A 112401-nucleotide genomic window follows, 5' to 3' on the forward strand; every position below is an offset into this window, starting at 1 on the left:
GCCAAGGTAATCAAGGCGGAAGTGCCCCTCGCCGAGATGTTTGGGTACGCCACGACCTTGCGCTCCCTGTCGCAGGGGCGGGCAACGTACACCATGCAGTTTGAGAAATACATGGAAGTTCCGGGCCACGTGGCCGAAGCCATCATCAAGAAAAGTCAGCGCTAGTCGTTAGGAGAGTGGAGAATGTCCAAAGGAAAGTTTGAGCGGACGAAGCCGCATGTGAATGTGGGGACGATTGGTCATGTGGACCATGGGAAGACCACGTTGACGGCGGCGCTGACGAAGGTGTTGTCGGCGAAGTTTGGTGGTGAGGCGCGGGCCTATGACCAGATTGATAATGCGCCGGAGGAGCGGGCGCGTGGGATTACCATTGCGACCTCGCACGTGGAGTACGAGACGGAGAACCGGCACTACGCGCACGTGGATTGTCCTGGGCATGCGGACTATGTGAAGAACATGATCACGGGTGCGGCGCAGATGGACGGTGCGATTCTGGTGGTTTCTGCGGCGGACGGGCCGATGCCGCAGACGCGGGAGCACATTTTGCTGGCGCGTCAGGTGGGTGTGCCGTACATCGTGGTCTTTATGAACAAGGCCGACATGGTGGACGATGCCGAGCTCCTGGAGTTGGTGGAGATGGAGGTGCGGGAGCTCCTGTCCAAGTACGATTTCCCTGGGGACGACATTCCGGTGGTGATCGGCTCGGCCCTGAAGGCTTTGGAAGGGGATCAGAGCGACATTGGTGAGCCGGCCATATTCAAGCTGGCGGCGGCGATGGACAGTTACATTCCCATGCCGGAGCGGCCTATCGACAAGACCTTTTTGATGCCCATCGAGGACGTGTTCAGTATTTCTGGGCGTGGTACGGTGGTGACCGGGCGTATTGAGCGCGGCATCGTCAAGGTGGGCGATGAGATTGAGATCGTGGGGCTGCGGCCGACGAGCAAGACCACGGTGACGGGTGTGGAGATGTTCCGCAAGATTCTGGACCAGGGTCAGGCGGGCGACAACGTCGGGGTGTTGTTGCGGGGTACCAAGAAGGACGAGGTGGAGCGTGGGCAGGTGCTGGCCAAGCCGGGCAGTATCAAGCCGCACACCCGTTTTGAGGCGGAGGTGTATGTGCTGTCCAAGGAAGAGGGTGGTCGGCACACGCCGTTTTTCAATGGGTATCGGCCGCAGTTTTACTTTCGGACGACGGACGTGACGGGGGCGGTGGAGTTGCCCGAGGGTGTGGAGATGGTGATGCCTGGGGACAACATCCAGTTCAAGGTGACCCTGATTGCGCCCATTGCCATGGAAGAGGGGCTGCGCTTTGCGGTGCGTGAGGGCGGTCGAACCGTCGGCGCCGGCGTCGTGTCCAAGGTGGTGGAGTGATGGCGGGATCCAAGATTCGTATTCGCCTCAAGTCCTACGACTACCGCATGCTGGATATTTCGGCGGCGGAGATCGTCGAGACCGCTCGCCGCACGGGTGCGCGGGTGTGCGGTCCCATTCCCTTGCCCACCAAGATCGAGCGCTTCACGGTGCTGCGCTCTCCGCACGTCGACAAGAATGCCCGGGATCAGTTCGAGCAGCGCACGCACAAACGTCTGCTGGACATTCTGGACCCCAACGACAAGACGGTGGATGCTCTGATCAAGCTGGATCTGGCCGCCGGCGTCGATGTCGAAATCAAGTTGTGAGGGAATGATCATGGCCATCGGCTTGGTTGGACGCAAAATAGGGATGACCCGAATTCGGAGCGAAGACGGGCGGGTGGTGCCGGTGACGGTGATCCAGGTGGATACGAATACCATCACCCAGATCAAGACCCAGGAGAGGGACGGCTATACGGCCGTTCAAGTGAGTACCGGTGAACGTCGCCCGCAGCGGGTGACCTCGGCTCTGGCTGGTCACTACCGGCGGGCTGGCGCCCAGCCCGGGCGTGTCCTGCGCGAGTTCCGGGATCCGGGTCTCGAGGATCCCCAGCTTGGTCAGGAAATTGGGCTCGACATCTTCAATACCGGGCAGCGGGTGGACGTTACGGGTATCAGCAAGGGTAAAGGCTTCGCCGGTGCGATCAAGCGGCATAATTTTCGCAGTAACCGGGCGAGCCATGGTAACTCGCTGTCTCACCGCGCCCCAGGTTCCATCGGCTGCCGGCAGACGCCAGGCCGGGTATTCAAGGGCAAGAAGATGGCGGGTCAACTGGGTAATGAGCAGGTGACCACGCTCAATCTGGAATTGGTGCGTATCGATGCAGAGCGTCGCCTCCTCATGGTCAAGGGTGCCGTACCCGGAGCCAACCAGGGTGACGTCATCGTCCGGCCGGCCGTACGGGCTTAGGAGCAGGCAATGCAGGTCAATGGTATGGTGGTGAGCAGCGGCAAGGCGCAGCCGGTTGAACTGGCGGATGCGGTATTTGCCGTCCCCTATAACGAAGCGCTGCTGCATCAGGTGGTCGTGGCACAGCTTGCCGGGCTGCGCAGTGGCACTGCGGCTCAGAAAAACCGTTCGGCAGTCCGGGGTGGCGGGCGTAAACCCTGGAAGCAAAAGGGCAGCGGTCGCGCGCGTGCCGGTAGCATCCGCAGCCCGCTGTGGCGGGGTGGCGGGCGCGCCTTTCCGGGTGTGACCCAGAATTACGCGCAGAAGGTCAACAAGAAGATGTGGGCGGGGGCCATGCGCACGGCCCTGGCGGAACTGCTGCGACAGGGACGCTTGCAGATCGTCGTGGTCGAGGATTTCGCCGAGCCCCGTGCGCGCTTGGCGCGCGACTGGCTGCAGAAGGTCGGCGGTAGCGATCTTTTGCTGGTCATGGACGAGGTCCCGGAAAATCTTTTTCTGGCCTTGCGCAATTTTCCGCAGGTGGGTATCGCCGGTTGGCAAGACATCGGGCCAGCGGACCTGCTGCGTTACGGTCGAGTTCTGATGGACGCCCAGGCGGCGGCAAAGTTCGGTGAGGTGTACGGATGAATCCCGATCGGAAGTACCTGGTGTTGTTGGCACCCATTATCAGTGAGAAAAGCACCATGGTGCAGCAGAAGGCAAATCAGTACGTCTTTCGTGTTGCCCGTGACGCCAAGAAGCTGGAAATCAAGGCGGCGGTAGAGGCGATGTTTCGGGTGGATGTGGCGTCCGTACAGACCTGCAATTACGCCGGGAAGGAAAAGCGCATGGGCCGTCATGTCGGCCGTCGCTCTGCCTGGAAGAAAGCCTACGTGCGCTTGGCGGATGGCGCCAGCATCGACTTTGGCATTGCCTGAGGACTCTAGACATCATGGCTCTCGTAAAGACTAAACCGACCTCTGCAGGACGACGCTTCGTCATTCGGGTGGTTCATCCGGACCTGCACAAGGGTGCTCCCCATGCGCCCTTGGTGGAGCCCCAGAGCAAGAGCGGTGGACGCAACCATTACGGTCGGGTCACCCGGCGGCATCAGGGCGGCGGTCATCGGCAGCATTACCGGCTAGTGGATTTTCGGCGCGACAAGTTGGAAATCCCGGCGCGCGTCGAGCGTCTCGAGTACGACCCCAACCGCACAGCCCACATTGCCTTACTCTGCTATGCCGACGGTGAGCGTCGTTATATCCTCGCTCCCAAGGGGCTGAAAGCCGGCGATACGGTGGTGTCTGGTAGCGATACCCCTATCAAACCAGGGAACTGCATGCCGTTGCGCAATATCCCCATCGGTTCCATGGTGCACAATGTAGAGATGCGGCCGGGCAAGGGTGGGCAGATTGCGCGCTCGGCGGGTGCGGGTGTGCAGCTCATGGCGCGTGAGGGCGATTACGCGCAGATACGCCTGCGCTCTGGCGAAGTGCGGCGGATTCACGTATCGTGCCGCGCTACCATTGGCGAGGTGGGCAACGACGAGCACGCCTCGCGCCAGCTCGGAAAGGCCGGCGCAAAGCGCTGGCGTGGCGTTCGTCCCACGGTGCGCGGTGTTGCCATGAACCCCGTCGATCATCCCCATGGCGGTGGCGAGGGACGCACGTCCGGAGGACGTCATCCGGTGTCTCCCTGGGGTCAGCCGACCAAGGGATATCGGACTCGGAAAAACAAGCGGACGAGCACTATGATCGTTCGTCGTCGTAGCAAGTAATAGAGGATTCGCCGTGCCACGTTCCGTCAAGAAAGGACCATTCATCGACCTGCACCTGGATCGCAAAGTTCAGGAGGCACAGGCCAACAACAGCCGTCGTCCCATCAAGACCTGGTCGCGGCGCTCCACCATAACCCCGGATTTCATCGGTTTGACCATCAGCGTGCACAACGGTCGTCAGCATATCCCGGTGGTGGTGAACGAGAATATGGTGGGTCACAAGTTGGGAGAGTTTGCCCTGACCCGGACCTTCAAGGGTCACAGTGCCGACAAGAAAGCCAAGCGTTAAGGGGATAAGCAGATGAGATCCAGCGCTGTACTCAAAGGATTGCAGATGTCGCCGCAGAAGGCGCGCCTGGTGGCCGACCTCGTGCGTGGTCAACCAGTGGCCAAGGCCCTGGAAATCCTGCAGTTCACGAATAAAAAGGCGGCCCTGCCCATTCGCAAGTGTCTCGAGTCAGCGGTGGCGAACGCAGAGAACAACGAAGGGGCGGACGTGGATGCCCTGGTTGTGGAGAGCATTCAGATCGACGGTGGTACGGTACTGAAGCGCTTCGCGGCCCGCGCCAAAGGTAGGGGGTCGCGGATTCTCAAGCGTACCAGCCACATCACCATCGTTGTCGCTGAACACTAAGCGGGGAATTCATGGGACAGAAAACGAATCCGATCGGACTGCGTCTGGGAATCATTAAGAATTGGAATTCCCGCTGGTACAGCAAGGGCGATTTCAAGGACAAGCTCGTGGAGGACATCCGGGTGCGGGAGTTCATCCGCAAACGACTGGGCGGTGCGGCCATTTCCCAGATCGTCATCGAGCGTCCGGCGCGCAGCGCACGCATCACCCTGCACACGGCGCGTCCTGGTGTAGTGATCGGGAAAAAGGGCGAGGATATCGAGAAGCTGCGCCTGGATGTGCAGCGGCAGATGGGTGTCCCCGTCCACATCAACGTCGAGGAGATCCGCAAGCCCGAATTGGATGCGCAACTGGTGGCGGAAAGTGTCGCTCAGCAGTTGGAACGGCGCATCATGTTCCGGCGGGCGATGAAGCGAGCTGTTACCAACGCCATGCGCTTTGGGGCCAAGGGCATGCGTATCAACTGCGCCGGGCGTCTGGGTGGTGCCGAAATCGCCCGAACGGAATGGTATCGCGAGGGACGGGTACCCCTGCATACCCTGCGCGCGGACATCGATTACGGTTTTGCCGAGGCAAAAACCACGTACGGCATCATTGGTGTCAAGGTGTGGATCTTCAAAGGCGAGATCCTGGAGTGGAGTACCGCCCAGGGCGGTAGCTCACAGCAGAAGTGACGGGAGCAACCAGACATGCTGCAACCAAATCGCACAAAGTTCAGAAAACAGCACAAGGGCCGCAACCGCGGCATCGCTACCCGTGGCAACAAGGTCAGTTTTGGGGAGTACGGATTGAAGGCCGTTACCCGCGGTCGGATTACGGCGCGGCAGCTGGAGGCTGCGCGCCGGGCCATCAGTCGCCACGTGAAGCGTGGTGGCCGCATCTGGATTCGTATTTTTCCCGATAAGCCCATCAGTAAAAAACCAGCCGAAGTGCGTATGGGTAAGGGCAAGGGTAATCCGGAGTATTGGGTCGCCCTGATTCAGCCCGGCAAGGTGCTGTATGAGATGGAAGGGGTGAGCGAAGAGGTCGCTCGGGAGGCCTTCTCCCTGGGCGCGGCCAAACTTCCGGTACAGACCGTGTTTGTCAGTCGTCGGGTGATGGGATGAAGCAATCGGAATTGCAGGGAATGAGTCTTGCGGAATGCCGCCAGCGACTGGATCAACTGCTGGAAGAACAGTTCAAGCTGCGTATGCAGCACGGCACCGGGCAATTGGGGAATACGGCGCGGCTGCGGGGTGTGCGCAGGGACATTGCGCGGGTACGGACCGTGATGACGGCTATGGCGAGGAGTGAGGGATGAGCGAAGAGAAAAAGCCACGTAGCCTGGTCGGGAAGGTCGTGAGCAATCGCATGGACAAGACCATCGTGGTCACGGTGGAGCGGCGTGTCCAGCACCCGCTGTATAAAAAGTACATCCGGCGCAGCAAGAAGTTCCACGCCCATGACGCGGAGAATACCTGTCGTATCGGGGATACGGTGCGGATCGAAGAGTGCCGGCCCCTGTCCAAGACCAAGACCTGGCGCCTGGTGACGGTCATCAGCGAGGCCATCGAGGAAGGGGTACAGTCATGATCCAGATGCAGAGTCGACTTTCCGTTGCCGACAACAGCGGTGCGAAAGAGGTGATGTGTATCAAGGTCCTTGGGGGATCCCATCGGCGCTACGCGGACATCGGTGACGTCATCAAGGTCAGCGTCAAGGACGCAGCGCCGCGTGGCAAGGTCAAGAAGGGGGACGTCTACAACGCCCTCATCGTGCGCACGCGCAAGGGCGTACGCCGCGAGGACGGTTCCGTGATCCGCTTCGATAGCAACTCGGCCGTCCTGCTCAACAATCAGATGCAGCCCATCGGCACCCGCATCTTCGGCCCGGTAACCCGTGAACTTCGTGGCGCCAATTTCATGAAGATCATCTCCCTTGCGCCGGAAGTGTTGTGAGGAATCAACGATGAGCAAACTACGCAAGAATGATGAGGTCATCGTCCTCGCCGGCAAGGACAAGGGTAAACGGGGCAAGATTTTGCGCGTGCTCCCAGGTGAGTCCCGGGTGGTGGTGGAAAAGGTCAACATGATCAAGCGCCATACCCGTCCCGATCGGATGGGCAAGGCTGGTGGTATCGTCGAAAAGGAAGCACCCATACACATCTCCAACGTTGCGGTGGTGAACCCGGCCACCGGCAAAGCCGATCGCATCGGCCAGCGGTTTCTGGAGGATGGTCGCAAGGTACGTTTTTTCAAGAGTAACGGCGAAGTAGTGCCGAGTCATTGATGGGAGCCGTCGATAACATGGAAGCGCGCTTGTACCAGGTTTACAAGACCACTATCGTTCCACGATTGATGCAGGAGTTCGGCTTCAAGAGCGTGATGGAGGTCCCGCGCCTGCAAAAGATCACCCTCAACATGGGAGTGGGTGAAGCGGTGGGCGATAAAAAGGTGCTCGAGGCAGCCCTTGGCGACATGACCAAGATTGCCGGGCAGAAGCCCATTGTTACCAAGGCGCGCAAGTCGGTAGCAGCTTTCAAGATTCGCGATGGCTACCCCATTGGCTGCATGGTGACCTTGCGCGGAGCGCGTATGTATGAGTTTCTCGACCGTCTGGTGACGGTGGCCATTCCGCGGATTCGGGACTTTCGAGGTTTGTCGCCGCGCTCTTTCGACGGACGCGGAAACTACAGCATGGGCGTGAAGGAGCAGATCATTTTTCCGGAAATCGAATACGACAAGATCGACCGGTTGCGGGGCCTGGATGTCGTCTTCACGACGACGGCCAAGAACGACGCCGAGGGCCTCGGGCTCTTGAAGGCCTTCAACATGCCGTTCCGGTCCTGAGGGAGTCCAACAGCCATGGCAAAAAAATCACTGATCGCAAAGGCCGAACGCACGCCAAAGTTTCGGGTGCGCGCCTATCACCGTTGCAAGTTGTGCGGTCGCTCGCGCGGTTATTATCGTAAGTTTGGGCTTTGTCGACTTTGCCTGCGTAAGCACGCGTCCAGCGGCGCCATCCCCGGCGTCGTCAAGAGCAGTTGGTGAGGGTGGATTATGAGCATGACAGATCCTATTGCAGACATGTTGACCCGCATCCGCAACGCGCAGCAGGTGGGCAAGGCGTACGTTCAGGTACCGGCATCGAAGCTGAAACGGGCCATAGCGCGCGTTCTGCTGGAAGAAGGCTATATTGCGGGGATCGAGGACGATGAGGTGGGTGGACACCCCAGCCTCCGCTTGACGCTCAAGTACTATGCGGGCGAGGGTGTGATCGCCGAGATTCGGCGGGTCAGCCGTCCTGGCGTGCGCATCTACCGGGGTGCTCAGGACCTACCGCGGGTTCGGGATGGTCTCGGGATAGCCATTGTATCGACATCGCAGGGCATCATGACCGATCGGGCGGCACGCGCTGCTGGAATCGGTGGTGAAGTCCTCTGTGTCGTCTCGTAAGCGGGGGGATCATGTCGCGTATAGCTAAGTATCCGGTACAGCTGCCCAAGGGTGTCGAGGTCAACGTCGGCGCGACGGAAGTCTCGGTCAAAGGTCCCAAAGGTCAGCTGTCTATGCCGATGGTCTCTGGGCTTTCCCTTGCGGTAGACAACGGCACGGCTACCGTATCCTGGGAACCGGGTCAGAGTCATCACGCCGGCACCCTGCGGGCCCTGTTGCACAATATGGTCGTCGGTGTATCCCAGGGATTCGAGCGGAAACTCGAGATCATCGGCGTCGGCTATCGTGCTCAGGCCAAAGGGAGGACCCTCAGCCTCAGCCTCGGTTTCTCCCATCCGGTGGAGTACCCGGTGCCCGAAGAGATAAGCATCGAGACGCCATCCCAGACGGAAATCGTGATCCGCGGTGTGGATAAGCAAAAGGTAGGGCAAGTAGCCGCCGATATCCGCGGGTATCGTCCTCCCGAGCCTTATAAGGGTAAGGGTGTACGTTACGCCGGCGAGAATGTCCGGCGCAAAGAAGCCAAGAAGAAGTAGGAGCCTGAGATGAAAGACAAGAATATCGCACGCTTGCGGCGAGCGCGGAAAACCCGGATCCGCATAGCGGGTCAGGGAAAGCCGAGGTTGTGTGTGTTCCGCTCGGGTCGACACATCTACGCGCAGATCATCGATGACGCCAAAGGTCAAGTGCTGACGCAAGCTTCCAGTCTTGAGAAGGAAGCGCGGAGCGCGCACGGGCTCGGTAACGATGTCGCAGCAGCCGCGGCCATTGGTGAGCGAGTAGCGCAGAAGGCGCTGGCGATCGGGATCAAGGAAGTGGCCTTCGACCGGAGTGGTTACCGTTACCACGGTCGTGTGAAGGCGCTGGCGGAGGCCGCGCGTGAAGGCGGTCTGTCTTTCTGATGGAGAATTTCTAGATGGCACGAGAAAACCGCGACAATCAGCAGTCAGCCGATGGGATGCAGGAAAAACTCATCCACATCAACCGGGTATCGAAAGTCGTCAAGGGTGGTCGGCAGTTTGGTTTCGCGGCGTTGATGGTAGTCGGGGACGGCGACGGTAAGGTTGGCTTCGGGCGCGGCAAAGCTAAGGAGGTTCCTGCCGGCATCCAGAAAGCGACGGAACAGGCGCGGAGGTTTCTCACGCAGATTCCGTTGATGCGCGGGGGCACCATCCCGCATCCCGTCGAGGGACGCCACGGTGCGGCGCGGGTCATCCTGCGACCGGCACCCGAAGGCAGCGGCGTGATTGCTGGTGGTGCCATGCGGGCGGTCTGCGAGGCGGCGGGACTGCGCAATGTGGTGGCGAAGTCTTTGGGTTCCAACAATCCCATCAATGTCGTGCGCGCTACCTTCAATGCCTTCGGTAAGCTGTCGAGTCCTCAGGCGGTAGCCATGAAACGGGGCAAATCGCTCAAGGATATCCGGGATGGAGGTCACGATGACTGATCGTGTGCGGGTCACTTTGGTTCGAAGTCTGATTGGGGTAACCGAGAAACACCGGGCAACGGTGCGCGGTATCGGGTTGCGCCACACCTGGCATAGTGTGGAGCGGGATTTGACCCCCGAGCTGCAGGGTATGTTGGCCAAGGTTCCCTATCTCTTGCGCTGGGAGGTGATTCGGTGAAACTCAATACCATAGGTCCGGCGGACGGCGCCAAACAGGAACGTCGCAGGGTTGGTCGAGGCATTGGTAGCGGCTTCGGTAAAACCGCTGGGCGGGGACACAAGGGCCAGCACGCGCGCTCCGGCGGCTACCATAAGGTCGGCTTCGAGGGCGGACAGATGCCCTTGCAGCGTCGTATCCCGAAGCGAGGTTTCCGCAGTGCGCTGGCACCACGGGTCGCCGAAGTGCAGCTTGGTCTGCTAGAAAGCGCCGCCATTGCCGGCGTCGTGGATCTCGAAGCGTTGCGGCTGCGGCGCTTGGTACGCGGCAAGCCCGCTGCCGTGAAGGTCATCCTCGGTGGTGAACTGACGCAGGCCATCACCGTGAAGGGACTGCGCGTGAGCGCCGGAGCGCGGGCGGTCATTGAGCAGGCTGGCGGTACGGTGGAAGCCTGATGTCCGGGCTGCGTGCCATCGGCAACGCCGCTCAGGGTGCCGGGAAGATTACCGAGCTTCGCAACCGCATCCTTTTTCTTCTTGGGGCGCTGTTGGTGTTCCGAATCGGCGCCCACATTCCCGTCCCGGGGATCGATCCCGCCGCCATGGCGGCCTTTTTCAATCAGCAGCGGGGCACCATCCTCGGCATGTTCAACATGTTCTCGGGGGGTGCGTTATCGCGCCTGACGGTGTTCGCCCTGGGTATCATGCCCTACATCAGTGCTTCCATCATCTTTCAGCTGGCGGGTTCCGTCGTCCCCAAGATCGAGGAACTAAAGAAAGAGGGCGAAGCGGGGCGGCGCAAGATCATGGAATACACCCGTTACGCCACGGTGGTGCTATCGCTACTGCAAGGCCTGGGCATTGCCGTCGCCATCGAGAAGATGCACGCCGGTAACCTTCCGGTGGTCATCGACCCCGGTATCGGGTTCCTTTTTACCACCACCATATCCTTGGCCGCCGGAACGGTCTTTCTGATGTGGATCGGTGAGCAAATCACGGAGCGCGGTATTGGTAACGGCATATCCATGATCATTTTTGCGGGGATTGTGGCTGGTTTGCCGGAAGCCATTGGCACGACGTTCGAGCTCATGCGTACGGGGCAATATCAGCCCCTGTTCGTCCTGATGCTGTTCATTCTGGCCTTGGCTGTGCTTGCCTTTGTCGTCTTCATGGAGAGCGCCCAACGACGGATTCCCATTCAATACGCCAAACGCCAGGTCGGCAGGAAGATTTACGGCGGCCAGAGCACGCACATGCCCCTGAAGGTGAATATGTCCGGTGTCATTCCGCCCATCTTCGCATCCAGCATCATTCTGCTGCCGGCGACCCTGTCGGGCTGGTTTGCCAACGTTCCGGGTATGGAGTGGTTGGCCCGTTTTGGGCAAGCGCTCAGTCCGGGCAGTACGCTGTACGTCGTGGTGTTTACGGTGGCCATAGTCTTCTTTGCGTTTTTCTACACGGCTATGGTTTTCAATCCTCGGGAAACGGCCGATAACCTGAAGAAATCCGGCGCTTTTGTGCCGGGGATTCGCCCAGGGGAGCAAACTGCCAAGTACATGGATCGCGTCCTCAGCCGGTTGACGTTATGGGGGGCCATCTATTTGACCCTGGTTTGTCTGTTGCCGGAATTTCTCATCGTCCACTACAACGTTCCTTTCTACTTCGGCGGCACCAGCCTGCTGATCGTCGTGGTGGTCATGATGGATCTCATGGCCCAGATCCAGAGCCACTTGCTCACCCACCAATACGAAGGGCTGCTGCGCAAGAATCCGGCGGGTCCGCGTTGATGAAGGGTCAGGGACATATCATTTTTCTGGGTGCACCTGGCGTTGGCAAAGGGACCCAGGCCAAGCTTCTGTCGAACCGGCTGGGCTTGCCACATGTCTCCACCGGTGATATGCTCCGCGCCTCTGTTCTTGCAGGTACCGCAATGGGCCGTCGGGCCAAGGCGGTCATGGACAGTGGCGCCTTGGTGGGTGACGAGATCATCTTGGGTATCGTGCGCGAGCGCCTCGCCGAGCCCGATGCCGCCCGCGGGGTCTTGTTCGATGGTTTTCCAAGAACATTGGCTCAAGCGAAGGCCTTGGACGAGATGGTGGCAGGCGCTACCGTGGTAATACGGGCTATTGTCCACCTGGTGCTTGCGGATGAAGACATTGTGGAGCGTCTCTCGGGAAGACGCGTGTGTGCGCAGTGCGGAGCTATATACCACGTGCGATTTCAGCCACCGACGCGTGCGGGTATCTGTGATCGTTGCGGGGGCGAGCTGCTACAGCGAGACGACGATAAGCCCGAGGTGATTCGTCATCGTCTGGAGGTGTACCGCCGGGATACCGAGCCCCTCATTGCCTATTATGCGGGTCGTCCGGGATACCGGGAAATTTCCGCGGTGGGAGACAGCGAGGCGGTGTCGATGCGTATACTGGAGGAGTTAGGCGAAGCTCATGGCTAAGGAAGATACCCTGGAGATGCAGGGAGAGGTCATCGAGAACCTGCCCAGCGCGACCTTCAAGGTCCGGCTAGAGAATGGCTTTATCGTGAACGCACACATATCGGGCAAGATGCGGATGCACTACATTCGTATCCTGCCGGGAGACAAGGTTACGGTGGAGATGACGCCCTACGATCTCAGCAAGGGCCGAATCATTTATCGCGCCAAGTGATGGCGCTCTGTAGGGGGTTGTGATGAAGGTCCGCGCATCGGTCAAAAAGTTGTGTCGCAATTGCAAGATCATCCGCCGCAACGGCGTGGTGCGCGTGATCTGCGTCGAACCGCGGCACAAGCAGCGTCAGGGTTGATGAGTCTGGAGTCAGGTAGAGCTGTAGAGCCTTTGGAGGAGTAGCGGATGGCCCGCATTGCTGGTGTCAACATTCCCAATAACAAGCAGATAGAGACCGCGTTGACCTATATCTACGGTATCGGTCCGTCGCGATCCAAGCAGATTTTGGCGGCAGCCGAAGTTCCCTTCGACATTCGTGTGAAAGACATCAGCGAAGCCGAGCTCGAGCGCATCCGCACGGAGGTAGGCAAGTTTCTGGTGGAGGGCGATCTGCGCCGGGAAGTCACCATGAATATCAAACGGCTGATGGATCTCGGCTGCTACCGCGGAATCCGGCATCGCCGCGGGCTTCCGGTTCATGGACAACGGACGAAGACCAATGCGCGTACGCGCAAGGGTCCGGCCAAGGCCATCACTCGCTGATTCTGAAAGGTTATCCTCATGGCAAAGACGCAAAGCAGCAATCTTCGGGTGCGCAAGAAGATCAAAAAAAACGTAGTTGATGGCGTTGCACATATCTACGCGTCCTTCAACAACACCATCATTACCATCAGTGATCGGCAGGGGAACGCCCTCGCCTGGGCGAGCTCCGGCGGCTCCGGTTTTCGCGGATCGCGCAAGAGTACTCCCTTTGCTGCGCAGGTTGCAGCGGAAAATGCCGGACGCAAGGCGCAGGAGTATGGCGTCAAGAATCTCGATGTGGAGGTGCGCGGACCTGGCCCCGGTCGCGAGAGTACGGTGCGAGCCCTCCACTCCGTGGGTTTTCGCATTACCAGTATCCGCGACGTGACACCCATCCCTCACAACGGTTGCCGTCCGCCTAAAAAACGGCGCGTTTAATTTCTGCTGGAGGTAGTCTGTGGCTAAATATACGGGACCCAGTTGCCGGCTCTGCCGACGTGAGGGAGGAAAACTCTTTCTCAAGGGTGAGAAGTGCTTTTCCGATAAGTGTCCGGTCAGTATCAAGGCATATGCGCCTGGGCAGCACGGTCAACGCCGCGGGCGGGTGAGCGAGTACGGCACCCAGTTGCGGGAAAAGCAGAAGATTCGGCGAATCTACGGCGTTCTGGAGGGGCAGTTCCGGCGCTACTTCGAGCGCGCCAGTCAGACCCGCGGCGTCACCGGTGAACTGCTGTTGCGCTTTCTGGAGCTGCGGCTGGACAACGTCGCCTATCGGCTGGGGTATGGATCGTCCCGAGCCGAGGCGCGTCAGGTCGTGCGCCATGGCCACATTACGGTGAACGGTCGTCGTGTCGACATCCCGTCCTACCAGGTCCGCGCCGGCGATGTGGTGGCGGTGGCCGAATCGGCGCGGCAACACGCGCGGATTCTGGCAGCCGTCGAGGCGGCGGCGGCTCGCGGTTTTCCGGAGTGGTTGAGTGTCGATAGTGCCAATCTTCAGGCAACGGTCAAGGCCGTCCCCGTGCGTGAGGATATGGCTCCGGATTTGAATGAACAGGTGGTGGTGGAGCTGTACTCCAAGTAACCCCTGTACTGAGGACTGAATATGTCGGAAATATCGGATCTGTTGCGTCCAGAGCATTACGATCTCGAAGTGCTTTCGCCTCGGCGTGCGCGGATATCCCTGGGGCCGTTGGAGCGTGGTTTTGGGCATACTCTGGGTAACGCGCTGCGGCGTGTGCTGCTGTCCTCGTTGAAGGGGGCGGCGGTGACGGAGGTGGAGATCGAAGGGGTTCTTCACGAGTATTCCAGCATCGAAGGTGTGCAGGAAGACGTGGTGGATATCCTGCTGAACCTCAAACAACTTGCGGTGCGTGCCCAGGGACGCAATGAGGTCATGGTCACCTTGCGCAAGCGCGGTCCGGGCCTTGTGACGGGCGCGGACATCATTGCCGAGCACGGCATCGAGGTGGCGAATCCGGAGCAAGTCATTGCCACCTTGACCCGCGACGTGGAGCTGGTCATGCATCTGCGCTTCGATACGGGCAGGGGCTACGAACCGGCGGCGACGCGGCGGCAGAGCCACGAGAAGCGGATTGGCGTGCTGGCGCTGGATGCGAGTTACAGTCCGGTACATCGCGTTAGTTTTCAGGTGGAAAGCGCCCGTGTCGAACAGCGCACCGACCTCGACCGCCTGGTGCTGGATGTGGAGACCAACGGGGTAGTGGAACCGCTGTGGGCCGTTCAGGAAGCAGCCCGTATCCTGCGGCAGCAGCTGGCGGTTTTTGGCGGCGCAGAGGCAGCAACGGAGCGGGAAGCCCATGCGGCGCCAGTACACGAAGACCTATTGCCGCTGCTGGCGCGTCCGGTGGACGACTTGGAATTGACGGTGCGCTCGGCCAATTGTCTGAAGGCTGAAGATATTTTCTACATCGGCGACCTGGTTCAGAAGACCGAACAGGAACTGCTCAAGGCACCCAACCTTGGACGCAAGTCCCTGACGGAAATCAAGGAAGTCTTGGACAAGAACGGTTTGACCCTGGGGATGCGCATCGAGAACTGGCCACCAGAAAATCTACCCGCCGTGCCGGGGCGTCCGGTGGTGGATGTCGGTCGTGGCGGCTAGTGCGTTGGTCCTTTTCGGCTTAGGGTGGGAGACAGAGTATCATGCGGCACGGTAACAGTGGTAAGAAACTCAATAGAAACAGCAGCCATCGTAAGGCGATGTTTGCGAATATGATGGTATCGCTCTTTCAGCATGAGCGCATCGTGACGACCTTGCCCAAGGCCAAGGAACTGCGGCGCTTCGCCGAACCCATGATCACCTTGGCGAAGGAGGCGACGGTGGCGCGTCGACGTCTTGCCTTCGCCCGACTCCGGGATCGCGCGGCGGTGGTCAAACTCTTCGATGAGTTGGGTCCACATTACCGTAGTCGACCCGGCGGCTACCTGCGGATCGTCAAAAACGGATTCCGTGCCGGCGATAATGCGCCCATGGCCATCGTCGAGTTGGTGGATCGGGAAGGTCGCGCTCCGGGCGAATCGGCGGCCTGAGGCGGGCGAGCCCCGTCGGGAGCTTAGCGGCGCACCCACGCACGGATCCAGGCGGGACGTAATCGCTCGATCCGTGGTGTGGCACGGAAAAGCAAAAGGCCTTCGGGCCTTTTTTCTTGTGGGTCGATGGAGTTCAGCGGGCCAAGGCCTGACCCAAGTGCCGCGCAAGATAGCGGCCCGTGTGTGAGTGGGCATTACCGGCGATGGCTTCGGGGGTGCCTACGGCGACGATGCGTCCGCCGCCGTTTCCGCCCTCCGGGCCAAGATCCACGATCCAGTCGGCGGTCTTGATGACGTCCAGGTTGTGCTCGATGACGACCACGGTATTGCCGGCGTCCACAAGTTTCTGGAGCACCTCTAGGAGCTGCGCGATATCGTGAAAGTGCAGGCCGGTGGTGGGTTCGTCCAAAAGATAGAGCGTGCGACCGGTGTCGCGACGCGACAATTCCTTGGCCAGTTTGACACGCTGCGCTTCACCCCCCGATAAGGTCGTGGCGGACTGCCCCAGACGCAGGTAACCGAGGCCCACATCCAGGAGTGTCTGCAGCTTGCGTGCAACCGCCGGGACGGGATCGAAAAAGCCGCGGGCCTCCTCGATGGTCATCTGCAGGACATCGTGAATACTTTTGCCTTTGTACTGGACGTCCAGGGTCTCGCGTTTATAGCGTTTGCCACCACAGACATCGCAGTCGACATAGATATCGGGGAGGAAATGCATCTCGACGCGGAGGACACCGTCTCCCTCGCAGGCTTCGCAGCGGCCACCCTGGACATTGAAGCTGAAGCGACCAGGACCATAACCGCGGGCGCGGGCTTCGGCGGTGGCGGCGAAGAGCTCCCGTATGGGCGTGAACAAGCCGGTGTAGGTGGCGGGGTTGCTGCGCGGGGTGCGGCCGATGGGGCTCTGATCGATGGCGATGATCTTGTCCAGGTGTTCCAGGCCTTCGAGGGCGTCGTAGGGAGCCGGTGTGGCGCTGCTGCCCATGAGGCTGCGGGCGCAGGCCGGGTAGAGGGTATCGTTGATGAGCGTGGATTTGCCCGAGCCGCTCACGCCGGTGATGCAGGTCAAAAGGCCCAGCGGTAGCTCCAGCTGTACATCCTGCAGGTTGTTACCGCGCGCTCCCTTCAGCCGCAGCCACTGTTCCGGGCGTGCCTGGCGGCGGCGCGTGGGTACGGCAATGCACAGTTCTCCAGAAAGGTAACGACCCGTGAGGGACTGAGGATTCTGGCGGATGGCTTCCGGGTGTCCCTGGGCCACCACCTCGCCACCGTGCAGGCCGGCCGCAGGTCCCATGTCCACTACGTAATCGGCCGCGCGGATGGCGTCCTCATCGTGCTCCACGACGATCACGGTATTGCCGAGGTCGCGTAGGTGCTTGAGGGTGCCCAGGAGGCGGTCGTTGTCGCGCTGGTGTAGGCCGATGGAGGGCTCATCCAAGACGTACATGACGCCCACGAGTCCAGCGCCGATCTGCGATGCCAGGCGGATACGCTGGGCTTCGCCACCTGAGAGGGTTTCCGCTGAGCGGTCGAGGCTTAGATAATTGAGGCCGACATCCACCAGAAAGCGAAGACGGCTGGTGATCTCCTTGAGAATACGCTCGGCGATGACGGCGTCCTTTCCTTCTAGGCCAAGGGTGTCGAAATAGGAATAGGCTTCGGCGATGGACAGAGCCGAGGCTTCGTGGATGGCCAGCTGCCCCACGCGCACCATTCGGGCCTCCTCGCGCAGGCGACTGCCGTGACAGACGGGACAGCGTAGTCGGCCCATGTAGCGCAGTATTTCCTCACGGATGAGGCTGGACTGGGTTTCCCGCAGGCGCCGCTCGAGGCTTGGGATGATTCCCTCAAAGCGTTGTGGCGTGGTCTTGCGCCCTTGGCGCAGGGGAATGGGTGCGTGGCTCCCGTGCAGGAGGATGTCTTGTACGGCCTGCGGCAGCTCCTGCCAGGGCGTGTACAGGGAAAAATCCAGGTGCTCGGCCAAGGCCATGAGCATGGGCGTATGCTGCTCCGGATGACGGCGGCTCCAGGGGACGATGGCGCCATCGGCAAGGCTCAGAGCCGGGTTGGGAATCAGTAGCTTCGGGTCAAAGAAGGTGATTTCTCCGAGCCCATCGCAACGTGGGCAGGCACCGGCGGGATTGTTGAAGGAGAACAGGCGCGGTTCCAGCGGCGGAAAGGAGCGGCCGCACTGGGTACAGGCGTGCTGGGCCGAGAAGAGGCGCTCTTCTTCCAGATCCGGACCCATCAGGACGACGATGGCCTGATCGTCCGCAAGGCGCAGCGCCGTCTCCAGGGATTCCGCGAGACGGGTGGCTGAATCCTCACGCAGGACGAGTCGGTCGATGACCGCCTCGATGCGATGCTTGCGCTTGGGGTCCAGGTTGGGAATGGCATCCAGCTCCAGCAGTTCGCCATCCACCCGCGCGCGGATCAGGCCGCGTGCCCGTAGTCCGGAGATGAGTTCCTCGTGGCTGCCTTTGCGATCCCGCAGGACCGGTGCCAGGATCATGAGGCGCTGGCCCTCGGGCAGGGCGATGAGGCTGTCCACCATTTGGGCGATGCTCTGGCTTTGGATGGGGGCTCCGCAGCACCACGGGGTGCCCACCCGGGCGTAGAGTAGACGCAGGTAATCGTGGATTTCCGTGACGGTACCGACGGTGGAGCGCGGGTTGTGCGAGGTGGCTTTCTGCTCGATGGCAATGGCGGGGGACAGGCCCTCGATGGCGTCCACATCGGGCTTGCCCATGAGCGACAGGAATTGCCGCGCATAGGCCGACAGACTCTCCACGTAGCGTCGCTGTCCCTCGGCGTAGAGGGTGTCGAAGGCCAGGGACGATTTCCCGGAGCCCGACAGGCCCGTGATGACGACCAGGCGATCACGCGGTAGAGTGAGGCTGATATTCTTGAGGTTGTGCGTGCGGGCGCCGCGGATGTGGATGTGGTCCATATTCGTCTCGGCTTTGGCCTCGGAGAGAATGGGTTAGTATAGGGTTTTTCGGGGCATTCGTCCCGGGCACAAGGAGGAGTATATGGCGGGAGTGAATCGGGTCATCTTGTTGGGGCACCTGGGCCGTGATCCGGAGATGCGCTATCAGCCCAGTGGTGGCGCCATTGCCACCCTGAATTTGGCGACATCCGAGACCTATAAGGATCGCGAGGGCAATCGACAAGAGCGCACCGAGTGGCATCGCGTGGTGTTCTTTGGTCGGCCGGCGGAGATTGCCGGCGAGTATCTGCGCAAAGGAAGCATGGCCTATGTCGAGGGGCGCTTGCAGACCCGCAAGTGGACGGACAAGGAGGGCCAGGAGCGCTACACCACCGAGGTGGTGGGCGACCGCCTGCAATTGGTCGGCGGGCGTGGCGGCGGCGGGGCCAACCTGGACGAGGATGGCCCCCGTAGCAGCGCCGGTGCCGGTTCTGGCCGTAGCAATCGCGAGATGCCGCCTGTTCCGCAGGAAGACTTTGACGACGACATTCCTTTCTAGAATATACCTATAAAATTGTTGTAAATAAAGTCCCATCAGGCCATGTGCTTGCTGGGATTTTTTATTGTTTACAGGTTTCTTGGCTTGCGTCTACAATCTTTGCTATCTCATACCTAAGAAAGAGTAAACAATGACTTCGGGCTACCGCGTTAAGACTGTTGTGCTTGCCTCAGGCGAGCGCCTTCCAGTCATTCTTGACCGGGAGGGGTTGCCGATGTTTGCCCCCACCGTCTTCGCGTTGACTGAGGTGAGGGGGAAAAACCTGGCGGCCAGTACCATAGGCATCGTCCTTCGTAGTGTGATGGTGTTTCACCTGTTCCTTGATGGACGCGGCATCGCCTTTGATCAACGTCTTACCAGCGGTGAATTGCTTTCGCTTGGCGAGGTAGAAGATCTTGCTCGCCTCTGTCGGCTACCCCTCACCGAGTTGGCCGCGCTGTCCAACTTGAGAGAAAACAAGCCGTTGAATGTGGCGTCTTTGGAGAAGGTGCGGATGAGGGATCAGAAGACCTCGACCGCCGAAGTTGACCCGGATGTTGCCGCTAGCCGGCTGCGCTACATCCGGATGTACCTTCAGTGGCTTGCCACCGAGCACCTGAGCAGGCATGGCTTGGCACCGTCAGTGGCATCCCGCCTGAGCGAAACAGTCAGGCTCGTGGCCGAAGCGATTGATTCGCGCATCCCTCATGGGTCGGGTCGTAACGCGCTTGGTCAAAGGGAGGGGGAGTCCGATGAAGTCGTGGCGGAGCTACTGCGCGTTATTGATCCGCACTCTCCTGACAATCCGTGGCGAGATCAGCACACGCGCCATCGAAATGCCCTGCTCATCCACTGGCTCCTGTATCTCGGTATTCGCATCGGCGAGGCACTGGGTGTGCGTGTCAGCGACATCGTGGCCTATCGCAAGGAAGTCACAATTCACCGACGTGCCGACGACCCCGATGACCCACGGCGATACCAGCCGCAAACCAAAACCAGGGCTCGGATACTCCCCATGAGCGGGACGCTGCTGGCGGAGACGCAAGCCTACATCCTGAACCACCGCAGCGCATTGCCGTATGCTAAGAAACACAGCTACCTGTTCGTCGCCAGTCGTACAGGCCACCCCATGACCCTCGCTACAGTGGGGAAGATGTTCAAGGAGCTGCGGGAACGCTGCCCGTCGTTGCCAAAAGGACTCACTGGTCACGTATTGCGCCACACATGGAACGATGCGTTCTCAAAAAAGATGGATGAGGCAGGTGTTACACCTGAAAACGAGCGTCAGGCTCGGAGCTACCTGATGGGCTGGTCGCCCACGTCGAATACGGCCGCTGTCTATACCCGCCGTTATGTTCGCAATAAGGCAAAAGAGGTTTCTCTTGGTCTGCAAGACCAACTCGCGAACAAGGGGAAGAAAGATGAATAAGCCGACGCAGGCAGTCGCGCGTTGGGGCTCTGCTTCCAAATTACCTGAACTCGCGCGGACACGTTCTGGCGTCCAATTTGACCCACGTGCGGATAGGTGGGCATACCGTGACGACACAACGACCGTAAATCTAGAGTTTTCCAAATGGCCAGTGACGGATACGTTCATTGTGTCAGCCAAGCTTACTCTGCTTTGGTATGCAGAGCATCTGTCCCCGGCGCACCTAAGACGGTGATGAAAAAGTCGATGGTATAATGGGCAAAATGGCGCAGCGGGAGTTGGGAAGATGCGTGGAGCCAAGGTAGAGACCCAAGGGTTGTTCAGCTACGTTTCCCCGGAGCAACGGGTGCCCCAGGATCATCCGCTGAGAGCGATCCGGGCTATCGTGGATCGCTCCCTGGCGGAGATGGATAGCCACTTCAGCACGATGTACTCGACCTACGGTCGCCCCTCCATTCCCCCGGAGTTTCTCCTGCGGGCACTACTGCTGCAGGTGTTTTACAGCATCCGCTCGGAACGGCAGCTAATGGAGCAACTCAACTACAACCTGCTGTTCCGTTGGTTTGTCGGTTTGGGAATGGACGACGAGGTCTGGGTGCCCACGGTCTTCACCAAGAATCGGGATCGATTGCTGGATCACGGGACGGTGCGGGAATTCTTCCGCTCCGTACTGGAACAGGCCCGCGGCCAGAATCTGCTTTCCGAAGAGCATTTCTCCGTCGATGGCACCCTGCTGGAAGCTTGGGCTTCGCAGAAGTCCTTCCAGCCGAAAGATCCTGAGGACCGTAAGGGCGATGGCTCCGATTTCCGCGGCCAGTCGCGCAGTAACGAGACGCACGCATCGGTGACCGACCCCGATGCCCGGCTCTACAAAAAGGCGCCCGGCGAAGCTTCCCGCTTGGCCTATCTTGGGCATGTGCTCATGGACAATCGCCACGGACTCATTGCCGCCGAGCAGGTCACCACCGCCGACGGTACGGCGGAAGTCGAAGCAGCCGTCCAACTCGTGGACGATCTGGGCGGGAATCAGCGCATCACCCTCGGTGCCGACAAGGGCTATGACCGCCACGGCTTCGTCCAGAATCTCCGGGATCGGAATGTGACCCCGCATGTAGCGCGCAAGCGCAAAGGCTCGGCCATCGACGGGCGCACCACCCGCCACGCCGGTTACGCGATGAGCATCCACGTCCGGCGCCGGATCGAGTCCATCTTCGGTTGGATGAAGACGGTGGGAGGGATGCGGAAAACCCGATTCCGTGGCTTGGAACGGGTCGGTCTGCACTTTTCCTTGGTCACTGTCGCCTACAACCTGGTCCGCATGGCGCGACTGGGAGTGGCTTGATGGGATTCGTGCGTCCGGAATCCGTTCAAGGGCTACCCAAATCTGAGAAAAACAACAAAACAGCTGCGCCCGCGCCTGTTTCCCGGGGTCTTTTGACCGAATATCCCGATCAAAAGAGATTTTTCAATATTTTTTCAGCGACCTTCTAAGCAATATGTACGAAAGACTGGGGCATTACCTTAGAGTCGTATGCGATGACCGAAGCCATCCACTGGGGGAAATTGCTAGTGCCGACCTGATCAATTACCGGTCCACACTGACCAGCACAACGTCTTGGTACCTCGGTAGCCTCTCTGGATTGTTAAAGAAATGGCACAGCCTCGGGTACTCGGGGGTGACTACTGATGCGGTAGCTCTACTGAAGCAATTGCGCAATCAGGGCAATAGAAAAGGTGAGGCGGTGCTGACACATGACCCAATCGAAGGCCCATTCACTGACATCGAGTTGGAATCCCTTCAGTCTTCGCTTGATAAAGCTTATGTAGCTGGCGAGGTCGAAATAGAGGGATATTTGCTTGCATACCTGTTCATGCTGCTCGGGCAGCGTCCTGTCCAGTACGCTGCATTGAAGGTCCGTGACGTTGGCGTAACTTATGCAAAAGATGGCACGGCCGTGTACACGATACGTGTCCCGCGCGCCAAGCAGCGCAACCAACTCTCGCGTACTGAGTTCAAGGACCGCGTATTAATCCCTCAATTTGGCGAGTTGTTGGTTCGTTACTCCAATGAGGTTCAGGCAAGGTTTCACGGGCTCTTGCCCGACCCCGTGGATGTGCCGCTATTTCCTGCAAGACGTCGTCGAGGAGGTGAACCAGATGGATTTGAATACCACCGAACAACACAAACGATAGCTGACTTGCTAGAAAGAACCCTTCGTCGGCTGGATGTGATGTCTGAGCGGACGGGACAACGGTTGCACATTACCGCCACGCGCTTTCGCCGCACCATGGCTACAAGGGCTGCTATGGAGGGCCATGGTGAGCTGATCATTGCCGAATTGTTGGACCACACCGACACCCAGAACGTCGGTGTATACATCGAAGCACGGCCCGAGATCATAGAGAGGATCGACCGTGCGATAGCCATGCATCTAGCGCCGATGGCGCAGGCATTCGCTGGTGTCATTATTGATGATGAATCTCAAGCGATACGCGCAGGAGATCCATCTAGCAGGGTGTGTGACCCAAGATTCGATCCATCGATGAAACCCATGGGAAGCTGCGGCAAACATAGCTTTTGTGGATTCTTGGCGCCCATTGCCTGCTACACCTGCGTAAACTTCCAGCCGTGGCTGGATGGACCTCACGAGGCAGTTCTAGATTACTTGATCGGCGAGCGTGAGCGGCTTGCGCAAACCGATCTACGCATTGCGTCAGTAAATGACCGCACTATTCTGGCTGTCGCGGAAGTGGTGAGGTTGTGCGAGGCTCGTCGCGGGGAAGCTGTCGATGACTGAGATCGTCCTTTTCACGCCCAAGGCCGAACTCGATGCTGCTGCGAATCTAAGAGGTTTTGTTGATATATGCCGTAGCAAGCTTACCGTTTTCGGGGCGGATCTCCCATTCCAAAACGACGTCTGGGATGTTACGGAGGCGGTAGTGACAAAGGGTAAGGGGAGCAAGCGAGAACGCATCACGTTCTCCAATGCTGCCACTGTCGATGAAAAAGCTCCGGAGATGATGCGCGAGCCATTCCTGTCCTTTGCGAAGGCATACCTTCGCTACATGCACGGGATGCGACCGACCAAGTCGATTCACAACAGGGTGGCAGCATTACGGGCCATCGAGGCTGCGTTGTTAGAGAACAATGCGCACCCTGATCCGGTGCAGATCGATTCGCGCGTCCTTAACCGTGCGGCGCAGATCGTCTCCGATAGGTTTGGCGACGGCGCCGCATACCGGGTGGGTGGGCAGATCGAGATGATTGGCACGTTTTTGGCGGAGAACCGACTCACCTCTGTCCCTGTGCGCTGGCACAATCCGATCAAACGTCCCAGTAGTGCCGTGCGCGTCGGCAAGGAGTTCGACGAACGACGCGCTGAAAAGATGCCGTCCTCGGCGGCGCTCGATGCTTTGCCTCGGATTTTTCGGATTGCTACCGAGCCTGCTGACGTAATCACCGCTTCGGTTGCGGCGATCCTTCTCGCCTCACCGGCTCGTATCAGTGAAGTCCTAACTCTTCCTGAAGCCTGCGAGGTTCGCGAACCCAGAAAGGGCAAAGAGGACGCATACGGCTTGCGCTGGTGGCCAGCCAAGGGCGCTGAGCCGATGGTCAAGTGGTTGGTGCCTTCCATGGCATCCGTTGTGGAGGACGCGCTTCAGAAAATTAGGGTTGCCACCGATGAGGCTCGGCGTATCGCCAAGTGGTATGAGAAGAACGCTGGCCAGATCTATCTTTCTCCTGATGTTTCTCATCTGGGAGGTCGGGAGTGGTTGTCAATGGCGGAAGTCGCTGAGGTCCTGGGATTTACTGACAGAGGCGCTGCGAGCGCGTGGTGTAGAGCGAAGGCAATCAAGATAGTGAGGCTAGATGGGAAGCATCTGTTCGCACGTGAGCTATGCTCGAATCTGGTGTACGGGAGGTCTACAACTAGCTTGAGGAGGGTGGCGCACTGTTGCTAGAAAAGGGTTTCTGGATCCGATTCGCAACGAATGAGGAGTGCGCCATGCAAGAGAGTACTGGTTTCGACGGAGGAATGGGAGAGTTGGGCCTGAACATCGAGGGCTTATTGCGGCGGTCCGCGCGCCAGCTGATCCAACAGGCCATCGAGGGCGAGGTGCAGGTGCTGCTGGAGGAGTATGCCGCGGTACGCATGGTCGATGGTCGCCGGGCCGTCGTGCGGAATGGATATCTGCCGGAGCGGGAGATCCTGACAGCGGTCGGCCCCGTGCCTGTACAGGTCCCCAAGGTGCGAGACCGCTCCGGTTCGGGCGTGGTCTTCCGTTCTTCCCTGGTACCGCCCTACGTGCGCAAGTCGCGGACCGTGGCCGCAGCGCTCCCCTGGTTGTACCTGCACGGGGTATCGTCGGGACGGATGCACGAGGCGCTGTCTGTTCTCCTGGGCGAGGAGGCCAAGGGGCTTTCTCCGGCCGTGCTGGGACGCTTGAAAGTCGAATGGGCGCAAGAGCATGCCCAATGGCAGCGCCGGTCTCTACAGGGAAAACGCTACGCCTATTGGTGGGCCGACGGGGTCTATACCCAGCTGCGGGCGGAGGACGATCCCCGGATGTGTCTCTTGGTCATTATTGGCGTGACGGCCGAGGGCAAGAAGGAGGTCGTGGCGGTCACCGACGGTTTACGGGAGTCCAAAGCCTCCTGGCTAGAGATCCTGCGGGACTTGCGCGACCGCGGGCTGCAGGAGGCGCCACTACTGGCCATAGGAGATGGGGCGATGGGTTTCTGGGCCGCCCTGGACGAGATTTACCCACAAACCCGTCATCAGCGCTGTTGGGTGCACAAGACGGCCAACATCCTCAACGAGCTACCGAAGCGCCTTCAGGGGAAAGCCAAGGCCGCCCTGCAGGCGATCTGGATGGCCGACACCCGTGAAGCTGCGGAGAAAGCCTGGCAAGCCTTCGTGCGGGACTACCAGGCCAAATATCCCAGAGCGGTCGCAAAGCTCGAGAAGGACCGGGACGTGCTGCTGACCTTCTTCGACTTCCCGGCAGAGCACTGGCGGCATATCCGCAGCAGCAACGCCATCGAATCGACCTTCGCCACCGTACGGCAACGCAGCAGCCGCACTAAAAACTGTGTCTCTCGAGCCACTTTCCTTGGCCTGAGCTACAAGCTCATCCAGCAGGCAGAGAGACACTGGCGCGGGATTCAGCATCCGGAAAGACTGCGCGAGCTCTTTGCCGGGGTGACATTTGTCGATGGGATGCCTGCCAACGAAACCCGGCTGGATCCTCAACAGGACGCCGCCTGAATCGTGTTAGCAAATGCTCATACACCAATCTTGACCATAGCTCTTCGCACGTTTCGCCGACGTGGAGGCCGGAGTGATCGCAATGCTGCCAGACGGATTCCCGATCTTCGACAAAGCAACCGGCTTGAAGTACAGCGAAGCGCTTCTCGTTGTGCGACGAAACGAGCTCGGGGGGCAGCGCGGTACGTACCGGTGCATGATCGAGGCAGTCAGTACCGGCCAGATCAATGCGGGTTTGGGTAGCCGCATTGAGTATGGTCACGAATCGATATTTACCCGGTTCGGCTTTACCGAACCGGATGGCAGTCATATCGCGGTCACAAGCCATCAGTTCCGGCATTACCTGAACACGATAGCGCAGGCCGGCGGGTTGAGCCAATTAGATATAGCAAAGTGGTCAGGTCGTCGTGATATCAAGCAGAACGAAGCATATGACCACGTCACCCCAGGCCAGATGCTTCAGAAAATCCGAGATGCAGTTGGTGGTGATCAGATGTTTGGGCCACTGGCAGAGCTTCCAAAAAAGGTGCTGATCCGCCGGGATGAGTTCGCTAGGTTAGTTGTGCCGACTGCGCATACCACGGACCTTGGCTACTGTGTGCATGACTATAGTGCGTCACCCTGTCAGTTGCACATGGATTGCATACATTGCCAGGACTTGCTTTGTGTGAAGGGAGATGCAGGGAGAGAGGCCTTGCTGAGACTGCGCCTCGATGAGGCCAAGGGATTGATGGACAAGGCGCAAGCTGCGAAAGCTGAGGGTTACTTAGGCAGTGATAGGTGGATCGATCACCATCGCTCCACCGTAGATCGATTGACTCAGCTGTGCTCGATTATGGATGACCCGGCGGTGCCGAACGGTGCGGTCATTCAGTTGGCGACTCCCAAAATGCCGTCACGATTGGATCAGGTATCCAAGATAGGTGAGTTCCAACCGGAAAATGAGCAGACCCGTCTTCTCGCTGATGTCAAAGCCTTGTTGGGGGAATAATCTTGAACACACGGAGAAAGAAACCCGTGGTCCGCAGGGGTAAGAACCTGACCGACGATGCAATTGAGCAGATCGTCAGGCTCCTGGATGGCTGGGAAGGCAAATTGACCTGGGAGGCGTTGATCGACGCTATCGTGACCAGGCTGCATTGCAGGTACACAAGGCAGGCCCTGCATAAGCATGAACGCATTCGCACAGCCTATGCGCTGCGGAAGAAGTCGCTCGGTAGGCAGAAGGACACGGCCGTATCGAGAGGATCAGGACCACTTGCGGATGCAATGGCGCGTATCGCTCGTCTCGAAGCGGAAAACCAACGCCTGGAAGCTGAGAACCAGAGGTTGCTCGAGCAGTTTGTCGTATGGGCTTACAACGCGCATACACGTGGGTTGAATAAGGAATTTCTGAGTCAGCCACTGCCACGGGTAAATAGGGGCCAGACGGAGACGTCAAAGTTGGCGAAGACAACGACGGGAAAGCGGTAACTAGTTATTGTCAGTATATGGTTTTAGCTATCCGGCGAAGTCGGCTCATCTGGTGACCTACTCACGGGCTAGCTTTGAATGATGCGTAACAATCCAGAATTGAAGGCGGGGAGATATATCATAATCGAGTAACGCGGAGCCCCATTTTCCTGATCGCACTTTTGCTAATTATCTTGACGTGCTGCAGGATTTAAAGTAATTTGCCTACGTTGGTAGACAATGTGTTCCCCCTCAAGAGTGAAGATCATAAAATGGACCGGTCGCGATATACCGATTCTCAGCTTGCGGCGATTGATCACCTTTCCGGTACCTGCACTGATCGCCTGTGCCGGCTCGGGCAAGACTGAGGTTGTGGCGCAGCGCGTGGTCAGCTTGTTGCGATCCATCACAGAGGGGGGAGCAGGCTGCGCCCCCGGCAATATCGTCGCCTTCACCTTCACCGACAAGGCCGCTGCAGAGCTGAAAGAGCGCATCCACGCCCGCTGCCACGGGGCCTTCGGGAATGTTACCGGCTTGGCGGAAATGTACGTCGGCACGATTCACGGCTACTGTCTCGAGCTCCTGAAATCCGAGGTGCCAGCGTACATGAAGTACGAAGTGCTGAACGAGGTGCAGCAGACACTGTTCATCGACCGTCACTCGAGATCATCCGGGCTGACCAGCAGCACCACGCTCAATGGCGTTACGCTCAAGCGCTACACGGATACGCGCCACTATGTATCGGCTCTCTCCATCCTGCGCGAAGACAGGGTGATCGATCCGTCGCCGCTCGTAGGCAACTCTGTTGTCGCCGGACTTGCGAGCTATGAGCGGCTCTTGCACCAGAAAGGCTATCTCGACTACTCCGGCATTCTGAAGGAAGCCGTCAAGGAACTGCAGGGTAATACCGGACTGCGGCAGCGATTGGGCGAGCGCATCAAGCACATCATCGTGGACGAATATCAGGACGTGAACCCGATCCAGGAATCTGTCGTGCGCGAACTGGCATCGCTGGGGGCCGACATTTGCGTGGTCGGTGATGACGATCAAACGATCTACCAGTGGCGTGGCAGCGATGTGCGCAACATCTTGGATTTCGAGCGCCGCTACGAGAACGTGACCCAGGTCAGACTGGAAGACAACTTCCGTTCTAGCGAAGGCGTGGTGGTCGTCGCGCGTGACTTTATTCGGCAGCTCCTGCGGCGCCTGCCGAAGGAGATGAAGCCGACGGCGGCACAGGAGTTTGAGGCGGGCGACATCGTCGCGCTCGGATTCGACTCACCGGAGGATGAGGCACAGTACATCGCAGACACCTGCAAGACGCTACGGGGTTTGGCGATCCATGAGGGTGACGAGAAACGCGGGATCTCGTGGTCGGACATGGCGATCCTGTTGCGCTCTGTGCGGCGCGACGGCGGCGCCATCACGGCGGCGCTGGATGCAGCCGGCGTGCCCTACGTCATTACCGGTATGGACAACCTCTTTGTCCAGCCGGAGGTCGAGGCAGCGCGGCAGTTGTTCTACTTCCTTAACGGGGAAATTGACGAAGCCACGTTGCGAACGTCTTGGCAGGTAGCTGATCTCGGGATAGCCAAGAAGGCGCTCGATCAGGCAATTCAGGCTGCCGCACAGGCCAGGAAGGACATGCAGGATGCCAAGGTCGGTCAGTTCAAGGTCTATAACCTGCAGCGCCAATACATGGCCTTCCTCGAGAACGCCGGCATCCGCGAGGAGAAGGTGCCGGGTCGTCGGGGCGAGGTGGTGTTCTACAACCTCGGCAAGTTCAGCCAGGCGATCTCCGACTTCGAGAGCATCCATTTCCACTCGAACCCGGTCGAGAAATACCAGAGCTTCGCCGGCTTCCTCCGGCACCACGCCGAGAACGCTTACCCGGAGGGCTGGCAGGACAACGCCTTCGTCAGCCCGGACGCGGTACGGATCATGACCGTACATCAGGCCAAAGGCCTGCAATGGCCGGCGGTGTTCATCCCGCAACTGGTGAAAAATCGATTCCCAGCCAAGGGGGGCGGTGGGCGGACGGCCTGGCACCTGTTGCCAGACGCCGCCTTCGACAACGCGGTGCGCTACAAAGGGGGTGTCGAGGACGAACGGCGGTTGTTCTATGTGGCCGTGACCCGCGCGCAGAAATTCCTGCACCTGAGCTGGGCGCCGCATGACGGCAACCGAACCGCGCAAGCGCCCTCGGACTTCTTCAACGAGATGCTTGCCTCGAAGTACGTCAAGCGTCGGAGGCAGGACTATGCCGGGCGCAAGCGCCTCGAGCCGCAGCCGAAGGCATCGGTGGCAAACATCACGCTGTCGTTCTCGGACCTGAAGTACTTCTTCGAGTGTCCTTACCAGTTCAAGCTGCGCATCCTCTACGGGTTCAATGCCCCGTTGGACGAGGCACTGGGGTTCGGCAAGTCGCTGCATGACGCGCTGGCCGAAGTGCATGCACGGGCCCTACGGGGGGAGAAAATCAAGCCCGACGAAGCCAAGGCGCTGGTCGAACGGCACTTGCGTGCGCCCTACGCCTATCCAGCCTTGCGCGAAAAACTGGAACAGGCCGCCGAGAGGATCATCGAGGCTTATGTCAAGAAGAATGCTGCCGACTTCAAGAATCTCGAGTTTTCCGAAAAGGCGATCGAGATTGCCCTGGGCGATGGCGTATCAGTGGCGGGCCGCATCGACCTCGTCCGTAAGATCGACACCGGCGAGGTGACGATCGTCGATCTGAAGTCGAACGATCGTGCACAGGCCGAGGCGGTGACGGAAACTCAGCTGCACATCTACGCGCTCGGTTACCAAGAGCTTACCGGCCGGCCAGCGGACTACGTAGAAATCTACGAGCTGGACGAACAGAAACAGAAGAAACGCTCGGTGGATAACGATTTCATCGAGGATGTGAAACGGGATGTGCGTGGGGCGGCGATGGCGCTGCGGCGGAACGAGCTGACGCCGAACCCCCATAAGAAAACCTGCGGCCAGTGCGACTACTGCAACATGTGTTCGGCTGCGATCCGGAACTGAAACGAGGGACAGGGATGAATCTCAAGCAAGCCTTGCTGGCCATTCTCGAAACCGAGCAGCTCAAGGAGCTGTGCGCCGAATTCGAACTCGAGGCCGATCGGCGTTCGCGCGAAGCGATGGCGGGGGCGCTAGCGAGCGCGAGGCGGGCCAAGCCGGAGTTGTTCATCAACAAGCTGACGGTGAAACAGCTCAAGGCCGTGCTGGTGCAGTTCGAGCAGTCGACCAACGGCAAGAAGGAGGAGCTGGTACAGCGGCTGCTCATCGCCGGCGGACGCGCCTGGCCGCTGCCTGAGGCCACGCGCCAGACAGCCGAGGAAGCACCCTCCGCCTACCAGGTGATCGAGACGGCGGGCGCGCGGGCAGCCTGCTCCGACGTGGCTGGCGAGTACCGCCATACCGACCAGGCAGTGCAGCGGCCGGATGCGGGTGTGCAGGACCAGTTCCAGGCCAGGAAACCACCCAAGACCTACCGCTACGATAGTTCGCTCGACCCAGCTCTCTCATGGGACGAGCAGCGCGAACGGGATTTGGGCGAGTGGTTGTTGGGGCTGGTTATTCGCTCTGCCAAGGAAGGCGAGCAGACCGTGTTCGCCGAACCGCAGGAATGGAAAGGCGGTGGCGTGCGCGTCACGTCATTGACGGACGCGGCGCAGATGCTGCAGCAGATCAGCAAGCCGTTCCTCAACTGGGCGGGCAAGGCCGAACGGCACGAGATCAAGGTACCGACGGCGCCGTTGTTCGTGCATGAGCGGCATTCCACCAAGGCGATCCTCGACGGCATCCGCCACCGCAAGGCGCGTGGACAGACGCTGGACCTGTTCGGTGATCCCGGCATGGATATCCGCGAGAACCTCGAGGCTTATGAGCACAAGGGGCCATGGCAGAACCGGATGATCCTGGGCGACTCGCTAGTGGCGATGAACTCGCTGCTAGAATTTGAGGGCATGGCCGGGCAGGTACAGATGATTTACATCGATCCGCCGTATGGCGTGAAGTTCGGCTCCAACTTCCAGCCCTTCGTGCGCAAACGCGACGTCAAGCATGGTGGTGATGACGACATAACGCGTGAGCCGGAGATGGTCAAGGCCTATCGGGATACGTGGGAGCTGGGGCTGCACTCGTACCTGACCTACCTGCGCGATCGGTTAATGGTCGCGAAGGAGCTGCTGCACGAGACCGGGAGCCTATTCCTTCAGATTTCGGACGAGAATCTCCATCACTGCCGCGAACTTCTGGACGAGGTCTTTGGTGAAGACCACTTCGTTTCCTTGATTTCATTCGCTAAGGCTGGGGGTGGCCTTGAGTCGACCTCTCGTGTGTCCGCTCGATTGGACTACCTGATCTGGTACGCGAAAAACCCGGACCACCTCAAGTACCGCCGGCTATTCGAGGTTCGATCCGACCCTATCGCTGATGGATTCGACATGGTTGAGACGTCGGACGGTACTCGTCGACGGGTGACGAGAGCGGAGCGCGCCGGCGAGGTCCCTCTACCTGCAGATGCGCGGTTATTCGGATCCGTTACGTTTTCGAAGCCGGGGCCTGGAGCGAAGTACGAAGTAGAACTAAACGGGAAGGTGTACACATCAGGAAGGCGTTGGTGGGGCCTGCCAAAAGAGTCGCTCCTCAAGGTCATCGCCGTCGGCAGAACAGTTACGACCGAGAACGAGATCAGGTTTGTTAAGTACTTGAGTGACTTTCCATTTCGATCCATGAGCAACCTGTGGGATCGCCTGGGCGGCGCTGCAAATCCTCTGTACGTTGTCCAGACCAATCCAACTGTCGTACAGAGATGCATGCTGATGTGTACGGACCCCGGCGACCTTGTTCTCGACCCCACCTGCGGTTCAGGAACAACTGCCTACGTCGCCGAGCAATGGGGTCGCCGCTGGATCACGATCGACACCTCGCGCGTGCCGCTCGCACTTGCCCGGCAGCGCCTGCTGACTGCCACCTTCCCCTACTACGAACTCAAGTCGCCGCAGGCCGGTCCCGCCGGCGGCTTTGTCTACAAACGAAAGCAGAACCGCAAGGGCGAGGAGATCGGTGGGCTGGTGCCGCACATCACGCTGAAGTCGATCGCTAACGATGAGCCGCCCGCGATGGAAGTGCTGGTCGACCGACCCGAGAAGGTGGCTAACGTCACCCGTGTGGCCGGCCCCTTCGTCGTCGAGGCTACGATCGCGCCGGTGCAGCCGCTGGACTCAGCGGGTGAAGGTGATGTAACCGCGCACGGCGACGCCGCCATCCATATCCAGCGCATGACCGAAGTGCTGCGTCAATCCAAGACCCTTCGCTTGCCCGGCAATCGAGAGCTCACACTAGCCGGTGTGCGGCGCACTGTGGATACCGAATACCTGCACGCCGAGGCGAAGGATGGCGACAAGCGCGTTGCCATCGTCTTCGGCCCTGCTGACGGAGCGATCTCGGTGTCGCTGGTGTTCGAATCTGCACGCGAAGGCTATTTCCTAAAGTACGACCGCCTGTACTTCTTCGGTTTCGCCATCGAACCCGGCGCCCGCTCTATGATCGAGGACGAGAAGAAGCTGCGCATTCCGGCCGCCTACGTGACCGTGACGCCCGACGTGGCGATGTCCGACCTGCTGAAGACCACCCGTGCCTCGGAGATTTTCTCGATCACCGGGCTGCCCGATGTCACGGTGCGGCGATCGAAGAAAAGGGGACCGGAGGGGCAGGTGCTGCACGAGGTAGAGCTGAAGGGACTTGACTTGTTCGATCCCCAGTCGATGGACACGGAATCGGTGGGCGGAGAGAACGTGCCCTGCTGGATGTTGGACACCGACTACGACGGCTTGAGTTTCTACGCCACGCAGGTGTTCTTCCCAAAGACGAGTGCTTGGGACAACCTGCAACGATCGCTACGCGCCACCTTCGATGATTCGGTCTGGTCGCATCTGGCCGGCACGGTGAGCGAGCCGTTTGCCTTGGGCGACCGCAAGCGTGTGGCAGTAAAGGTGATCGACGAGCGCGGCAACGAACTAATGCGCGTGCTGGACGTGGCGGAGTAATCGGCCATGGCGCAGCAGATCAACGCCGTAGCCAATCCGATCATCAACTCGCCCTACGAGGAGCCCAAGCAGCACTGGCATATCGAGGCCGGCCAGCAGCCACGCATCGAACCCGGTCGGCGGCCGGCGAGCTACTTCCTGCGGGTGCCCGAACGGGCCGGACGAGGCCGGCGCGCGGCCGGGCAGAGAGAGATGTTCGAGGAAGATATCAAGGGCAACGAATATCTGCTCGACCTCGCTAACCTGTTGCGCCAGCGGGTGCAGGAATGGCGCGATCGCGACTATCAGGGCGCCACCAGGGTCACGCGCGAGCTGATCGACCTGTGGCGCGCGAAAGATCGCTCCCAACCCCTCTTCTACGCCCAGCTCGAGGCAGCAGAGACGGTCATCTTCCTCGTCGAAGGGCCGCCCGATCTGCTACAAGGCATCAAGGTGCCGCTGGACGAGCCGGGTGCGGTGGCCAAGGAGGCCGGTTACAAGGCTTTCTTGCGCTATGCGCTCAAGATGGCCACCGGCTCGGGCAAGACCACGGTGATGGGCATGCTCGCCGCCTGGTCGATCCTCAACAAGGTGGCCGATCCGCAGAATGCTGCTTATTCGGACACTGTGCTCATCGTCTGCCCGAACGTGACGATCCGCGACCGGCTGCAGGAACTCAACCCCGAGCGCGACGAACTGTCGCTCTATCGTACGCGCGAGCTGGTGCCTGCGCACCGCATGACCGAACTGCGTCGAGGCGAGGTGTTCGTGACCAACTGGCACAACCTCGAGCGGCGCGAAACGCGCGACGTCAACGGCCAGGGCGCGCGGGTGGTCAAACGTGGCACGCCGATTGAGAAATTCCGCACGATCAAGGTCGGCGCTACGATGACCGCCGAGCAGATTCGCCATCAGGCCGCCGTGGGCGCGTTTGAGATTGTCAGTGTCGAGAACAAGCGCGACGGAACCCCCAAGGCATTCAACGTGAAGGAAACGCAGTATCTGGAAAGCGATGCGGCGTTTCTCAAGCGTGTGCTGGGTGGTCGCAAGGGTCGCAGCTCGGCGATCCTAGTGATGAACGACGAGGCGCACCATGCCTACCGGCGCGGCATGGTCGAGGAAGCCGATGAGTGCGGCGACGAGGACGAAACCACGGCCGCCAATGTACGCGAGGCAACAGTTTGGATCGAGGGACTAGATCGCATTAACAAGGCGCTGGGCGGACGCGGCAACGGCATCCGGCTGTGCGTGGATCTCTCGGCCACGCCGTTCTACATCCAAGGGAGCGGCAACGAGGTCGGCAAACCCTTTCCGTGGGTGGTGTCCGACTTCAGCCTGCTCGAGGCCATCGAGGCGGGGCTCGTCAAGGTGCCGCAACTGCCGACGGAAGACGGCACGGGCGAGGAGGAGCCGCGCTATTTCAACGTCTGGCGCTGGATGCAGCGGCGGGCGCAGAACAATGGCCATATCGGGCCGGTGACGGTGACCGAAGTGATGCGCTACGCCACGGCGCCCATCATGACGCTGGCCGCTGGCTGGCGCGAAACCCTGGCCAAGTGGCAGGGGCATTTCCACCAGGGCAATCGTCAACATGATGTACCACCGGTGTTCATCATCGTGTGCAAGGACACCACAATCGCCAAGGCGATGTACGCCTGGTTGGCGGAGGGCGATCCGCAGTATGGCGCGGGCGTGCCTGAGTTCCGTAACGAACCGGGCAAAGAGATGACCGTCCGTATCGACAGCAAGGTCGAGGAGGATATCGAAGCCGGGGGCAGCAGTGACGAAGCGAGGCGGTTGCGCTTCGTCCTCGAGACAATCGGTAAGACTGAGTGGCCTGGCCGCAAGGTGCCGGAAGAGTATGCGGCCCTCGTTGAAAAGCACAATCGCAAGGCGCTCGAGGATGAGGAGAGCGGACTGGTTGTGGTCAACCCTGAGGTACCGCCTGGACGGAACGTACGCTGCATTATCTCGGTGTCCATGCTCTCCGAGGGGTGGGATGCCACCACGGTGACCCACATCGTTGGCCTGCGTCCCTTCGGTTCGCAGCTGCTGTGCGAACAGGTGGTGGGGCGGGCGCTCAGGCGCACTTCCTACACGGTGGATGAGGCCACCGGTCTTTTCTCGGAGGAGACCGCGCAGATTCTCGGGGTGCCGTTCGAGCTCATTCCGTTCAAGGTCGAGGGCGGCAAGCCCCAGCCGCCGTCACCGCCGGCCAATCACGTGTATGCCGATCCGGATCGAGCGGAGTACGAGATCGAGTTCCCGGTGGTGGAGGGATACCAGGATCCGGGTGTCATCCAGGTGAAGATCGACTGGGATCATGTCGGCAATTTGGTGCTCGATCCCGGCGAGGTGCCGGATGACGTTTTGCTGCGCGGACTGACGACGCAAGACGGGCGGTTGATTTCCTTCGGGCCGGGATCGCCTGTACGGGTCAGTCTCGAGTCTTGGCGCCAGGGTGTGCGCATCCAGCAGGTAGCGTTCGAGCTTGCCAAAGTCCTGGCGCAGAAATGGCAACAGGATCGAGGCGACGCGATTCCGCCGCACCGGCTGTTCCCGCAGATGCTGCAGGCGGCGACGTACTTCATTGACAACCATGTTGATACGGTCGGTTCCAGCCAGAGGCAGGATTTGGCGATCAACCCCTACTTCGGCAAGGCTGTGGCGATGATCGTCAACGCCTGGGAGGCGGTCGATGGCGGTGGGAAGAGCCAGGAACAACCGCTATTGGCGCCGGGTGCCGCTGCGATACGATCCACCCGGTTTGTCAATTTCCATACCGGTAAGGCTTTGCATGACGTCAAACGTTGCCACCTGAATGCCGCCGTATTCGACTCGGACTGGGAGCGCGAAGCCGCCGAGCTGCTGGGCACGCATCCGGTTGTCGAATCCTGGGTTAAAAACGATCGACTGGGCTTGGTGATTCCGTACCGCAAGGAGGGCGTGCCCAGAAAATACCTGCCCGACTTCATCGTGCTGCTTACGACAGGCGATTACCTGATGGTCGAGATCAAGGGCCAGATTGGCGATGCGCTGATCAAGAAGGCGGCGGCTGAACGCTGGTGCCGGGCGGTTACGAATGACGGGCGGTTTGGGAGGTGGAGTTATCACCTGTGCTTCGGAGCGAGCGAGCTGCGTAAGGTGCTGGACGACGTGACCAAAGGTTGAGGTAGGCGAGGACGAGTACAGCCAGTTTCTCGAAAATAGTGGTTTTTGAGAAGGACGAACGTTTCAACGGCCGGATCATCGTCGAGGTCTTGGCCACCCATAGATTCGACAGCGCCCAGGGTCTGGAGACCACGCTGCCCCGCTATGTCTGGTCGTACAATGACCATTTACCTCAAAGGGCGCTCAGACACTCCACACCGATGGTGGCCATGAAAAATGGTATGCTGAGAATTATTCGGCTCTTCGACATTTTGAGTGGGTAAGGCGGTATGATTGCCGAGTGGAGCGGTCAGCAAGCCGAGGGGATTTATGGACCAAGGGAATCAGCTGTTCACGCTGGCATTGGGCCTAGTTCCACCGTGGGCGGTGGACGCGGTTCGGTTTACGGTGGAGGAGAAGCGCCTGGACCTCTATGTGAACTTCTCAAGAGGTAGCCACTTCCCTTGTCCGGTCTGCGGTCAGGATTGTCCCGTCCATGACACGCAGGAGAAGGTCTGGCGCCACCTCGACTTCTTCCAGCATGCGGCCTACCTCCATGCTCGGGTGCCGCGGGTCCAGTGCCCGGAACACGGTGTGCATTTGGTGCCCGTCCCCTGGGCGCGGGAAGGCTCAGGATTCACACTGCTCTTCGAGGCTCTCGTCATGGCCATGGTCCGGGAGACGGACCAGCGACTCTGGCGGGTGATCGACCATTATGTCTCCAAAGCCCGCGAGGCGGTGGACATGTCGGAGGTTCAGGCCATCGGTGTCGACGAAACCAGCAGCCGGCGCGGCCACGACTACATCTCCCTGTTCGTGGACCTGGCGGCCAAGCGCTTACTCTTCGCCACCCCAGGCAAGGATGCTCAGACCTTTGAGAAGTTCTGCGAAGATCTGCAGGCCCATGGTGGTAACTCCGAGGCTATTGCGGAGGTGAGCATGGACCTCTCTCCAGCCTTCCAAAAAGGTGCCGCAGAACACCTACCCAACGCCCAGGTCACCTTCGATCGCTTTCACCTGATGAAGCTCATCAATGAGGCCGTGGACGTCGTGCGCAAGGGAGAGGTGTACTCCCAACCCGACCTAAAGAAGAGCCGCTGGCTTTGGCTCAAGAATCCAGGAAAGCTCTCGGCCAAGCAGAGCGCCAAGCTCCAGGAGCTCCTCAAGAACCAGAACCTCAAGACGGCCCAGGCCTATCAGTTCCGCCTGACCTTCCAAGAAATCTTCACGATCCAGAATCGCCACCAGGGCGCTGTGCTCCTCAAGGCCTGGATGGAAAACGCCAAGGCCAGCGGACTACCCCCTCTGGTCAAAGTCACCTACACCCTCATGAACCACTGGGATGGCATCCTCCGCTGGTTCGAGAGCCAGATCACCAACGGTATCTTGGAGGGCTTCAACAGCGTAACCGTCCAAACTAGACCGCTATTGTCCCAAGCGAGGTTATCTGAGTCGTTTTTTATCGGCGGTCGGCTGTTGGGGTTGGGTGGGTCTGGCGTCCTTTACCGGTGAGAGCAGATGGGGTGGGACATTCCAGCTCTGGCGGTTGTCGGTGACCACGGTGACGGTCTTGCGGTTATACTTGACCACCGTGCCCATCAAGCGTCCCCCCTGGTGGGCAAAGCTGACGCGCTGACCGGGATGGAAGCGCATCATCTCCAGGTGCGCCTGCATCGACTCGAGCATTTTCAGGCGCGCCACCACGCGCTGGTTGAGTTCCAGCAGTTCCTCGAAGCTCAGGCCGTCAATGTCCATGGGCATGGTCGAGATCCGAGCGCAGCGGGTTGTTGGCAAAGCGGTCTTTCCAGACCCGTGGGGTCAGTGCTTCCACATCTCGGGCCGGGTGCAGGGCGACCCGTTGCAGGACATCCACCAGGTAGGTGTAGGGATCGACGTGATGTAGTCGGCAGGTGGTCAGCAGGCTCTGGATGATGCCAACGTGCCTTGCCCCCACCTCGCTCCAGCAGAACAGCCAGTTCTTGCGCCCCATCGGGATGACCCGCAGGGCCCGCTCCAGATGATTGGTATCGATGGGCACCTCGGGATCGTTCAGGTAGACCTTGAGCTGAGCCTGGTGATTCTCGGCATAGACCAAGGCCTTGGCCAAAGGATCGCTGTTGAGCAGATCCATGCGTTGGCGTTGCTGGTGACACCAGCCGAAGAAGGCCTCGGCGATCGGGCCGGCATGGCGGCTGCGGTAGTCGCGCTTCGGTTCGCCTTCGAGTCCCTGTTCTCGAATCTGCTGTTCGACCCGGTACAGTGCGCCGATCCGGGTGAGGGCCTCCTGCGCCGCCGGGTCCTGGTCCTTGGCCCGCTCAAAGTAGCGCCGGGTGTGTGCCCAACACTGGGCCCGAGTCACCTGTGGTCGGGATTTGGCATAGCGGTCGTAGGCCGCATAACCATCACTGAGCAGCACGCCGGCAAAGCCCGCGAGCTGTTGCTCCACGTGGGCGCTGCCACGGCTCGTCGACCAGGTAAAGCACAACTCGTCGTCCTCTCCATAGATCGGCCAGTACCAGGTGGCCTGCAGCTGACCCGGCTTCTTGCGCCCCGCCTTGATCGGCGTCTCGTCCATCGCCAGCACACGGCTCTGCAGGATGTGCCGCCACTGAGCATCGTAGATGGGGCGCAGGAGCTCAATGGCCCGTTGGGTGTAGTTCGTCAGCGTACTGCGACTCAGGGTGATACCGGCGTCCTGGAGTCGCTGGTGTTGACGATAGAGCGGGAGGTGGTAGCAGAATTTGTCCACCAGGATGCCGGCCAGCAGGCTGACATCGGCGAGGCTACCCGCGAACACCGCGGCAGGGGCCGGCACTTCCCGCAGGCTGGAGGAGGCCTTGTGCCGCCATACCGGGCGGCGGTACTCGAGCACCACGTAGCTGCCGGGACGCTGGGCCAGACGGCGGGTGATCTGGTAATCGATCACCTCGTACTGATCGGCATCGGGGCCATGGAACTCGGGCGCGGAGAGTTCGATCACCTCGACGGGGACATCGGGGCCGAAGCGCAGACCGGCATCGGTCACATCGTCGGCGTTGCGCTGCTTTGGCTTGCGCCGCCGATAGCTGATCTCTTCGGTGGGCGTAGGATCGGCCGCCGGTGGGGCATCGCCCAGCAGAGTGCTGAGATCGAGCTGATTGGGATGTTCGAGGATCCGCTTCTCGGACTTGCGCCCGAACAGCTGCCGCTTGAACCAGTCGAGTTGCTGTTTGAGCGAGGCGATTTCGGCGCGAAGGGCCTGGATGACCGCGGTCGGATCTCCCCCAGGGGAGAAGGTATTTTTTGCTGTGCAGTCCGACAGTTGCATGCACGGCATTATACCTTTTCGGGTCTCCCGAGGCTACGGTTTCCGCCCTTTTTGAAGCGTTTGAAGCGGCGCAGCGAGGACAGATCGATGCCTTCGATGATCAGCTTCAGCTCCGTCCAGCTCAGCACCCGCCTGTCACCGCCCAGGCCATCGACGTGAAAGCGGCCCGCCTCCAGGCGCTTGCTCCACAGGCAGTAACCGCCCGGCTCGAAGTACAGCACCTTGAGTTGCGTGCGCCTGCGGTTGATGAACACGAACAATTGGCCGCTGGCCGGATCCTCGGCTAACTTCTGTCGCACCAGGGCGCTGAGCCCATCGAAGGACTTGCGCAGGTCCGCAGGCGGCGTATACAGCCATACCCGGAGGACGGCCGACCCGGGGACCAGCATGGTCAGCCTTGGCGTAGCCGCAGACACACCCCATTGCCCAGATCGAGCTCGATGTGCCAGCCACGCGCTGGCTCAGAGACCTCGGGTGCCAGCTCGAGCCAATCGTTCAATGAGCCGCCTCGGGCACTGGCGGGATCCTCGGCTAAGCCTGCACTATCGGCCCGCAGCTTGCGCTTCCAATAACCAAAGGTCGCCACGGCTACACCGGCTTGGGCACAGAATGCTCTTTGCGTCAGGCCGCTGACCCCTTGTTCGTCGATCAGTCGTTGCCAGTCGGCCCTGCTGTACCGCTGCTTCATATCGCGCTCCTGTATGTCAATGCAGGAACAGGTTATGGCGCGCAGGTCAGGCCGGGAAGTACGGTGCGGTTTGAACGGTTACTCAACAGCCTCCTGCAGTCTGCCAAGGCCAGGGCCCGTGGCTACCGCACCCACAAGAACTTCATCAATATGGCCTATCTCATCCTGGGTAAGCTCGATCTCCGGCTACCCACATGAAACGTCGAAGAACCAATTATTCATCGCAAGACCACGCAATCGTCTGCGACCTGACAAGTAGTGCTACTCTTTGCATTGATGCGCAGTATGCAGAACTCCTGACGCGTTTTGCTTGTCACTTGGGCGATTCGTTCCGTATCACCCAGGCTGATGTAAACAACTGGTAGCATGGACTTATACTGTTTACGAAGTTCTCAGTTTCTGGGAGGATGCATGGCAAATATCACTATTAATAATATAGAGATGAGAGATTTGTTTACGCATATATGTTCCACGCAACCGTTCTAGACAACAAATGTCAAAGAACGAAAACCTGTTTATAAAGTAATAGGAGTGCCGCCTTGGCCTGATTTTTGGTGGGGGAGGAAACTTTGTGCTCCCTCGCCAGATGGCTCAGGAAGGCCTCCACCTCAGCCGCCCCCATCTCTTTGGGATACCGCATGTGGTGGAAGAGAATGGATCGGCGTGCCCAGTCCGTATAGGCCTCTTCGGTGCGGATGCTGTAGCGCAACGCCCGGATTCGGGCGCGCACCGGATCCAGGAGTTTGGGCGGAGAGCTGGGAGTGGCTCGGCTGCTCTAAATTGTTAGGTAAGATTCGATATCTCTTAGAATCAATAGGTTGCGTGACGTTCCCGTTGTATTGGGCAATGTACATGCGGTAGCGTCGTACCATCTAATTTACGTTAGGAGTCATCAGTGGAATCAGATCGTTACAAACGCGGTTGGGAAAAACTCAAGGAGATCGACGGTCACGCCGGCGAAAAGGTAATTGAGGCATTGAAAGATATTGCTCCCGATCTCGCCCGTTACACCATCGAGTTTCCCTTTGGTGACGTTTACTCCCGTGGCATTCTTTCACTAAAAGAGCGGGAAATTGCCACCGTTGCCGCATTGACCGCTTTGGGTAATGCACAACCCCAACTCAAAGTGCATATTCACGGAGCACTCAACGTTGGCTGCACAAGGCGAGAAATCGTGGAAATTCTGATCCAGATGGCTGTATATGCAGGCTTTCCCTCTGCATTGAATGGCATTTTCGCAGCCAAGGAAGTCTTTGCAGAGCGTGATGAATCGGGTCAATCAAATTGACCACCCCCCAAAATTACGTTCGAGAGGGACGCGCCAAATGCGGTGCGGCCCTCAACTTTACGTTAGCCGTTGGAGTTGGTCGTAGAGCATCGCGCCAAGGTCTAAAACTTGTCCAAACCGATGGCGCTTCCTGACGTGGCTCAACTCATCAAAAGGTTGGAGGCAGTGAGGGCGAAACGGTGTGGTGAGCCACGTCGGGGACGGGCTCTCGTGGCTCTGGCTGGGGTATTTCCGGTGCTGTCCCTGCGGGAGTTCAGTTGCCCGCGATGGTCATGTCCTCGATGAGGACGGAGGGACAGCCGACATTGCCGTGGATCAGCATATCCTCGCCCACCGCTACGATCCGGGCGAACATGTCTTGGAGCGTGCCGGCGATGGTGATCTCCTCCACGGGGTACTGGATCTCGCCGTTTTCCACCCAGAATCCGGCGGCACCCCGGGAATAATCGCCCGTCAGGGTGTTGACGCCGAAGCCGATGAGCTCGGTCACCAGAAGCCCGCGCCCCATGGTGTGCAGGAGCTCCTTCAGATGGCCTTGCCCAGGGTTCAAGGTGAGATTGTGGGCGCCACCGGCATTGCCGGTGCTGGCCATGTCCAGTTTACGGGCGCTGTAACTATCCAGAAGGTAGCCCTGCAGGACGCCATCCTGAACCAGATCGCGGTCGTGGGTTGCCACCCCTTCGGCATCAAAACTCGCGCTGCCCAGGCCGCGTGGGCGCAGAGGTTCCTCGTAGATGCGGATGCCCTCGGCGAAGATACGTTTGCCAAGGCTGTCCTGGAGGAAGCTCGAGCGTCTGTAGAGGTTGCCGCCACTGATGGCCGAGGCGAAGTGACCGAGAAGGCTCGCGGCCACCTGATTCTCGAAGAGCACCGGCGCGCGGGTCGTGGCAATCTTGCGCGCTCCCAGCCGGCGCAGGGTCCGCTGTGCCGCGATTCGGCCAATGTCTTCAGCTGCGGCAAGGGCCTTGGCGTTGCGGGCGACGTCGTACCAGTAGTCCCGCTGCATGCCCTGATCATCGCCGGCGAGCACCGAGCAACTCAGGCTGTGGCGGGAACCGCGACTGACGCCTAGAAAATCCTCGCTGTTGCCGTAAACCGTCAGACCCTCGCCGGTGGCGACGCTGGCACCTTCGGAATTGCAGATGCGAGGATCACTGTCCCGTGCCGCCGCCTCACATCGGCGCGCCAGTTCAGCGGCGGCGTCAGCATCGATGTCCCAGGGGTGGTAGAGATCGAGGTCCGGGAATTCGCGTGCCAGCCACGCGGGGTCCGCAAGACCCGCGTGCGGATCGGCAAAGGTGTGACGGGCAATGGCCAGAGCCGCCTGGACCGTCTCTTCCAGGGCTTTGGCAGAAAAATCCGAGGTAGAGGCGCTGCCCTTGGCCTGTCCCACATAGACGGTGACGCCCAGACTCTTGTCGCGGTGGTATTCGATGGACTCCACCTCGCCCAGTCGCACACTGACGGACAAGCCCTTGCTGCTGCTGGCCGAGGCCTCTGCCGCCGATGCCCCCACGCGACGGGCAAGCCCGAGTGCCTGTTCGACGATGGCGCTCAGTTCGGCGGCGGAGGGTAGTGGGGGTTCGCTTCGGCTCATGCTGGGCTCCTTGACGGTGGGCATCCCTGCATCATACCCATTGCCGCCCGTCGAGGAAAACGCGGGTGGACTCAGGGCGACGGCGGGAGGTGTCGGGCGGCACCGTAGCTGGCCAACTGCTGGCGATACTGTCGCTGCATTGCGGCCAGGGTCCGCCATTGCAGGATACGCAAGGCACGACCAAAATCGCGTCCGGCGTATGCCTCGCCAAGCCTTTGGTAGGCAGAGCTCTGCGGCAGTGCCAGCAACTGCTGCTGCGCCTCGCGGGTGGTGGCCAGGGCCAATGCCCATTCGCGCTCCGCCACCAGTTCCACCTCGGCGATGGCCTGCCATACCTGCAGCACCGAGCCAAGTACACCGCCATCCCGCAGCGCCCCCATCTGCAGCAGAAGCCGCAGCCAGGGCCGTGGCGAGGCCTGTCGCAATGCCGGCAGGAGCTGTGTACGACCCGTCACTGCGGCGAGCGTGAGGCGTTGCCAGGATTTCGGGATGGGGAGCCGCCGCCCCATGGCCATCAGTGCCCCTTCGCCCGCTGCGGGATAGCGGCTACTCATGGGGTAGCAGAATGCCGCCCAGGCCAGGGCGGGTTGCCCATACCTGTGCAGGCAATGGTCCAGGGCCGCCAGCCCCCGCTGCCAGGGCAGCCCGGACTGAGCCAGGGGCAGTAATTCCGGAAACAGGACGGCGAGGCCGCTCCAATACCAAAGCAGACTAAAATAGCGGCTGGCCGCCGGGCCCTTGAGCGCCTTTTCGGTTTCCTTCCAGACCCGGTCGGGACTGAGCTCTGCCAGTTCCCCAGCGGCGATCATCTGGCGTACCAAGGCCTCGGTCTCCGGGGCGATGACGAAATCGGGAAGACGCGCGGCAAAGCGTGCCAGACGCAGCACGCGCAGAGGGTCCTCGCGAAAAGCCGGCGAGACGTGGCGCAGGACCCGCGCATCGAGATCGCGACGCCCGCCATAGGGGTCGACGATGGCGCCGGTTTCCAGGTCTTCCGCCATGGCATTGATGGTCAGATCGCGGCGCAGGAGGTCGTCTTCCAGGGATACCCCCGCCGTCGCCACGACGAAACCGCGGTGGCCGCTACCCGTTTTGCGCTCGGTTCGGGCGAGGGCATACTCCTCCCCCTCTCTCCCGATCAAGACCGGGAAATCTTTGCCTGCCCAGCGAAAACCCCGGGCGAGCAGGGCATCGATATCCTCCTGTCCCGCGCCCACGAGGACATAGTCGCGATCCTGAACGGTCACCCCGCGCAAGCGGTCTCGCACCGCGCCGCCCACCAGATAGCGCTTCATGGCCCGCCCGCTTCATTGGCATCCTTTCCCATGGGCGCAGATTAGCCCGCTAGGGACTTGGCCGAAAGTCCCGTCTGGACCAGGCGTACCCGCGCCAGCAATTTACAGCAGGTCCCGATTTCGTTAAGGTTCAAGTTGTTTTCACCGTAGCGGAGGCCCAGTTTTCATGGCCGCACAGACCCTGTACGACAAATTGTGGGACCAGCACGCCATTCTCGCGGAAGACGACGGGCGTACGCTGCTCTACATCGATCGCCAGTTGCTGCACGAAGTGACGAGTCCGCAGGCCTTTTCCGGTCTGCGCGCGGCGGGGCGTTCGCTGTGGCGTGTGGACGCCAACATTGCGACGGCGGACCACAACGTGCCCACCACGGATCGGGCGGCAGGCATCAGTGATCCGGTGGCGCGTCTGCAGGTGGAAACGCTCGATCGCAATTGTCGGGAGTATGGCATCGAAGCGTTCGGGATGATGGATCGTCGCCAGGGTATCGTCCACGTCATCGCGCCGGAGCAGGGCCTTACCCTGCCGGGGATGACCGTGGTCTGTGGCGATTCGCACACGGCCACCCATGGCGCTCTCGCGACCCTGGCCTTTGGTATCGGCACCACGGAAGTGGAGCACGTTCTCGCGACCCAGTGCCTGTGGGCCCGAAAATCCAAGAATCTGCGGGTTTGGGTGGATGGACGACTCGCTGCCGGCGTGACGGCCAAGGATCTGGTCCTGGCCATCATTGGCCAGCTGGGTACGGCAGGCGGTACGGGTTACGCCATGGAGTTTGCCGGGCCCGCCGTCCGGGACCTCTCCATGGAAGGGCGCATGACCCTCTGCAATATGGCCATCGAGGCCGGTGCGCGCTCTGGGCTGGTAGCCGTGGACGATCGCACCATCGACTACCTGCGCGGACGCCCCTATGCGCCCAGTGGCGCCGAGTGGGAGGAGGCGGTGGTGACCTGGCGGCAACTGGTCAGCGATGCCGACGCCCAGTTCGACAAGGAGCTGCGCATGGATGGCAGTAGCGTTCGGCCTCAGGTGACCTGGGGGACGAGCCCGGAGATGGTACTGCCCGTGGATGGCCGCGTGCCGGATCCGGACGAGGCCCCCGACGCCATCCGTCGACAGGCCTGGAGTAACGCGCTGCACTACATGGGCCTGCGGCCGCACACACCCATTACCGACATCGCCGTGGATCGCGTTTTCATCGGCTCGTGTACCAATGCCCGTATCGAGGACCTGCGCGCAGCGGCGCAGGTGGTGCGCGGGAAGACCAAGGCGGCCTCGGTCAAATCGGCGATGGTCGTACCAGGTTCTGGATTGGTGAAGATGCAGGCCGAAGCCGAGGGGCTGGATGAAATCTTTCGGCAGGCGGGTTTCGAGTGGCGAGAGCCCGGCTGCTCCATGTGCCTGGCCATGAATGCCGATCGTCTGGAGCCCGGTGAACGTTGCGCCGCCACCTCCAACCGCAATTTCGAGGGCCGCCAGGGTGCCGGTGGCCGCACCCACCTCGTCAGCCCTGCCATGGCAGCGGCGGCGGCCATTGCTGGGCATTTCGTCGATGTTCGTCACTGGCCGCAATAGGGGCGGGTCCGTCCCCGCAAAAAAACGCCGCCTTTGGATGCAGTTGGCGCTGGTGGTCTGTAGTTTGGGTCTCGTGGATATCGGCATTTTGGCGGGCAGCCGCGGCTGGGGCAGTGCTTGTTCCGCCGCCGAGTATCTCGTTTTACGCCGTCTGGAGAAGCGCTGAATGAAAGCTTTCACCGTAGTGGAGTCGGTCCTCATCCCCTTGGACCGAGCCAATGTGGACACCGATGCCATTATTCCCAAGCAGTTTCTGAAGACCATCGAACGCCAGGGTCTGGGGCGGCACCTGTTCCACGATTGGCGCTATGCCGAGGACGGCACACCCAGAGCGGATTTCGTGCTCAATCGCCCACCCTATTCCTCGGGCCAGATCCTTTTGGCGCGGGAGAACTTCGGCTGTGGCTCCAGCCGTGAGCATGCGCCCTGGGCTCTGCAGGATTTCGGTATTCGCGCCGTGGTGGCCAGCAGTTTTGCCGATATCTTCGCCAACAATTGCGTGCAGAACGGCATTCTTACGGTTACCCTCGACGCCGATCGGATCGAAGCGCTTTTCCAGGCGGTGCAGCGCGAGCCGGGCTACCGCCTGCGCATTGATCTCGGGCAGGGCGAATTGGTAGGCGGTGACGGATGGCGGACCCACTTTTCGGTGGCACCGGGCACCCGTCACAAGCTCCTGCACGGTCTCGACGATATCGAAATCACCCTACAGCACAAAGACGCCATCGCGCGCTACGAGGCTCAGCGTCGGCAGCAGTTTCCGTGGCTTTTCCGTGGGTAGGGTGAGTTCCGCAGAAACCGCGTCGGCCTGAACCGTGGACAGCGGGATCGATTTGGACTGAGTGACGAGGGGTGTGGCAAGGTGAGTCTGGATGGAAATGCAGAAACGGCTGAAACCGCGGCAGAGGAGGGCCTGCCCCCACTGCGACCAGACGCCGTGATCGTGGAGGCACAGACCAAGCGCGGCAAGATCTGTCGCCTGGTCGACAATACCGCCACGGTAGCGGTGACAGAGCTGGAGGAGCTCTTGCAGGAACTCATCGCGCAAGATCTTTTTCAACCCCTGGGGCTCAGCTCTGCCGGCGGCAGCAGTATCCGCATCGGTGCGCCTCAGAGTGGGCACATCCAGCTGGGTGAGACCCTTTATCGCCTCATCGTCATCGACCATGAGGCCCGCCTCGAGCCCTTCTGAGGTCGGGCTGGGTTTGCGCCTCCTCGAAGGGTTTACGCACCCTTTCGCAATGGCTTCGATACCGCCTGGTCTGGGCGGGCCGGACGCGCCACGATCCGGGCGTTGCCCATGTCTGATCGTTGCGGGCGGGCACCCCCCCGGCTAGGGAAAACCGGGGTCAGGGCATGAGGCGCTGGATCTGCCAGGCGTCGGACTCCTCCTGGCGCTGGTAGGCAAAGCGATCGTGGAGACGGTCGCGGCGCCCCTGCCAGAACTCGAAGCGTGCGGGGACGAGGCGATAGCCGCGCCAAGCGGGATTGCGCGGGACACTGCCGTCGGGATATCGCGCTGCGAGGCTGGCCACCCGCGCCTCCAGGCTGGCGCGGTCGGCGATGGGTTGGGACTGCTCCGAAGCGGAGGCGGCCAGTCGGCTGCGGAGTGGACGCTGGCGAAAATAGTCCTCGGCTGCAGACTCGGGCAGCATTTCCGTGCGGCCTTCGATGCGCACCTGGCGGTCCACTTCCGGCCAGTAAAAGACTAGGGCGGCTCTGGGATTTACCGCCAGATCCTGGCCCTTGCGGCTGCGGCTGTCCGTGTACCAGCACAGTCCTCGATCGTCAAAATGTTTGAGAAGGACGTAGCGCAGGCTCGGCTGCCCATGGGCGTCGGCAGTAGCCAGGGCCATGGCAGTGGGATCGAAATTGCCGGCCTTCTCGGCGGCTTCCAGCCACGCCGCCAGTTGTCGGAAAGGGTCGGGATCCAGATCGCGACGATGCAGTTCACCGTGAACGAAATCCCGCCGTGTGCTGCGATGATCGATCTCCCCTTCCATGGGGTTGCTCCTCGATTCAGGCGTACGGATTCAGGCTTGCGTGTCCGCTGCGCGACTGATCAGGCCCGATTCACTGCCCATGAGCACCACGTCGGCGCGTCGTTGCGCAAAGATACCGTTGTCCAACACCCCGGGAATGCTGTTGATGCGCATCTCCATGGCCAGAGGGTCGGTCAGGTCGAGGCCAGTCACATCCAGAATCACATTACCATTGTCCGTGGTCACATCCTTGCGCAAGACCGGGCTGCCGCCCAGCTTGACCAGCTGCCGGGCAACGAAGCTGCGAGCGAAGGGGATCACCTCCACGGGCAGGGGAAAACTTCCCAATGCCGGCTTGTCCTTGCTGTTGTCGGCAATGCAGATGAAGCGCCGGGCGGCTGAGGCGACGATCTTCTCCCGCGTGAGCGCACCGCCTCCGCCCTTGATGAGACGAAAGTGTGGATCGATTTCATCGGCGCCATCGATGTAGACGGGAATATCTCCGGTGGCGTTGAGGTCCAGCACCGGCAGACCCAGGGACTTCAGCCGGGCCTCGGTGGCGAGGCTGGAGGCGACATAGCCTTCGACGTGTATCTGGGCGCGTCCCAAGGCGTCGATGAACAGATTGCTGGTACTGCCGGTGCCCACGCCAACCACCATCCCGGGCTGAATGTAACTGAGCGCCGCTTCCGCAGCCATTTCCTTGAGGGCCCTAACGTCCATGTCGCGATCCTTTGTGTTGACGAAGTACTTCCAGCTGCGCCACGAAGGCGCGCGTGAGCGCGGCCGCAGAGGCGGGATTTTGACCGCTCAGGAGCCGGCGGTCCTGCGTCCAGTGCGGCGACCACGGGGGCCCGAGGTCCGTCTTGTACCCGCACTCCCGGAGACGTTCCTCCAGATGATAGGGCCAGTCGCCCGCGAGAGGGGTATCTTCCTCCTCAGCCTTACGGAAACAGCTTACCGTATATCCGCAAAAAGCGCGACGCCCCCCGGAGGCGACGGCAAGCAGGGCAGCACCGCCGTGACATAGGCTGGCAACGGGAGTGCCCTGGCCCTCGCAGTGGCAGAGTAGGTGCGCAACGGCTGCGCTTTTTGGGAAATCCTGCAGGGGCCCGTTGCCCCCAGGGATGAACAGGCCACGCATCGCCTGCAGTAGGTCAGGGTTCAGGCGCCGCAGATCCTGCACCGACGACAGTACTGCCTGGAGGGAGCGGATCTCCGCGCTAAGGCGCTGCGCACGTCGCTCGTCGCCGGCCAGGTTGTCCGCCTGGAGGCTCCCGGGATCGACCTGCGGTGGTCGTCCATCGGGCGTGGCAATGAGGACTGGCCAGCCGCTTTCCCGCAGTATGTGCCATGGGATGAGGAATTCCTCTGCCCAGAAGCCGCACTCCAGCAGGACGCCGGAGCGGAGCCGTAGCTGTTGGCTGCTGCTCAGGAGCATCAATACATAGGGTTGGGTGTGCATAACCGGACGATACCATGATCGGGTGGTGCGAGTAATAAAACGATAAAAATATCGGTAGAGTTTTTACTAAAAAAAGATCCTAAACACTCTTTTAAATAACATTACAATAATGTGTATACAAGGGCGCAGGTTATATTTATATTTGCTAATATTTAGTTATTACAGAAAGCGAAAGGCGTACGCCAAAATCGGCCAAGAGCGGTGTCCCAACTGTAATATTAGAATACATTAATATAACTATATTTACCATTGATCGTGCTAATCAATGTTTTTGTTTGCCCAAAAATATTTGAAGCCTTATTCCCTTGCCTAACAGAATAGCCTGATTTACCTTATGGACGTTTCCGGCTAGTTAGGTAAAACAGTTCCAGTTCATCATGGTGTCGGCGGTCCGCCGACGGAGCGGGGTTCCCCCGGAGGAGTAGTGTCGTGCTTGGCTTGCTGATTTGCCACTGCGTTGTGTTCAGCAGGCTTTTCAGTCGCTTAGGCCGATATTGCGGAGTTCGGTGGGCTGGGCAATGCTCAGGTTGTGCGCCTTCTGCAGGGAAAAAAGGGAGTTCCCGGCACTTGGCATCTCGCTTTTCCGCTCGATGGTCCACAGGCAACACACAATACGGCGGTCGCAAAGATCCGAAAGGGAGAAATTTCTTATGTACGTAGGTAAGCTCTGGCGCCGGGCGGCGCCTTGGATGGCGCTGCTTGCAGGACTTTGGTCGAGCCAAGCCAATGCCGGGATTTTCTGGATCTTTGATCCAAAGGGGGTCATGGCCGACACCAACCTCAAGTACATGATCATTGATGTGCTGGTCATGGGCGCCATCGTCGGCATCACGGCGCTTCTGGTGGTGTGGTTCATGTGGCGGTATCACAAGGGCAAGAATCGCGGCAGCTATCATCCCGAGTGGTCGCACTCCAATACCATCGAGGTGGTGGTCTGGGGCATCCCCATCATCGCGGTGGGATTTCTCGCCTACTTTGCCGTGAAGGGCACCTTTGAACTCAATCCCTACAATCCCACGGTGATAACCAAAAACTTGACGCCCCAATCCCAACGCGTGGATGTGGATGTCATCGCGACGGACTGGCAGTGGCTCTTCGTCTATCCGCAGTACCACATGGCGGTGGCCAATGAACTGGTTCTGCCCGTCAATACGCCCGCCTTCTTCCGTCTGACGTCGACCTCGGTGACCAGTGGATTCTTCATTCCGCAGCTGGTGGGCATGATCGATGTGATGCCCGGCATGCGCACCAAGAATGCCTTGTACACGACCCATGTTGGTGAGTACCAGGGGATCTGCTCGGACTACGCTGGCGCCGGTACGTCCTGGATGACCTTCAAAACGAAGATCGTGCCCCAGAGCGAGTTCACCCAATGGGTGCAGCAGGTCAAGGCATCGCCCAAGACCATGACGGAAGCAAGTTTCGACCGCTATGCCGAGCCCTACATCAACGTCCATCACCGCGTGGTCTACTTCTCCAAGGTGCCGGACGGACTCTTCGATCACGTCATGATGGAAGTGATGGACGGCAAGACTTGGCCCATTCCGCCGATGATGACGGAAAACATGGTGGCCTACATAGCAAAGCAATCCGCAGAGCATCGCGACTAGGACAAAAGGAGAGGATAAGCCCATGCTCGTAGATCTTCCTGGGGGTTGGAACCCCCTTCTGGGGCGCCTGGCCTGGAGCCAGATCCCCTACGATAACCCCATCCTGGCGCCGCTCTTCGTAGCGGTGGTCCTGGGTGGCATCGCCATCGTGGCGCTCATCACCTACTACGGCAAGTGGGGCTATCTCTGGAAGGAGTGGCTCACCACCGTGGATCACAAGAAGCTCGGAGTGATGTACATCATCATCGGCTTGGTCATGCTCTTCCGCGGATTTGTCGACGGCCTGATGATCCGCACCCAGCAGGCCTGGGCCGTGGGGCCCGATTCATCGGGGGTCTTCGGCGCTCTGCACGGATACCTCACGCCCTTCCACTATGGGCAGGTGTACTCGGCACACGGCCTGATCATGATTCTCCTCGCTGCCACGCCGCTGTTGGTGGGTTTCATGAATATCATCGTGCCTATCCAGATCGGTGCGCGCGATATGGCCTATCCCTACCTGAACGCCCTTGGTCTGTGGATCACGGCGGCGGGTGCGGCGCTCATCATGGCCAGTCTGTTCGTCGGCAATTTTGCCCACAACGGCTGGTTTGGCTACGCGCCCATCTTCGAGATCCAGTACAGTCCCGGCGTGGGCGTGGATTACTGGATGTGGACCCTGCAGCTCTTGGCTTTGGGTACGACCTTGGGCGGCATCAACCTGCTCGTTACCATCATCAAGATGCGCGCTCCGGGCATGACCTGGTTCCGCTTGCCCATCTTCGTCTGGGCCAGTCTTTCTGCCAACATCATTGCCCTGACGTCTTTCCCGGCCCTGCAGGTGGCCCTGGGTCTCGTTGCCGCCGACCGCTATTTGGGCGCCCACTTCTTCACGGCGGGCCTGGGCGGTAACCTCATGCTGTACACCAACCTGTTCTGGATCTGGGGGCACCCTGAGGTCTACTTCGTCATTCTGCCGGCCTTCGGCATGATGTCGGAGATCTTTCCGGTTTTCTCCGAAAAGCCCCTGTTTGGCTACATCACCATGGTGTTGGCGAGTTTCGCCATCGCCGGGGTGTCCTGGCTCGTCTGGCTGCACCATTTCTTCACCATGGGTGCGGGTCCGGATGTCAACAGCTTCTTTAGCGTGGCGACCATGCTCGTCGGCATTCCCACGGGCGTGAAGGTGTTCAACTGGGCCTTCACCATGTACCGCGGGCGCCTGACCTTCACGGCGGCGATGCTCTGGGCCATCGGCGCGTTGTTCCTACTGCTCATCGGTGGTTTGACGGGGATGATGCTGGCCATTCCCGCCATCAACTACATGGTGCACAACAGCGTCTTCGTGATCGCCCACTTCCACTCGATGTTGCTGGTGATCGTCTACGCGGTTTTTGGTTCGGTCATCTTTTGGTTCCCCAAGGTCTTCGGCTTCAAGTTGGATGAGTTCTGGGCCAAGACCATGTTCTGGCTTTTTACCACAGGTACCGTACTGGTCTTCGTGCCCATGTATATGCTGGGCTTCATGGGCATGACCCGACGTTTGGACTATGTCTTCAATGTCCACTGGCAGCCCTACCTGCTAGTGATGGAAGGCGGCATCGTGGTGTACACCCTGTCGGTCTTCGCCTTCTTCGTTCTGCTCTACGTCAGCATTCGCGATCGGGTCAAGAACCGGGTAGGGGCCGATGCCTGGGGGACTTCGCGCTCCCTGGAGTGGCTCACCCATTCTCCAGTCCCTTTCTACAACTTTGCGGTCACGCCGCACGTCAATGCTCGGGACGAGGCGGCCTGGCGTCGGGCCAACGGTATCGCGGGGGTCCAGCCGGCCAAGTATGTGGACATCCACATGCCCAACAACACGGCGGTGGCGCTCTACATCGGTGCATTGACCTTCGTTCTTGGCTTCGCGCTGACCTGGCGGATCTGGTGGCTGTGCCTCGCCAGTCTCGTGGCCATCATCGTCCTCATGATTGTCCGCTCCTACCGCGGTGACCCTGGCTACATCGTTACGGCGGCGGAACTGGAGCGCATGGAGCGCGAGGCAATCGCCCGGGAGCGGCAGATCGATGGCAGCGCTGGTGAACCCGTGGTGGGTGGTGCGCCGGCGGTGGGTCGTCCGGCCATGGCCTATGAGCGCAGTGATCTGCCGACGACCTCCACGCCTCCGAGCATGGGTCCTGGCGCACGTCACTAAGGTGAGTTCCGGCTGCGCCGCTGGGCGCAGCCGCATACAAGGAAGAAGCATTTTATGAGTGGACATGCAAGCAATACCCCGGATCCAAAGACCGCGGTGCTCTGGGACACGGAGTACCACGGCCACGATGTGATCTCTACACGCAGTCTGGGTTTCTTTTTGTACCTGTTGAGCGACGGCATGATTTTCGCGACGTTGTTCGCGGCATACGGCGTGCTGAGCTATCAACACAGTTACTTTGGTGGCCCCACACCCGCGGATTTCGTCAAGCCGTGGTACACCTTTTCGCAAACCATCGCGCTCTTTCTGAGTGTGCTGGCCTACGGCATGGGTATGACGGCACTCAAGCGGCGCAGCCGCGGCGGGCTCATCAACGGCTTGCTGGGCGCCTTTGTGCTCGGCGTGCTCTTTCTGGTTCTGGACATTCATGACGTCCTGGATCTGGCGGCCCACGGCATCACGGTTGCCACGAGCGGCGGTATTTCGGCCTTCATCGTCCTGACCCAGGTGCACGCGGCGCATATCTTCTTTGGCCTGCTGTGGATCCTGGTGATGATCTACCAGGTGCTGCGGCTGGGCTTCACCGCGGACACCGTCGGGCGGCTGTTGAGTTTGCGGATGTTCTGGCATTTCCAGGCGGTGGTCTGGGTATTCGTCTACATTTTCGTTTACCTCTGGGGGTACATGTCATGAGTCAGGCACAACATGGGCACCATGGTGGACACGGTCATGCCGACCCCATCCTCCACCCGGAAGTGCAGATGTCCAGCGGGCGCGGTTACTTTTCGGGTTTTTTGATTTCCACCCTGCTGATGCTCATAGCAACCTTTCTGGTCAGCTCCCATGCAGCGCCGCCTTTTGGGCTTCTGCTGGTCATCACGGTCTGTGCCGGCATTGCCACCATCGCCCAGATCTACTTCCTGCTGCACATAGACATCTCCGAGCACAACATCTGGAACACCGTGTCGCTGGTGGCGTTCATCCCCTTGTTTGTGCTGACCATCGGTCTGACCTGGTGGATGTTCTCGCAGCTTTACCTGCGCACCATGCCGCCCATGCCGGGCATGCATGGTTAACTGAGGAGTGTGATACCCATGTCTAGTGTCTTGAGTGATCGTCCTGCCGCCGCCCCTGCCGAGGCCCTGCCGCATGCGGTAGAGCCGGAGATGACGCCGCTGGTGCGCCGTATCGGTAAAGGCATCGGCGTGGGTATTGCTGCCGCCCTGGTGGCAGGTCTGTGGCGAGGCTTGGATAGCCCGGGCACTTTGCTGGATCGGGTAGTGGCGGGCCTCGCCATCACCGAGGTCGGCCTGGCCATGGTGCTCATCCTCCTCGGCAGTCTGGTGGAGGGATTCGGCTACGGGCTTTCTCTGGGCACCAAGTGGCCCTACACCCGGAACATCGTAGTACTGATGCTGCGCGGTGATCCCGAAGCCGCCCATCGCGTCGTGGCAACGATGGTGGGTCTGGTGGCGCTGGCGCTGGTGTTGCTGGCGCCAACGGTGAACACCATCAGCGGTCTGGGTCTGATCGTGGTGACCGCACTCTTTGGTATGGGCACGCTCTATGTGCTTGCGGGACGCGCTCCGGCTCTGGTGCACGGCGTGCACGGCCTGCTGGCCTATGGCGTGTTCCTGACCTACCTCACCAATCTGGCCTATCCGGGCCTCAATTTCTGGACCTTCCTGTATTATCAGGGGGCCCTGCACGCCTTGCTGCTGGCGGTGCTTCTGGGCGGTATGACCACGGGCCAGCGGGGCTTTGGTACGGCCATCGGCAGTTTTGTGCAACCGCGCAAGGCGTCGCAGTGGACCGTTGCTGCCCACGTCTCGGCGGCGCTGATCCTGGTGGCGACCCTGGGCTGGATGATGCCCGCCTTTCCCGTGGCCTTCTATCTGGCTGTGGCGCAGGTGGCGGTGGGCTTTCTGCTCTTTCATGCCGTCAATCTCAAGCCCAAGGATCCGGGCATCCTGGTCGCGTTTCACCAGAGCATGGTGCTGTTGATGAGCCTTGCCATAGTCCTGCACTGGCATTGAGGAACAGCAATCATGGCCAAATCCTTGAGTAATGCACCACGCATCCTGCCTTTGCCCGAGCCGGGCAGTGCCCGTCAGCTGCTTCGCGATCTGTGGGTTCTGGCCAAGGCGCGAGTGGTGAGTCTGTTGGTCTTCACTGCCGCCGTCGGCGAGTTGCTGGCGCCGGCGACCCTCAGTCACTGGCCCGCAGCCCTCGCCGGGCTGGTGGGCATTGCCCTGGCCGGTGGTGCTGGCGGTGTGCTCAATCAGATCGTCGAGCCTGATCTCGATCAGCACATGCGGCGTACCCACGGGCGACCGTTGGCCAATGGTCGCATCGGGCGGTCCGGTGCCATCGTCTATGCCCTGATCTTGATGAGTCTGGCCATCGCCATTCTGGCCATCTGGACCAATCCCCTGACTCTGGTGCTCACTCTGTTGGGCACCGTTGGGTACGGTGTCGTCTATACGCTCTACCTCAAGCCAAGCACCCCATGGAATATCGTCTGGGGAGGTCTTGCCGGGGCGTTGCCGCCACTCATTGGCTGGACTGCGGTAACCGGTCAACTGGCCGCGTTGCCTGTGGTCTTGGTGGCCTTGATCTTCGTCTGGACGCCCGCGCACTTCTGGCCGCTGGCTATCTACTGCCGACGCGATTATGCGCAGGCATGCATTCCCATGCTGCCGGTGACCCATGGGGTCGATCGGACGCGGCGGGAGGTGGTCCGCTATGCGCTGGCTACCTGGGCGGTGAGCATGATCCCGGCGCTCTTGAATCGCGACTGGATCTACGGTGCCATTGCCTTTGGCGCCGGGGCTTGGTTCGTGGTCATGGCGCTGCGCCTGCAGCGCATGGCGATCGACGCGGATATGGATCGCTATGCCCGACGCCTCTTCGCCTTCTCCATTTCCTATCTGTTTCTCATTTTCACTGCTCTGCTGTTGGGCAAGGCGGCGGTGAGTTATGGCCTCGTCTGAGGGACGGAACGGGGGCGCGGCTGCGGCGCGAGCTGCCGCAGTGCCCATGAGCAAGAGCGAGAAACGTGCCATTTCTGGGCTCAGTTTCATCTATGTCGTGCGCATGCTGGGGCTTTTCATGCTCATGCCGGTACTGTCCCTGGACAGTGCCCAGTTACGGGGGAGCTCGCCCTTGTTACTGGGGCTTGCCATCGGTGTGTATGGTCTGGCCCAGGCCGCTCTGCAGTTTCCCTTCGGGGTTGCCTCGGATCGCTTCGGTCGCAAGCCCATGCTGGTCTTTGGACTGCTCCTGTTTATCGCGGGCTCCCTCTTGGGAGCTTTTACCCACAGCATGTGGGGTATCGTCCTGGCACGCGTGCTCCAGGGCGCCGGTGCAGTATCCTCGGTCCTTTTGGCCAGCGCCGGGGACCTTACCGACGAGGCGCATCGCACCAAGGCCATGGCGGCCATTGGCGGCAGTATTGCCGTCGCCTACGTGCTGGGCATGGGCCTGGGTCCAGTGGTTTTCGGCTTCTCTGGCTTGACGGGGGTCTTTCTGGCTGCGGCCCTGCTTGGCGTTCTGGCGCTGTTGCCTTTGTGGACGCTCATCCCTCCCATTCCGGTGCACCCCGACCGGCGCATGGGTGGTTTTCGCGAAGCCCGGGCCATGTTTACCCATGCCCCGGTACTCACGGCCAGCGTGGGTATCTTTATCCTGCAAATGGTGCTGGGGGCCGGCTTCGTGGTCCTGTCGCCGGAACTCGTGCGGGCCATGGGGGTAGGCGATACGGGGGTCTGGAAGGTGTATCTGCCGGTCATGTTGCTGTCCGTCGCCATCATGGTGCCGCCAGTCATCTACGCCGAGCGCCACCGGCGCCACGGTAGCGCCCTAGTGGGCAGTGGACTCGCCATCGCTCTAGGGGCACTTTTCATGGGTGTGGAGGCAGGTCATTTCTGGCCTGTTGCCGTGGCTGCGGTGGTCTTCTTTGGCGGCTATAACGTCGCGTCTGCCATCCTGCCGTCCATGATGAGTCGCGCTACCAGCCCGCAGCAGCGCGGGGCAGCCAGCGGTGTCTATTCCCTCATGCAGTTTCTCGGGATCTTCGTCGGCGGTGTCGTGGGAGGTTGGGGTCTGGGTATGGTGGGGGTGGCCGGTGTCTTCTACATTCTGACGGCCATCGGCGTGCTCTTGGCACTGCAAAGTCTGGGCAGCGGACGGCTCACCGTACTGCTAGCCTCGGAACAACGCTAGGAAGACCTTCCGGATCCGGTTTGCCGCCGATGCGGCATCGCCATTTCCACAGTGCTGTCAGGACTTGGCCGGTTTGGTGGCGATCAGCCGGCAAGTCCGCCCACGCCCAGAATCAAGGCTAAAGCGCCGAAGCCCACGCAGTAAAAACCGAAAGGCCGCAATGCCTTGATCTCGTGGCTGTGGAAGTAACGCATCAGAAACCACACCGACAACCAGGCGAAGAGGCCCGAGAGTACCCCAGCGGCAAAAATCAATTGCAGAAAGCCACCTGGAAGTTGGGCGTGGAAGAGTTTGGGCACCTCGAGAAGGCCGGCAGCAGCGATGATGGGCGTGGCCAGAAGAAAGGAAAAGCGCGCGGAGTTTTCGTAGTCGAGTCCGGTACCAATGCCCGCCACCAGCGTCGCACCCGAGCGGGAAAAGCCCGGAATCAGGGCCAGAGCCTGGGCAAAGCCAATGATGAGCGCCCGGCGCCAACTCAGGGTGTCGAGGTTATGACTGGGGTTACGGCTACGTAGGCGATCGCCCCAGATCAGCATCATTCCGTTGAGCATGAGGGCAACGGCGGCAAAACCGAAGCCACCGAAAAGTGCTTTGATCTTGTGTGCCAAGGCAAGGCCCAGCAGCCCCGCAGGAATAGAGGCCAGCACCAGGAGCCACAAGAGGCGCGACTCCGGGTTGCTGGGCCTCCCGCGAGCCCGAAGAAAGCCGCCGATGAGGCGCACCCAATCGCGCCAGAAGAAGGTGAGCAGGGCGGCTACGGTACCCAGGTGCAGGACCACGATGAAGGGCAGAAACCAGTCGGCATCGCGGTCGATAGGCCAGCGAAACAGGGCTGGCACCAGTATGCTGTGGCCAAGGCTCGATATGGGAAAGAGCTCGGTGACGCCTTGCAGTGCTGCCAGGATCAACAGGTAAAAGTGATGCGCCATTACGGACCGCTCCCTTCAAGGGCTGATATGGTGAGTAAAAGCAACCGGATACCCTTCCCATCGAAGGGCTGGGTTTTGTGGCTCAGAGGTAGCGAACGCCGAGGATACTGTATTCGCGAATGCCGCCAGGGGCGTTTACCTCGACACTGTCCCCCTCGTGCTTGCCGATGAGCGCACGAGCCAGGGGAGAACTGATGGAGATCTTGTTCTCCTTGATATCCGCCTCGGCATCGCCCACGATCTGATAGGTAATGGCCTTGCCGTCGCTGTCCTCGAGTTCGACGGTAGCGCCAAAGACGATACGGCCGTCGGTATTGAGACTGCGCGGATCGATGATCTGAGCGCGAGCGAGGAAATCTTCGATCTCGCGGATACGCCCCTCGATGAAGGCCTGTTGCTCCTTGGCAGCGTCGTATTCGGCATTCTCCGAGAGGTCGCCTTTGGCGCGTGCCTCGGCGATGGCCTCGATGACCGCCGGGCGGTCCTGACTCTTGAGGCGCTGCAATTCTTCGCGCAGACGCTGGGCGCCGACCACAGTCATGGGAATTTTGTCGCTCATGGCAGTTACCTCATATGGGGTGTTGCGAAAGCCAGATCCTGAAGCTTCTCGACGGTCCAGTCGCCTTGGAGGAGCACCCGCAGGGCAGCCGTCCCGGCGCTGGCGCCCGCCAATGTGGTGTAGTAGGTCAAGCCCATCTGCAGGGCGGCGCGGCGGATACTGTAGGAGTCGCGCACCGACTGGCGCTCGTCCACGGTGTTGATGATGATCTGCACCTTGCCGTTCTTGATGGCGTCGACAATGTGCGGACGCCCTTCCGTGACCTTGTTTACCCGGGCGCAGTCGATGCCCTGCGCCTGCAAATGGCTAGCGGTGCCGTGGGTCGCCAACAGCGAGAAACCCAGTGCCCGCAAATCCCGGGCTATGCGCGCAGCAACGGGCTTGTCGGCGTCGCGCACGCTGAGGAACACGGTACCGGAGCGCGGAAAGTGCTCGCCGGCAGCGATCTGGGCCTTGAGGAAAGCCTCGCCGAAGCTCTTGCCGATGCCCATGACCTCGCCCGTGGATTTCATTTCCGGGCCAAGCAGCACATCCACGCCCGGGAACTTGATGAAGGGAAAGACTGCCTCTTTGACGCTGAAGTGGGGACCGGCGGCGATGGCGCTCACCCCTTGATCCGCCAGACTCTGACCACTCATGGCGCGGGCCGCGATCTTGGCCAGGGGCACGCCACAGGCCTTGGAGACGAAAGGTACCGTCCGCGAGGCGCGGGGGTTGACCTCCAGGACGTAGATGCGATCCTCCTGCACCGCGAACTGGCAATTCATCAGCCCGATCACACCGAGGGCCTGGCCCAGACACTCCGCCTGTCGTCGCAACTCGTCCTGAATCGGCTGAGCGAGGGAGTAGGGCGGCAGACAGCAGGCAGAGTCACCGCTGTGTACCCCGGCCTGTTCGATGTGTTCCATGATGCCGGCCACGACGACCTGCTTGCCGTCGGCGACGGCGTCCACATCCACTTCCAGGGCGTCGTTGAGAAAGCGATCGAGGAGAATGGGCTGATCTTCCGATACGCGGACGGCCTCGACCATGTAGCGCGCAAGATCTTCCTCGCTGTAGACGATGCGCATGGCACGCCCGCCCAGCACGTAGGAAGGCCGCACCACCAAGGGGTAGCCTAGCTGACGTGCCAGTTGCAGTGCCTCGTCGGCGCTGCGGGCGATGGCGTTTTCGGGCTGGCGCAGGCCCAAGCGGGTGATGAGTTGCTGAAAGCGCTCGCGATCTTCGGCGAGGTCGATGGAGTCGGGACTGGTACCGATGATGGGCACCCCGGCAGACTCGAGGTCGTTGGCGAGCTTCAGGGGCGTCTGTCCGCCAAACTGAACGATGACTCCCTCAGGTTTTTCCAGAGCCACGATTTCCAGGACGTCTTCCAGGGTCAATGGTTCAAAGTAGAGGCGATCCGAGGTGTCGTAGTCCGTCGAGACGGTTTCCGGGTTGCAGTTGACCATGATGGTTTCGAAACCATCGGTGCGCAGGGCCATGGCAGCATGCACACAGCAGTAGTCGAATTCGATGCCCTGACCGATACGATTGGGTCCACCACCGAGAATCACGATCTTGCGGCGATCGCTGGGAGCTGCCTCACATTCGGCTTCGTAGCTGGAATAGAGATAGGGAGTTGGCGAGGGAAACTCGGCGGCGCAGGTGTCCACGCGTTTGTAGACGGGCCGTAGACCCAGTTTGTGGCGGTGCTCGCGCAACAGGGACTCACGACAACCCAAAAGCCGGGCCAGACGACGGTCCGAGAAACCCATGCGCTTGAGACCGAGCAGACGCTCGCGATCGAGGCTCGCCAGGGGCAGGCCGCGCAACGACTCTTCCGTGACCACGATTTCGGCGATCTGTTCCAGGAACCAGGGGTCGATGTGGGTGAGGGCCTGCACCTGCTCCAGTGTCCAGCCCCGCCGAAAGGCATCGGCAATGTACCACAGGCGTTCGGGCCCGGCATTGCGCAGCTCCTGTTCGAGGCGGGGCAGGGCCTCGGGCTCGCGCAGGTCCAGTTTTTCGTCGAGCCCGTACACCCCCGTCTCCAGTCCGCGCAGGGCTTTTTGCAGGGATTCCTGAAAGCTGCGCCCCATGGCCATGACCTCACCCACGGATTTCATCTGGGTGGTGAGATGGCTGTCCGCCTCCGGGAACTTCTCGAAGGCGAAGCGCGGGATCTTGGTGACCACGTAGTCGATGGTGGGCTCAAAACTGGCGGGCGTCGCCCGCGTGATGTCGTTGCGCAATTCGTCCAGGGTGTAACCCAGAGCAAGCTTGGCCGCGATCTTGGCGATGGGGAAACCCGTCGCCTTGGAGGCCAGAGCCGAAGAACGGGATACTCGGGGATTCATTTCGATGACCAGCATCCGTCCATTGCGTGGATTCAGCGCAAACTGGACATTGGAGCCACCCGTGTCCACGCCAATCCGCCGCAGCACGGCAAGGGAGGCATCGCGCATGACCTGGTATTCCCGATCCGTGAGGGTCTGGGCCGGGGCAACGGTAATGGAATCGCCGGTGTGGATACCCATGGGATCCAGGTTTTCGATGGAGCAGACGATGATGCAGTTGTCGGCGCGGTCACGGACCACTTCCATCTCGAACTCTTTCCAGCCGATCACCGATTCCTCGATGAGGATCTCGTGGCTGGGGCTTGCTTCCAGTCCGCGGGCGGCGATGTCTTCAAACTCCTCGCGGTTGTAGGCGATACCGCCGCCGCTCCCGCCCAGGGTGTAGGAGGGACGGATGATGACCGGGAAGCCCACATCCTCGGCGATGGCCCGAGCCTCGTCGAGGGTGTGGGCGAAGGCGGAGCGGGCCACTTCGAGACCGATTTCCTCCATGGCGCGCTTGAAGCGGCCCCGGTCTTCGGCCTCTTGGATGGCCTCGATACTGGCGCCGATGAGTTCGACCCCGAAGCGTTCCAGTATGCCCTCGCGGTGGAGATCCAAGGCACAGTTGAGGGCCGTCTGGCCGCCCATGGTGGGGAGAAGGGCGTCGGGCCGCTCGCGCTCGATGATCTTGGCCACCGTCTGCCACTCCACCGGCTCGATGTAGACGGCATCTGCCGTGTCCGGATCGGTCATGATGGTGGCTGGGTTGGAGTTGACCAGAATGACGCGGCAACCCTCCTCGCGCAGGGCCTTGCAGGCCTGCACGCCGGAGTAGTCGAACTCACAGGCTTGACCGATGACGATGGGCCCAGCGCCGATCAGGAGGACGCTGTGGATATCCTTACGCTTAGCCATGGATGCGCTTCTCTTGGGATGAGCGGAAGCTGGCAACGAAGTCGTCGAAGATGCACGCCGCATCGTGGGGACCGGGACCAGCTTCCGGGTGACCCTGGAAGGAAAAGACGGGCCTGTCCCGCAGCCGCATCCCCTGCAGACTACCATCGAAGAGGGAGCGGTGGGTGACCTCCACGCGGGCGGGCAGCGTGTCGGCGTCAATGGCGAAGCCGTGGTTTTGGCTGGTGATGAGCACGCGGCCGGAGCGCAGATCCTGCACGGGGTGGTTGGCTCCGTGGTGGCCGAATTTCATTTTCAGGCTGCGGGCACCCAGAGTGAGTCCAAGGATCTGATGACCCAAGCACAGTCCGAACAATGGCAGATCGTGCTCGAGGAATGCCGCCATGCGGGCGCGGGCCTCATGCAACACCGCCGGATCACCAGGACCATTGGAAAACAGCACGCCATCGGGCCGCAGGGCAAGGACCTCGGCGACGGGTGTTTGCGGCGGGACCAGGGTGGCGCGACAGCCTCGGTCGGCCAGAAGGCGCAGGATATTGCGCTTGGCGCCGAAGTCGTAGACGACGACGTGGTGGGGGAGGTTCGTCCGCGGCTGCGCCCGATAGCCTTCTCGCGGTGCACCGCTGGCCTGGTCCCAGCTCTGGCTCTGGGCCGTGGCCACCTCGGCGATGAGGTCGGCGCCCTCGAGGCCGGGAAAGGCACGAGCCGCCGCCAGTGCTTTTTCTGGGTCCGCATCGGGTCCTACCATGAGGGCGGCGTTTTGCGCACCACCCTCACGCAGATGTCGAGTCAACGCACGCGTATCCAGCTCAGCGATGGCAGGGATGCCGTGTCGACGCAAGTAGTCCTCCAGACCCTCTTCGCTGCGCCAGCTGCTGGGTGCACGCGGACGATTGCGCACGACCAGGGCAGAGCAGAAGATGCCGCGTCCCTCCGCATCCTCACCATTGCATCCCGTATTACCGATGTGGGGATAGGTGAGGGTGACGATCTGGCCGCGGTAGGAGGGATCCGTGAGAATCTCCTGGTAGCCCGTCATGGCGGTATTGAAGCAGATTTCGCCCACAGCCAGGCCCGGCGCACCGAAGCCGTGTCCGTGAAAGACCTTTCCGTCTGCCAGCACCAGAACTCCCTGCACCTCGTCACCCTCTGCGCACAGGCTGCAAAAAAGGGAGGGCAGAGCCTCCCGTCGTTTCGTGCATTTTAGGTAGGGGACAGCGCGGGGTCAATTGGGGATGCACGCGTTGCCACACCGCGGTCGAGAGCATCGGGCGACGGCCCCCTCGTTGCTCGCGTGTGGCTGGTTGGTACCTGTCCTCGAGTCTTCACCCTGGTACGGCATCCGTGCCGGGCCCGTGGCTGATCCCCATTGGCTTGTCGGATATACTACACACTGTTCTCCAACCGTAGGAAGAGAAATGCGCATTGCACGTTCGCGTCTGGGGTGGCTCGCGTTGTTGGCGCTCTCGGGTTGCGCCACCAATAATGGGCTGCCGTCCGATACCCCGGCCTACCATTTTTATGCTCCGAATGCCGAGGCGTCTTTGTCTCCTCCCGCACCATCCGTGTATGCGCAGCCAAGGCCTCCTGTACCGCCGCGCAGTCTCTCGGCGGTTCCCCCGGTGGCGGTACCCGCGGCACCCACGTCCAGCGTACCGCCCAAGGTCGCCGGTGGTGTGGAAAATCCGCCCGTCGCCACGCAGGCGCCGGCGGCATCCGGGCCCCTAGCTGCTGCCGACTTTCCCAGCCAGTGGCAGGCGGATCTGCGCCAGGCGCGCACGGAAAGCGCCCATTGCGCAGAGCTCAGTGGTGAGGCCCAAAGTCGTTGCTGGCAGAGTGTCTCTTCCTGGGCACAGGGACGCGCCGCGCGCTACCATCGACTGAGCAGAGAGGAGGTTGGAGCCCGGGCCGAGCAGGTCAAGGCGGCGGCCCGATTTTTTGATGTGACGAGCCAGTGGGCGAGCGCGTGCAGCAGCCTCTCGGCCAGTGCTTGCGCGCAGTCACCCCTGATTGGACAGATGCAGCAGTGGAAGGAGTCTGTTGGCCTGAACTCCCGACCCTAGCCCGCCCCTAGCAATACATCGAGGGGCGTGTGAAAGCTCGGTTCAGGGCATCAGGCTTTGGGTCTGGACAGCTTGCATGTGCGTATGCCGAAGAGGGCATAAGCCGGACAAAAGCCGACCAGGCCAGTGACCAGCGGTAGGAGACCGATCCAGCCCCAGGGGGTCTTCGGCCCAACAAATACCAGGGCGATGAGCACTATTCCTATTACCACCCGCAGAAAACGATCGATGCTGCCTTCATTGACGCGCATTGGACATCCTCCCAAGGTTGGAAACGACCAACACGTAGCATCGTCGATCTCGGTGCCAAAGTCCACAATCGACCGAGGCAAGCTCGTCCAGGTGGAGAAATCCGCGGAGCGCATTCACTCCGCGATGCGTCCAGAACCCAAACCCACGGCATCAGTAATTCCATATATAATATGCGGTTGATGATAGATGGAATAAATGACGAGACTTGACCTGTGGCCACGATGGTGTAGTAATCTCCTTATGCTCCCTGCGCTTAAAGGGGGTACGGACCGCGATCCGGAGCCTGGAGCCCGGCACCGTCGGATTTCCTGGAGCTCAATAAAAAGCGAGAAACATCATGCCCAAAACCATACCGCTAATTGCGACATCCTTGTCCCTGCCTTTTCTGCTGTTCACTCCCCCGGCCCTCGCCGCGGTACTTCCGGCCATGCCCCCGAGTATCAATATCCACGCCGGACCACTGGGGCAGGTGCAGGTTGGTGGACTGTTCGCTTTCGCCGGGAGAGCGCAGAGCAATGTTTATCCGGGGGCTTCTGGACCGGCAGGTAAAACCTTCAGTGCGGCGGTGAGCGATGCCCTCATTTCCATTTCCAAGGACACGGGAACCTGGCAATTTTATCTGGAAGGTGGTGCCTATAACTTTTACGTGGTTGGCCAGCCGCCAAGTTCGACGGGTAACATCATCAACGCGACATTCGGTCCGTTGCCTTTGGCATACATTCAGTACACTCCCAGCAAGAACTTCAATATTCAGATCGGTAAATTGCCTGCCATCCCTGGGATCACGCCATTGACGGCACTGATTTCGGACTCCTATGGCATCGAGTTCGGGCTGACCGGCGCGCAACAACAAACCGTTACGCGGGGTATTCAAGCCAACTATACCCTGGGTCCGGTGGCGGCTTCCCTGGCCTGGACCGATGGTCCGTATTCCAACCGCTACAATTGGGCCGTCGGTCAGATTGCCTATAGCGTCAGCAAGGCCAGCACGGTCATCACCCAGGCGGGCGGAAATCTGGGACGCACCGGCTACTCTACGTCGGCAGCTTCAAGTTATCTCAACAACTCCGATTTCTACCTGCTCGGTTACAACTACAGCGGCAATCGCTGGAATGTCTTCGGCTACCTGCAATACCAGAAGCTTTTGGCAACCCGGCGCGGGGGACGTAGCCACGGCGATCAGTACGGTGCCAGTATCGATGCCAATTATGCCTTCACTCCGCATTACTCCTTGAGCACGCGGGTGGATTACATCGCCTACAGCGACCAGGCCGCCGTAGCCAACCCCAACAACGGTATGGGTTATGGTCCGGGCAGCCGCGCCGTATCCCTGACGCTGTCGCCCATCTATCAGTATAAGCACTGGTTTGCGGAAGGCGATCTGAGCTATGTCCACGTCTATCATTACCAGACGGGTGATGTTTTTGGACAGAACGGGACCGCACCAAATCAATTTGTGGCCATGGTCAACGTCGGCTTCTTGCTCTAAACACGATAAGGAATTTCTGCCATGTCGGGAAAACTGAAACGCGATGTCGGCTTTTCGGGGCTCATCTTCGCAAGCCTCGGTGGGATAATTGGCTCCGGATGGTTGTTTGGCCCCTTGGTCGCGGCGCAGACGGCCGGACCCCTGAGCATTTTTTCCTGGCTCATCGGGGCCTTGACCATCCTCTTGCTGGGCCTGACCTACGCGGAAGTGGGGCCGCTCTTCCCTCGCGCCGGAGCCGCGGCCCACATTGCCAATGTGGTACACGGCAATTTGCTGGGGAAGATCTGGGCGTGGTTGTTGTTCATGTTCTACATCGCCATTGCACCCGTGGAAGTGGTGGCGGTATTGACCTACGCCAACAATTATCTGCCGGGCTTGTTGCAGGGTAATACGGGCCTTTTGAGTGTCACCGGGGTCATCGCCGCCATTGTCCTGCTGGGGCTTATGTTTCTACTCAACTTTTTGGGTATCAAGCGCGTCGCCCAGCTCTTTACCGGGATCGGCTGGTGGAAACTCGGGGTACCCATCCTGACCATCATCGTGTTGGTTCTGACGAGTTATCATCCGGAAAATTTGCACGTCATGGACTGGCACAGTAGCGTGCACGGGATGTTCGTGGCCGTGGCGTCCTCAGGGATCGTCTTCAGCTACTTGGGGTTCCGCCAGGCCATCGAGTTGGGAGGAGAGAGTCGGGAGCCTGGCAAGCACATTCCCGGGGCGGTCATCGGTGCCATCGCCATCGGTGCTCTCGTATACGTCGGTCTGCAATGGGCCTTCATCGTCAGTATGCCGCCCAGTCAGATCGTCCACGGTTGGCAACATCTGGACTTCAAGGGTCTGTTTGGTCCTTTTGCAGCCATATCCACCATGCTGGGGATCGGTTGGTTGGCCATCCTGATCTATGCCGACGCGTTGATTTCCCCCGGTGGAACGGCCTTTGTCTATGCCACATCGGCGGCGCGGGCCGTGGTGGCGAACGGCGAAGTGAAAGCAGGTCCGCCCATTTTTACCCGCATCAGCGCCAACGGGGTACCCTGGGTTGGCGTCATTGTCGCCTATGTCATCGGTTGCCTCTATTTCCTGCCTTTCCCTTCGTGGCAGAAAATGGTGGGTTTCATTACCACCATCTCCGTCATCACCTACGGCATTGGGCCCATCGTGCTTCTGCAGTTGCGTCGTTCGGTGCCGGATCTGGAGCGGCCTTTCCGGCTTTGGGCTGCCAACGTCATCGCGCCAGTGGCCTTCATTCTCTCCTCGCTCGTTGCTTTTTGGGGCGGATTTCACGCTCTTACCTACATTTTTGCCGTCCTCTTCGGCATTCTCGCCATCTATGGGATTGTGCGTCTGGTGCGGGGTGGGCGTCCCGGAGAGGAGTCGGGATTTTTCAACATCACCTGGATTTTCCCGTACTTCATCGGTCTTTGGGTGCTCTCTTACCTTGGCCCCAAGGTACTGGGCGGCATTGGTGAGATCGGCTTTTACTGGTCGATGCTGGCCGTCGCCGTGCTCGCGCTGGTGAGCATGTTCTGGGCGCTCAAGGTGACGGTTCCCGACGGCCGCGTGGCGGATTACTTTGCGGCCATGGCCGAGGAGGGCATCTCGCTCTGACCGTTGCCAAGGGCTGCTCGACGGGCGCCAGGCGCTCGTTTTCTGGGGCGATCCAGTGGGATCGCCCCTTTTATCGTGGTGTTCACGTATTTTTCTTGACAAGCTTCTGGAGCGCTGAGGACAATCCCGATTCCTCGGGGCGCGAGCCGCGAACCGGTTTCATCTCTGGAGACGAGTACTCATGGATTTTGATACGGTCAAAGGCCTGGTCGAGGCAGACATGCAAGCGGTCAATCGGGTCATCCATGAGCAAATCCAGTCGGGTGTGCCCACTATTCCGGCCATGGGTGCCTATCTCATCAATGCCGGTGGCAAGCGTCTGCGGCCCATCATCCTGTTGCTGGCGGCGCGCATGGGCGGTGAGCGTGGACCGCGCCCCATACCGTTGGCGGCGGTGGTGGAATTCATCCACAGTGCGACCCTGCTCCACGACGACGTGGTGGATGGCTCGGAACTGCGGCGCAATCACGCCACGGCGAATCAACTGTGGGGAAATGCCGCGGCCGTTCTGGTCGGCGATTTCCTCTACGCCCGTTCCTTCGAGATGATGGTGGAAGATGGCGACATGCGCATCATGGCCACCATGGCCGAGGCCACCAGCGTCATCTCCCAGGGCGAAGTGGCACAACTGGAGAATGCCGACGATCCTGATCTGGACGCCGAGGCCTACTTTGCGGTGATTGCCGCCAAGACCGCCAAGCTTTTTGAGGCCGCTGCCCGTATTGGCGCCATCGTCAATGCCATGGAGCCGGAGCAGGAATTGGCTCTGGCGCGTTATGGCTCCCTCGTGGGCGTTGCGTTTCAGCTGATGGACGACGCCCTGGATTATCAGGCGGAAGCCGCCACCATGGGCAAAAACCCGGGGGATGACCTCGTGGATGGCAAGGCGACCTTACCGTATATCGTTGCCATGCAGCGCGCTCGCCCGCAGGATCGGGAAGTGCTGCGCGCGGCCCTGGGCGATGACCGTCGCGAGCACTTGCCCGCAGTCCTCGAGATCATTGCCAGAACCGGGGCGATTGACTACACTTTGCAATCTGCACGGGAGCGGGCGGAAGCGGCGGTGGATTGCCTCAGGCATTTCGGACCCGGTCCCGAACGCGATGCCTTGGAGTTTCTGGCGCGTTTTTCGGTGCAGAGAGAGTACTGATTTCGGGGCGTGGCTCAGCCTGGTAGAGCGCCGCCTTCGGGAGGCGGATGTCGGAGGTTCGAATCCTCTCGCCCCGACCATTGACAAAAGCACTGCCTACCCTCGGGCTACCCCGGGGCGATGGATAGGGCCGCGGAAGTGATCGTATGTGGAAAATCCTGATCTTGGCTGCTGCGGCCGTTTTCCTCTGGTGGCAATGGCGCCGTCGCCGCCCGACTCCCCACATCACCCGCCCACTAGAGTCCTTACGCGAGTGCCCCCGCTGCCAACGCTACACTGCAGCCCACGACTGTACGGAATCCGATTGTCCCTTGCATGCACCGCAGAGTCGCTGAGCCATGTCCAAGGATCCCCGCAACTTTCAAAGAAAGCTTCCTGGCTGGCGCGCCGCGGCGCTCTTCGCCGTGATCGCCCTGGCCTTTGCCGCGGTGCTTGCCCGCGATGCCGAGGTGCAGGGCTGGTTGTCGCAGCGCCTGCGCAGTCAGGGCGCCATCCGGATGATCCAGGAACGGCCCCTGCCCGCACAGCGCGGCAGCATCCTCGCCGACAACGGGCAGGCCTTGGCGGTCAACGTTCCGGCGGTAACGGTGTGGGCAGATCCGCGCATTTTCTCCCGCGAGAAGGCCGAGTGGCCAAGGGTTGCGCAGGTCTTGGGCTTGACGCCGGCAGAGCTCGCCGAGCGGGTCAAGGCGGGCGGCGCGGACTTTGCCTATCTGGAGCGCCAGGTTCTGCCGCAGCTGGGGCGGGAGATCTCGGCTCTGCACGTGCCCGGATTGTATGTGCAAAAAACCAGTCGCAGCTATTATCCCCTGGGACCGGTGACCACCGCCCTGATCGGTTTGGTCCACCTGGACCATCACGGGGCCGCAGGTCTCGAACGTGGCTACGACAGCTGGTTGAGCGGACAGCCGGGTCGGGAAAAGGTACTCGTCGACGGCAAGGGCGAGGTGCTGCGCGTGCTGGGCAGGCCGCGGCCGCCGGTGAACGGCCATGACCTGCATCTGACCATCGACCCGCAGATCCAGTACTGGGCGTACATGACCCTGCGGGCGGCACAAAAACATTTTGGTGCCGAGAACGGTTCAGCCGTGGTCATGAACGTGCATTCCGGACAGATCCTTGCCATGGTCAGTGTGCCCTCCTGCAATCCCAACACCCGCGATGGCTGTACGAATCCGTCGGACTACGTCAACAATGCCGTGCATCAGGCCTTTGAGCCCGGTTCGGTGATGAAACCCTTCATGGTGGCGGCGGCCTTGGCCACGGGCAGCATTCGCCCGGATCAGCGCTTCGACGTTGCCCATTGCCTACCCGTGGGCGGCTTCTGCATCCGCGACGACGTGGTGCATCGGGAGCTGGATGTAGCGCATATCCTCAAGTATTCCAGCGACGTGGGGGCCGCTAAGATCGCCCTGCGTACACCCGCAGAGGCTATCGCCCAGATGTACCGGGCCGCGGGTTTCGGCGAGCCGGCGCCGCTGGGCTTTGATGAGGCAACGGCTGGGGTATTGCCGCCAGCGCAGAGCTGGGATCGCGCGCGGCACGCTACCATCGCCCTGGGGTATGGAGTGTCGGTGACGACCCTGCAGTTGGCGGAGGGCTATGCCGCCATTGCCAACGGCGGCTACCACGTGCAACCGGTGCTGGTGGCGGGACAGACGGGTCAATCCCGGCGTATCATGCCGGCCGCCATTGCCGATCGGTTGCGGCACTGGCTCGAAGGGGTGTGTGCGGCCAACGGCACGGGTATATTGGCAGCCATTCCGGGCTACTCGGTCGCCGGCAAGACGGGTACGGCCAATCTTGCCAACGGCAAAGGCGGCTTCAACAAAAAGAAGACCAATGCCACCTTTGTCGGTTTTGCTCCGGGTTTTGCACCAGACCTCGTCATGGCGGTATCGTTGCGGGGAAGCACCCGCTACTGGAATTTCGGCGGGGTAGAATCGGCACCCGTTTTTCGGGTGACCATGCGCCACGCGCTGCAGCGGCTCGATATCGCACCGCGCTGGTGCGGTTCGCGCGCCTGTGTGAGCAAGGACGCCAATGTCACCACCACGCAGGCGGAGATCTGGGCGGAAGGAGGCGGCAAGTGATGAGTAGACTGGATCGATGGGTTGCGGCGACGCTCGTGTCCGGCGTTGCCCTGATACTGGTGGGAATCCTCGTCGTCGCGCTGAATACGCGTATTCCCATCGCGCACATCTACGTCGATGCGGCGGGCGCGCATGTGCTGCAAGCCGCAGGCCTGGAGGTACACGCCGCGCCGGACTGGCCCGGAGCATTCCGTGCCAACCCGGTCAGTAGCGCAGCGGCCTTTCTCCCCAGCGCCGAGCTGTATTTTTCCAAAGGCCGTCGCGTGCAGCTTCCGCGGCGGGATGTGCTCCTTTGGGTCTACCGCGGTTGAGTCCCATGCCAGGTAGTCCGATCCCGGATTTGCGCCCGCTTCTACGCGGCGTTGCCTTGGTGCTGCTGGTGCTTCTGGCCGTGCTGATGCTGCTGGCCGTCGATGGTCTGCTGCTTATTCCCGCTTTGCTGCTGTCCTACGATCTTTGGGGTATAGCCTGGCAGTGGCACGGGTTCCTTCCAGATCCGGTGCAGCCTCCTGGACCCTGGACCAGCCTCTCGCTGGGTCTTGTGGCATCCCTGCTGCTGGCGCTGGTGGATGGCGTCGCTCTGGGCCTGTGGGCGCGCTTGCGCCGTTCACCCTGACGCAGCTTCTGCCTTGCTCTCCAACATCGCCCAGCGGGCGTAGGCGGCATCCAGCTCCGCCGCGACGGTCTCGGCCTCTTCCTGAATGCTTTTGAGACGGTCCGGCTCGCGGTAGACATCCGGGTTGGCAAGTGCGGCGGCAATGCGCTCCTGACGTGCCTCCAGGGCCTCGATCTGTGCCGGCAGTTGCTGGAGTGCCTGCTGCTCACGATAGCTCAGACCCGACTTGCGCGGCCTATCCCTCTCGCGTGGGGCATTGCGAGCGGGTGTTCCCCTGGTCTCCTCCGCGCGCGACGGGTCGTTCTCCGTCTGCCGCTGCCATTCCTCCCAGTCGCTATAGCCGCCTGCCATGCCGAGCCAGCGCCCACCGCCGCGGCTCACCAGCACCTGCGTCGCCACCTGGTCGATGAACTCACGGTCGTGTGAAACGAGAATCACGGTGCCCGGAAAGGTCTGAAGGCGCTCCTCCAGCACTTCGAGGGTCTCCAGATCGAGGTCATTGGTAGGCTCATCCAGAACCAAGAGATTTGCGGGACGGGCAAAGAGCCTGGCCAGCAGCAGGCGGGCGCGTTCGCCTCCCGAGAGGGCCTTGATGGGTCCGCGAGCGCGACTGGGTGGGAACAGAAAATCTTGCAGGTAGCTCAGGACATGGCGGCGTTCCCCGCCAATGTCCAAGAAATCGCTGCCATCGGCTACGGCGTCCACGACGCGACTTTCTGGATCGAGTTGGGCGCGAAACTGGTCGAAATAGGCGATTTCCAGCCGCGTACCGCGACGTACCTGGCCACTGTGCGGGGTCAGCTGTCCCAAAAGCAGGCGCAACAAAGTCGTCTTGCCGACGCCGTTAGGCCCGATGATACCTAGCCTGTCGCCGCGTTCGATACGAATGGACAGATCCTTGACGATGGGACGATCGTCGTAGGCGAAGGAAACCTGGGTCAATTCCGCGACCAGACTGCCGGAACGCTCGGCGGCGGCAATATCCAGGCGTGCTGTGCCAAGCCGCTGGCGCCTTTGCCTGCGCTCATCGCGCAGACGCTCCAGGCGCCGCAGACGGCCCTGATTGCGCTTGGCCCTCGCCTTGACCCCTTGACGCAACCAGGCCTCTTCCTCGGCCAACTGGCCCTCCAGGCGCTCTGCCTCCGCCGCTTCCGCTGCAAGCATCTCCTCCTTACGCTTGAGGTAATCGCGGAAGCTGCCGGGAAAGCTGCTGAGCTTGCCGCGATCCAACTCGACGATGCGGGTGGCGAGGCGATCGAGAAAGCGCCGATCGTGGGTGATGAACATCAGGGTTCCACGATATCGGGCGAGTGTTCTCTCCAGGGTAGCTATACCGGCGAGGTCCAGGTGATTGGTGGGCTCATCCAAAAAAAGCAGATCCGGCTCGCCCATGAGGGCCTGGGCAATGGCCACCCGCTTGCGCTGTCCGCCCGAGAGCGCGGCGATACGCCCGGACTCCGGCAGGCCCAGTTGATCGCGCAAACTCTCGGCCCGAGCCGAGATGGTCCAGAATTCCGGCTGATCCGCCAGCTCCATGGCGCTCCCCTGATCCGACTCCGCAAGCTGGTGCAGAGGGTGTCCCACGCGAATGGCGGCCAGCAGATCGACGTCCTCGGGCAGGTCCGGATCCTGGGCAAGATAGGCGGCATGCAGGCCGGTGGACCAGGAAAGCCGGCCGCCGTCCAGGGGATACAGACCCGCAAGCACCTGCAGCAGGGTGGATTTACCCTCGCCATTGCGACCGATGAGACCTACCCGTTCACCGGCCTCGAGTACGAGATCGGCGCGATCCAGAAGTGCGCGGCCGCCCCATTCGACCTGACCTTGGTCCAACTGTAAAACCATCCCCACGGTATATCGTCTCCTCAGCCCGGTACGTCCCCGGCCCGCTCTCGCGAACCGGCTTCACAGCTTAGAGGCCAAGCGTCCGTGGGGCAAGGAGGATCACTTCAACAGGCGTAGGGCGAGAGGATAGCGGTAATCCGCACCACTGCTGGCCTGGACTGCGGCCAAAATGCAGAACACGAGATTGACGAGAATCAGAAGGCCAAAGAATAGGAGACCGACGAGCAGCAAGCTCAGAATCCCAGAGATCAGATAAGCGATAAGCAAAGTGAGCTGGAAATTCAGGGCTTCCAGTATCTGGCCGCGCAACCATGGGCTGGCACTGTCTTTCTTGACAAGGTAGAGCACCAAGGGGACGATGATGCCGAAGAGGATTCCGCTGAGGTGGACGATGGTCGCGGTATTGGTGTCCTCGGAACTCGGACGGACGGTGGAAATGGCCTGCTCTGGTTGTTCCATGTTACGCTCCCTTCGCTGAGGTTTTCAGTCGAAATTTTAATGGTCTATCCATCTCCAGTCCAGCATTTTTTGAGCTTGCCTTCGGCATGGCCATGGCATGGAAAATGCCATGAATGGGCGGTCCGTGGTCGTGGTTCATGAATCGGCGCCAACGCCTCTTCTTTGAGGTCCTGGGCCTCGATCTTGCCGGCTTTCCGCTCCCGGGCCCGGGTACCGATGCGGATCCGAGACCCACGGCGCTGGCCGGCAAGGGCACACCAAGCCTTCCGGCCCTTGCGCCGGCTCCCCCAATCCCAGAGGTAGCCCGCTCTGAGCCAAAGGTGACCGCCGCGACAGCCGCGCTGGTGATCGATCCGGCCAGTGCCGAGGAGCAGGAACATGAGCCTTTGGCGGTTGAGCCTATGGAGGTGATGCCTGCGGATCGGGACCAGGTCCGTCGGCAAGCCATCTCCGCCATGGACTGGCAAGCACTGAAAGAGCGTATCGAAACCTGCCGTGCCTGCAGTCTGGGCAGCACTCGGCAAAACGCGGTGGTGGGAGCTGGCAGTCCCGAGGGATCCTGGTGTTTCGTGGGCGAGGCCCCGGGCGCAGAGGAGGATCGTCGCGGTGAAGCCTTTGTCGGTCGCGGCGGCCAGCTTCTGGATGCCATGCTGGCGGCCATGTCCCTGAGTCGCGCACGGGAGGTCTACATCGCCAATGTGCTCAAGTGCCGTCCGCCCAACAATCGTGATCCCTTGGGGCCGGAGGTGCGGTCCTGCCTACCCTATCTGGAAAGGCAGATCGCTTTGGTCCAGCCGCGCATCTTGGTTGCCCTGGGGCGCTTCGCTGCGCAGTCGCTGCTGCAAACCAGCACCCCCATCGGGCAACTGCGTGGGCGCGTCTGGGAGTATCGCGGCATCCCCCTGGTGGTGACCTACCACCCGGCTTATCTGCTACGCAACCCGCTGGAAAAGCGCAAGGTCTGGGAAGACCTGAAACTCGCGCTCTCGGTTTATCCCAAGGATTGACCACGCACCGACGCGATGGCTTGAGCGACATCGTACTGCGCGTGCCAGCCGAGCTCCGTCTCGGCCTTGCGGCAGTCCACGACCAGTGGGTGTTCCAGACCCAGCAGCCAGCCGGGATCGCCCAGGAAGCGGACGAAAGGACGCAGGCGTCCATGAATCCGGTGCATCTGTCGGGGCGACAGCGGCAGCTGCCAGAGCCGCGGGATGGACGACCAGGGGACGGGATTCGGCGCAGCAATGTTGTAGGTGCCCGGTTGGTCCTGAGCGAGGGCCACCAGCATGGCAGCTATGGCGTCTTGCTCATGGATGCATTGCAGGGGCAGATCGGGATTGGGCAGGCGTAGACCCAATGGACTCGTGGCGATGGCATTGACCAGGGGTTGCGCAGCGGGCCCGATGATGGCGTGCAGACGCAGCCGGGTGATGCGCAAGGGCGGATGGCTGGCGCTGAATGCATCCAGAAGCTGCTCCACCGCTACCTTGTCCTCGGCGTAGGCGAAGCCGGGGTTTGGTCGCAGCGCATGGTCCTCGCGGAGGATGACCGGATTATCGGCCCAGGCGCCGTAGACGGCCACACTGCTGCTGTAGATGAGTCGCTGAACCCCGGCCGTACGCATCGCCGCGAGAAGCGCTCGCATCCCCTGCCGATTGCTCGCCGCCATGGTGTGCCGCCATTTTTTGCTCCAACCGAGATGGGGGCTCAGCACCACGAAGGCCAGATGTACGACGACATCAATGCCCACGAGCAGCTCTGCCAGACCGGGGTCGCGTAGATCGCGCTGCAGCCAGCGCAGCCTCGGGTGCGTCTGCGTGGGTGCCGCCCAATCCAGCGCCACCAGCTCGTGTTCAGGACAGCGACGAAGGAGCTCCGCAACGAGCAGTCTGCCGGTGTGGCCGGCGGCGCCGGTGACCAGGATTCGCATCAGGCGGCGTCGGCGGTCTCGTGCTGCAGGCCGGGCAAGACCTCTTTGGCCAGTATTTCCAGGGAGCGCTGGGTAATCTCGCTGGACACCATGCCAGCGCCCACGGCGAGTATCAGACGATCCACTCCAGCGCGCGCATAGCGGGCCAGTTTGCGCCGGCAACTGGTGGGGTTACCCACGACCACCATACCCAGATTTTCCAGAAGGCTCAGGCTCAGGCCACGACGCAGGAGCGGCTCGAGGAAGCCGAGACGGTGATAATACTCGTAGCTTTCCCGCAGCTGGGCGAGGACTGGGCGGGTCTGGTCGAGGAGCCGCTGGTAATACCAGGCGAAGCCCGCGGCCAGTTGCCGCGCTTCTTGCTCGTTCTCGAGGCAGAGGCAGCCGATGGTCATGGCAAAGCGCGGATTCTGTCCGGGCATGGGCACGCCCGCACCGTGATGTTCCCGCCAGGCACGACGGTAGGCCTTCAGATCCTGTTTGATGAGAAACCAGGGCTTGAAAGGGCCGCTCAAGACACCGATGCCTTCCTTCGCTGCCCATTGAAAGCTGGGTGGGCTCACCGCTGCTACCCACAATGGGGGGTGTGGGCGCTGTACGGGCTTGGGCAGAATATCGAGGTCGTCGAAATCGTAGAGTTCCCCGTGATGGCTGAAAGCACTGCCGGGCGCCCGGCGCAGGATGGCGAGGCCCTCCTCCAGGTGGCGCCGACTCTGCGCCATGTCGCTGCCGAAGAGGCCGTATTCCTTGGGCGAGAAGCCCCTTCCCAGGCCGAGCTCCAGGCGTCCGCCACTGAGAATATCCAGGGCCGCTGCCTTTTCGGCGACGCGCACCGCGTGCTGGTATGGCAGCACGACGACGGCATGGCCGAGGCGGAGCCGCTCGGTGCGCTGGCTTGCCGCGCCCAGGAATACCTCAGGTGCGCTGGAGTGCGAGTATTGGCGCATGAAGTGGTGCTCCACGAACCAGGCGCCGTGAAAGCCGAGGCGATCGGCCAGTGCCAGTTCCGCCAGGGTTTCGTGGTAGACTTGCGCCTCGGAGCGCCCGAGATGCTCGGGTACCGCAAGCTCGTAGAAGAGATCCACCTGCATGATCGGGAGTCCCCATGTCCGTGACGCCGCCCCACATTGCCGAGCGACTACAGATTGCCATTCTAACATCGGAACAGATGCGCCTGCACTGGGAGGACCCCGACAGCGGCATGCATTACTACGAGCGTGTGCTCCCTTTGGCTTTGGAGTCTTCGGCTGGTGGAGATAGGCTACGCTGCCTGCTCCTCGATGAAGACCGGGAGATTTTCGTGCCGGTGGACCGCGTTCGCAATCTGCCCACACCGGTGAAATGATCCGGACGGTGGTACCTCCCGGCGGTCAAGGCAGTTCGGCGTCGTCCGCCTCCCCAAAACCTCCCATCGTTCTGGCCACGAAGGGGCGTTCCGGAAACAGCCGCTCGCGGTAGTACTGCAGTTCGCCGATGGATTCGCGGATATCGGCCAGGGCCTCGTGACGCTCGGTCTTGGGATAGCGTGGTAGGCTGGGATACCAGCGGTAGGCTAGCTCCTTGATGGTACTGACGTCGATGAGGCGGTAGTGGAGAAAGCGCTCGAGACGAGGCATGAGGCGAGCTAGGAAACGCCGATCCTGACAGACGCTATTGCCGCACAGCGGCGCCGTACCCGGCTGAACGTGGGCTTGCAGGAAGTCCAGGGTCTGGGCCTCCACGGCGCCGAGGTCGAGGCGACTTTCACGCACCCGCTGAACGAGGCCGGAGTTCCCGTGGGTACGCTGATTCCAGTCGTCCATGGCGGCGAGCACCGCCTCGCTCTGATGGACCGCCAGAACCGGCCCTTCGCTAAGAACCCGAAGCTCATTGTCGGTGACGATGCTGGCAATCTCTAGTATCTGGTCCCGCTCCGGGTTCAGACCCGTCATCTCGAGATCGATCCAGACCAGGCGCTGTGTTTTCGGATCCATACCCTGCTCCTCAATGGTCGGGGGCAGTTTAGCACGGTACGCTTGGGGTAAAAAAAGACGGGCTCAAGAGCCCGTCCAATAGCCGCAAAACAACCGCTACAAAAATCGTGGGGACACTGGCGAAACCATCGCCCTTTGTTCCATGCCAAGCCAGACCCCTGTTCAGGTATGGATTTGGTGTCCTATCCAGCTATAAAGTACTCCCCGAATATTTCCGGATTATTTCAGAACGATCGCTTTCTGGATTCCTCCAGACCAAGAAAAAAAGACGGGCTAGAGAGCCCGTCCAATAGCCGCAAAACAACCGCTAAATCTGCTGGGTTCTGGCTCGAATCTTCGGCCGCACCTATGTCTGTCGCTCCATCACATTTTGAGGTTTGGGTCACTAAGCTTCATTGCGTTGCAGTATGCTGGATTAATGTTTCCAGAATATTTCAGGGTGGTTGGAATCGATGGGAGTACGAATGCCGTCGCGCTGCTTGCCGCTTCGCCAAGGATGCTGCTGCGGACCAGAGACGAACTGGCGTCTGCGGGGGAGTGTGCAGTAGGTGCAGCATGTAAGCACCATCTGAGGCTGCGGGCTTGTCTCGGCTCTGTGGCGGTCACAAAAAAGTGACGGGCACGAGGCCCGTCCAATAGCCGCAAAACAACGAGAACCGCGTCGAAGAGCGCCACAAACGACCCCCTACCGAACGCGAATGGCTGGATTATTGCCGAGAATTGTTTCAGAATTATTTCCAGATTCATGGGCAAGGAGTCGGAAGCGCGTGGCCGTGGTGCTCATCGTCGACGATGACCAAAGACTGGCGGCTCTGCTGCAGGACTTTCTGCAGGCCGAGGGCATGGTGGTGCGCACCGCCAGTAACGGCCGGGAGATGTGGCAGCAACTGGCGGCCGAACCCGTCGACGTGGTGGTGATGGACTGGATGTTGCCGGGAGGGCAGGACGGCATCAGCCTAGTTCGGGAACTTCGGGCCAAATCCGGTCCGCCCATCCTCATGCTGTCGGCCAGGGGTGAGGAAGAGGAACGTATCCACGGCCTCGAGAGCGGGGTGGAGGACTATCTTGCCAAGCCTTTCAACGCCCGTGAGTTGCTGGCGCGCCTGCGAGTCCTGTTGCGTCGTGCAGGTCGCGGCGACTCCGGAAGGGTGCTGCACTTCGGTCCCTTCGTGCTGGACCTGGTTGAGAGGCGGCTGTTCCGTGAGGGTGAGGTCGTGGAACTCAGTCCGGCGGAGATGGACCTTTTGTTGGTTTTTGCCCAACGACCCAATCGTGCGCTGAGCCGAGACCACCTCTTGCAAGCCTTGGGCGGAGACGATGACGGTCGTTTTGACCGGAGCATCGATGTGCGGGTGACACGACTGCGCAAACTCATCGAAGAAAATCCGCGCCAACCGCGGTTTCTGCGCACGGAACGGGGAGTGGGTTATCGCTTCGTGCCCAGGGAAAACGAAGGCGGCACGGGGCTTAAATCTTCTGCCGGCGATATCCCCCGGGACATCGCCGGCTGACCTGGTACCCAGACTCAGAAGCTTGCCGTCACACTGCCGTAGAACGAGCGCGGCGCCTGGAAGTTGAAGGTGTCGCTGGGCGAGGGTTGCGGGCCCTTGACCTTGGCCTGGTACACCCCACGCTCATCCGTCAGGTTGTAGATATCGAAGCCGAGCCGCAGGTTTTTGATCATCGGCGTGGGTGGGACGATGTCGTAACCCAGTTTGAGGTCCACGTTATTCAGGGCGGGGAGAGGATACTGAGCATCGTCCCGGACATACTGGCGTCCAGTGCGCTTGTAGACGAGGGCAAAGTGGTAAGGTTTGGCATCGTAAAGGACCGCCGCCGCTGCCGTGTACAGGGGCGCGGCGGAAATGGTCTTGTTCGTCTCCTTGGATTTGGCGCTGTTGATGGAGCCATTGGCGTAGAGTGCCAGACCGTTGCCTAGGGCATAGGTGACCTCGCCCTCCACCCCTTTGTAGATCACCCCGCCCTGGTTGTAGTAATACGGGTCGCTCAGAGGAGAGTTGGGATCTATGGCGTAGCGGTTGTTGAAGTCGATGTAGTACACATCGGCATCCCAGACCCAGTGTTCGGACTGGTGATTGAAGCCCACTTGGTAATTGGTGGTGGTTTCGGGATTCAAGCGATTTTTTTCACCATTGGCCGTCTGGAGAACGTCCAGGGGAGGAGCCAGGAATCCTTTGGCAAACTGCAGGTAGGCGGAATTTTCCTTGTCGAGGCGGTAATTGACTGTCAGGAAAGGTAGGGTGCTGTGATAGCTCTGGGAATAGAAAGCCGGCAGGCGTGATTTCTGATTGATGAGGGCGCTCATGCTCCGGGTGAAGCGTATGTACTTGACGCCGGGTGTGACGGTCAAGGATTCCGTGGGCCGCCAGGCAAACTGGGCAAAGGGCTGAAGGTTGCGTGTGCCCGAATGCTGATCGAACTGTACGTTGTTGATTCCGCTAATAATGCCAGGAACGGCCTTCTGATCGAAATTGGGTGCTCCCGTCAGCAGGTCGTAATCCACGCGTCCGCGCTGGGTGGCACCCGTTTCGACCCAAAGACCTGCCGTGGCACGGCCAAAGGACCAGTCTTTGTTCAGACGCAGGATATTACCCACGAGCCAATAGCCGTTGAGTTTGTCGTATCCTGGTATACCCTGAACCTTTTTTCCGTTGGCGAGGACGACACTGCTCAAGCCCGCCAACGGATCCTTGCTGGAACTGGATAGGGTACTATTGTGGTAGAAGTAATAATAGACCGAGTTGTCCAGAGAAAAGCCCTCGGCAAGCGCGCTCTGCACGCGAATATAACTGAAGCCCGTGTGCTTTTCCGTACGATTGTAGGCGTAATAATTGGCCAGAAGCGGGTTATCCCCCAGAGCAAAATCCTTGCCATAACGTAAAGCCTGCGACTCGGTGAGCTGGCCTTTGGTAGCATCGGATTGGTAGTAGGTGTTCCAGTTGAATGTGCTCAAGAGCGTGACCAGGGTACTTTCACCCAGGGGCACAAACATTTTGAACAGGACGTTGTCGCCTTTGACGGGGGAAAAGGTCTGATAGCCGTCGCTGCTCTTGTGCTGGTAATTGACGAGATAACGTGCACCACCCGGCCAGGGCAGGGCACCACTGTTGGCACGAGCCTTGAATAGCAGAGTATTGTTGGAACCGTAAAGGAATCCCAGCTTGCCGGAGGCCTTGGCGCTGGGGTCCGGGGAGAAGAGATTGACGGAGCCGCCGAAGGTGGCGTAACCCAAATTGTCGGCGTTGCCGGGGCCGCGCTCGACGACGACACGATCGATGGTGGAAGCGGGAAAATACGCCGTGGAATGGTGCGTGAAATCGTTGGTATCGCCGAAGGGGATACCGTCGTAGGTCATGTTGAACTCACCATCACTAAAACCGCGAAGGTTCAGTTTGGATTCGCCGACACCCGGACCGTTACTGTTGAAGCCGCCGGATACGCCCGGAGCGAGGTTGGCAATCTGGTTGAAATCCGCATCGCCCATCACGGCGTTTTCGATGTAGTGGGAATCCAGGACGGTGGTGGGCTCCGTGGCCGATAGGGGCGACTTGCCCGGGGCCAGTGCCGGAGCGCTCTGGGGCCCATAGCTTTGGGTCGAGCCTCCGGCGTCGGCGGAGCCCGCTTCGGCGGCGGTCACCGTGCCCAGGGAGTCGGCGGCATGGGCCATTCCCGGGGCCAGCGCGATCAGGACGGCGATCTGCAAGGTTTTGACGGTATGAGAAAACACGGTTGACGCTCCTTTTGCTCCATAGGCAAAAATGGGTTTAGTCATTGCGCAGTACGAATTCCACTTCCACATCGAAGCTGAAGTTTTCGTTTTTGAGCTCGGCGGGGGTGGGTGGCATCCGCGCGTCCCGAACCGCCGCAAGGGCTGCGCTATCGAAGGCTTCGAGACTACCCTTGCGCACGATGTAGGCGCGGGACACCACCCCGTTGCGCAGATCGAAATGCACCAGTACCCGCCCCTGCTCGCCCAGCATCCGCGCCGCTTCGGGATAGCGCACCGCCGCTTGGATTGCGCCTTTGACCAAAGCGCGGTAGTCCGCCTTCACCGCGGGGTTGGCGGGCGGTGCCGGAGGTGGCGGCGGTGTCTGCGGCACGGGCTGGGGCGGCGGCGCCTGTACCGGACTGGGCAGGGGGCTCGGCGGCAGGGCCTCGCGTACGGGCTTGGGCGCTGGTTCCGGTTTGGGTGTGGGCCTTGGCACCGGCTTTGGCGTTGGCTTCGGAACCGGCTTGGGCGTGGGTTTGGGCGGCGTCGGTGTCGGCTTGGGGGGTGGCGGCGCCGGTGGCAGGGGCTTGGGTTCCTGCACGAGTTCCAGCTGCATGGGCGGCATGGCGGCGGGCGGTGGGGTAGAGCTCTGCGCCTGCCATAGCGCCAGGCCCAGCAGAGTGGCTTCCGCCAGAATGGCCAGTATCCAGGCTTTTCTCTGAGTTTGGGGCTCGGCGCGAAGCTCCGTCCCAAGCTCACGAAAATCGATATCCACGGCTCAGTCCTCCCTCATCGATGCTGTCGCGACCTGAGCGCTGGGATAGGGTCCATCCATCAAGCCGCTCCAGAGGATGCGGTTGTAGCGCGTGGTATCGAGACGATCCTCGGTGCGGAAATCCATTCCGGCGGTCGCCTTTGCCCAATAAAGGCGGTCGTGGCGTGGCGCTTGGGCAGTCTGCGTTGCGCAGGTTTTGGCCGAGGCCGGGAAATGCTCCGCCAGGGCGGTTCCCAGGATGTAGGGCGAGGGACAAGCGTCGAAATTCCACTGGGTCTGTTGCGTGTCGAAGACCTCGACCATGGGCCGCGCCGCTGCCACCAGACCGTTCATGGGCGAGATACCGAGAATTTCCGTCATGGTGCGCAGCATGCTGAGGGTATTGTAGGGAGCGGAGACCACCCTCCCGCGGGCGACGTAGGGACCCACCACCAGAGCGATGCTGCGGTGGGCATCCACGTGGTCGGGACCGTCCTGGGCATCGTCCTCCAGCACAAAGATCAGGGTATCCTTGGCAAAGCGGCTGTGCGCCACCCGCTCCAGCAGGAGTCCCAGGGCATAATCGTTATCTGCCACCTGGCGTTCTGGAGTGTCGATACCGTCCATGGCCTCCTTGAAGGAGCCGGTGTGATCCCCCGGCAAACGCACCAGGGAGAGCTGTGGCAGTTGCCCTTGCTTCTCGTAGGCGCTGAATTCCCGTTCCCACTCCTTGAAGCGCCAGAAATCGGGGTAGGCACTGTCAAAGCCGCGGTAATAGACATCCGTCAGGGGGGCGAGCTCCGGATTGGCGGACACACCTTGGGGTTTCTGCTCGGCAAAGGCGTGGCGGGAAGCCTTGTAGGTGGTGTCCTCGGCGCGGTGGTAGAGACTTAGAAAGAAGCCGTAGTTGCGGACCGTGACGCCCTGTCGTAGCGCGGCACTCCAGAGGTAGCCCTTTTGTCTTGCTCCATCCATGGCATCGGGGGCGGCGGCATCGGCGGTCCCCGGAAGAAGGTCCGGATCCTCGGGTAAGCGCGGATCGGCTGCGCGCCGGGCAGCACCAGTCAGGGCCACGTTGATGCCCCGATTGCTCCCTTCCCAATCGTAAGCGCCGCCACCATTGCTGTAGGACAAGGGCAGGGTCTTGACGCTGAGGTAGGACTCACGACCCGCCGTGGACCAGGCCCAGCCGTTGCCACTGACCTCACCCGTTACCAGAAAGTTGTCCAGGAGCACGTACTGCTCCGCAGCTCGGTGCTGATTGGGTGTGGTGCGGCGCGGAAATTCGGCGAGTTTCGGATCGCCGTTGCCACGCGGGAGATCACCAAATATCTGATCGTAACTGCGGTTTTCCTTGATCACGTAAATGACGTGATGAACGTGCTGGCGCAGGAAGGCCAGGGTCGCCTGCTCCTGGGGAGTCAGGGGAATGGCCGGGTGATTGTTCTGCCAGGTCTCGCGGGTCAGACGATCGAGGATTTTGGGATCCTGCGGAAGGGGAATCTTCTGCAAACCGGAGTCCACTTTCTGCAGAATGTACTGGTTGGCTCGCGCCTGCACAGGAGAAGTGTCGAGACAGCCGCGAAAGCGTCCGTAGCAGAGCCCGGTATTGGGGCCCGGCATGGTTTTGTTGTTGACCACCCAGAGCGTTTGGGCATCGGCGCTCACGGCAAGGTCCTGGGGTGACCAGGCCGTTGGCAGGAGGGCGAGGCTCTCGGGCCGATCGCGGCTAAGGTCCAGCAAGGCAACGGCATTCATGCGGCCAATGCTGGCGTAGAGCCGCTTGCCGTCGCGAGACATGGCCAGACTGTTGGCAGACCAGCCGAGATTCTTGGCGCCCACAAAACCCGCAGCCTGCAGTTCGGGCGCGAGCTTTGCGGGCAGGAGGGGGGCTTCACCCAGCATCTGGAAATCGGCCAGGTCTATCACCGCAATACTGTCCCGATTGTCCTGAGCGACGTACAGGCGCTTACGGGCCTCGTCCACGAGCAGGCGTCCGGGGTTGCCTGGAACGGCCAGACGCCGCAGGACCTGGGCGCCGTCGGGGGCAACTTTCAGCAGTATCAGTTCTCGATCCCTGAGGCTGGAAACGATGGCGTGTGCCGCATCCGTCCAGACGAGCGTCAGAGGATACTCGCCACCGGCCACACCGCTTTGACCCTGGCTGGGACCGGGACGCAGATCTTGCTCCCACAGGACGCGGCGACTGTAGGTATCGATGAGGCTCACGGAATCGTCGAAGGTGTTACAGACGAGGAGGTAGTGACCACTGGGATCCAGGGCGAGACCTGCAGCCAGAGGTTTGACGCCAATTCCGAGACCTTTGCCTTGGTGTCCCAGGGCAATGCTCGGTCCAGCGATTCGCCACGGGGCCCGCGCATCGGTGCGCTGCAGGACCAGGACACCGTCCTTCACACCGGTGCTGAGGTACAGGGTTCGCTCATCGGCACTCAGGGCCATGCCCTCAAAACTGTCGAAAAGGGGAAGGGATTGCGCCAGGGCTGGCACCTGCGAAGAGAGCTGCAGGCGGAGGAGGTGCTGGTTGGAGAGCTTCTGGTCCGTTTTGCCGGGTGCCTCGTCGACATTCTTGTAGCCGGCACCCAGGACCAAGGCCTCGTTACCACTGGCAGCAAGCAGGATGCGCGTGGCGCCGTGCAGGGCCAGATCCGGATGCGTGCCATCGGCCGGCAGCCGCCAGAAAGCGCTTCCCGGAGTGGCCAGCGGCATCAGCCGCTGACCGCTGGAGATGAGGGTCGCCGAGCTAGCCGGAGCCGTTGCCGACTCGCGTGCAAAGATGGCCGTGGCAGCGAGGCAGGCGAATACCGCCGCCGAGCGGAGCAGAGGGCGTGCGTAGGATGGGACGAATCGCATGGGCTCAGCGCGCCTCTTCGGGACGGGACGCCAGACCGATGGCCGTGACGCCGGCCTTGCGGCAGGTGTCCATGACATGGACCAGTGCCTGGACGTCGGCATGTTTATCGGCGGCGATGGTAATCTGCAGGTGCTCGGGATCGTGCTGGCGCAGATATTCCTCCAGGGCAGCGCGACCGTAAGTCTTGCCCTCGATCTCGGCTTCGCCTTGGGCGTTGAGATTGATCACGAGCTTGGGTTTAGGCAATTCCTGCGCGGTGCTGGAGCCCGGCATCTGCGCGGGCATGCCCTTATCGGGGATCATGTGGATGGTCACCATGATGAAGAACACCAGCAAAAACAGCATGATGTCGATCATCGGGATGATCTCGATGCGGGCTTTTTTGACCTCCAGATACTGCACGGCTCAGGCCTCCTGTGCAGCGTAGTAGACGGGCTTTGGGTCGCTGGTCACCAGGGCGTGACTGTGATCCAGACCCTCCAGGCGATTGACCAGCATATTGCGCAGGGTTTCCATTTGGTGGACGACCAGACGCATGCGGTTGTGCAGGCCGTTGAAGGTAACGAGGCCAATGATGGCGATGACGAGCCCTGCGGCGGTGGCGAGCAAGGCTTCGGCAACATTGCCCGTGATGGCCGTGGGGTTATTGGCAGCGTCGCCGAGCACTTGGAAAGCGTGGAACATGCCGACGATGGTGCCGAGCAGACCCAGCAGCGGTGCGAGGGTCACGGCGGTGTCGAGGATCCAGAGGCGTTTGTCCAGGCTAGGTACCTGGCGCATGACCACCTCCTGGAGAATTTCCGACAGACGGGCACTGTCGCGAATCTGGGGAAAGCGCAGGGGGACTTCGAGCAGGGCGCGGAAGGGGTAGGGGCTAGCCTCGGCAATGGGTGCTAGGGTGCTGGGCTTGAGGTCTGCCGCGGAGTCCAGTGCCGTCGCGATCTGCTCCCCTTGGTGCACCATGCGGTTGATGAAGAGGAAGCGCTCGAAACTCACCCACAGAACGAGCAGGAGGATGAGCGGCATGATATAGAGGATACCGCCGGATTCTTGGGCTATGGTGAAAAGGGCGTGTATGTCCATGGCAATTCCTTTCGTTGGCGGGATGTCTGTAAGGACATCCCGCTTGGCGGATTTGGTGGATTGGTGAGGTTAGAAGCTCGCGTCCAGGGTCGCGTAGACGTTGGCCGGGAGGTTGAGCTTCAGGTTGGGATTGGCGTTGCTGCCGCTGTAGCTCTGAATCCAGGTGCGATCGAAAAGGTTGTTGACGTAAACACCCAAAGAGACTTTCTTGAGGCCAAAGCCGCCAGAACTCAAAGGCATGTTGTTGAGGGTATAACGGAGGCTCGCGTTGGTATAAAACCGGCTACCCAGAGGCAGGAACTTGCCACCCAGATTGTAATAGGCATTGCCTATTTCATTGAAGCCCACGGTAGCCTTAAAGCCGCCATCGCGATAGATCAGGCCCACGGACTCGGTGTGGTGGGGTGCATAGGGGAAAGGTTGCCCTGCCGATTTCAGGCGCGCATCCAAAAAGCCGACATTGGCATAGGCACTCAACTGGTCGTTGAACACAAAATTGTTCTGCCAAGAAATACCTTGGTTGATGGCCTTGCCGGCGTTGGCCAAGACCGTCTGGTTGAAGGAACCTACCTGTACGGTGGTGGAGAGAATATAGTTGCGGAAATCTACCCGGAAGAGATCCAGTTCGCCTTTCCAGAAGCCCCGATTCCAGACTAGACCCAGATCGTAGGTGTTGGCTTTTTGGGGCGCCAGAGAGGGATTGAAGACGCCCGTGTAGAACTGATTGTATCCCGGCGGGTTGGCATTTTGGGTGAAATTGGCAAAGAGGTTGATGCCCTCCATGACCTGGTAATTCGCACCCACGGAGGGCAAGACCTGGTGGAAGCTGGCGTTGAATACACCGGGCTGGCCTTGAGCGAGCGCCACGTAGTTCTTGAAATCCCGGTTGGCGTAGAGGTACTTGACGCCAGCCGTGAGCTTCAAACGCTCCACCGGCTTGTAATTGAAAACGATATAGGGCTCGTAGGTATCCGTGACAACGGGTTCGATATATGTGGATCCCAGGTAGACGTTGGCCTGGTTGAAGTACTGGGCGTCGTGTGTGGTGTTGTTGTGGTTGAACCAGAAGCCGAGCTCCGTATCCACCGGGCCCAACGGGTAGGCGAGTTTGACGATATTTCCCCAGCGATGGGTGTTGTTGATGCTGTTGCGCAGGAGTACCTGGTTTGCCGCGGGAGCAACGCGCTGTACCGATCCCGCCGGCGTCAGGAGTGTTTGGGTAAAGGTGGTGGCACCAGCGCCGTAGCCGTTACCATAGTAATAGTAAAATTGTTCCGAGAACTTGACCTTGCCAACTTCCCCTTCGTATTTTCCGTAACCTAGCCAATTCAGGTAACGGTTGTAGTTGTAGCCAGTATAGAAGGTGTTGGGTCTGCCATTGGCGAGGAAGGGGTTGCTCGTGTACCCATTGTAGTCGTTGCCGAATTGCGCGATTTGCGCCGCCGTCGCACCGTTGTAGTAATTGAAGCGCTGATTGTTTTGGGTGAAGAAGAGCGTAAGAGCGCCTGGACCAATCTGGGTGACGGATTTGAAGAGGAACTGGGTCTGGATGGCACCGTTATTCTGGAAGTAGCCATCGCGATGATTCGTATTGACATAGAGCCAGGCAGAGGTTGGCGCGATATTCTTCAGAAAGAGCCCAGTATTGACGAGGCCACCATAGTTGTATTTGCCAAAGGAACCGCCACCCACCATAGGCCGCAGGAAGAAGTAGGGGGAGGGCTTGAGGCTGTAGGTCTCGATGGATCCGCCGAAGCTGGCCAGACCGGGAATGGCGGCGGACTGAGCACCCGGATAGTACTTGGTGCCGGCAACCAGGACCGAAGGAATGAACTCGTTGGAATAGTAGGTATAGCTATCGTTGTCGTTGAGGGGAATGCCGTCCAGGGTGAAGTTGATGAGGCTCTTGCTGAACCCGTTGATATAGACGTCGTCTCCATCCATACTGTCGCCGCTGCTGACGACTACGGCGTTGGGCAGATTCTGCAGGGACTGGGTGTAGGAGTCCGTGGGGGTGAGCATTTCGTACTGGCCCCGGGTGATGGTGGTCTCGGCGTTGGTGGTGTCCTGCTTGAACTTCTGGATCTGCTGGACATCGCTGGGTGGGGTTTCGCCGGTATTGACATTGGGACTGGAACCAAAGAAACCACTGCTGCCCTGAGCGGATCCGGTGACGGTGCCAAGGGACTCGGCTGCCTGGACGGGCATCTGGCTGAGGGCAAGCACGCTCGCGATTACTGCCACGGATAAGGCCTTGTTACGGTTCATCTGACGCTCCACAGTGACGGTCGAAAAATTGGAATTTGCGGCCGTTGGCGCCGCCCGGTATCTCCGGGAGACTTTATGGGCGGTACTCTAGCAGAGAAATGTGACACTTTGATGAACCTTTGATGACATTTTTGTGACATTTGCACGGCTCCCTTTTCCCCGGAACCGCCCCCCGGCATAATGGTCCTAAAGGATAAGTATGGCTCGCCACCAGCTTGCGTAGGGAGCATGTATGTATCGGAAATGGTTACGCGTCTGTATCGGTGTCGTGCTCGCCGGGTCGATCTCGGCATGTGCGACGATGTCCCCTGTCGCCGGCAACTTTCCCCCCATCACGCCGCGGCAATCCCAGACGGGGGCGGAGAATGGCAAGGTGGTGCGCTGGGGTGGAACCATCATCCACACTCAGCCTGAGGCCAGTCAGACCTGCTTCCAAGTTTTGGCGTTCCGCCTGAATTCCGAGGGGCGGCCCGAGACTGGGCGCGGCGAGAGCGACCAGGGACGCTTCCTTGCCTGCGCTCCGGGCTTCTACGATCCGGAACTCTATAGTGCCGGTCGTGAGGTGAGCTTCATCGGCACCATCACCGGGGTGCAGACCATGAAAGTGGGTGGGTTCGATTATCCCTACCCAAAGCTCGAAGCCAGCCGGGTATACCTGTGGCCCCTGCGGCCACCGGAGCGGGTGTCGCGTACGGTGTACATCAACAGCGGTTTCGGCTGGGGGTGGGGAGGCCCGTATTTCTGGGGTGGTCCCGGTTGGTGGTGGGGTTATCCCTAAAGTCGCACGCAGCTACCCAGGCGCTGCGTTGCTATTGAGTGCGACGCAGGCCGCCGGTATACTTATCAAGTCATTGCCGGGATGGCGGAATTGGTAGACGCGCCGGACTCAAAATCCGGTGGTGGTGACACCGTGTCGGTTCGAGTCCGACTCTCGGTACCATAGAATTCGATAATTCGTGGCAGGATCCCAGGTCTCTGCCTCTGCAGGCGCTCAGTTGCGCAGTCCACGGCGATCTGCCGGTTCCCATGCATGAAGCTACGGGCGGGAAGCATTGCCCACTCCCGTGCGTCAGTCTCCGCTGCGTACCAGTACGCCCGCCAGCCACGGATGTGTGCGCACGTATGGGAACAGGGCACGTGCCTGACGATATCCATCGGTCTGTAACAGGACCTTCGCACGCATATCCCGCTGTTGTAGGCTGCTCACGACCGTTTCCAACTGAAGTTTCTGGGAGTGTGCCTGACCGGGTATCCACCAGTGCGGATCGATGACGATCTCTGCGCCAAGGCGTCCCAGTGCGCTCATGTCCTGAATATAGTCCCGTATCGCCGACGGCCCGGATATTCCTTTGTGAAGATTGGCAAAGCATAAGGGACTTATATCGATAATGGCATTTTTCTGGGTACGCATCAGAGGGCGACGCCGGGTCGGTCATTGCAGCTTAGCATTCGTCCGCAAATGCAATATTGGACCTATATCGATCTGGACGATTCCTTGCATCGCTTTCACGCCATCGATGGTTCTGCGGTGATTCTGAATGTTCACACCGGCCACATTCTCGCCATGGTGAGCGTTCCCAGCTGTAACCCAAATCGACTCAGTGCGTGCACGAATCCAGCGGACCTGGTCGACAATGCCGTACATCAGGCTTTTGAGCCGGGTTCGGTGATGAAACCCTTCGTGGTGGCGGCCGCTCTGGCCAGTCATAGCGTGGCACCGTCGGCTCGATTCAACGTCTTCCATCCGCTGGTCGTCGATGGCTACCGCATTACCGATGATGTTCGACACCACGTGCTTTCCATTAAAAAAATATTGAAATATTCCAGTTGCATAGGAGCCTCGAAAATTGCCTTGCGGACGCCGCGGAAAACCATTTACGACCTTTATCGTGCCGTAGGCTTTGGTCGTTTGCCGCCTCTGGGCTTGCCGGGCGAGACTGCGGGCATCCTACCCCATTGGCAGCACTGGAGTCAGGCCAGACACGCAACCATCGCGCTCGGTTACGGAGTGTCGGTGACCACTCTGCAGCTGGTAGACGCTTATGCCGCCATTGCCAACGGCGGCGATTACGTGCGCCCGGAACTGCTGAAGGCGGAACGTCCCTGGCAACGGCGGGTGATGCCGCGCTGGGTCGCGGATACCTTGCGCCATTGGCTGCAGTCCGTTACGCGTCCCAATGGTACGGGTATTCTCGCTGCCATACCCGGTTATCGGGTGGCCGGGAAGACCGGAACGGCGGACATGGCCAACGGTCATGGTGGGTTCCATCACCACACCACCAACGCGACCTTCGTTGGTTTTGCCCCTGGTGATCATCCTCGCCTGGTCATGGCCGTCTCTTTACGGGGAAGCCACATCCAGTGGAATTTTGGCGGCATCGAGGCTGCGCCAGTGTTCCGCGTCGCCATGTCCCACGCGCTGCGCGAGATGGATATCCCGCCAGCCTGCCACACGGGTGGGGACAGATATATTCGTGTGCCGAGCGGCCTTACCTGGGCGCGCCTGGCACAGCGCTACGGGCTCGATACGGCGGCCTTGCAGCGCCTCAATGGTCTTCCGGATACCGCCCAGCTCGATGCCGGTGAATTGCTCAAGGTACCTGTCCCCCAAAACCAAAAAATGCTCTGTCGCGTGCAGACACCCCTTATCCGCCGTGCCCAGGCGGAAATCTGGAGTGAGGGTGGTGGCTCGTGACGCTGCTTATTTGCTTGCAGAGTGCGCAGGGGCTTCCACGGTATCCGCCGCCGCCCGGCGTGGACGCCATCGGGCCGTGTGGTATCATCATCACACTTTGTGGCCTGGCCCGGACACACTTTTGTCCAGGTCGAGAACGGGGGCGGCGCCCGGCGAATCGAGCACCGTCTCTTTGCAGCCACCCGTGAAATATCTTGGGCGATACTGGTTGCTGCCAGCGCAATCGTCCGCGACCTGCAGCCCATGGGAGAACCTTATGCATACGAGTCTCAAACGTCCTGGTAGATATTTGTTGGCCTTGGCGTTGCTCTCCACCCTGCCCCTTGGCGGTTGCGTCGCACTCTTGGGCGCCGGTGCCGGTGGCGGCGCGGTGGCCTATGTGGAGAACGGGGGTGTGGCGAACTATTACGCCTACTATCCGGTATCGCTCAGTACGGCGAGTCGAGGGACGCAGGCCGCTTTCCAGCAGATGAACATTCGCTACAACGGCATGATCCAAAAATCGGCCAATGAGGCCATTGTCGAGGGGACTACCAACCGCGGCCAAACCGCCCGGGTGACCCTCACCTCCATGGCGACGGACGTAACCAAGGTCAACATCCGCATCGGTACCTTCGGTGACAGGGCGGAGTCCCTGCAGTTCCAGCACCTACTGTCCCAGCAGTTGGGTGCGGCGGCCAGTGCCGTGGCGCCCAGCGGTACCGTGCCGAGCCCGAGCACGAACACCGAAAATGCCAACCAGAGCGAGGGGCAGCAGACCATCCCCCTGCAGTGATGGCCGTTTGCGTGAGCCGGACTGGAGGGGGGACTCTCGGGTGACTACCGCTTTGGCGACCTTGCCAAGGGTTTTTCCAGGGCCAAGAGGCGTAGACCCGGTGTCCGCGGAATACCGTAGCGTGGGTCGCTAGGGAAAGGCTGGTGGACACCCGTCGCGCGGTAACCGCGGCGGGCGTAGAAGGCGAGAAGCTCGACCCGGCCGTCAATGACCCACAGGCGCATGACGCTGCTCTGCCACCGGTGTTGCGCCTCGGTCTCGGCGCGATGCAGGAGCAGACTGCCCAGCCCCTGGCCCTGGCGATGAAGGGCCACCGAGAGCATCCCCGTCTCTGCTATCGCCGCACCGCAATCCTTCAGGTGACAAGCGGCGGCAATCCGTCCTGTCTCAGGTTCCTCCAAGAGTAGAAAGAAGGCGAGCGGGGGCTGGTGGAGGGTTTGTAGCATCTCCAAGTCGCAGCGCTGCCCATCGATGATGTTGGCCTCCGTGGTCCAGGCCCGGGCTGCGGCTTCCGGACCGCGGTAGACGCCGTTGACGAGGGTGACCAGGGCGGGCAGGTCCGCCGTCTGGGCGAGCCGTGCAACGACCGCGCTCATGCAGGTAGGCTGGCCCAGTGCTCGGCCCGTCTCCCCACCAGCGCGCCGAGGTGATCCACACCCCGGTCTGTCAGGAGTTCTGGCAAGGCATCGGTGATCTGCTGGACGAGATCTGGGCCTTCATAGATCAGGGCGGTATAGAGCTGTACCAGGCTTGCGCCGGCCTCGATCTTGTCCAACACATCCTGTGCCGTCGCCACGCCACCCACACCAATGATGGGTAGCCGTCCCGAACTTGCGCGATAGAGTTGGGCAATGATGCCATTCGCGCGGCGTTTCAGGGGTGCGCCACTGAGTCCGCCGGCCTCAGCGGGATGGGGCCAGTCGGACGGCCGGCCAAGGGTGGTATTGGTGGCGATGAAGCCGTCCAGTAGGGGCTGCGGCTCCTGCGCCAGAGCCGCTAGGGCGGTCACCTCGTCGGGCGCGAGATCGGGGGCTATTTTGAGCAGGAGCGGCGGCTGACGCTGCAGTTTCTGCCGTGCTTCCCGGAGCTCCTGGAGTAGTGGGCGAAGGCTCTGGGGATCTTGCAGACGACGCAGCTCCGGGGTGTTGGGTGAACTGACGTTGATGCTGATGTAATCGGCGAAGGGTCCCAGTTGCTGGATGAGGGCACGGTAATCGCCCACGGCGGCGGTCAGGGGGGTCTCGCGATTTTTGCCGATGTTGATGCCCAGGGGCACCGTCAGGGGGAGTGTGGCTGCGAGGCGGTCGGCCACGGCCGACCCCCCTTGGCTGGGGAAGCCCAGACGATTGATGACGGCGCGCTGCTGGGGATAGCGAAAGATGCGGGGACCGGGATTGCCGGGCTGCGGGCGCGGAGTTACCGTCCCCAACTCCAGAAAGGCAAAACCCACGCTGGCAAGACTCTTGAGGGCCTGGCCATCCTTATCGAAACCAGCGGCTAGCCCTACGGGATGGGCAAAGTGCAGGCCCCAGAGCTCCTGGGCCAGACGCGGATCCGAGGGCCGGTGGGGCCAGAGATGGGCGCGGGTTTTGGGCATTTCGTTGAGTCCACCCAGAACGCGCAGGCTGAGGGCATGGGCATGCTCCGGTTCCAGTAGAAAGAGCCAGGGGCGCCAGCGAGAGAAGTCCACGGCCACTCAGACCCAGTTCCGGGGAGTCAGAAAATCGCTCTTGAGCCGCGCCTCCGGACTGTCGGGCTCCCCACGCCAGTCGTATTCCCAGGCCGCCAAAGGCGGCAGGGACATGAGAATGCTTTCGGTTCGGCCACCGGATTGCAGCCCGAAGAGCGTGCCGCGATCGTAGACCAGATTGAACTCGACGTAACGACCGCGGCGCAACAGCTGCCACTGGCGCTCCCGTTCGCCGTAGGGATGGGCGCGGCGCACCTGGGCGATGGGGAGCCAACTGTCCAGGAAGCTGTGGGCAAGATCCTGCCAAAGGGCCTGAATGGCGACGGGATCGCCGTTGAGGTCGTCAAAAAAGATACCGCCGACGCCGCGCATCTCCTGGCGGTGGCGCAGGTAAAAGTAGTTGTCGCACCATTCCTTGAAACGCGGATAGTAGTCGGGCCCATGACGATCGCAGGCAGCCTTGAGGACAGCGTGGAAGTGACGGGCGTCCTCGGCAAAGCCGTAGACAGGAGTGAGATCGGCACCGCCGCCGAACCACCAGACGCTACCGGCGCTGAAAAAGCGATAGTTCATGTGGACGATGGGGACATAGGGATTGCGCGGGTGCAGCACCAAAGACACGCCCAGGGCGGTAAAGGCCTGACCCGCCAGTTCCGGCCGGTGGGCCGTGGCCGAGGGCGGCAGACTCTGGCCAAAGACGCGGGAGTAATTCACGCCGCCTTTTTCCAGGAGATCACCGTCCTGAAGGACGCGGGTACGGCCGCCGCCACCTTCGCCGCGCTCCCAGCGATCTTCCCGAAAGTGCGCGCGACCGTCGTGTTCCTCGAGGACGGTACAGATGCGATCCTGCAAGTCTAAGAGGAAGCGCTCGAGGGTATCCACACAAGGGATCTGGGTCACGGTCAACTCCTGAGAATTCGTCCAGTAACCGCGTCGATGATGCGACTGGGCCGGCGCTGGCCACCCAGACGGGCTGGCAAGGCCCAGACGCGCGCGCCAAAGTACCGCTTTAGGGTGCGCAAATCCCGCGCCGCTTGCAAGCCTGCGGGATTGGCGCTGGTGGAAACGATGGCACGGCCAAAGGATCGGCACAGGCGTCGGCTGGCCTCATGGTGGGTCACCCGGATGGCGATTCCACCATGCTGCCCGCGTAGCCACGCTGCTGCCTCCTTTCTCGCCGGTAGTACCAGGGTCGTGCCGGGCCAATAACGGCCGAGGACTTGCTCCTCTACGGCATCGAGGTCGGCAAACCGGGCGGCCTGGGAGCGCGTCGCGGCAATGAGCAGTACGCCTTTGTGCTGCGGGCGTTTCTTGAGTCGCAAGATGTGGCGCAAGGCAGGGCGACGGCGAGGATCGCATCCCAGACCCCACACGCCCTCGGTGGGATAGGCGATCACCTGGCCATGGCGCAGTAAAGCTACGGCCTTGCGCAGATCCTGGCGGCGCGGACTTTTGGGCAACATCGCCGCTTCACGGCCGCGCGCGCCAGCCGATGTCGCGGCGAAACTGCATGCCCGGCCAGGAAATCCGTTGAACGACATCGTAGGCGCGTTGCTGGGCCGCAGCCACATCCGGGCCAAGGGCCGTCACCCCGAGCACCCGCCCTCCCTGGGTGTAGAGCTTCCCGTCGCGCGCCCGTGTGCCCGCATGAAAAATCTTGCAGTCGGCGGGTAGCGCGGTGGGTAAGGTCAGGGTGTCCCCCGTGCGCGGCGCTTCGGGATAGCCGGCGGCTGCGAGTACCACACACAGGGCCGTGCGCGGATCCCAGTCGATCTGCGTGGGCAGGCCGTCGCCGCGGGCCGCCGACAACAAGAGGGGATAGAGATCGGAGCGCATGCGCAGCATCAGGGGTTGGGTTTCGGGATCCCCAAGACGGCAGTTGAACTCCAGGATGCGGGGACCGTCGGCGCCGATCATGAGGCCAGCGTAGAGGAAGCCGCGATAGGAGATACCCTCGGCCAGGAGTCCCTGTGCCGCCGGTACCATGATCTCCCGACGTACCCGCTCGGCCATGTGAGTATCGAGAATGGGCGTCGGGGAGTAGGCGCCCATGCCGCCGGTGTTGGGACCGCGATCGCCGTCCAGGAGACGCTTGTGATCCTGGGAGCCGGCGAGGCCCAGAACCTGGCCATCGGCAACGATGGCGATATAGCTCGCCTCTTCGCCCTCCAGAAAGGCCTCGATGAGGATGGGCCCCTGGCGGAGAAACTTTTCCGCGGCCTGTTCCGCCTGGGCAAGTGTCGTGGCAACCACCACTCCCTTGCCGGACGCCAGGCCGTCGGCCTTGACGACGACGGGCAGATCCTGTCGCCGTAAAAAGGTGCGAGCCGGATCGAGTCCCGTAAAGCGGCCATAGGCTGCCGTGGGCAGTCCATGCCGGGCCATGAAGGCCTTGGCGTACAGCTTGCTGCCTTCCAGTTGGGCGCCATCGGCATTGGGGCCAAAGACGGCAATGCCAGCGCGGCGCAGAGCGTCGGCAACCCCGCTCACCAGGGGTGCCTCGGGACCCACGACCACCAGGGAGATGGCGAGACGGCGCGCTGTCTCTATGAGTCCCGCAGCATCGTCGCTGGCGAGATTGAGGTTCTGCACCTTGGGCTCCGCGGCGGTACCAGGGTTGCCTGGAGCGCAAAAGACCTGCTCCACCCGGGGCGACTGCGCGAGCTTCCAGGCGAGGGCGTGTTCACGTCCGCCCTGACCCAATACCAGTACGCGATCCATGACCTGCTCCTAACCGTGGCGGAAATGACGGACCGAAGTGAAGACCATGGCGATGTCGGCTTCATCGGCAGCGGCGATGACTTCCTCGTCGCGGATGGACCCACCCGGCTGGATGATGGCACGCACACCGACACGTGCGGCGGTGTCGACACCATCTCGGAAGGGAAAAAAGGCGTCGGAGCCGAGGGCCGATCCGCGCAGGTCGAAACCCAGCCCCTGCGCCTTTTCTGCGCCACAGCGCGCGGCATCGACGCGACTCATCTGACCGGCGCCAATGCCCAGGCTCTGCCGTTGGGCGACGTAGACGATGGCATTGGAACGGACGTGGTGGGCAAGGGTCCAGGCAAATGCCAGATCTTCCATTTCCTGTGGGCTCGGGGCGCGGCGCGTGACGACTCGCCACTCCTCGGGTGGCTCGCGGCGGATATCGCGGTCCTGCACCAGCAGACCGCCGCAGACCCGCTTGAGATCGAGGCCTGGCCGTTGCCAGGGACGGATGTCGGGGATGCGCAACACGCGCAGATTTTTCTTGCTCTGGAGCAGGACTTGCGCAGAATCGGTCACCTCCGGCGCCAGAATGACTTCCACGAAGACGCCGGCAAAAAAGGCGGCAGAATCGGCATCCACTGGCCGGTTACAGGCGATGACACTGCCAAAGGCCGATACCGGATCCGCAGCCCAGGCGCGCTGGATGGCCGTATGGAGGTTTTCGCCCAGAGCCACCCCACAGGGATTGCCGTGCTTGACGACGACGCAGGCGGGGGCATCGAATTCGGCGATGAGGGCCAGGGCCGCATCGCTGTCGCTGAGGTTATTGTAGGAGAGTTCCTTTCCTTGGAGTTGTTGCAGGGCGGCGAGGCCCGTGGTGTCGTCCTCACGATAGAAGGCGGCGCGTTGGTGTGGGTTCTCGCCGTAGCGTAGCTCTTGTACTTTGTGGAGCTGCAGCGTGAGCACCTGGGGAAAAGCGGCGGTGGCACCGTCGCTACCGTGGCGGGACAAATAGTCGGAGATGGCTCCGTCGTAGCGCGCGGTGTGGGCGAAGACCTTGGTCGCCAGCTGAAAACGCAGCTTGGCCCCGACGCCGCCCTGGCTCGCCGCCATTTCCTGGAGAACGCGCGGGTAATCGTCGGGGTCTACCAAAACCGTGACGCTCTCCCAGTTTTTGGCCGCCGCCCGGAGCATGGTGGGGCCGCCGATATCGATCTGCTCCACCGCCTCTGCCAGGGTGACATCGGGTCGGGCCACCGTCTGCGCAAAAGGGTAGAGGTTGACGCAGAGGAGATCGATGGGTGGGATATCCTGCTCGACCATCTGTTGCTGGTGCTGAGGGTCGTCGCGCCGCGCCAGCAGACCGCCGTGGATCCGTGGGTGCAGGGTCTTGAGGCGACCGTCCAGGAGTTCCGGGAAACCGGTGTAGTCACTCACCTCGATGACGTCGATGTCCGCTGCACGGAGGATGCCGGCGGTGCCCCCCGTCGACAGGATCTCGACCCCGAACTCGCGCAATTGTCGAGCGAAATCCACTACTCCGCGCTTGTCCGAAACACTGATGAGTGCGCGCTTGATTTCCCCCATGTTCGTCCTCTGCGATGGACGTCGCCCGAGGCAAAGGCTCCGGCGACGATGAAATTAAAAAAGGTACGACCAGGAAACCTGTCGTACCCAAACCTCCTGATGGAGGGAGCGTTCGCTTCGATGCGGCTTGCGCCTATCGGATGAGAATATAGTAGCCGAGAATCCGCCGGGGCGCAATGCCTGGGTTTCCTGCCTGGGATTCCTGGGAGTTGGCGCTCTGAAGGGAGATTCCGGAAGTAGGGTGGCCTCGTGGGGCGCGGGGTCGGAAGCTCGATTTTTACAGAACCGACCAGTTGGTATATAATGAAGGCCGTAACGATCGCGACATCGGGAGAAGCCATGCAGAATTTCACTTTTTATAATCCTACGAAGATTCTTTTCGGTCAGGGGCAGATTGCCGCGCTGTCCGCGGAGGTGCCTGCCGGCGCCAAGGTTCTCTTGACCTATGGCGGCGGTAGCATCCATCGCAATGGTGTCTACACCGAGGTCAAGGCCGCATTGTCCGGTCATGCCGTTGTCGAATTTGGTGGCATCGAGGCGAACCCGCAATTCGAGACCCTGATGCGGGCAGTGGATCTGGCGCGCAAGGAGCAGGTGGATTTCATCCTTGCCGTGGGCGGAGGCTCCGTCATCGACGGCAGCAAATTCATCGCTGCGGCTTTTTATCACGAGGGGGATGCCTGGGCCATTCTGGCGGAGCATGCTGCAGTGCAGCGGGCCCTGCCCCTGGGCACGGTGCTCACGCTGCCGGCGACGGGCTCCGAGATGAACGCCTTTGCCGTGGTGACCCGTGCGTCCACCCGGGAAAAGCTACCCTTCAGCAGCCCACTCATCTATCCGCGTTTTTCGGTGTTGGACCCCACCAAGACCTTCACCCTGCCGCCGCGCCAAATTGCCAACGGGGTGGTGGACGCCTTCACTCACACCGTGGAGCAGTACCTGACCTATCCCGTCAACGCGCCCTTACAGGATCGTTTTGCCGAGGGCATTCTCCAGACCCTGATCGAAGAGGGGCCGAAGACGCTGCGGGAGCCGCAGGACTACGATGCACGCGCCAACATGATGTGGTGCGCCACCATGGCTCTCAACGGTCTCATTGCAGCGGGTGTGCCGCAGGATTGGGCAACGCACATGATCGGTCACGAGATCACCGCCCTGCACGGTCTCGATCACGGCCAGACCCTGGCGGTGGTGCTGCCGGCGACGCTCCAGCGCCAGCGCGATGCCAAGCGCGACAAACTCATCCAGTATGGGCGCAGGGTCTGGGGCCTCAGCGGGGACGACGAGCACATCATCGATGAGGCCATCGGCCGGACCCGTGCATTCTTCGAGTCTCTGGGCGTCAAGACCCATCTGCGCGATTACGGCATCGGCAGCGACGCCATCCCGGCCCTGGTCGAACAGCTCGAGAAGCACGGCATGGTCAAGCTTGGTGAGCGTGGCGACATCACACCGCAACGCAGCCGGGAAATTCTGGAGCTCTGTGCCTGACGCCCGAGGGGGGAGTTCTGTTCAGACGTTGAAGCGAAAATGCATCACATCGCCGTCGCGGACCCGGTACTCCTTTCCTTCCAGGCGCATCTTGCCGGCTTCGCGGGCGCCGCTCTCACCGCGATAGTGGACAAAATCCTCGAAGGCAATGACCTCGGCGCGGATGAAACCGCGCTCGAAGTCGCTGTGGATCACGCCCGCCGCTTGGGGGGCGGTGGCGCCTTTGGGGTAGGTCCAGGCGCGCACCTCTTTTTCGCCGGCCGTGAAATAGGTCTCCAGACCCAGCAAGCCGTAGGCAGAGCGAATGATGCGGTTCAGGCCGGGCTCCGCGAGGCCCAGGTCCTGCAGAAATTCCTGCTGCTCCGCCGGCGGTAGCTCAGCCAGTTCCGCCTCTATGGCTGCACAGACGGGAACGACGCGCGCTCCCCGTGCATCGGCCCAAGCCTCGAGGGGCTGGCGCCAGGGACCATCGCGGAGCTCGTCCTCGTGGACATTGGCGATGACCAGCATGGGCTTGGCACTGAGCAGGCAGAGGGGTACCAGACGCTGGCGTTCCTCCTCAGTCAGGGACAGGCTCGATGCCGGCTGGCCACTGTCCAGGTGGGGCAGCAGCCGCTGCAGGAGTGCCAGTTCGGCGCGGGCCTCGGCCTGTCCACCCTTGGCCTGCTTCTGTACCCGTTGTTGGGCCTTCTCCACGGTGCTGAGGTCCGCCAGGATCAATTCCGTCAACACGACGTCGAGGTCGGCGACGGGATCCACACGGCCCTGTACGTGCACCACGTTGTCGTCCACGAAGCAGCGGGTCACCAGGGCGATGGCCGCCGTTTCGCGGATGTGCGCCAGAAACTGGTTGCCCAGCCCCTCACCCTGGGCAGCTCCGGCCACCAGTCCGGCAATGTCGACGAACTCCATGGTGGCCGGCACGACCTTCTGCGGTTTGACGATGTCCGCCAGGGCCTGCAGGCGCGTATCCGGAACCTCGACGATCCCGACGTTTGGCTCTATGGTGCAGAAGGGGTAATTCTCGGCGGCAATGCCGGCCTTGGTGATGGCGTTGAAAAGCGTGGACTTGCCCACATTGGGCAGACCGACGATACCGCAGGCCAGGGACATGGTCAGGACTCCAGACTATGCAAACGCTGTTGGGCCGCATCGACGCGACCCTGGAGAAAATCCGGTAGCACCGATAGGGCGCGGTGAATGGCCGCGTCGATCTGCCCGCGATCCTCGGGTTTCGGCTTGCCCAGCACATAAGCTACCACACGGTCCTTGTGTCCAGGGTGTCCGATACCCAGACGCAGCCGCCAGTAGGCATTGGTTCCGAGGGCGCGATCCAGGTCACGCAGCCCGTTGTGCCCACCGTTTCCGCCCCCGAATTTCAGGCGCGCCACCCCGGGCAACAGATCGAGATCGTCGTGGACGACCACTATGCGTTCCGGGGGAATCTTGTAGAAAGCGGCGACGGACTGGACCGGTCCGCCGCTGCGGTTCATGTAATCCTGAGGTTGGCAGAGTACGAGGCGCTGACCAGCGAGGAGGCCTTGCGCCAGCTCCGCCTTGAAGCGTGCCTCACGCCCCCAGGGAGCGCCGACGGTTGCGGCCAGATCGCGCACGCACCAGAAACCGACATTGTGGCGGGTGTGCGCATACTCCTCTCCCGGATTGCCGAGACCGGCCAAAAGCCAATCCACGCCCATGGCGGGAGTGCGTCACTCGCCCGTGCTGGGCGCGCTTTCGGCAGTCTCCTCATCGGCCTCCGCTCCCGTGCGGGCGCTGTGTACCGAGACCACTTCCTTATCGTCGTCGTGGCTCAAGGGCACCAGTTTCACCCCGGCCGGGACCGTGATCTGCGACAGGTGAATGCTCTCGCCCACCTGGAGCTGGGCGATATCCACCACTATGGCCTCCGGCAATTGCCCCACCGGCGCCTCCACTTCCACCTCCACCAGGGCGCGGTGGAGCACGCCGCCCGACTTCACGCCGACGCAGGTGGCTTCGTTTTCGAAGTGGATGGGGACGTGCAGGGTTACCCGCTCGCCCGCGTGCACCCGAAGAAAGTCCACGTGGAGAACCTCTTCCTTGTAGGGATGCATCTGCAGATCACGGATCAGAGCCGTTTCCTTGCGATCGGGAAACTCCAGGGTGATGACGTTGGTGAAGACGCGCTCATCCGCCAGTAGCTTGCGCAGGACGCGGGCTTCGAGGCTGAGGGGGTTGGCAGGCTTGCCGTCGCCGTAGAGCACCGCTGGCACCTGGCCCTCGCGGCGCAGGCGACGACTGGGACGGCGGCCGTGCCCGTCGCGCTCACGGGCGGGAATGGAAAACTGTACGTCTGTCATTGCTTATACTCCTGTGATGAGCCGAGAGCGGGGCGAGGGTCGACAGCACCTTTCTCCCCTTTGGAAAGGCCGGAACTATAGCCGCGCGCCGCCGCTTTGACAAGCTGCTGGTTGGCCTGAACCGTACTCGCGGTGGTGGCAGTGCTCGGGGCCAGGTACGACTGGATGACCGCCCGCGCCACGGGCAGCGCCTGCCAGGCGTTATGCCCGCCATTTTCCACGACCACGGCGACGGCGATCTTGGGGTGATGCACCGGCGCCCAGCCAATGAAGAGGGAATCGTTGTTGTAGATGGTCCGCCCATCTTTCTGGCCCATGGGGACCTGCGCCGTGCCCGTTTTACCGGCGATGGTGATGCCCGGAATCTGGACGCTGCGACAGGTGCCCGATTGCACGCAGGCTTCCATGCCGAGACGCACGGCGTGCAGGGCCGCAGGCGCGATGTGCAGATTGCGCGCCGGTGGCTGCGGCAGCGGTATCGGGCGGCCCCCGTGGGGGCTCACCAAGGCCTTGCCTACCTGTGGCTGGACCAGCCAGCCTCCATTGGCGATGGCGGCTACGGCGCGCGCTAACTGCAGCGGCGTGACCAGCAGGTAGCCCTGGCCAATGCCGAGAATCACGGAGTCACCGGTATACCAGGGGGCGTGCAGGTGTGCGCGTTTCCAGGCCGGGGTCGGGACGAAACCGCGGGATGCCCCCGGCAGATCCACGCCCGGCCGGCTGCCGAAACCAAAGCGCCACAGGGTTTGATCCTGCATCCGAATGCCCATTTTTACGGCGAGCTTGTAATAGAAGACATCCACCGACCAGGCCAGCGCCTTGGTCAGACCGGTCTCGCCAAAGCCGCCGCGGTTCCAGTCCCAATAGGTATGCCCGCCCAATTGAAAGTTGCCCGGACAAAAGGTGTGGTAATCCGGGGCGATGACCCCCTGCTGTACCGCCTCGATGGAGAAGAACGGCTTGGCGCAGGAACCGGGCGGATACAGGCCATTGTCGGCACGGTTCACCAGCGGCCGTCCAGGGTTCGCGAGCAGGCTCCGCCAGTGTGCCGCACTGATGCCATCCACAAACCAGTTGGCATTGAAGCTGGGACTGGTCACCATGGCCAATACCGCTCCGTCATTGGGATTCAGGGCAACCACGGCGCCGCGATACCGATGACTTTCCAAGGCCTGGGCGGCGGCCTCTTGCACCCGTAGACGCAGGTGCGTGATGAGCTTGTCCCCGCTGATGGGAGCTTGCTCGTGGAGGGTGCCCACCTGCATGCCGCGGGCGTCCACCTCTTTGATCTCGTAACCGATTTCACCACGCAGCTGGCGCTCGTACTGGCGCTCCAGCCCGGCCTTGCCGATATAGTTCCGTCCCAGGTAGCTGCGCGCGTGAAAGTGCTCGAGGTCCGCTGCGGTGATGGGGCCGACGTAACCGACGACGTGGGAAAACAGGGCGCCGTAGGGGTAGTAGCGGTGGAGTACGGCCACCACCCGCACCCCGGGGAAATCCTCGCTGCGCACGGCCAGAAGCGCGATCTGGCGGGGATCGAGGCCCGTCTTCAGAAGAACCGGATCAAAATCCGGTTTGCCTGCCCGGCGCCTGGCAAAACGGGCGAGATCCTCCGGAGACAACTGCAGGAGTTCCTGCAAGCGAGTGAGGGTTTCCGAGATGTCTGGGATTTCATCGGGAACGAGTTCGACGGCATAGGTTGGACGATTTTCCGCCAGCACCTCGCCGTGGTCGGCAACGATGAGGCCGCGGGCCGGTGCCACGGGCGCCAGGGCTACGTGGTTGTCGTGGGCAAGACGGCGGAAACGGCCATAGTGCCAGACCTCCAGGTAGAGAAGGCGCAGAAGAACCGCCAGCAACAGCAGCAGCATGATCGTGGCCGCCAGCCACAGTCGATTGCGAAAGTGGCGGGCCTTGGGAAAGGGTTCGGCGGGGGACATGACGCTGGGCGGACTCCGATTGCAAAAGCCAGGAGGGCTCCGTAAACTCGAAGCGTCCGACGCCTTGGGAGCTGACGTGCTGGAGCCGCGATTCGAAACCCTCTTTGCCGATCTGGAACGTATGCTAACCGATTATCGGTCCTTGCGTCGCCAGCTGCCAGAGCCGGGTTCGGAACGCCAGGTCTTGCGCCATCTGCAACGGCGGGTGCAGGGTCTGGAAGCCGAAAACATCCTGTTGCGGCAGCGTCAGGAATTGGTATGTCAGCGTCTCGGCGAACTCTTGGGCCAAATCGAAGTCTGGGAGGATTCCGAGGATGGCGAACTTCGTGGCTGAACCGTCTGCGCCCACGGTATCCGTAGATGCCCAGTTGCTGGGTCAGCATTACCGTGTTTCCTGTCGACCTGAGGAGCAGGCGCTTCTGGGCGAGGCCGTCGCCCTGCTGCAAAGGCGCCTGGCCCAGGCAAGCGAGCAGGCTGCCCGTAGTGTCAGCAAAGAGCGCCTCACCCTCATGGTCGCCATGAATCTGGCGGCAGACCTGTTGCGCGCCGAGGAGGCGCGCGCCCAGCAGTCGGCTACTCTGGATGCCATTGCCGCGCGTCTGCAGGCCCTGGTTGACATGGGTAAGGGTGAGGAGTAGCTTCGAAGATGCTCCCTGCGGGGCACGTGTGGCCGAGATGATTCCTGAACCAACATTGTCTATCCAGGGGATCCTCAGTCATCACCGCGGTGTGCCGCTCTTTTGCGGAGTAGCCTGAAGCGGTGTGTGGATTCCCACCTGAACATCAGGTTCCTGGGATAGCGGGCCGCACGACCCAGGCGGGGAGTCTTCCCGATTCCACCAGCAAGTCGGCCTTGCGGCGTCACCTTCGACGTATGCGGTCGGCTTTGACGCCACGGGAACTTGCCAGTGCACAACGCGCCCTGGCGCGACACCTCCTTGGCGACCGCGCTTTTCAAAAGGCCCGCCGCATTGGCGTCTATTGGCCAGTCTCCGGCGAAATCAGCCCCCTTGGCGTCCTGGGTCACCCGCGTACCCGCAACAAAATCTTCTACTTTCCTGTTCTGGCAGGCCCCCACGCACGCATGCTACGCTTTGCACCCATGACGCCAGCGGGGACCTGGGCGAGCAACCGTCTGGGGATTCCGGAGCCGCGGGCAGGGGTCAGAGCGCAAAAGTCCTGGCGTCACCTGGATCTGCTCATCGTCCCGCTGGTGGCATTCGATGGCAGCGGCGGCCGCCTGGGTATGGGTGGAGGGTTCTACGACCGCAGCCTTGCTGCGCGTGGGCACCGGCGTCATTGGCGCAAGCCACGACTGGTCGGGGTGGGCCACGCTTTCCAGGAACTGCCCAGGCTCCCGCGTGAAGCCTGGGATGTGGCTCTGGACGCGGTCTGTACCGAGAAAGGCTGGCGGAGATGGAAGCTATGACGGTCCGAATTCTGTTTGCAGGCGATGTCATGGGAGCGGCGGGTCGACGCGCCCTGCGCCTGGCCCTGCAGGAGTTTCGTACTGCGGGTGAGGTGGATGCCGTGGTGGTCAACGGCGAGAATGCCGCCGGCGGCATGGGTATCACGGCAGCCATCTTTACGGAGTTCCGAGCCCAGGGTGTCGACGTCGTCACGGCCGGCAACCACGTTTGGGATCAGCGGGAAATCCTCCAGTTCATCGATACCGAGCCGCGCCTGCTCCGCCCCTACAACGCTCCCCCCGGAACGCCAGGGGCGGGCTGGGTGAGCGTGCCCATGCCCGGCGGTTGGCAACTCGGCGTCCTGAACCTCATGGGACGCTTGTTCATGCACCCGACCTACGATTGTCCTTTTCGTGCCGCGGACCTGGCCCTGGCGGCCCGGCCGGCGGACTGCCGGGTGGTGGTGGTGGATGCCCACGCCGAGGCCAGCAGCGAGAAATACGCCCTTGCCTGGTATCTGGATGGGCGTGTCTCCATGGTGGTGGGCAGCCACACCCACGTGCCGACGGCGGATGAGCGCGTTTTGCCCGGCGGTACCGCCTTTCAGGCCGATGCCGGCATGTGTGGCTGCTACGATTCGGTGATTGGGGTGGATCGGCATGCCGCCATCCGCCGCTTCATTCACGCCCTGCCGGGCCATGCGGCGCCCGTGGATGGCGTGGCGACATTTTGCGGCTTGCTCGCGGAGGTGGACCCGGACAGCGGTCGTGCCCTGCGCGTGGAGCGGGTGCGCCGCGATTATCCGCCCGAGACGGGGGAAGCCACCACCTGATTCTCACCAAGGCCGAGCCAGAGGGCGCGTCGGCGGCGCGTATCGGCGTCCACCTCCTGCTGCCAGAGCAGCCAGGCGCGATCGTGCGGCGGCGCCTCTGGTTCCAGACGGGTTTCCCAGAGTCGACCGTCGCGAAAGTAGTGGATGCTCCTGGGCAGACCCGGAGGCAGGGCGTCGAGGCGGTCTTGCAGGTTGTCGGCACTGCAGGCGCAGTGATCCAGGGCAAGGATCCGGTCACCGGGGCAGAGCCCCGCCTTTTCTGCGGCGCCTCCCGCCGCGACCCAACCCACTTCGACCCCTTGGGGGTGGCTGCGCCACTGCGCTCCCAACCAGCAGCGCAGGGCCTTGTCCGCGGCCTTTCCGCCCTTGTCGTCGGGACTTGCGGGCGGGCGCAGCCGCAATTCCAGGCCAACGGTGGCGAGTTGCTGGGCGAGGGGTAAAGGCCCGCGCTCCGCCAACCAACCCTCCAGCTCCGCCGCGATTTCGGGATCCGCCCAAGCACTCAGACGAGCGAGAAAATCCCCCTCGGGAAGCGCAGCGCCCGCCCCATCACGGGTCTGCCACAGATGGCGGAGAAAAGCGTCCAGGCTGGAGTTGCGGCTGCGCAATAGCAGGTCCAGACAGAGGGCGGCAAGCGCCCCCTTGTTGTAGTAGCTCACCTCAAAGTTGGCGCTATTGGGGTGTGGGTGGTAGAGCTTGATCCAGGCATCCTCGCTGGACTCCCGGAGGCTCTGCCGATATTGCCCCGGGCGTACGGTCAAGGCCGTGATTTCCCGGCCAAGACCCTCGAGATAGCCGTCGACGCTGAGTACCCCGCTGCGTCGCAGGGCGAGTTCGTCGTAGTAGGAAGTGATGCCTTCGAAGACCCAAAGGTCGCGGGTGAGGACTGGCGCTTCGCCTGCCGATTCCCACAGAGAGGCCGGGTGCATGGCCTGTACCCACCAACTGTGGAAGTACTCGTGGCTGGCGAGACCCAGGAAGCGCTGCCAGGCCGCTCTATCGCCACCGCCAAGATCGTCGCGGGCGCAGAGCAGGGCGCTGGAGCTCTCGTGCTCGAGACCACCGTAGCCGCCTGCGCTCGCCATGCACAGAAAGTGATAGCTGCGAAAAGGACTCGCCCCCCAAAATTCCTGGTGCCAAGCGCAGACCTTGGCGAGATCCCTTCCCAGGGCGGGCAGGTCCGGCTGTTCGTGGCCGGCCAGCACGAGGCGGTGGGGTAGACCGGCCGCCTCGAAATCCACCAGTCCCAGCGCGCCCATGAGTACGGGGTGATTGCAGAAATGGCGATGGTCCGCCGCCGCGAAACTCCCCCAGGACAGATCGGCGCCACTGGTTCGCGGCATGGCCGTCGCCACCTGCCAGTCTGCTGGACCCGATAGCTCCAGACGGTGCCGCAACTTTTCCTGACCTTCCACACGCAGGAACAGGGCGGGACCATTGAAAAATCCCATGTGCCCGTCCAGATAGGCCGTCCGCACGGAAAGATCCAGGGCATAGACGCTGTAGTGCAGCCGCAGGGCTTGTCCGCGGGAGGTGAGCAGCCAGCGGTGCGTATCGATCTTGCGCAGCGCGAGGGCTCCGCCATCGTCTTCGGCGCGGATATCGACGATGTGGCGGGCGAGATCGCGACGGGTGTAGCTGCCGGGAATCCAGACCGGCATGGTCAGCACCTGTTCCTGCTCCACGGGCGCGGGGATGTCGAGGTGGACGGTGAAACAGTGAGTACGGGGATCCGCGTGTACGCGGTAGATCAGTTCCGCCGCTGCGGTGTCCCCCACGACCCCTAACGCCACTGCGCTGCCAGCTCGCGAAAGGCGGGGTGACGCGCGTCGCGCAGACTTTCGTAGAAGACGGATTCTGCCGGCGCCACCAGCACGCCGGCCTGACGCAGGCGCGCCAGGGCGGAGTCGCGGTGCGCCGGATCGCGGCTGGCGCAGGCATCTTCCAGCACCACGGCCCGCCAGCCCTGCGTTTCCAGGTCCAGTGCCGTCTGCACGATGCAGACATGGGTCTCGACCCCGGCAATCCAGACCTGACGACGGTCATCGTGGGCTTCGAGCCACTGGCGCAGATCCGGCTGTCCCAGGCAGGAGAAGCTGGTCTTGGCGAAGACCGCCGAACAGGGCTCCGTCCGTTCGGGCGGCAGAGGCCCCAAGCCCTCGGGATACTGTGCCGTGGCCAGAATGGGAATGGCGAGGCGCTGACACAAGGCGACCATGGCATCCACCCGCCGCAGCAGTAGGTGGCGCGTCTGCGGTGCCAGGGTGTTGAGGAGGCGATCCTGCAGGTCCACCAACAGCAGGACCGCCTGCTCTGGGCGGATTTGGGCGCGACCGAGGCCAGACATCAGAACTGGAAGCCGGGACCGGGCAGATGGTGGCGCAAGGGCGGGACCTGCGTCTCGAAGAGGCTTTCTCGACGTAGCACGCCCCGTTCATCCTTTTGTAGGCGCAGCACCTCCATGATGGCGCCGCTGCCGATGATGGCGATGAGGCGTCCTCCTGGGCTGAGCTGCTCTGCAAAGACAGCGGGCAGCTGGGGCAGGGAGCCGGTGATGCAGATGGCATCGTAGGGCGCATTGGCCGCCCAGCCCTGGGAACCATCGCCCAGGTGGAGGTGCACGCCCGAAATGCCCTCGCTGTGGAGACGTCCCTCCACAGGACGGAGCAGTTCTTCCCGATCCTCGACGCTGTGCACCACACCGGCCAAGCGGGCCAGAAGGGCGGCAAAATAGCCGCTACCCGTACCGATCTCGAGAACCCGGGCGCCGCTATTGAGATCCAGCTCCTGCAGGACGCGCGCCTCCATTTTTGGTGTCCACATGACCTCGCCATGGCCCAAGGGGATACAGAAGTCGGCGAAGGCCAGATGCCGCAACGGCGTCGGTACGAAAATCTCCCGCCGCGTGCTTGCTACCGCCTGCAATACCTTGGGATCGAGGACCTCCCAGGTACGGATCTGCGTATCGATCATGGTTTGGCGAAGGGCATCGTAAGACATGGCTGTGGAAGATTCCAAAATTTTGCTACATTTAGTCATGGCCGCCAGGTCAAGTCAACGTACCGAGGTCCCCATTGGAAAGCCGTGCCCACGCTCTGGTCGCCCTGGTCTTCTTGGCCCTACTCACCCTTGGACTCATCGCCGCCGGCCTGTGGATGCATCACAGTGAGCCGAAGGGGAAGGTGTACGACGTCCTGTCACCCTACAGTGTCAGTGGGTTACAGTCCCAGGCGGCAGTGCGCTTCAAGGGGGTAAAGGTAGGCGAGGTGCAGTCCATCGGCTTCGATCCCAAGAATCCGCGTCTCGTGCGGGTGCGCATCCGGGTTGCCCGCGACACTCCCATCACCCGTGCGACCTTTGCCGAGCTGCAGCCCCAGGGGGTGACGGGCCTGAGTTATCTGTCCCTCAGCGACAGTGGCACCGACTTCGCGCCCATTGCCCATCCCTCTGGCGAGCCTCCCGTCATTCCCATGCATCCAAGCTTCATCGAGGCCCTCTCTCGCAACGGGGAATCCCTGGTCAATCAGGGCAATACCCTGGCGCAGCGCCTCAATGCCGTGCTCGACGAGCGCAATCGCCGCCACTTTGCCCAGACCATCGCCCATCTGGATCAGGCGACGGCTGAGTTGGTCGCCCTCGAGCAGTCGCTCAAGCCCGCGCTGGCGGAATTGCCTGCCACCATCGCTGCGACCCGTTCCACCATGGAGGCGAGCCATAGCCTGCTTCTGGACCTCAACGATCTGGCGGTATCGGCGCAGGCGCCTTTGGCCAGTGTCACCGCGGCGGCGCGTTCGGTACAACTGCTCTCGGCGGCGGGTCTGAGCAGTATAGAAACCCTGAACTACCAGACGCTGCCGGAGTTGAACCAACTCAGCAGCCAGCTGGCACAAAGCAGCCGTAGGCTCGGGAAGCTGTCGGAGAACCTCGAGGACGCGCCCCAAAGCCTCGTCTTTGGACGCAGACCTCCGCCCCCGGGCCCCGGGCAACCTGGCTTTGCATCTGGTGGGAGACCCTGATGAAGCGACCATGGATGAGCGCGGGGCGTGTTGTGGGCGCTGTACTGCTGACTCTGACTCTGTCCGCTTGTGCGGGTAGCCCGGCGCTCTATCAGCAGGCCTATTCGGTGGTGCCCGTCGCTGCGTATGCCACCCCCACTAGTCGGCCAGAGACTCAGGTCCTGCCGGTGCTCCAGGTAGCCGAGGTGGAGGCACCCGCCTGGCTCGACAGCAGCCACTATCTCTATCGTCTGGATTACCGCGACCCCGAGGCCTTGCGCTACTACGGCGACGCGCGTTGGGCAGCGGCACCGGCACAGATGTTGCGGGCCGCTGCCGTGACGAGCTTGGAACAAAGTGGCGACTGGCAGGCGGTATTGACTCGAGGCGAGGCCAAGAAGCGTTTTCGCCTGGAGTTGCGCCTGCAGAACTTCATGCTGAATTTTTCTGGACCCGACAGCGGTCAGGCGGAACTCGCCTACACCGCCACCTTGGTAGACACCCAGAGTTTTTCCGTGGTGGCACAGCGCGAGTTCCTGCAGCGCGTGCCACTACGACAGATTGGCCCGCAGGGCGGGGCGGCAGCCATGGCCGAAGCCACCGCCGCTAGCATGGCGCAGTTACGCTCATGGGCGGCAGCGGCAGCCCGCCAAGCTTTGGCGCAGGTGCGCTGACGGGAATATTGGCTGCTTGTCCCCATGGCGATGATTTTTTCCGACGCTTCCTCATCAAGGTAAATACGCTTTATGGGAACTGCAGTTTGTCGACGTGCATGACGGCATAACGGACGGCGCGTGCCCGGCGGCTATACAACGGCGGGAGGGCAGCGGAAGCAGACATTCAGTCCGGGGACCATGGCGCTCGCGGCACTCTTCAAGACTCGCGAAAGGCGCGGTAGCATTTTGACCGTGGATGTCGGGAATCCTGACTACAGGATTTATTAATAAGCCATTATTGCTATTAGCGAAAAAATTCTTTTTTAGGCAAATGCAGAAAGCTATGATAAGGCGACGGCGCATCCGTTGTTCGACCGGCACTCTTGGCTATGCAGAGACCTCGCACCAGAAGCGCTCCTCCTGATGGAGCCAATCCATGGCGCTGGCTTCATCCAATCCTGGGCGACGCTCAGCGTCACGAATGGGACAGTTCATGTGTCAGCGTCATGTGGTCCCCTAGCGTGGGTTTTGGCCAAGCACCTTCATTCAGGCTGCCGTGGGTGGTGAGTTATGGAGCTCGCATTTTGCCCGTTCTACCACCGGCTTTTTATCGTCTTACAAGCTTCTTCTCAGTCGTAAACCACGCGGAATAGAGCACTGGCGCCAACCACAGGGTCATAAGGGTTCCCAGGGTGAGGGCGCCCATCACCGCAATAGCCAGAGGTTGCAAGAGATCGGTCCCACGGCCGATCCCGATGGCCAGGGGCAGAAATCCAAAAACATCCGCGAGCATGGTCATCAGGATGGGCCGCAGGCGCTGTCGGGCGGCAAAAGCAACGCTGGACGGTTTTGGATGATTGCCATCCAGTTGCCGTGCCCGAGCGAAGATCAAGATGACATTGTTCACGGCTATCGCAAATACCAAGAGCATCCCCAGGAAAGCCGTGCTGTCCAGATCCGTCCCGGTGAGCAGCAGGAGCACCAGCGCGCCGGGCGCGGCCAGGGCAATGGCGAAAATTGCGACCATTCCAGCCTTTTGACTGCCGAACTGAAAACCGAGCAGGATCAGAAGGATCAGCAGGGCGGCGAGCAAAATGACGACCATTTGCCGGAAACTTTGTCGTTGCTCGTGATAGTACCCCCCGATCGCACTGGTTATCCCGCGCGGGAGTTGCAGTTTTTCGATGACGGTGTGTGCCGTGGCAGCTGCTTGGGCGAGTCCTTCACCGGCGCGAGGACTCAAGCGGATTGCCGCGTAGGGGACGAGATTTTGATGGGTGATGTACGGTACCACTCCCTGGAGCTCTACTCCCGCAATCTGTGAGAGCGGGCTTGGGGTACCGTTGGGTAAACGTATCGGCGTCTCAGCGAAACGGACGGGCGTGGGGCGGTGATCGCTCATGACCTGCACCCGGATGGGTAGGATCTGTTCTCCACGCAACAGAAATCCTGCCTGCCGACCCCAGAATCGCGTTTTCAGAGCTTGGGAAATGGCAATGGGGGAGAAATCCTGCATGCTCGCCAGGGCGCTTGGGCGTATCGCGATTTCGGGGCCCGCCGATGGCGACTTGAAGACGATGGACTGGAATGCGTGGCTGGCCGCCAAAGCCCTAGTCAGACGTAGCCCGGCCTGGTGCAATGTGGCCGAACTGCGCCCAAACAGCTCGACCTCCAAGGGTGCGTGGGAGCCAGACAGATTGCCCAAGCGGTTGATCATCACTTGCATCGTCTCCAGCGTGGTGAGATCCGGGACGGCAGCGCGAAACTCGTGACGCAAGGTGCGCATCACCGCTTGTGTACTTTGTGTTCGCTCCTTCTTGAGGAGAATGGTCAACGCCCCCTTGTTGGGGGTGGAATAGGCATTCCCCAGACC

The 112401-nt window shown here is 61.2% G+C and carries 117 protein-coding genes, 2 tRNA genes, 1 other RNA gene and 2 pseudogenes (2 of these 122 running past the window's edge); 80 read left to right on the plus strand and 42 right to left on the minus strand.

What is annotated here, in order from left to right; genetic code table 11:
• The 32 genes in view from fusA to rplQ are tightly spaced (at most 47 nt apart) and all read left to right on the plus strand, a layout consistent with a single transcriptional unit that may run on beyond the window.
• On the plus strand, positions 1-165 hold the 3' portion of the coding sequence (gene fusA, locus ACAty_RS03080) for an elongation factor G (protein WP_014002393.1). Its footprint begins 1935 nt before the window's first position; only the last 165 of its 2100 coding nucleotides appear in the window; its start codon lies off the left edge, out of view; it ends in the stop codon at positions 163-165.
• An 18-nt stretch (positions 166-183) separates the two neighbouring features.
• On the plus strand, positions 184-1374 hold the full coding sequence (tuf, locus tag ACAty_RS03085; protein WP_004867925.1) for an elongation factor Tu: 1191 nt from the start codon (positions 184-186) through the stop codon (positions 1372-1374).
• Positions 1374-1682, plus strand: coding sequence for a 30S ribosomal protein S10 (gene rpsJ / locus ACAty_RS03090; protein ID WP_038471589.1), 309 nt, complete (start codon positions 1374-1376; stop codon positions 1680-1682). The genes tuf and rpsJ overlap by 1 nt, the downstream gene beginning before the upstream one ends.
• 10 nt (positions 1683-1692) lie before the next feature.
• Positions 1693-2325: a 50S ribosomal protein L3 gene (gene rplC, locus ACAty_RS03095; RefSeq protein WP_004870725.1), complete on the plus strand. Its 633-nt coding sequence runs from the start codon at positions 1693-1695 to the stop codon at positions 2323-2325.
• A gap of 9 nt (positions 2326-2334) precedes the next feature.
• Positions 2335-2952 carry a 50S ribosomal protein L4 gene (gene rplD / locus ACAty_RS03100; protein WP_004870726.1) on the plus strand — a complete coding sequence of 206 codons (618 nt, stop codon included), beginning with the start codon at positions 2335-2337 and terminating at the stop codon, positions 2950-2952.
• On the plus strand, positions 2949-3242 hold the full coding sequence (gene rplW / locus ACAty_RS03105; RefSeq protein WP_004870727.1) for a 50S ribosomal protein L23: 294 nt from the start codon (positions 2949-2951) through the stop codon (positions 3240-3242). Before rplD ends, rplW begins: the two co-directional genes overlap by 4 nt.
• A 14-nt stretch (positions 3243-3256) precedes the next feature.
• Complete coding sequence (rplB, locus tag ACAty_RS03110; RefSeq protein WP_004870729.1) at positions 3257-4081, plus strand: 50S ribosomal protein L2; 825 nt, start codon at positions 3257-3259, stop codon at positions 4079-4081.
• Positions 4082-4094: 13 nt separating this feature from the next.
• Entirely contained in the window at positions 4095-4370 is a 276-nt protein-coding gene (gene rpsS, locus ACAty_RS03115; protein WP_004870731.1) for a 30S ribosomal protein S19, read from the plus strand.
• Positions 4371-4382: 12 nt separating this feature from the next.
• On the plus strand, positions 4383-4715 hold the full coding sequence (rplV, locus tag ACAty_RS03120) for a 50S ribosomal protein L22 (RefSeq protein ID WP_014002394.1): 333 nt from the start codon (positions 4383-4385) through the stop codon (positions 4713-4715).
• 11 nt (positions 4716-4726) lie between these two features.
• On the plus strand, positions 4727-5389 hold the full coding sequence (gene rpsC / locus ACAty_RS03125) for a 30S ribosomal protein S3 (RefSeq protein WP_004870736.1): 663 nt from the start codon (positions 4727-4729) through the stop codon (positions 5387-5389).
• Between the two features lie 15 nt (positions 5390-5404).
• Positions 5405-5821 carry a 50S ribosomal protein L16 gene (rplP, locus tag ACAty_RS03130; RefSeq protein ID WP_004870737.1) on the plus strand — a complete coding sequence of 139 codons (417 nt, stop codon included), beginning with the start codon at positions 5405-5407 and terminating at the stop codon, positions 5819-5821.
• A complete protein-coding gene (rpmC, locus tag ACAty_RS03135) occupies positions 5818-6015 on the plus strand; it encodes a 50S ribosomal protein L29 (protein WP_004870739.1) in 198 nt (65 codons plus the stop codon). Before rplP ends, rpmC begins: the two co-directional genes overlap by 4 nt.
• Entirely contained in the window at positions 6012-6287 is a 276-nt protein-coding gene (gene rpsQ, locus ACAty_RS03140; protein WP_004870741.1) for a 30S ribosomal protein S17, read from the plus strand. Before rpmC ends, rpsQ begins: the two co-directional genes overlap by 4 nt.
• A complete protein-coding gene (gene rplN / locus ACAty_RS03145) occupies positions 6284-6652 on the plus strand; it encodes a 50S ribosomal protein L14 (protein ID WP_004870742.1) in 369 nt (122 codons plus the stop codon). The genes rpsQ and rplN overlap by 4 nt, the downstream gene beginning before the upstream one ends.
• Positions 6653-6662: 10 nt before the next feature.
• Positions 6663-6983 (plus strand): 50S ribosomal protein L24, encoded by a 321-nt coding sequence (gene rplX, locus ACAty_RS03150; protein WP_004870744.1) that lies wholly within the window; start codon positions 6663-6665, stop codon positions 6981-6983.
• Between the two features lie 17 nt (positions 6984-7000).
• Positions 7001-7543 carry a 50S ribosomal protein L5 gene (gene rplE, locus ACAty_RS03155; protein ID WP_004870746.1) on the plus strand — a complete coding sequence of 181 codons (543 nt, stop codon included), beginning with the start codon at positions 7001-7003 and terminating at the stop codon, positions 7541-7543.
• A 15-nt stretch (positions 7544-7558) separates the two neighbouring features.
• Positions 7559-7744: a type Z 30S ribosomal protein S14 gene (locus ACAty_RS15165; protein WP_004870748.1), complete on the plus strand. Its 186-nt coding sequence runs from the start codon at positions 7559-7561 to the stop codon at positions 7742-7744.
• 15 nt (positions 7745-7759) lie between these two features.
• Positions 7760-8149 carry a 30S ribosomal protein S8 gene (rpsH, locus tag ACAty_RS03160; RefSeq protein ID WP_004870751.1) on the plus strand — a complete coding sequence of 130 codons (390 nt, stop codon included), beginning with the start codon at positions 7760-7762 and terminating at the stop codon, positions 8147-8149.
• Positions 8150-8160: 11 nt separating this feature from the next.
• On the plus strand, positions 8161-8685 hold the full coding sequence (rplF, locus tag ACAty_RS03165; RefSeq protein ID WP_004870753.1) for a 50S ribosomal protein L6: 525 nt from the start codon (positions 8161-8163) through the stop codon (positions 8683-8685).
• A 9-nt stretch (positions 8686-8694) separates the two neighbouring features.
• Positions 8695-9051 (plus strand): 50S ribosomal protein L18, encoded by a 357-nt coding sequence (gene rplR / locus ACAty_RS03170; protein ID WP_004870756.1) that lies wholly within the window; start codon positions 8695-8697, stop codon positions 9049-9051.
• 14 nt (positions 9052-9065) lie between these two features.
• A complete protein-coding gene (gene rpsE / locus ACAty_RS03175; protein WP_004870757.1) occupies positions 9066-9596 on the plus strand; it encodes a 30S ribosomal protein S5 in 531 nt (176 codons plus the stop codon).
• Positions 9589-9774 (plus strand): 50S ribosomal protein L30, encoded by a 186-nt coding sequence (rpmD, locus tag ACAty_RS03180; RefSeq protein WP_038471596.1) that lies wholly within the window; start codon positions 9589-9591, stop codon positions 9772-9774. The genes rpsE and rpmD overlap by 8 nt, the downstream gene beginning before the upstream one ends.
• Positions 9771-10208, plus strand: coding sequence for a 50S ribosomal protein L15 (gene rplO / locus ACAty_RS03185; RefSeq protein ID WP_014002397.1), 438 nt, complete (start codon positions 9771-9773; stop codon positions 10206-10208). Before rpmD ends, rplO begins: the two co-directional genes overlap by 4 nt.
• Entirely contained in the window at positions 10208-11539 is a 1332-nt protein-coding gene (gene secY, locus ACAty_RS03190) for a preprotein translocase subunit SecY (protein WP_004870764.1), read from the plus strand. Before rplO ends, secY begins: the two co-directional genes overlap by 1 nt.
• Entirely contained in the window at positions 11539-12204 is a 666-nt protein-coding gene (locus ACAty_RS03195; protein WP_081254358.1) for an adenylate kinase, read from the plus strand. Before secY ends, ACAty_RS03195 begins: the two co-directional genes overlap by 1 nt.
• The gene (gene infA / locus ACAty_RS03200) at positions 12197-12415 is read left to right on the plus strand and encodes a translation initiation factor IF-1 (RefSeq protein WP_004870768.1); all 219 of its coding nucleotides are present in this window, start codon (positions 12197-12199) and stop codon (positions 12413-12415) included. Before ACAty_RS03195 ends, infA begins: the two co-directional genes overlap by 8 nt.
• 22 nt (positions 12416-12437) lie before the next feature.
• Positions 12438-12551, plus strand: a complete 114-nt coding sequence (rpmJ, locus tag ACAty_RS03205) for a 50S ribosomal protein L36 (RefSeq protein WP_004870771.1) — start codon at positions 12438-12440, stop codon at positions 12549-12551.
• A gap of 47 nt (positions 12552-12598) precedes the next feature.
• Complete coding sequence (gene rpsM, locus ACAty_RS03210) at positions 12599-12955, plus strand: 30S ribosomal protein S13 (RefSeq protein WP_004870775.1); 357 nt, start codon at positions 12599-12601, stop codon at positions 12953-12955.
• Between the two features lie 18 nt (positions 12956-12973).
• Positions 12974-13372, plus strand: a complete 399-nt coding sequence (gene rpsK, locus ACAty_RS03215; RefSeq protein WP_004870778.1) for a 30S ribosomal protein S11 — start codon at positions 12974-12976, stop codon at positions 13370-13372.
• A gap of 19 nt (positions 13373-13391) precedes the next feature.
• Positions 13392-14018, plus strand: a complete 627-nt coding sequence (rpsD, locus tag ACAty_RS03220) for a 30S ribosomal protein S4 (protein ID WP_038471599.1) — start codon at positions 13392-13394, stop codon at positions 14016-14018.
• 21 nt (positions 14019-14039) lie between these two features.
• Positions 14040-15059 (plus strand): DNA-directed RNA polymerase subunit alpha, encoded by a 1020-nt coding sequence (locus ACAty_RS03225; RefSeq protein WP_004870784.1) that lies wholly within the window; start codon positions 14040-14042, stop codon positions 15057-15059.
• 41 nt (positions 15060-15100) lie between these two features.
• Entirely contained in the window at positions 15101-15487 is a 387-nt protein-coding gene (gene rplQ, locus ACAty_RS03230; protein WP_004870787.1) for a 50S ribosomal protein L17, read from the plus strand.
• 133 nt (positions 15488-15620) lie between these two features.
• Here the strand turns inward: rplQ and uvrA are convergent, their stop codons facing one another.
• Positions 15621-18437: an excinuclease ABC subunit UvrA gene (uvrA, locus tag ACAty_RS03235; protein WP_004870788.1), complete on the minus strand. Its 2817-nt coding sequence runs from the start codon at positions 18435-18437 to the stop codon at positions 15621-15623.
• Between the two features lie 82 nt (positions 18438-18519).
• Between uvrA and ssb the strand changes: the two genes are divergently transcribed.
• The 13 genes and pseudogenes from ssb (at position 18520) to ACAty_RS03300 (ending at position 37805) form a co-directional block, all read left to right on the plus strand.
• On the plus strand, positions 18520-18975 hold the full coding sequence (ssb, locus tag ACAty_RS03240) for a single-stranded DNA-binding protein (protein ID WP_004870790.1): 456 nt from the start codon (positions 18520-18522) through the stop codon (positions 18973-18975).
• A gap of 130 nt (positions 18976-19105) precedes the next feature.
• Positions 19106-20383 carry a tyrosine-type recombinase/integrase gene (locus tag ACAty_RS03245; protein WP_038471602.1) on the plus strand — a complete coding sequence of 426 codons (1278 nt, stop codon included), beginning with the start codon at positions 19106-19108 and terminating at the stop codon, positions 20381-20383.
• Positions 20384-20669: 286 nt separating this feature from the next.
• On the plus strand, positions 20670-21725 hold the full coding sequence (locus ACAty_RS03250; RefSeq protein ID WP_004870689.1) for an IS5-like element ISAtc5 family transposase: 1056 nt from the start codon (positions 20670-20672) through the stop codon (positions 21723-21725).
• Entirely contained in the window at positions 21725-21874 is a 150-nt protein-coding gene (locus ACAty_RS15765) for a hypothetical protein (protein ID WP_153801797.1), read from the plus strand. The genes ACAty_RS03250 and ACAty_RS15765 overlap by 1 nt, the downstream gene beginning before the upstream one ends.
• Positions 21875-21879: 5 nt before the next feature.
• Positions 21880-23181, plus strand: coding sequence for a site-specific integrase (locus ACAty_RS03255; protein WP_004870795.1), 1302 nt, complete (start codon positions 21880-21882; stop codon positions 23179-23181).
• A complete protein-coding gene (locus ACAty_RS03260) occupies positions 23174-24346 on the plus strand; it encodes a hypothetical protein (protein WP_004870797.1) in 1173 nt (390 codons plus the stop codon). Before ACAty_RS03255 ends, ACAty_RS03260 begins: the two co-directional genes overlap by 8 nt.
• A 44-nt stretch (positions 24347-24390) precedes the next feature.
• Positions 24391-25653 (plus strand): IS256 family transposase, encoded by a 1263-nt coding sequence (locus ACAty_RS03265; RefSeq protein ID WP_004868469.1) that lies wholly within the window; start codon positions 24391-24393, stop codon positions 25651-25653.
• Between the two features lie 73 nt (positions 25654-25726).
• Positions 25727-26644 carry a hypothetical protein gene (locus tag ACAty_RS03270; protein ID WP_051620734.1) on the plus strand — a complete coding sequence of 306 codons (918 nt, stop codon included), beginning with the start codon at positions 25727-25729 and terminating at the stop codon, positions 26642-26644.
• 773 nt (positions 26645-27417) lie between these two features.
• Positions 27418-30135 (plus strand): ATP-dependent helicase, encoded by a 2718-nt coding sequence (locus tag ACAty_RS03280; protein ID WP_169737309.1) that lies wholly within the window; start codon positions 27418-27420, stop codon positions 30133-30135.
• 14 nt (positions 30136-30149) lie between these two features.
• Positions 30150-33164 carry a DNA methyltransferase gene (locus tag ACAty_RS03285; protein WP_153801799.1) on the plus strand — a complete coding sequence of 1005 codons (3015 nt, stop codon included), beginning with the start codon at positions 30150-30152 and terminating at the stop codon, positions 33162-33164.
• 6 nt (positions 33165-33170) lie between these two features.
• The gene (locus ACAty_RS03290) at positions 33171-36314 is read left to right on the plus strand and encodes a BPTD_3080 family restriction endonuclease (RefSeq protein WP_004870808.1); all 3144 of its coding nucleotides are present in this window, start codon (positions 33171-33173) and stop codon (positions 36312-36314) included.
• Between the two features lie 56 nt (positions 36315-36370).
• Positions 36371-36577, plus strand: a pseudogene (locus ACAty_RS03295) (hypothetical protein); the annotation flags it as partial.
• Between the two features lie 46 nt (positions 36578-36623).
• Complete coding sequence (locus ACAty_RS03300) at positions 36624-37805, plus strand: ISL3 family transposase (protein ID WP_051620737.1); 1182 nt, start codon at positions 36624-36626, stop codon at positions 37803-37805.
• Here ACAty_RS03300 and ACAty_RS15170 read toward each other — a convergent pair.
• The 4 genes and pseudogenes from ACAty_RS15170 to tnpA all read right to left on the minus strand — a co-directional run bounded on the left by ACAty_RS15170 (position 37737) and on the right by tnpA (position 40288).
• Positions 37737-38048 carry a hypothetical protein gene (locus ACAty_RS15170; protein WP_004870695.1) on the minus strand — a complete coding sequence of 104 codons (312 nt, stop codon included), beginning with the start codon at positions 38046-38048 and terminating at the stop codon, positions 37737-37739. The two genes, ACAty_RS03300 and ACAty_RS15170, sit on opposite strands and share 69 nt — an antisense overlap.
• Positions 38038-39685: pseudogene (gene tnpC, locus ACAty_RS03305) on the minus strand (IS66 family transposase). Before tnpC ends, ACAty_RS15170 begins: the two are co-directional and overlap by 11 nt.
• Positions 39609-40016, minus strand: a complete 408-nt coding sequence (gene tnpB, locus ACAty_RS03310; protein ID WP_148262189.1) for an IS66 family insertion sequence element accessory protein TnpB — start codon at positions 40014-40016, stop codon at positions 39609-39611. Before tnpB ends, tnpC begins: the two are co-directional and overlap by 77 nt.
• Positions 39992-40288, minus strand: coding sequence for an IS66 family insertion sequence element accessory protein TnpA (tnpA, locus tag ACAty_RS03315; protein WP_004867952.1), 297 nt, complete (start codon positions 40286-40288; stop codon positions 39992-39994). Before tnpA ends, tnpB begins: the two co-directional genes overlap by 25 nt.
• Positions 40289-40351: 63 nt before the next feature.
• On the opposite strand from tnpA, the gene ACAty_RS16615 reads away from it, so the two are divergent.
• Complete coding sequence (locus tag ACAty_RS16615) at positions 40352-40486, plus strand: hypothetical protein (RefSeq protein WP_272945203.1); 135 nt, start codon at positions 40352-40354, stop codon at positions 40484-40486.
• 298 nt (positions 40487-40784) lie between these two features.
• Here ACAty_RS16615 and ACAty_RS03320 read toward each other — a convergent pair whose 3' ends face one another.
• Complete coding sequence (locus ACAty_RS03320) at positions 40785-41018, minus strand: phage integrase N-terminal SAM-like domain-containing protein (RefSeq protein ID WP_004870811.1); 234 nt, start codon at positions 41016-41018, stop codon at positions 40785-40787.
• Between the two features lie 165 nt (positions 41019-41183).
• Between ACAty_RS03320 and ACAty_RS03325 the strand changes: the two genes are divergently transcribed.
• Positions 41184-41576: a carboxymuconolactone decarboxylase family protein gene (locus ACAty_RS03325; protein WP_004870812.1), complete on the plus strand. Its 393-nt coding sequence runs from the start codon at positions 41184-41186 to the stop codon at positions 41574-41576.
• A 253-nt stretch (positions 41577-41829) separates the two neighbouring features.
• Here the strand turns inward: ACAty_RS03325 and pmbA are convergent, their stop codons facing one another.
• Positions 41830-43173, minus strand: coding sequence for a metalloprotease PmbA (pmbA, locus tag ACAty_RS03330; RefSeq protein ID WP_004870813.1), 1344 nt, complete (start codon positions 43171-43173; stop codon positions 41830-41832).
• 71 nt (positions 43174-43244) lie between these two features.
• Positions 43245-44468 carry a tRNA nucleotidyltransferase gene (locus ACAty_RS03335; protein ID WP_004870814.1) on the minus strand — a complete coding sequence of 408 codons (1224 nt, stop codon included), beginning with the start codon at positions 44466-44468 and terminating at the stop codon, positions 43245-43247.
• 166 nt (positions 44469-44634) lie between these two features.
• On the opposite strand from ACAty_RS03335, the gene leuC reads away from it, so the two are divergent.
• From leuC to ACAty_RS03350, 3 genes are all read left to right on the plus strand, one after another.
• Entirely contained in the window at positions 44635-46044 is a 1410-nt protein-coding gene (gene leuC / locus ACAty_RS03340) for a 3-isopropylmalate dehydratase large subunit (protein ID WP_004870815.1), read from the plus strand.
• Between the two features lie 166 nt (positions 46045-46210).
• Positions 46211-46825 carry a 3-isopropylmalate dehydratase small subunit gene (gene leuD / locus ACAty_RS03345; RefSeq protein WP_004870817.1) on the plus strand — a complete coding sequence of 205 codons (615 nt, stop codon included), beginning with the start codon at positions 46211-46213 and terminating at the stop codon, positions 46823-46825.
• Positions 46826-46906: 81 nt separating this feature from the next.
• Positions 46907-47236 (plus strand): hypothetical protein, encoded by a 330-nt coding sequence (locus tag ACAty_RS03350; protein WP_004870818.1) that lies wholly within the window; start codon positions 46907-46909, stop codon positions 47234-47236.
• A 157-nt stretch (positions 47237-47393) separates the two neighbouring features.
• Here the strand turns inward: ACAty_RS03350 and pdxH are convergent, their stop codons facing one another.
• From pdxH to ACAty_RS03365, 3 genes are read right to left on the minus strand one after another with little or no spacing between them, the layout of a single operon-like run.
• The gene (gene pdxH, locus ACAty_RS03355; RefSeq protein WP_004870819.1) at positions 47394-48047 is read right to left on the minus strand and encodes a pyridoxamine 5'-phosphate oxidase; all 654 of its coding nucleotides are present in this window, start codon (positions 48045-48047) and stop codon (positions 47394-47396) included.
• 30 nt (positions 48048-48077) lie between these two features.
• Entirely contained in the window at positions 48078-48749 is a 672-nt protein-coding gene (gene rpiA / locus ACAty_RS03360; protein ID WP_004870820.1) for a ribose-5-phosphate isomerase RpiA, read from the minus strand.
• Entirely contained in the window at positions 48739-49491 is a 753-nt protein-coding gene (locus ACAty_RS03365; RefSeq protein ID WP_004870821.1) for a type 1 glutamine amidotransferase domain-containing protein, read from the minus strand. Before ACAty_RS03365 ends, rpiA begins: the two co-directional genes overlap by 11 nt.
• Positions 49492-50141: 650 nt before the next feature.
• Here ACAty_RS03365 and ACAty_RS03370 point away from each other — a divergent pair.
• The 7 genes from ACAty_RS03370 (at position 50142) to ACAty_RS03400 (ending at position 57501) form a co-directional block, all read left to right on the plus strand.
• On the plus strand, positions 50142-51101 hold the full coding sequence (locus ACAty_RS03370; RefSeq protein ID WP_014002400.1) for a COX aromatic rich motif-containing protein: 960 nt from the start codon (positions 50142-50144) through the stop codon (positions 51099-51101).
• 22 nt (positions 51102-51123) lie between these two features.
• Positions 51124-53277 carry a cbb3-type cytochrome c oxidase subunit I gene (locus ACAty_RS03375; RefSeq protein WP_004870827.1) on the plus strand — a complete coding sequence of 718 codons (2154 nt, stop codon included), beginning with the start codon at positions 51124-51126 and terminating at the stop codon, positions 53275-53277.
• A gap of 54 nt (positions 53278-53331) precedes the next feature.
• On the plus strand, positions 53332-53970 hold the full coding sequence (locus ACAty_RS03380; RefSeq protein ID WP_004870828.1) for a cytochrome c oxidase subunit 3: 639 nt from the start codon (positions 53332-53334) through the stop codon (positions 53968-53970).
• 68 nt (positions 53971-54038) lie between these two features.
• On the plus strand, positions 54039-54353 hold the full coding sequence (locus ACAty_RS03385) for a cytochrome o ubiquinol oxidase subunit IV (RefSeq protein ID WP_014002402.1): 315 nt from the start codon (positions 54039-54041) through the stop codon (positions 54351-54353).
• Between the two features lie 18 nt (positions 54354-54371).
• Positions 54372-55313, plus strand: a complete 942-nt coding sequence (locus tag ACAty_RS03390) for a hypothetical protein (RefSeq protein WP_004870834.1) — start codon at positions 54372-54374, stop codon at positions 55311-55313.
• 12 nt (positions 55314-55325) lie between these two features.
• Positions 55326-56270, plus strand: coding sequence for a heme o synthase (locus tag ACAty_RS03395; RefSeq protein WP_004870835.1), 945 nt, complete (start codon positions 55326-55328; stop codon positions 56268-56270).
• 46 nt (positions 56271-56316) lie between these two features.
• Complete coding sequence (locus ACAty_RS03400) at positions 56317-57501, plus strand: MFS transporter (RefSeq protein WP_038472576.1); 1185 nt, start codon at positions 56317-56319, stop codon at positions 57499-57501.
• 83 nt (positions 57502-57584) lie between these two features.
• Here ACAty_RS03400 and ACAty_RS03405 read toward each other — a convergent pair whose 3' ends face one another.
• From ACAty_RS03405 to carA, 4 genes are all read right to left on the minus strand, one after another.
• Positions 57585-58430: an undecaprenyl-diphosphate phosphatase gene (locus ACAty_RS03405; protein WP_004870840.1), complete on the minus strand. Its 846-nt coding sequence runs from the start codon at positions 58428-58430 to the stop codon at positions 57585-57587.
• An 82-nt stretch (positions 58431-58512) separates the two neighbouring features.
• Positions 58513-58989: a transcription elongation factor GreA gene (gene greA / locus ACAty_RS03410; protein ID WP_004870842.1), complete on the minus strand. Its 477-nt coding sequence runs from the start codon at positions 58987-58989 to the stop codon at positions 58513-58515.
• A gap of 5 nt (positions 58990-58994) precedes the next feature.
• On the minus strand, positions 58995-62225 hold the full coding sequence (carB, locus tag ACAty_RS03415; RefSeq protein WP_004870844.1) for a carbamoyl-phosphate synthase large subunit: 3231 nt from the start codon (positions 62223-62225) through the stop codon (positions 58995-58997).
• Positions 62218-63348 (minus strand): glutamine-hydrolyzing carbamoyl-phosphate synthase small subunit, encoded by a 1131-nt coding sequence (gene carA, locus ACAty_RS03420; RefSeq protein WP_004870846.1) that lies wholly within the window; start codon positions 63346-63348, stop codon positions 62218-62220. Before carA ends, carB begins: the two co-directional genes overlap by 8 nt.
• Positions 63349-63643: 295 nt before the next feature.
• Between carA and ACAty_RS03425 the strand changes: the two genes are divergently transcribed.
• Complete coding sequence (locus tag ACAty_RS03425) at positions 63644-64288, plus strand: hypothetical protein (protein WP_014002405.1); 645 nt, start codon at positions 63644-63646, stop codon at positions 64286-64288.
• A gap of 50 nt (positions 64289-64338) precedes the next feature.
• Here the strand turns inward: ACAty_RS03425 and ACAty_RS03430 are convergent, their stop codons facing one another.
• Positions 64339-64539: a YgaP family membrane protein gene (locus ACAty_RS03430; protein WP_004870852.1), complete on the minus strand. Its 201-nt coding sequence runs from the start codon at positions 64537-64539 to the stop codon at positions 64339-64341.
• 338 nt (positions 64540-64877) lie between these two features.
• Here ACAty_RS03430 and ACAty_RS03435 point away from each other — a divergent pair, with 338 nt between their 5' ends.
• From ACAty_RS03435 to ACAty_RS03465, 7 genes are all read left to right on the plus strand, one after another.
• Entirely contained in the window at positions 64878-66029 is a 1152-nt protein-coding gene (locus tag ACAty_RS03435) for an outer membrane beta-barrel protein (RefSeq protein WP_038471617.1), read from the plus strand.
• Positions 66030-66050: 21 nt separating this feature from the next.
• Positions 66051-67637, plus strand: coding sequence for an APC family permease (locus tag ACAty_RS03440; protein ID WP_004870855.1), 1587 nt, complete (start codon positions 66051-66053; stop codon positions 67635-67637).
• A gap of 181 nt (positions 67638-67818) precedes the next feature.
• On the plus strand, positions 67819-68787 hold the full coding sequence (locus tag ACAty_RS03445; protein ID WP_004870857.1) for a polyprenyl synthetase family protein: 969 nt from the start codon (positions 67819-67821) through the stop codon (positions 68785-68787).
• A 3-nt stretch (positions 68788-68790) separates the two neighbouring features.
• Positions 68791-68867: transfer RNA gene (locus tag ACAty_RS03450), tRNA-Pro, on the plus strand.
• Positions 68868-69125: 258 nt separating this feature from the next.
• Positions 69126-70880 carry a peptidoglycan D,D-transpeptidase FtsI family protein gene (locus tag ACAty_RS03455; RefSeq protein WP_004870858.1) on the plus strand — a complete coding sequence of 585 codons (1755 nt, stop codon included), beginning with the start codon at positions 69126-69128 and terminating at the stop codon, positions 70878-70880.
• Positions 70880-71191: a hypothetical protein gene (locus ACAty_RS03460; protein WP_014002407.1), complete on the plus strand. Its 312-nt coding sequence runs from the start codon at positions 70880-70882 to the stop codon at positions 71189-71191. Before ACAty_RS03455 ends, ACAty_RS03460 begins: the two co-directional genes overlap by 1 nt.
• A 5-nt stretch (positions 71192-71196) precedes the next feature.
• On the plus strand, positions 71197-71496 hold the full coding sequence (locus ACAty_RS03465; protein ID WP_004870861.1) for a hypothetical protein: 300 nt from the start codon (positions 71197-71199) through the stop codon (positions 71494-71496).
• Here ACAty_RS03465 and ACAty_RS03470 read toward each other — a convergent pair.
• Positions 71488-73341 carry an ATP-binding cassette domain-containing protein gene (locus ACAty_RS03470; RefSeq protein ID WP_226824468.1) on the minus strand — a complete coding sequence of 618 codons (1854 nt, stop codon included), beginning with the start codon at positions 73339-73341 and terminating at the stop codon, positions 71488-71490. The genes ACAty_RS03465 and ACAty_RS03470 overlap by 9 nt on opposite strands.
• A 99-nt stretch (positions 73342-73440) precedes the next feature.
• Positions 73441-73800, minus strand: a complete 360-nt coding sequence (locus ACAty_RS03475) for a DUF4870 domain-containing protein (RefSeq protein ID WP_004870866.1) — start codon at positions 73798-73800, stop codon at positions 73441-73443.
• A 113-nt stretch (positions 73801-73913) separates the two neighbouring features.
• Here ACAty_RS03475 and ACAty_RS03480 point away from each other — a divergent pair, with 113 nt between their 5' ends.
• Complete coding sequence (locus ACAty_RS03480) at positions 73914-74807, plus strand: uracil-DNA glycosylase (protein ID WP_004870868.1); 894 nt, start codon at positions 73914-73916, stop codon at positions 74805-74807.
• Here the strand turns inward: ACAty_RS03480 and ACAty_RS03485 are convergent.
• Together ACAty_RS03485 and ACAty_RS03490 are read right to left on the minus strand one after the other, a co-directional pair.
• Positions 74792-75730 carry an NAD-dependent epimerase/dehydratase family protein gene (locus ACAty_RS03485; RefSeq protein WP_004870870.1) on the minus strand — a complete coding sequence of 313 codons (939 nt, stop codon included), beginning with the start codon at positions 75728-75730 and terminating at the stop codon, positions 74792-74794. The two genes, ACAty_RS03480 and ACAty_RS03485, sit on opposite strands and share 16 nt — an antisense overlap.
• On the minus strand, positions 75730-76821 hold the full coding sequence (locus tag ACAty_RS03490) for an LLM class flavin-dependent oxidoreductase (protein WP_004870873.1): 1092 nt from the start codon (positions 76819-76821) through the stop codon (positions 75730-75732). Before ACAty_RS03490 ends, ACAty_RS03485 begins: the two co-directional genes overlap by 1 nt.
• Positions 76822-76835: 14 nt before the next feature.
• On the opposite strand from ACAty_RS03490, the gene ACAty_RS03495 reads away from it, so the two are divergent.
• Positions 76836-77075, plus strand: coding sequence for a hypothetical protein (locus tag ACAty_RS03495; protein ID WP_004870876.1), 240 nt, complete (start codon positions 76836-76838; stop codon positions 77073-77075).
• 25 nt (positions 77076-77100) lie between these two features.
• Here the strand turns inward: ACAty_RS03495 and orn are convergent, their stop codons facing one another.
• Positions 77101-77703, minus strand: coding sequence for an oligoribonuclease (gene orn, locus ACAty_RS03500; protein ID WP_004870878.1), 603 nt, complete (start codon positions 77701-77703; stop codon positions 77101-77103).
• A 767-nt stretch (positions 77704-78470) separates the two neighbouring features.
• Here orn and ACAty_RS03505 point away from each other — a divergent pair.
• A complete protein-coding gene (locus ACAty_RS03505; RefSeq protein ID WP_004870880.1) occupies positions 78471-79214 on the plus strand; it encodes a response regulator in 744 nt (247 codons plus the stop codon).
• A 14-nt stretch (positions 79215-79228) separates the two neighbouring features.
• On the opposite strand, the gene ACAty_RS03510 is transcribed toward ACAty_RS03505, so the two are convergent.
• From ACAty_RS03510 to ACAty_RS03535, 6 genes are all read right to left on the minus strand, one after another.
• Positions 79229-81451 carry a TonB-dependent receptor gene (locus ACAty_RS03510; protein WP_004870881.1) on the minus strand — a complete coding sequence of 741 codons (2223 nt, stop codon included), beginning with the start codon at positions 81449-81451 and terminating at the stop codon, positions 79229-79231.
• Positions 81452-81488: 37 nt separating this feature from the next.
• A complete protein-coding gene (locus tag ACAty_RS03515) occupies positions 81489-82208 on the minus strand; it encodes an energy transducer TonB (protein ID WP_004870884.1) in 720 nt (239 codons plus the stop codon).
• A 3-nt stretch (positions 82209-82211) separates the two neighbouring features.
• Positions 82212-85058 carry a bifunctional YncE family protein/alkaline phosphatase family protein gene (locus ACAty_RS03520; protein ID WP_004870886.1) on the minus strand — a complete coding sequence of 949 codons (2847 nt, stop codon included), beginning with the start codon at positions 85056-85058 and terminating at the stop codon, positions 82212-82214.
• A gap of 4 nt (positions 85059-85062) precedes the next feature.
• Positions 85063-85461, minus strand: a complete 399-nt coding sequence (locus ACAty_RS03525; protein ID WP_004870887.1) for an ExbD/TolR family protein — start codon at positions 85459-85461, stop codon at positions 85063-85065.
• Positions 85462-85464: 3 nt separating this feature from the next.
• Complete coding sequence (locus ACAty_RS03530) at positions 85465-86142, minus strand: MotA/TolQ/ExbB proton channel family protein (protein WP_004870889.1); 678 nt, start codon at positions 86140-86142, stop codon at positions 85465-85467.
• A 69-nt stretch (positions 86143-86211) separates the two neighbouring features.
• Positions 86212-88410 (minus strand): TonB-dependent receptor, encoded by a 2199-nt coding sequence (locus ACAty_RS03535; protein WP_004870891.1) that lies wholly within the window; start codon positions 88408-88410, stop codon positions 86212-86214.
• Between the two features lie 232 nt (positions 88411-88642).
• On the opposite strand from ACAty_RS03535, the gene ACAty_RS03540 reads away from it, so the two are divergent.
• Entirely contained in the window at positions 88643-89188 is a 546-nt protein-coding gene (locus ACAty_RS03540) for a Slp family lipoprotein (RefSeq protein WP_038471620.1), read from the plus strand.
• Positions 89189-89263: 75 nt separating this feature from the next.
• Positions 89264-89350, plus strand: a tRNA-Leu gene (locus tag ACAty_RS03545).
• A gap of 129 nt (positions 89351-89479) precedes the next feature.
• On the opposite strand, the gene ACAty_RS03550 is transcribed toward ACAty_RS03545, so the two are convergent.
• A complete protein-coding gene (locus ACAty_RS03550) occupies positions 89480-89716 on the minus strand; it encodes a hypothetical protein (protein ID WP_226047739.1) in 237 nt (78 codons plus the stop codon).
• Positions 89717-89869: 153 nt separating this feature from the next.
• On the opposite strand from ACAty_RS03550, the gene ACAty_RS03555 reads away from it, so the two are divergent.
• Positions 89870-91105 (plus strand): penicillin-binding transpeptidase domain-containing protein, encoded by a 1236-nt coding sequence (locus ACAty_RS03555; protein WP_004870896.1) that lies wholly within the window; start codon positions 89870-89872, stop codon positions 91103-91105.
• Positions 91106-91361: 256 nt separating this feature from the next.
• Complete coding sequence (locus tag ACAty_RS03565; protein ID WP_014002415.1) at positions 91362-91880, plus strand: DUF3568 family protein; 519 nt, start codon at positions 91362-91364, stop codon at positions 91878-91880.
• 44 nt (positions 91881-91924) lie between these two features.
• On the opposite strand, the gene ACAty_RS03570 is transcribed toward ACAty_RS03565, so the two are convergent.
• From ACAty_RS03570 to purH, 6 genes are read right to left on the minus strand one after another with little or no spacing between them, the layout of a single operon-like run.
• The gene (locus ACAty_RS03570; protein WP_004870900.1) at positions 91925-92476 is read right to left on the minus strand and encodes a GNAT family N-acetyltransferase; all 552 of its coding nucleotides are present in this window, start codon (positions 92474-92476) and stop codon (positions 91925-91927) included.
• Positions 92473-93570: a quinone-dependent dihydroorotate dehydrogenase gene (locus ACAty_RS03575; RefSeq protein WP_051620832.1), complete on the minus strand. Its 1098-nt coding sequence runs from the start codon at positions 93568-93570 to the stop codon at positions 92473-92475. The genes ACAty_RS03570 and ACAty_RS03575 overlap by 4 nt, the downstream gene beginning before the upstream one ends.
• A gap of 6 nt (positions 93571-93576) precedes the next feature.
• On the minus strand, positions 93577-94470 hold the full coding sequence (gene hemF / locus ACAty_RS03580; protein ID WP_004870905.1) for an oxygen-dependent coproporphyrinogen oxidase: 894 nt from the start codon (positions 94468-94470) through the stop codon (positions 93577-93579).
• Positions 94471-94472: 2 nt separating this feature from the next.
• Positions 94473-95033: an L-threonylcarbamoyladenylate synthase gene (locus ACAty_RS03585; protein WP_004870907.1), complete on the minus strand. Its 561-nt coding sequence runs from the start codon at positions 95031-95033 to the stop codon at positions 94473-94475.
• 7 nt (positions 95034-95040) lie between these two features.
• The gene (gene purD, locus ACAty_RS03590) at positions 95041-96291 is read right to left on the minus strand and encodes a phosphoribosylamine--glycine ligase (protein WP_004870909.1); all 1251 of its coding nucleotides are present in this window, start codon (positions 96289-96291) and stop codon (positions 95041-95043) included.
• A 9-nt stretch (positions 96292-96300) separates the two neighbouring features.
• Entirely contained in the window at positions 96301-97866 is a 1566-nt protein-coding gene (purH, locus tag ACAty_RS03595) for a bifunctional phosphoribosylaminoimidazolecarboxamide formyltransferase/IMP cyclohydrolase (protein WP_004870911.1), read from the minus strand.
• A 339-nt stretch (positions 97867-98205) separates the two neighbouring features.
• Between purH and ACAty_RS03600 the strand changes: the two genes are divergently transcribed.
• Positions 98206-99357: an iron-containing alcohol dehydrogenase gene (locus ACAty_RS03600; RefSeq protein ID WP_004870913.1), complete on the plus strand. Its 1152-nt coding sequence runs from the start codon at positions 98206-98208 to the stop codon at positions 99355-99357.
• 21 nt (positions 99358-99378) lie between these two features.
• Here ACAty_RS03600 and ychF read toward each other — a convergent pair whose 3' ends face one another.
• Genes ychF through mrdA form a run of 4 tightly spaced genes read right to left on the minus strand, consistent with a single transcriptional unit; the run spans position 99379 to position 103636 of the window.
• Positions 99379-100470 (minus strand): redox-regulated ATPase YchF, encoded by a 1092-nt coding sequence (ychF, locus tag ACAty_RS03605; RefSeq protein ID WP_004870915.1) that lies wholly within the window; start codon positions 100468-100470, stop codon positions 99379-99381.
• A 2-nt stretch (positions 100471-100472) separates the two neighbouring features.
• Positions 100473-101048 carry an aminoacyl-tRNA hydrolase gene (gene pth, locus ACAty_RS03610; RefSeq protein ID WP_193787421.1) on the minus strand — a complete coding sequence of 192 codons (576 nt, stop codon included), beginning with the start codon at positions 101046-101048 and terminating at the stop codon, positions 100473-100475.
• Between the two features lie 18 nt (positions 101049-101066).
• Positions 101067-101696 carry a 50S ribosomal protein L25/general stress protein Ctc gene (locus tag ACAty_RS03615; protein ID WP_004870918.1) on the minus strand — a complete coding sequence of 210 codons (630 nt, stop codon included), beginning with the start codon at positions 101694-101696 and terminating at the stop codon, positions 101067-101069.
• Entirely contained in the window at positions 101693-103636 is a 1944-nt protein-coding gene (gene mrdA, locus ACAty_RS03620) for a penicillin-binding protein 2 (RefSeq protein ID WP_004870921.1), read from the minus strand. The genes ACAty_RS03615 and mrdA overlap by 4 nt, the downstream gene beginning before the upstream one ends.
• Before the next feature lie 76 nt (positions 103637-103712).
• Between mrdA and ACAty_RS03625 the strand changes: the two genes are divergently transcribed.
• The 5 genes from ACAty_RS03625 to ACAty_RS03640 all read left to right on the plus strand — a co-directional run bounded on the left by ACAty_RS03625 (position 103713) and on the right by ACAty_RS03640 (position 105877).
• Entirely contained in the window at positions 103713-103970 is a 258-nt protein-coding gene (locus tag ACAty_RS03625; protein ID WP_004870923.1) for a hypothetical protein, read from the plus strand.
• On the plus strand, positions 103963-104274 hold the full coding sequence (locus ACAty_RS03630; RefSeq protein WP_193787415.1) for a cell division protein ZapA: 312 nt from the start codon (positions 103963-103965) through the stop codon (positions 104272-104274). Before ACAty_RS03625 ends, ACAty_RS03630 begins: the two co-directional genes overlap by 8 nt.
• Positions 104275-104283: 9 nt before the next feature.
• A non-coding RNA gene (gene ssrS / locus ACAty_RS15175) (6S RNA) lies at positions 104284-104464 on the plus strand.
• A gap of 25 nt (positions 104465-104489) precedes the next feature.
• The gene (locus tag ACAty_RS03635) at positions 104490-105065 is read left to right on the plus strand and encodes a 5-formyltetrahydrofolate cyclo-ligase (RefSeq protein WP_038471626.1); all 576 of its coding nucleotides are present in this window, start codon (positions 104490-104492) and stop codon (positions 105063-105065) included.
• Entirely contained in the window at positions 105062-105877 is an 816-nt protein-coding gene (locus ACAty_RS03640) for a TIGR00282 family metallophosphoesterase (RefSeq protein WP_014002426.1), read from the plus strand. The genes ACAty_RS03635 and ACAty_RS03640 overlap by 4 nt, the downstream gene beginning before the upstream one ends.
• On the opposite strand, the gene ACAty_RS03645 is transcribed toward ACAty_RS03640, so the two are convergent.
• From ACAty_RS03645 to ACAty_RS03655, 3 genes are read right to left on the minus strand one after another with little or no spacing between them, the layout of a single operon-like run.
• Positions 105844-107670: a M61 family metallopeptidase gene (locus ACAty_RS03645; RefSeq protein ID WP_238323812.1), complete on the minus strand. Its 1827-nt coding sequence runs from the start codon at positions 107668-107670 to the stop codon at positions 105844-105846. The two genes, ACAty_RS03640 and ACAty_RS03645, sit on opposite strands and share 34 nt — an antisense overlap.
• The gene (locus tag ACAty_RS03650) at positions 107661-108224 is read right to left on the minus strand and encodes an isochorismatase family protein (RefSeq protein ID WP_004870930.1); all 564 of its coding nucleotides are present in this window, start codon (positions 108222-108224) and stop codon (positions 107661-107663) included. The genes ACAty_RS03645 and ACAty_RS03650 overlap by 10 nt, the downstream gene beginning before the upstream one ends.
• The gene (locus ACAty_RS03655) at positions 108224-108877 is read right to left on the minus strand and encodes a protein-L-isoaspartate O-methyltransferase family protein (protein WP_004870933.1); all 654 of its coding nucleotides are present in this window, start codon (positions 108875-108877) and stop codon (positions 108224-108226) included. The genes ACAty_RS03650 and ACAty_RS03655 overlap by 1 nt, the downstream gene beginning before the upstream one ends.
• A 74-nt stretch (positions 108878-108951) precedes the next feature.
• Here ACAty_RS03655 and ACAty_RS03660 point away from each other — a divergent pair, with 74 nt between their 5' ends.
• Together ACAty_RS03660 and ACAty_RS03665 are read left to right on the plus strand one after the other, a co-directional pair.
• Positions 108952-109893: an MlaD family protein gene (locus tag ACAty_RS03660; RefSeq protein WP_004870935.1), complete on the plus strand. Its 942-nt coding sequence runs from the start codon at positions 108952-108954 to the stop codon at positions 109891-109893.
• Positions 109893-110546, plus strand: coding sequence for an ABC-type transport auxiliary lipoprotein family protein (locus tag ACAty_RS03665; RefSeq protein ID WP_226824233.1), 654 nt, complete (start codon positions 109893-109895; stop codon positions 110544-110546). Before ACAty_RS03660 ends, ACAty_RS03665 begins: the two co-directional genes overlap by 1 nt.
• A gap of 589 nt (positions 110547-111135) precedes the next feature.
• Here ACAty_RS03665 and ACAty_RS03670 read toward each other — a convergent pair.
• A protein-coding gene (locus ACAty_RS03670; protein ID WP_004870940.1) for an efflux RND transporter permease subunit crosses the window boundary here: on the minus strand, positions 111136-112401 show its final stretch. 1803 nt of this gene lie beyond the right edge of the window; 1266 of the gene's 3069 nt are visible here — the last part of the coding sequence; its start codon lies off the right edge, out of view; the stop codon is at positions 111136-111138.

Source organism: Acidithiobacillus caldus ATCC 51756 (assembly GCF_000175575.2).
In the GTDB taxonomy this organism is placed as follows: Bacteria; Pseudomonadota; Gammaproteobacteria; order Acidithiobacillales; family Acidithiobacillaceae; genus Acidithiobacillus_A; species Acidithiobacillus_A caldus.

Coding starts and splice junctions, on each gene's coding strand:
- ACAty_RS03375 (WP_004870827.1), top strand. CDS start 51,124: ATGCTCGTAGATCTTCCTGGGGGTTGGAACCCCCTTCTGGGGCGCCTG.
- ACAty_RS03555 (WP_004870896.1), top strand. CDS start 89,870: ATGCAATATTGGACCTATATCGATCTGGACGATTCCTTGCATCGCTTT.
- rplE (WP_004870746.1), top strand. CDS start 7,001: ATGGAAGCGCGCTTGTACCAGGTTTACAAGACCACTATCGTTCCACGA.
- ACAty_RS03530 (WP_004870889.1), bottom strand. CDS start 86,142: ATGGACATACACGCCCTTTTCACCATAGCCCAAGAATCCGGCGGTATC.
- rpmC (WP_004870739.1), top strand. CDS start 5,818: ATGAAGCAATCGGAATTGCAGGGAATGAGTCTTGCGGAATGCCGCCAG.
- ACAty_RS03485 (WP_004870870.1), bottom strand. CDS start 75,730: ATGCGAATCCTGGTCACCGGCGCCGCCGGCCACACCGGCAGACTGCTC.
- ssb (WP_004870790.1), top strand. CDS start 18,520: ATGGCGGGAGTGAATCGGGTCATCTTGTTGGGGCACCTGGGCCGTGAT.
- tnpA (WP_004867952.1), bottom strand. CDS start 40,288: ATGAAGCAGCGGTACAGCAGGGCCGACTGGCAACGACTGATCGACGAA.
- ACAty_RS03395 (WP_004870835.1), top strand. CDS start 55,326: ATGGCCAAATCCTTGAGTAATGCACCACGCATCCTGCCTTTGCCCGAG.
- ACAty_RS03290 (WP_004870808.1), top strand. CDS start 33,171: ATGGCGCAGCAGATCAACGCCGTAGCCAATCCGATCATCAACTCGCCC.
- orn (WP_004870878.1), bottom strand. CDS start 77,703: ATGGATCCGAAAACACAGCGCCTGGTCTGGATCGATCTCGAGATGACG.
- ACAty_RS03260 (WP_004870797.1), top strand. CDS start 23,174: ATGACTGAGATCGTCCTTTTCACGCCCAAGGCCGAACTCGATGCTGCT.
- rplD (WP_004870726.1), top strand. CDS start 2,335: ATGCAGGTCAATGGTATGGTGGTGAGCAGCGGCAAGGCGCAGCCGGTT.
- pmbA (WP_004870813.1), bottom strand. CDS start 43,173: ATGAGCCGAAGCGAACCCCCACTACCCTCCGCCGCCGAACTGAGCGCC.
- rpsE (WP_004870757.1), top strand. CDS start 9,066: ATGGCACGAGAAAACCGCGACAATCAGCAGTCAGCCGATGGGATGCAG.
- leuD (WP_004870817.1), top strand. CDS start 46,211: ATGAAAGCTTTCACCGTAGTGGAGTCGGTCCTCATCCCCTTGGACCGA.
- ACAty_RS03615 (WP_004870918.1), bottom strand. CDS start 101,696: ATGACAGACGTACAGTTTTCCATTCCCGCCCGTGAGCGCGACGGGCAC.
- ACAty_RS03405 (WP_004870840.1), bottom strand. CDS start 58,430: ATGGCGCATCACTTTTACCTGTTGATCCTGGCAGCACTGCAAGGCGTC.
- ACAty_RS03585 (WP_004870907.1), bottom strand. CDS start 95,033: ATGTTGCCCAAAAGTCCGCGCCGCCAGGATCTGCGCAAGGCCGTAGCT.
- ACAty_RS03460 (WP_014002407.1), top strand. CDS start 70,880: ATGAGTAGACTGGATCGATGGGTTGCGGCGACGCTCGTGTCCGGCGTT.
- rplF (WP_004870753.1), top strand. CDS start 8,161: ATGTCGCGTATAGCTAAGTATCCGGTACAGCTGCCCAAGGGTGTCGAG.
- tuf (WP_004867925.1), top strand. CDS start 184: ATGTCCAAAGGAAAGTTTGAGCGGACGAAGCCGCATGTGAATGTGGGG.
- rpsC (WP_004870736.1), top strand. CDS start 4,727: ATGGGACAGAAAACGAATCCGATCGGACTGCGTCTGGGAATCATTAAG.
- ACAty_RS03475 (WP_004870866.1), bottom strand. CDS start 73,800: ATGGAACAACCAGAGCAGGCCATTTCCACCGTCCGTCCGAGTTCCGAG.
- rplC (WP_004870725.1), top strand. CDS start 1,693: ATGGCCATCGGCTTGGTTGGACGCAAAATAGGGATGACCCGAATTCGG.
- ACAty_RS03245 (WP_038471602.1), top strand. CDS start 19,106: ATGACTTCGGGCTACCGCGTTAAGACTGTTGTGCTTGCCTCAGGCGAG.
- rpsH (WP_004870751.1), top strand. CDS start 7,760: ATGACAGATCCTATTGCAGACATGTTGACCCGCATCCGCAACGCGCAG.
- ACAty_RS03435 (WP_038471617.1), top strand. CDS start 64,878: ATGCCCAAAACCATACCGCTAATTGCGACATCCTTGTCCCTGCCTTTT.
- purH (WP_004870911.1), bottom strand. CDS start 97,866: ATGGGGGAAATCAAGCGCGCACTCATCAGTGTTTCGGACAAGCGCGGA.
- uvrA (WP_004870788.1), bottom strand. CDS start 18,437: ATGGACCACATCCACATCCGCGGCGCCCGCACGCACAACCTCAAGAAT.
- ACAty_RS03455 (WP_004870858.1), top strand. CDS start 69,126: ATGTCCAAGGATCCCCGCAACTTTCAAAGAAAGCTTCCTGGCTGGCGC.
- ACAty_RS03400 (WP_038472576.1), top strand. CDS start 56,317: ATGAGCAAGAGCGAGAAACGTGCCATTTCTGGGCTCAGTTTCATCTAT.
- ACAty_RS03225 (WP_004870784.1), top strand. CDS start 14,040: ATGTCGGAAATATCGGATCTGTTGCGTCCAGAGCATTACGATCTCGAA.
- ACAty_RS03480 (WP_004870868.1), top strand. CDS start 73,914: ATGGGCGGTCCGTGGTCGTGGTTCATGAATCGGCGCCAACGCCTCTTC.
- ACAty_RS15765 (WP_153801797.1), top strand. CDS start 21,725: ATGGGATTCGTGCGTCCGGAATCCGTTCAAGGGCTACCCAAATCTGAG.
- rpsK (WP_004870778.1), top strand. CDS start 12,974: ATGGCAAAGACGCAAAGCAGCAATCTTCGGGTGCGCAAGAAGATCAAA.
- ACAty_RS03445 (WP_004870857.1), top strand. CDS start 67,819: ATGGATTTTGATACGGTCAAAGGCCTGGTCGAGGCAGACATGCAAGCG.
- carB (WP_004870844.1), bottom strand. CDS start 62,225: ATGGCTAAGCGTAAGGATATCCACAGCGTCCTCCTGATCGGCGCTGGG.
- rplV (WP_014002394.1), top strand. CDS start 4,383: ATGAGATCCAGCGCTGTACTCAAAGGATTGCAGATGTCGCCGCAGAAG.
- ACAty_RS15170 (WP_004870695.1), bottom strand. CDS start 38,048: ATGGACATTGACGGCCTGAGCTTCGAGGAACTGCTGGAACTCAACCAG.
- pdxH (WP_004870819.1), bottom strand. CDS start 48,047: ATGGAAGGGGAGATCGATCATCGCAGCACACGGCGGGATTTCGTTCAC.
- ACAty_RS03440 (WP_004870855.1), top strand. CDS start 66,051: ATGTCGGGAAAACTGAAACGCGATGTCGGCTTTTCGGGGCTCATCTTC.
- infA (WP_004870768.1), top strand. CDS start 12,197: ATGGCTAAGGAAGATACCCTGGAGATGCAGGGAGAGGTCATCGAGAAC.
- rpmJ (WP_004870771.1), top strand. CDS start 12,438: ATGAAGGTCCGCGCATCGGTCAAAAAGTTGTGTCGCAATTGCAAGATC.
- ACAty_RS03540 (WP_038471620.1), top strand. CDS start 88,643: ATGTATCGGAAATGGTTACGCGTCTGTATCGGTGTCGTGCTCGCCGGG.
- ACAty_RS03370 (WP_014002400.1), top strand. CDS start 50,142: ATGTACGTAGGTAAGCTCTGGCGCCGGGCGGCGCCTTGGATGGCGCTG.
- rplR (WP_004870756.1), top strand. CDS start 8,695: ATGAAAGACAAGAATATCGCACGCTTGCGGCGAGCGCGGAAAACCCGG.
- ACAty_RS03570 (WP_004870900.1), bottom strand. CDS start 92,476: ATGAGCGCGGTCGTTGCACGGCTCGCCCAGACGGCGGACCTGCCCGCC.
- leuC (WP_004870815.1), top strand. CDS start 44,635: ATGGCCGCACAGACCCTGTACGACAAATTGTGGGACCAGCACGCCATT.
- ACAty_RS03380 (WP_004870828.1), top strand. CDS start 53,332: ATGAGTGGACATGCAAGCAATACCCCGGATCCAAAGACCGCGGTGCTC.
- greA (WP_004870842.1), bottom strand. CDS start 58,989: ATGAGCGACAAAATTCCCATGACTGTGGTCGGCGCCCAGCGTCTGCGC.
- ACAty_RS03665 (WP_226824233.1), top strand. CDS start 109,893: ATGAAGCGACCATGGATGAGCGCGGGGCGTGTTGTGGGCGCTGTACTG.
- ACAty_RS03285 (WP_153801799.1), top strand. CDS start 30,150: ATGAATCTCAAGCAAGCCTTGCTGGCCATTCTCGAAACCGAGCAGCTC.
- ACAty_RS15165 (WP_004870748.1), top strand. CDS start 7,559: ATGGCAAAAAAATCACTGATCGCAAAGGCCGAACGCACGCCAAAGTTT.
- secY (WP_004870764.1), top strand. CDS start 10,208: ATGTCCGGGCTGCGTGCCATCGGCAACGCCGCTCAGGGTGCCGGGAAG.
- ACAty_RS03520 (WP_004870886.1), bottom strand. CDS start 85,058: ATGCGATTCGTCCCATCCTACGCACGCCCTCTGCTCCGCTCGGCGGCG.
- ACAty_RS03250 (WP_004870689.1), top strand. CDS start 20,670: ATGCGTGGAGCCAAGGTAGAGACCCAAGGGTTGTTCAGCTACGTTTCC.
- ACAty_RS03640 (WP_014002426.1), top strand. CDS start 105,062: ATGACGGTCCGAATTCTGTTTGCAGGCGATGTCATGGGAGCGGCGGGT.
- ACAty_RS03495 (WP_004870876.1), top strand. CDS start 76,836: ATGTCCGTGACGCCGCCCCACATTGCCGAGCGACTACAGATTGCCATT.
- ACAty_RS03430 (WP_004870852.1), bottom strand. CDS start 64,539: ATGCGCGTCAATGAAGGCAGCATCGATCGTTTTCTGCGGGTGGTAATA.
- ACAty_RS03265 (WP_004868469.1), top strand. CDS start 24,391: ATGCAAGAGAGTACTGGTTTCGACGGAGGAATGGGAGAGTTGGGCCTG.
- rpiA (WP_004870820.1), bottom strand. CDS start 48,749: ATGGACGTTAGGGCCCTCAAGGAAATGGCTGCGGAAGCGGCGCTCAGT.
- rplQ (WP_004870787.1), top strand. CDS start 15,101: ATGCGGCACGGTAACAGTGGTAAGAAACTCAATAGAAACAGCAGCCAT.
- rpsJ (WP_038471589.1), top strand. CDS start 1,374: ATGGCGGGATCCAAGATTCGTATTCGCCTCAAGTCCTACGACTACCGC.
- rpsM (WP_004870775.1), top strand. CDS start 12,599: ATGGCCCGCATTGCTGGTGTCAACATTCCCAATAACAAGCAGATAGAG.
- rplW (WP_004870727.1), top strand. CDS start 2,949: ATGAATCCCGATCGGAAGTACCTGGTGTTGTTGGCACCCATTATCAGT.
- ACAty_RS03195 (WP_081254358.1), top strand. CDS start 11,539: ATGAAGGGTCAGGGACATATCATTTTTCTGGGTGCACCTGGCGTTGGC.
- ACAty_RS03385 (WP_014002402.1), top strand. CDS start 54,039: ATGTCCAGCGGGCGCGGTTACTTTTCGGGTTTTTTGATTTCCACCCTG.
- rplP (WP_004870737.1), top strand. CDS start 5,405: ATGCTGCAACCAAATCGCACAAAGTTCAGAAAACAGCACAAGGGCCGC.
- ACAty_RS03255 (WP_004870795.1), top strand. CDS start 21,880: ATGTACGAAAGACTGGGGCATTACCTTAGAGTCGTATGCGATGACCGA.
- ACAty_RS03655 (WP_004870933.1), bottom strand. CDS start 108,877: ATGTCTTACGATGCCCTTCGCCAAACCATGATCGATACGCAGATCCGT.
- ACAty_RS03365 (WP_004870821.1), bottom strand. CDS start 49,491: ATGCACACCCAACCCTATGTATTGATGCTCCTGAGCAGCAGCCAACAG.
- ACAty_RS03600 (WP_004870913.1), top strand. CDS start 98,206: ATGCAGAATTTCACTTTTTATAATCCTACGAAGATTCTTTTCGGTCAG.
- rpsQ (WP_004870741.1), top strand. CDS start 6,012: ATGAGCGAAGAGAAAAAGCCACGTAGCCTGGTCGGGAAGGTCGTGAGC.
- mrdA (WP_004870921.1), bottom strand. CDS start 103,636: ATGTCCCCCGCCGAACCCTTTCCCAAGGCCCGCCACTTTCGCAATCGA.
- ACAty_RS03565 (WP_014002415.1), top strand. CDS start 91,362: ATGCATACGAGTCTCAAACGTCCTGGTAGATATTTGTTGGCCTTGGCG.
- ACAty_RS03470 (WP_226824468.1), bottom strand. CDS start 73,341: ATGGTTTTACAGTTGGACCAAGGTCAGGTCGAATGGGGCGGCCGCGCA.
- ACAty_RS03390 (WP_004870834.1), top strand. CDS start 54,372: ATGTCTAGTGTCTTGAGTGATCGTCCTGCCGCCGCCCCTGCCGAGGCC.
- ACAty_RS03335 (WP_004870814.1), bottom strand. CDS start 44,468: ATGAAGCGCTATCTGGTGGGCGGCGCGGTGCGAGACCGCTTGCGCGGG.
- ACAty_RS03465 (WP_004870861.1), top strand. CDS start 71,197: ATGCCAGGTAGTCCGATCCCGGATTTGCGCCCGCTTCTACGCGGCGTT.
- rplX (WP_004870744.1), top strand. CDS start 6,663: ATGAGCAAACTACGCAAGAATGATGAGGTCATCGTCCTCGCCGGCAAG.
- ACAty_RS03490 (WP_004870873.1), bottom strand. CDS start 76,821: ATGCAGGTGGATCTCTTCTACGAGCTTGCGGTACCCGAGCATCTCGGG.
- ACAty_RS03650 (WP_004870930.1), bottom strand. CDS start 108,224: ATGTCTGGCCTCGGTCGCGCCCAAATCCGCCCAGAGCAGGCGGTCCTG.
- ACAty_RS03535 (WP_004870891.1), bottom strand. CDS start 88,410: ATGAACCGTAACAAGGCCTTATCCGTGGCAGTAATCGCGAGCGTGCTT.
- ACAty_RS03550 (WP_226047739.1), bottom strand. CDS start 89,716: ATGAGCGCACTGGGACGCCTTGGCGCAGAGATCGTCATCGATCCGCAC.
- rpmD (WP_038471596.1), top strand. CDS start 9,589: ATGACTGATCGTGTGCGGGTCACTTTGGTTCGAAGTCTGATTGGGGTA.
- rplN (WP_004870742.1), top strand. CDS start 6,284: ATGATCCAGATGCAGAGTCGACTTTCCGTTGCCGACAACAGCGGTGCG.
- rplB (WP_004870729.1), top strand. CDS start 3,257: ATGGCTCTCGTAAAGACTAAACCGACCTCTGCAGGACGACGCTTCGTC.
- ACAty_RS03425 (WP_014002405.1), top strand. CDS start 63,644: ATGCGCATTGCACGTTCGCGTCTGGGGTGGCTCGCGTTGTTGGCGCTC.
- purD (WP_004870909.1), bottom strand. CDS start 96,291: ATGGATCGCGTACTGGTATTGGGTCAGGGCGGACGTGAACACGCCCTC.
- ychF (WP_004870915.1), bottom strand. CDS start 100,470: ATGTCCCTGGCCTGCGGTATCGTCGGTCTGCCCAATGTGGGCAAGTCC.
- ACAty_RS03300 (WP_051620737.1), top strand. CDS start 36,624: ATGGACCAAGGGAATCAGCTGTTCACGCTGGCATTGGGCCTAGTTCCA.